The organism is Microbacterium sp. ARD31 (assembly GCF_031844425.1).
On the sequence record NZ_JAUZVE010000028.1, the window covers coordinates 1 to 89,282 of the forward strand.

Below are 89,282 nucleotides of genomic sequence, written 5' to 3' on the forward strand. Positions count from 1 at the left end.
CACTGTTGAGTTCTCAAGAATCAGACGCACCCGATCCTCCCCGGCTGGGCCGGTTCGGTCGCGGGGCAACCTGCAGAAACTTACCGGGCGCTTCGCTCACCGTCAAACTCGTGGGCTTGGCGCTTCGGTGGTGGTCGCAGCTGGTCTCCGCTTCAGCTGACCTTCTGGCCAGGAGGCGGCGCCGCTTGCGGCGACAGGAAGAACATTAGACGACCCTCCCGCGACATGCCAAACCGGGGTGGCCATCTGCGCATAGTCGCAGGTCAGCGGCCTGTACGACGCCGCGGCGCGGCCGGCCGGTAGGGACTCACCGTCGGGTCACCGGTCGCCCAGAAGCGCCATGGGCGGTCCGCGGCGAGGCGCAACCCCACACGGGGGCCGGTGCTGATCGAGGCGGGTGGCTCCCCCGCGGCCAGCTCGGGACGTACGCCGTTGTCGCCCAGGGTGATGCCGAGCGCCGTGCAGAGTCGGGCCGGTCCGCGCGCCAGGTCGCGGTCGCTGCTGCCCGGTCGGCGGCTTCGGGCGACGTCGTGCCCGGCGACCACCTCGCCGGCCCGGAGCAGGACCGCGCCCGGGTCGCCGTCGGGGCCGGTGACGAGGTTGGCGCAGTGGTGCATGCCGTAGATGAAGTAGACGTACAGGTGCCCCGGAGGGCCGAACATCACCGCGTTGCGATCGGTGCGCCCGCGGTAGGCGTGGGAACCGGGGTCGAGCGGGCCGGCGTACGCCTCGACCTCGGTGAGCCGCAGCGAGACGCCGCCGTGGGTGAGCACGGCACCCAACAGCCGCGGGGCGACCTCGAGCGGGTCGCCCTCAGCCCAGTCGGGCACGGTGGTCGGCGCTCAGGCCACGGAGCTCGTCGAGCTGCTCGCGGACGCGGACCGGGGCGGTGCCGCCGCGACCGGACCGGGAGGCGACGGAGCCCTCGACGGTGAGCACCGAGCGCACCTCGGGGGTCAGCGCCGGCGAGATCCCGGCCAGCTGCTCGTCGGTGAGGTCGGGCAGGTCGCAGCCGAGCTCCTCGCACCGGCGTACGCAGGCGCCGGCGAGCTCGTGGGCGTCGCGGAACGGCACCCCCTCGCGCACGAGCCACTCGGCGACGTCGGTCGCGAGCGAGAACCCCTGCGGGGCGAGCTCGGCCATCCGGGCGCGGTCGAAGGTGAGGGTGGCGACCATCCCGGTCATCGCGGGCAGCAGCATCTCGAGGGTCTCGACGGAGTCGAAGACCGGCTCCTTGTCCTCCTGGAGGTCGCGGTTGTACGCGAGCGGGAGCCCCTTCAACGTGGCCATCAGGCCGGACAGGTTGCCGATCAGGCGTCCGGCCTTGCCACGCGCGAGCTCGGCGATGTCGGGGTTCTTCTTCTGGGGCATGATGCTCGACCCGGTCGACCAGGAGTCGTGGAGCGTCGCGAAGCCGAACTCCCGCGTCGTCCAGAGGATGACGTCCTCGGCGAGGCGGGACAGGTCGACGCCGACCTGGGCGGTCACGAAGGCGAACTCGGCCGCGAAGTCGCGGGCCGCGGTGCCGTCGAGCGAGTTGGCCGAGGACCCGGTGAACCCGAGCTCGGCGGCCACGGCCTCCGGGTCGAGGCCGAGGGTCTGGCCAGCGAGGGCGCCGGAGCCGTACGGCGAGTCGCTCGCGACCCGGGCGTCCCAGTCGCGCAGCCGCTCGACGTCGCGCAGCAGCGGCCAGGCGTGCGCCAGCAGGTGGTGCGAGAGCAGGACGGGCTGCGCGTGCTGGAGGTGGGTCCGTCCCGGCATGACGGTCTCCTCGCCGGGGTCGAGGTGCTCCCCCGCCTGGGTGGCCAGGACGTCGACGAGGTCGAGCACCAGACCGGCGATGGTGCGGGCGTGGTCGCGGAGGTAGGCGCGGAACAGCGTCGCGACCTGGTCGTTGCGCGAGCGACCGGCTCGGAGCCGGCCGCCCACCTCCGGACCGACCTCCTCGAGCAGGAGCCGCTCGAGCGCCCCGTGCACGTCCTCGTCGGACTCGGCCGGACGCAGCGCGCCGGCGGCGTACTGCTCCCCCAGCGCGCCGAGCCCGCGGAGCAGCTCCGCGTGGTCGGCGTCGGTGAGCAGCCCGGCACGGTGCAGCGCGTTGGCGTGCGCCCGCGAGCCGGCGAGGTCGTAGGGCGTCAGCTGCCAGTCGAAGTGCGTCGACCGCGAGAGCCGCTGCAGCTCCGGCGACGGTCCGCTCGCGAAGCGACCGCCCCACAGCGATCCCTCGTTGGTGGTGCCTGCTCCAGCCATCAGTCGGTCCCGAACTCCATCGCCGCGTGCTCCAGTGCCGTCTCGTCGAACGTGTCCTCGTCCGCCTCCTCGGCCGGCGAGTGACCGGTGATCCGGTCGAAGCCGCCGGCCTCGATGGCACCGTAGAGGGTGCCGTTCTCGACCAGGACCTGGCCCTGGTCGAGCGGCTGGGCGGCGTAGAGCTCGAGCTTGGCACGGGAGTCGGCGATGTCGAGGTTGCGCATGGTGAGCTGGCCGATGCGGTCGGTCGGACCGAACGCGGCGTTCTCGGTGCGCTCCATCGACAGCTTGTCGGGGTGGTAGGAGAAGGCGGGCCCGTCGGTGCGCAGGATCGTGTAGTCCTCGCCGCGCCGCAGCCGCAGCGTCACCTCGCCGGTGACCAGCGAGGCGATCCAGCGCTGGACGGACTCGCGGATCATCAGCGCCTGCGGGTCCAGCCAGCGGCCCTCGTAGAGCAGGCGGCCGAGCTTGCGGCCCTCGTTGTGGTACTGCGCGACGGTGTCCTCGTTGTGGATCGCGTTGACGAGCCGCTCGTAGGCGATGAACAGCAGCGCCATCGCGGGCGCCTCGTAGATGCCGCGCGACTTGGCCTCGATGATGCGGTTCTCGATCTGGTCGGACATGCCGAGGCCGTGCCGGCCACCGATGGTGTTGGCCTCGTGGACGAGCGCGACCGCGTCGTCGTACGTCGTGCCGTTGATGGCGACGGGGCGGCCCTGGTCGAAGCGGATGGTGAGGTCCTCGGCCTCGATCGCGACCGACGGGTCCCAGAACTTCACGCCCATGATCGGCTCGACCGTCTCGAGCGAGACGTCGAGGTGCTCGAGCGTCTTGGCCTCGTGGGTGGCGCCCCAGATGTTGGCGTCGGTGGAGTACGCCTTCTCCTGGCTGTCGCGGTAGGGCAGGTCGCGCTCGGTGAGCCAGGCGCTCATCTCGTGGCGGCCACCGAGCTCGGTGACGAAGTCGGCGTCGAGCCAGGGCTTGTAGATGCGCAGGTCCGGGTTGGCGAGCAGGCCGTAGCGGTAGAAGCGCTCGATGTCGTTGCCCTTGAAGGTCGACCCGTCGCCCCAGATGTTGACGTCGTCGTCGTGCATCGCGCGCACCAGCATCGTGCCGGTGACGGCGCGGCCGAGGGGCGTGGTGTTGAAGTACTGGCGTCCACCGGAGCGGATGTGGAACGCGCCGCACGCCAGCGCGGCGAGGCCCTCCTCGACCAGCTGCGTCTTGCAGTCGACCGCGCGCGCGAGCTCGGCGCCGTACTGCATCGCGCGCGACGGCACACCGGAGATGTCGGGCTCGTCGTACTGGCCGATGTCGGCGGTGTAGGTGCAGGGCACCGCACCTCGGGCTCGCATCCACGCGACCGCCACGGAGGTGTCGAGACCTCCGGAGAAGGCGATGCCGACGCGCTCGCCGACGGGGAGGGAGGTGAGGACCTTGCTCACAGGGTGTCCTTTGCTGGTGGGGTGGCGTGGTGCGGGTGGTTGGCCAGGTCGAGGAAGCGCTGGGCGAGCGCGTCGCCGCCGGCGGGGTCGCGGCCGATGAGGAGGACGGTGTCGTCGCCGGCGATGGTGCCGAGGACGTCGCCGAGCTCGGCCTTGTCGAAGGCGCTGGCGAGGAACTGCGCGGCGCCCGGCGGGGTGCGGAGCACGACGAGGTTGGCGCTCGCCTCGGCGCTGACCAGGAGCTCGGCGCAGAGCCGAGCCAGGCGGTCGCGCCCGGCGGCCGACTCGCGCGGCGCCGCGACGGCGGTGCGGTCGCCGCCCTCGCCCGGAACGGCGTACACGAGGGCGCCGTCGGCGCTGCGGACCTTGACGGCGTCGAGCTCGACGAGGTCGCGGCTCAGCGTGGCCTGCGTGACGCGGACGCCGTGGTCGGCGAGCAGGTCGGCGAGCTCGGTCTGGGACCGCACGGGGTGGGTGGTCACGATGTCGATGATGCGGGCGTGCCGCGCGCCCTTCGTGACGGGCGCGACGGCGCTCATCGGTGCTCCAGCAGCCAGGTCAGCACGGCCTTCTGCGCGTGGCGACGGTTCTCGGCCTCGTCCCACACGACCGACTGCGGGCCCTCGATGACCTCCTCGGCGATCTCCTTGCCGCGGTAGGCGGGCAGGCAGTGCATGACGATGGCCTCCGGGTCGGCGTGGGCGAGCAGCTCCTCGGTCACACCGTAGGGCGGGAAGATCCGCAGGCGGTCCTGGGACTCCTCCTCGCGGCCCATGCTGACCCAGGAGTCGGTGACGACGACGTCGGCGCCGGAGACCGCCTCGACGGGGTCGGTGGTGATCGAGATCGAGCCGCCGGTGCCCTCCGCGACCTGGCGGGCCCGGGTGACGACGTCGGCGTCGGGCGCGAAGCCCTCCGGGGCACCGACCACGACGTGCATGCCTGCGGCCGCGCCGGCGAGGACCCACGAGTTGCCCATGTTGCAGGCGCCGTCACCCACGAACGCGACCCGCACGCCGGCGAGGCGGCCCTTGTGCTCGCGCACGGTCTGCAGGTCGGCCAGCAGCTGGCAGGGGTGGAACTCGTCGGTGAGCGCGTTGAGGACGGGTACGCCGGCGTGCTCGGCCATGGTGACGACGTCGCTCTGGTGGGCGGTGCGCCACACGATCGCCGAGGCCTGGCGGCCCAGGACGCGGGCGACGTCCTCGACGCCCTCGCGCGAGCCCATCGCGGCCAGGCCACCGTCGACGGTCATCGGGTTGCCGCCGAGCTCGGCGATGCCGGCTGCGAAGGACACCTGCGTGCGCAGGGTGGGGCGGTCGAAGACGAGCGCGACGGTGCGCGGACCGGCGAGCGGCTTGTGGTCGTAGGGCTCGGCCTTCAGCTTGTCGGCCAGGTCGAGCACCTCGAGCAGCTCGGCGGGTGACAGGTCGTCGTCGCGGAGGAAGTGGCGGGTCATGGGGTGGACTCCGTCTGGTCGTGGCGCGCCGCGGTGCGGGCGGTGTCGAGGATCGTGGGCAGTGCTGCGGCGAGCGCGTCGAGGTCGTCGGCCGTGATGACCAGCGGCGGCACGAAGCGAAGCCGGGTGGGGCCGGTGGCGTTGAGGATGAAGCCCGCCTCGCGGCCGGCCGTGACCGCGTGGGTGGCGTAGGGGCCGTCGAGCTCGGCGCCGCGCATCAGTCCGGATCCGGTCACCTCGACCACTCCGGCCTGGGCGGCCAGCAGCGTGGCCAGCTGGTCGCCGCGGGCTGCGACGGCCTGCAGCAGGCCGTCCGACGCGATCGTGTCGAGCACGGCGAGGGCCGCGGCCGCCGCGACCGGGTTGCCACCGAACGTGGTGCCGTGGTTGCCGGGCCGGAGCAGGATCGCAGCCGGGCCGCGCGCCACGGTGGCACCGATCGGGATGCCGCCGCCGAGGCCCTTGGCGAGGGTGACGACGTCGGGCTGCACGTCGTCGAGGAGCTGGTGGGCGAACCACGCGCCGGTCCGGGCGATGCCGGTCTGCACCTCGTCGAGCCACAGGAGGGCGCCGTGCCGGTGGGCGATGCGCTGGGCGGCGGCGAGGTAGCCGGCGTCGGGCACGACGACACCCGCCTCGCCCTGGACGGGCTCGAGGACGATCGCGGCGACGGTGTCGTCGACGGCCGCCTCGAGCGCGGCCACGTCGTCGTACGGGACGAAGGTGACGTTGCCGGGCAGCGGCTCGAACGGCTCGCGGTAGGCGGCCTTGGAGGTGAGCGCGAGCGCGCCCATCGTGCGGCCGTGGAACGAGCCGGTGGCCGCGACGAGGCGGGTGCGACCGGTGCGGCGGGTCAGCTTCAGCGCGGCCTCGTTGGCCTCCGTGCCGGAGTTGCTGAAGAACACGCGGGCGTCCTCGCCCCAGCCCAGCAGCGCGACGAGCCGCTCGGCCAGCGCGACCTGGGGCTCGGTGGCGAAGAAGTTCGACACGTGGCCCAGCGTCGCGAGTTGGGTCGACACCGCCTCCACCAGCGCAGGGTGCGCGTGGCCGAGGGCGTTGACGGCGATGCCGCCCAGGAGGTCGACGTACTCCTTGCCGTCGGCGTCCCAGACGTGCGCCCCCTTGCCGCGCACGAGGGCGAGCTGCGGCGGGCCGAAGGTGTTCATGACGGCGCCGGCGTAGCGGTCCTGGAGGGTGCTCATCACTCCTCCTCCTCGGTCGCGTAGGGCTTGCGCATCTTCGTCACGGCACCCGGGAGCACCTGGGTGCCGACCCCCTCGTCGGTGAAGATCTCGAGGAGCACGGCGTGGGGCTCGCGGCCGTCGACCACGGTCGCGCGCGGCACTCCCCCGGTGACCGCTTCGTAGCAGGCGCGCATCTTGGGGACCATGCCCGCGTCGAGGGTCGGCAGCATCTCGCCGAGCGCCTCGGGGCTGATCTCCTGGATGAGGTCGTCGGAGTTGCCGTAGTCGCGGTAGAGGCCCTCGACGTCGGTGAGGACGAGCAGCTTCTCCGCGCCCAACGCGACGGCGAGGGCGGAGGCGGCGGTGTCGGCGTTGACGTTGTGCACGCGGCCCTCGACGTCGGGGGCGACCGAGCTGACCACGGGGACCCGGCCCGCCTCGATCAGGTCGAGCACGGCCTCCGGCCGCACCTTGGCGACCTCGCCGACGAGGCCGAGGTCGACCTCCTCGCCGTCGATGACGGTGTTGGTGGGCTCCGCGGTGAACAGCCCGGCGTCCTCGCCGGAGAGGCCGACCGCGAGTGCGCCGTGCTGGTTGATCAGCCCGACCAGCTCGCGCTGCACCTGGCCCACGAGCACCATCCGGACGACGTCCATCGCCTCGGGCGTGGTGACGCGCAGGCCGCCGCGGAACTCCGACTCGATGCCGAGCTTGTCGAGCATCCGGGAGATCTGGGGACCGCCGCCGTGCACGACGACCGGCTTGAAGCCGGCGAACCTCAGGAAGGCGATGTCCTCGGCGAAGGCCACCTTGAGGGACTCGTCGGTCATCGCGTTGCCGCCGTACTTCACCACGATCGTCTGGCCGTGGTAGCGCTTGAGCCACGGCAGCGCCGCGGCGAGCGTGCGGGCCTTGGCGGGGTCGGGCCGGCGGGGGGACTGGACGGTCTGCGGGGTCGTGTCGCTCATGAGCTGTAGGCGCTGTTCTCGTGGACGTAGGCGTGGGTGAGGTCGTTGGTCCAGACGGTCGCACGCGCGTCGCCGGACTTGAGGTCGATGGTCACGCTGACCTCGCGGCCGGTGAGGTCGACCGTGGCGGGGTCCTCGGCCGGGGTCGAGCTGCGGCAGACCCAGACGCCGTTCATCGCGACGTCGAGGTCGGCAGGGTCGAACGCGGCCGTGGTGGTGCCGATGGAGGCGAGCACACGTCCCCAGTTGGGGTCGTTGCCGAACACGGCGGCCTTGAAGAGGTTGCTCCGGGCCACGCTGCGGCTGACCTCGACCGCCTCCTCCTCGCTGGCGGCGTGGAGGGTGGTGATGGCGATCTCGTGGTCGGCGCCCTCGGCGTCCTTGAGCAGCTGCATGGCGAGGTCGGTGCACGCCTGGGTGAGCGCTGCGGTGAAGTCCTCGGGTGTCGGGGTGATCCCGCTCGCGCCGCTGGCCATCACGGTCACGGTGTCGTTGGTCGACATGCAGCCGTCGGAGTCGAGCCGGTCGAAGCTCACCCGGGTGGCGGCCCGCAGGGCGGCGTCCAGGTCGGCGGCCGGGACGACCGCGTCGGTGGTGAGCACGACGAGCATGGTGGCGAGCTGCGGGGCGAGCATGCCGGCGCCCTTGGCCATCCCCCCGATCGACCAGCCCGGACCCTCGACGACGGTGTTCTTGCTCACCGAGTCGGTGGTCATGATCGCCTCGGCGGCACCCGGCCCCCCGTCGGCGGACAGGGCGACGGTCGCCGCCTCGACGCCGGCGAGCAGGTCGTCGCGGTCGTTGGCGAGGCCGATCAGCCCCGTCGAGCAGACCACGACGTCGATCGCGCCGATGCCGAGGCCCTCGGCGACCTTCTCGGCCACCGCGTGCGTGGTCTGGAAGCCCTTCGGGCCCGTGTAGCAGTTGGCGCCACCGGAGTTGAGCACCACCGCGCGCACGACGCCGTCCTTGACGACCTCCTGGCTCCACAGGACCGGGTTCGCCTTGCAGCGGTTGGCGGTGAACACGGTCGCGGAGTCGAACGTCGGTCCCTGGTTGACCACGAGGGCGAGGTCCTTCGCGCCGGTCGACTTCAGGCCGGCGGCGACGCCGGCGGCGGCGAAGCCCTGGGGGTGCGTGACGCTCATGGAGCCAGTCCGATCGTGGAGAGCCCGGTGGTCTCGTCGAGCCCGAGGGCGAGGTTCATGCACTGCACGGCGGCGCCGGCGGTGCCCTTGGCGAGGTTGTCGACGACGCCCACGGCGACCAGGCGCCCGGCGGCCTGGTCGACGGTCACCTGGAGGTGGACGGCGTTGGAGCCCAGGACGGACTGGGTCTGCGGCCACTGCCCGGCGGGGAGGAGGTGCACGAACGGCTCGTCGGCGTACGCCTTCGCGTAGACGTCGTACGCCTCGTCGGGGGTGACGGCCGCGGCTAGCGGGGCCGACACCGTGGCGAGGATGCCGCGGGGCATCGGCACGAGGACTGGGGTGAAGCTGACCTTGACGTCGCCCTCGTGGACCAGGCGGAGGTTCTGGACGATCTCGGGGGTGTGGCGGTGGACGCCGCCCACGCCGTAGGCGCTGACGTTGCCCATCACCTCGCTGCCGAGGAGGTGGGGCTTGGCCGCCTTGCCCGCTCCTGACGTGCCGCTGGCCGCGACGACGGTGACGTCGGGAGCGACCAGGCCGGCAGCGAGTGCCGGCGCGATCGTCAGCGTGGAGATCGTCGGGTAGCAGCCGGGGACGGCGACCCGGGTGGCGCCGCGGAGCAGGTCGCGCTGGCCGGCGAGCTCGGGCAGCCCGTAGGGCCACGAGCCGGCGTGCTGGCCGCCGTAGAACGCGTCCCACGCGGCGGGGTCGGTCAGGCGGAAGTCGGCGCCGCAGTCGATCACGACGGCGGCGTCCCCGAGTGCCTGGGCGATCGGAGCGGACTGCCCGTGCGGCAGGGCGAGGAAGACGACGTCGTGCCCCGCGAGCACCTCCACGATCGTGGGCTCCAGCACGCGGTCGGCGAGCGGGACGAGGTGGGGCTGCAGGGTGCCGAGTCGCTCCCCTGCGTTGGACCCGGCGGTGAGGGCACCGACCTCGACCTCGGGGTGGCCGAGAAGCAGGCGAAGGACCTCGCCACCTGCGTAGCCACTGGCGCCGGCGACGGCCACTGATACGGACATGTGCATGACTATACATGCTCATGCATGGGCACGCGACACCGGTCCTGGGTAAACAGCGCGCACTCCGTCCTACCACTCCCCTACGGTGCACGGGTGACCCGACTTTCCACCGAGAGCTACCTGTCCCACCTCCGCACGGAGTCCGCGCGGTTCCGTGAGGTCCTCGCCACGTGCGACCCACAGGCGCGGGTGCCGTCCTGCCCGGACTGGTCGGCGGCCGACCTGCTCTGGCACCTCGCCACCGTCCAGCGCTGGTGGGCCGAGGTGCTCGGGGCGCGGCCCGCGCGTCCGGAGGAGGTCGAGCCGCCCCGCCCGGAGGCCCACGACGACCTCCTGGCCGCATACGACGGCTGGTCACGCGACCTCGCGACCGCCCTGGAGGGTGCCGACCCGACCGAGGAGGCGTGGACGTGGTCGGACGACCACACGGTCGGCTTCATCCTCCGTCGCCAGGCGCACGAGGCGCTCGTCCACCGGGTCGACGCGGAGCTGGCGGCCGGGGTCTCCACCCCCATCGACCCGGCGCTGGCCAGCGACGGCGTCCACGAGGTCCTCGACGTGATGTACGGCGGCATGCCGCCCTGGGGCGGATGGACGCCGGGCGAGGGCCTGGTGCGGGTCGACGTGACCGACACCGGCGAGGAGTTCTGGCTGCGGTTCGGCGTCTTCGAGGGCACCGACCCCGACAGCGGCACGACGTACGCCGACGAGGAGGACTTCCACGTCGTGGCGCCGCCGGACGACGCGGACGTCGAGCCCGACGTCGTGGTCGACGGGACGGCCGAGGCGCTCGACCGCTGGCTGTGGAACCGGGCCGACGACACCGGGATCTCCGTCGCCGGGGACCCGGAGACCTACGCCCGGTTCCGGGCGATCGTGGGCACCCCGATCAACTGAGGCGGACGCCCCTGGGCCGTGAGCCTCCGGGAGGCTCACGGCCCACCACGATCGCGGGTGGTCCGCTCAGGTGCGCTGGACGGCGCCCGTCCGCTCAGCGGCGAGCGCGACGGCAGCGTCGCGGGCGGCCGCGGCCTCGCCCTCCTTGAGGGTCCGGTCGGCCGCGCGGAACCGCAGGGCGTAGGCCAGCGACTTCTTGCCCGCACCGACCTGCTCGCCCGTGTAGACGTCGAAGAGCCGGATCGACTCGAGCAGCTCGCCAGCCCCTTCGCGCAGGGCGGCCTCGACCTCGGCCGCCGGCACCGAGGCGTCCACCACGAGGGCGACGTCCTCCTTGGCGACCGGGTACGACGAGAAGGTCGGGGCCGGGCGCAGGTGGACCGCGAGCTCGAGGAGCAGGTCGAGGTCGACCTCCGCCGCCACCGTGCGCTTGGGCAGACCGAAGGCGGCGCAGACCGTGGGGTGGAGCTCGCCGGCGTGACCGACCACCTGGCCCTCGACCGACAGCTCGGCGCAGCGCCCGGGGTGCCAGGGGGCGACGCCGGCCGAGGTGGCGGAGACCTCCAGTCCCAGCGCCGCGGCCACGGACCGGACCGCCTCCACGGCGTCAGCCCACGAGACCGGTCGCGCCTCCCCCCACCAGCCGCCCGCCGTCTCGTCACCGAGGGCGACGAGAGCGAGGTGGAGGGGCTGGGCGGGCAGGGCCGCGTCGAGGGCGGCGAACTCCTCGTCGGTGGGCCGCCGGTCGACCGGCAGGATCGCCGCGGGTCCGGCGTCGCGCGGCAGGGTGACGGTCGCGGTCTCGAAGATCGCGACGTCGGGGTTGCCGTGACCGACGTTCCTGGCCGCCGCGCGCAGCACGCCGGGCAGCAGCGTGGTGGTCATGAAGCCGGCCTCGGAGCTGAGGGGGTTCGACAGGCGCAGGAGGTGGCGGCGCGGGTCGTCCTCGGGCAGGCCGAGCGCGTCGAGGTCGGTGGTCCCGACGAACGGGAAGCTCACCACCTCGACGTAGCCCTCGCCGGCGAGGGTGCGCCCGACCCGGCGGCGCAGCTGCTGCGCCCGGGTCAGCCCGCGGCCCGACGGCGGGGTGGGCAGCACGGAGGGCACCTCGTCGTACCCGACGAGACGGATGACCTCCTCGGAGAAGTCCTGCGCGTCGGTGAGGTCGGGGCGCCAGGGCGGCGGGGTGACCGAGAGCGTGCCCTCGTCCTGCACGACCTCGCAGCCGACCGCGCGCAGGCACTCGATGCTGCGCTCCTCGGTGATCGGCATGCCGGACACGCGGGCGGCGAGGTCGCCGGGGACGCGGACGACCGGCATCGCCGGCGGCGTGCCGACGACGGTGACGCCCGGGTCAGCGGTGCCGCCGCCGTGCTCGACGAGCAGCTCCACCACGCGGTCGGCCGCGGCCTCGCAGATGGTCGGGTCGACGCCGCGCTCGTTGCGCTTGCCGGCCTCGGACGAGATCTTGTGGCGCTTGCCCGTGCGGAACATCGACACCGCGTCCCAGTGCGCGGCCTCGACGAGGATCGACGTGGTGGTGTCGGACATCTCGGTGGTCTCGCCGCCCATGACGCCGCCGAGCCCGATGATCCCGGAGTCGTCGGTGACGACGAGGTCGGCCGGGTCGAGCACGCGCTCGGTGCCATCGAGGGTGGTCAGCGTCTCGCCCTCCCGCGCCCGTCGTACGACGATCGCGCCGCGCAGCTTGTCGGCGTCGTAGCCGTGGATGGGACGGCCGGTCTCGAGCATGACGTAGTTGGTGATGTCGACGGCGAGCGAGATCGGGCGCATGCCGGCGGCGGTGATCCGCTGCGTGATCACGTCGGGCGTCGGCGCGGACGGGTCGAACCCGGTGACCTTGCGGGCGACGAAGACCGGGCAGCCCTCGGCGTCCTCGACGACGACCGGGTGGCCCTGGTCGTTGGCCGGCGGGGTGTCGCGCAGGGCCGGGTCGCGGAAGCCGCTGGCCCCCTCGACCGAGACGAGCACCTCGCGCGCGATGCCGCGCAGCGAGAGCGCGTAGGCGCGGTCGGGGTTGATCTCGAGCTCGATGACCTCCTCGTCGAGGCCGAGCAGCGGGCGGACGTCCTCACCGGGGGTGCCGGCGTCCTCCGGCAGCACGATGATGCCGTCGTGGTCCTCGCCGAGGCCGAGCTCGCGCGCCGAGCAGATCATCCCGGCCGAGACGTGGCCGTAGGTCTTGCGGGCGCTGATCTCGAAGCCGCCGGGCAGCACGCCGCCGGGCAGCACGGTGACGACGAGGTCGCCGGGCTTGAAGTTGTGGGCGCCGCAGACGATCCCCTGCGGCTCGCCCGTGCCGTTGGCGTCACCCACGTCGACGGTGCACCAGTTGATGGTTTTGCCGTTCTTCTGCGGCTCGGGCTCCATGGTGAGGACGCGACCGACGACCAGCGGGCCGGTGATGTCCTTGCCGGGGCTGGCGACGGCCTCGAGCTTGAGACCCGTGAGGGTCAGGCGGGCGGTGAGCTCGTCGGTGGTGGTCCCCTCGGGGACGTCGACGTACTCCAGGATCCAGGACTTGGGGGCCTTCATCGCTCAGATCTCCGTTCCGAAAGCCGAGGAGAACCGCACGTCGCCCTCGAAGAGGGGACGCAGGTCCTCGAGGTCGTGGCGGAACATGAACGACCGGTCGATGCCCATGCCGAACGCGAAGCCGCTGTAGACCTCGGGGTCCACCCCACATGCGATGAGCACGCGCGGGTTGACCACGCCGCAGCCGCCCCACTCGATCCAGCCCTCGCCGCGACAGGTGCGGCAGGAGTCCGAGTCCACGCCCCTGCAGACGAAGCACTTCACGTCGACCTCGGCCGACGGCTCGGTGAAGGGGAAGTACGACGGCCGGAACCGCGTGGTGATGCCGTCGCCGAACAGCTGGGAGGCGAAGTGGTCGAGGGTGCCCTTGAGGTGGGCCATGGTGATGCCCTCGTCGACCACGAGGCCCTCGACCTGGTGGAACATCGGCGAGTGGGTGGCGTCGTACTCGTCGGTGCGGAACACCCGCCCGGGGCAGACGACGTAGATCGGCGGCTTGCGGGTCAGCATCGTGCGGGCCTGCACCGGGGAGGTCTGGGTGCGCAGCACGACGTGGTGGTCGACCGGCTCGGTCCAGAAGGTGTCCTGCATGGTGCGCGCCGGGTGGTCGGGCCCGAGGTTGAGCGCGTCGAAGTTGAGCCACTCGGCCTCGACCACTGGACCCTCGGCGACCTCGTAGCCCATCGCGACGAACAGGTCGGCGATCAGCTCGGACTGGAGGGTGAGGGGGTGCCGGCCGCCGCGCCGGCGCCGGGTGGTCGGCAGGGAGACGTCGACGGTCTCCTCGACGAGCATCCGCTCCTCGTGCTCGGCCTCGAGCACGGCCAGCCGGGCGGCGATGGCCTGGTTGACCGCACCGCGGGCCTGGCCGACCCGCTGGCCGGCCTCCTTGCGGGCCTGTGGCGGCAGTGCGCCGATCTCGCGGTTGGCGAGCGCGAGCGGGGAGCGATCCCCCGCGTGGTCGAGGCGCACCTGCTTGAGGGCCTCGAGGTCGGCGGCGCCGGCGATGGCGGCCAGGGCCGCCTCGCGCATCGCCTCGACCTGCTCGGCCTTGAGCGGGGTCACTTCGACAGGGTCGTAGTCGGTGTTGGGGCCGGACATGGCTCCCTTTCCAGCGGCGACAGGCGGTCGCCGCAGAGTCTAGAAGTGGATGAGCATCGGGTCGGACGGGGGCACTCCCCGGACCCGGTGACGTCAGCTGCCCGACGGACCAGGTCCGGGGCGCAGAAATCGCAGGCTCGTGTCCACACGCCCATGCTACTGGGCGAACGACTCCCACACGCCAGCGCATTCGTCGTCGGCCGTGCGCGGGAGGGCCGCGAGGTCGATGCGCCCGACGGCGTCCTGGGCGCGTGACCGCCCGAGGTTCCACGCGCGGGGGTCGTCCACGATCTCCGGCTCCAACCCGTTGTACGGCAGGAGCTGGAGCACGCAGCGCGACACCTCCTCGGGCAGCCGCTCCACGATGACCGGCGCCGCGTCGGACGACAGCGACTGGAGGTAGTCCAGGTCCAGGTCGCCCGTGGCCTCGTAGCGGTCGATGTTGCGCCCGGCCACCCATGCGTCCGGGTTGATGGCGGCCAGCCCGACGAGCGCCAGGGCTCCCGAGACGAGGGCGATCCGCGGCAGCCAGCTGCCGCGCCGGGCGACGCCGGCGACCATGATCGCGAGGACCACGAAGCCGAGCCAACCCTCGAAGACGTCGACGAACAGGCGCAGCGTGGTGAACCCGTAGGCGTCCTGGTAGACGCTCATCCCTCGCTGCGCCGAGGCGACGACGAGCAGGGTCAGCACGCACAGCAGGCCCAGCGAGGCGAGCAGCCATCGGCGGTCCTCCGGCGTGTTCCCGGCGCGACGCGACGCGACCCAGACGACGAGCACCGTGAGCGCGGTGGCGAGGGTGAGCTGGCCGAAGCCCTGGTGCACGAAGTCGGCGTAGGTGAGGCCGGTGGTCTCCTCGATGTAGTCGCGCCCACCGACCAGCGCCCGCGCCTGCGCGGCGATGAAGCCCAGGAAGACGCCGTCCACGACCAGCACCGGGACCAACCACTCGAACCGGTTGGCCAGGGGCGCCGGCCTCCGCGCCGCGAGCACCTCGACGCGTGAGGGGTTGAGCGCGAGGTAGGCCGCGCCGAGGGTCGCCGCGAAGACGAAGCAGGCGAGGAACGCGCGCCCGACGAGGTCGTTGAAGGTCAGGTTCGGCAGCAGCCGGTTCACCCAAGAGCCGAAGACGGGGTTGGCGCTGGCGAAGATCGTGCCGAACACCGCCAGGCCAAGCAACGACCACGCGGCCGTGCGCACGAGGGCCGGGGTGCGCGACCCGGTGCCGGCGATGCGCAGGGACCGGGCGAACCACGGGAGCCCGCGCAGCGAGGCGAGCGGCCAGGAGAGGCCCGACAGCAGGATGCCGGGCATCGTGCGGGCCCCGGTGACGCCGCACAGGAACACCGCGGTGGCCGCGACGAGGCACACGAGGTGGACCCACGACGCGTCGAGGAGCGTCATGGGCAGCACGAGCAGGAGCGCGAGACCGGCGCACAGCAGCGTCCACGGCTCCCGTCGTCGCCGAGCCGTCGCGAGGGCGGCGGTCCCGCACGCAATCGCGACGGCGGTCCAGCTGATGCCCACGTCGGTGAACGACAGTGCGAAGCCGGCGAGCAACCCGGCGGCTGCCGACGCGCCCACCGTGCGCAGGCCCGACGGCACGCCCTGCTCGGGCCAGAACCGGCCGAACAGGGCGTCCATGCCGGGCTTGCTGCTCGTGGGGACCGGTGGGAGCGGAGCCGGGGTGGGCGCGGTCGTCGTCGTGCTCATGGGGGACTCCGGGGTCGGCGAGGTGTCGGACGGGACAGGTGCGCCGACATGGGCGGCGGGTCGGACGGGCGCGTCGAGGCGCAGGCGCGCACCGCGACCGGCCGGGGGGTCGAGGAAGCGCAGGGTGCCGCCGTGGAGCTGCGCGACCCACCGGGCCACGGCGAGCCCGAGCCCGGTGCCCCCGGCGCCGTCGGTGCCGAACCGCTCGAAGACCCGCTCACGGTCCGCGGGCGGCACTCCCCCGCCCTCGTCGGTGATCTCCAGCCACCAGGAGTCCTCCTCTGTGCCCGCGAGGACCCGGACGTCGGTCCCGGGCGGTGCGTGGCGCGTGGCGTTGTCGAAGGCGTTGACCAGCAGCTGCTGGAGTCGCGCGGGGTCCGCGCGCACGACGAGCTCCTCGGGCACCGCGACGTCGAAGCTGCCCGTCCGCCCGGCCGAACTGACCTGGGCGACGGACTCCTCGACCAGCGACCGCAGCGCGACGTCGCGTCGGTCCAGCTCGACGACCCCGGCTTCCAGCCGGGACAGCTGCAGCAGGTCGTCGACCAGCCGGGCCAGGCGCTCGGCCTGGTCGAGGGCGCCGGCGAGGTGCTCCCGGTCGGCGGGGACGACGCCGTCGGCGAGGTTCTCCAGCAGCGCGGTCATCGCGGTCAGGGGGGTCCGCAGCTCGTGGGACACCGTGGCGATGAGGTCGCGGCGCTCGCGGTCGACCGTCGCGAGGTCCTCGGCCATGCGGTTGAACGCGGCGGCGAGCTGGCCGACCTCGTCGGTCGAGGTCGTCGTGACACGTCCGGAGTAGTCACCGCGGGCCATGGCGCGCGAGACCTCGGTCATCCGGCGCAGTGGCTCCACCATGCCGGCAGCCAGGAGCTGGGTGACACCGAGCGCCAGCGCGACGGTGACCGGCACGACGAGGAGCGGCTGCACGTGGGCAGCCGAGCCGAGCAGCGTGAGCAGCGCGGCCACGACCACCGAGGCCGCGACCAGGAGACCGAGCTTGACCTTGATGCTGGCGACCGAGTCGAGCGGCGTCGTCACGGGAGGTCCTCCAGCGCGTAGCCGACGCCGTGCACCGTGCGGATCCGCTCGGCCCCGACCTTGCTGCGCAGGGCCTTCACGTGGCTGTCCACCGTCCGGGTCGCGCTGCTGCTCGCCCAGGCGTCGCCCCAGTCCCACACCTCGCGAAGCAGCCGTTCACGCGTCAGCACCTGCCCGGACTCCCGGGCCAGGCAGAGCAGCAGGTCGAACTCCGTCGGCGTGAGGTGGACCGGCGCGCCCGCGACCGTCGTACGACGGGTGCCGGGGTCGATGCTCACGGCGCCCACCTCGACCACCGCGGGGCGCTGCTCGGCGAGCGCGGCGGCGCGGTCGACGCGGCGCAGCAGGGCCGAGACGCGGGCCACGACCTCGCGCATCGAGAACGGCTTGGTGAGGTAGTCGTCGGCGCCGACCCCGAGGCCGACCAGCACGTCGGCCTCGTCGTCGCGCGCGGTCAGCATCAGCACCGGCACCGGGCGGTCGGCCTGGATCCGGCGGCACACCTCCAGCCCGTCGAAGCCCGGCAGCATCACGTCGAGGAGCACCACGTCAGGACGCGCGGACGTCGCCAGCTCGACGGCGGACGGCCCGTCGAAGGCCTGTGCGACGTCGTACCCCTCGGCGCGCAGGCGCTGGGCGAGCGCGTCGTTGATGGTGCGCTCGTCCTCGACCACGAGGGCCGTGCGGGTGGTCGCCGAGGTGCCAGGAGTCATGGCACGAGGTTAGGAGGCCGACCGGGCGGGCAGCGGGGACGACTCGTGAAGGTTGTGTGGAGGTCGACCGGCTACTCCGGGCGCAGGTCCTCGCTCGGCCAGTCGACCATCACCCGCGCGCCGCCGCCGGGCGCGTCCTCGATCGTGACGCGGCCGCCGTGGGCGCGGGAGAGACCGCCGACGATGTACATGCCGAGGCCGCTGCCGCCGGACTCGCCGGTGGTCCAGAACTTCGTGAAGACACGGCGGCGCATCTCGACCGGGATGCCCTCGCCCTCGTCGTCGACCGTGATGCGTACGCCGGGCAGCTCGGGGCGGGCGGCCAGCCGCACCGCGACCTGGCCCTGGCCGTGCCGGACGGCGTTCTCGACGAGGTTGGTGACCACTTGGGTGAACTTGTCGGGGTCCGCGAACACCTCGGGAAGGTCGTCCTCGACCTCGAGGGTGATGCTGCGGGCGGTGCCGGCCTCGATCGAGTCGACCACGCGCCGCACCAGGACCTCGGCGGAGGACTCGCGCGGGTAGAGCTGGAGACGACCGGTGTCGATGCGCGCCACGTCGAGCAGCTCGGCGATGAGGCGGGCGAGTCGGTCGGCGTCGGCGTTGACGGTCGTGAGCATCAGCTTGCGCTGGTCGTCGGTGAGCTTGTCCCAGCGGTTCAGGAGGGCCTGCACGAAGCCCTTCACGCCGGTGAGGGGTGAGCGCAGCTCGTGGGCGACGGTGGCGACGAGGTCGGAGCGCTCCCGGTCGAGGAGGGCGCGCCCGCGCCCGCTGCGCAGCCCGACGGCGATGCCGGCGACCCGGCCGGTCCGTCCGTCGCGCACGAGGGTGGCCGTGGTCAGCACCTCCTCGCCGGACGCGTTGAGCCACGACTGCTCCGGCATGCCGCGCACGATCGAGATGCTCTCGAACGGACGGTTCACCCCCAGCCACGTGCGCCCGTCCTGGTCGAGGAGCCGGAGCACGTCCGCGAGGGGCATGCCGAGCGCCTCGTGCGGGTCGACGCCCAGCAGGGCGGCGCCCTGGGCGTTGAGCAGGGTCACGTCGCCGTCGCGGGTGGCGCCGAGGATCCCGTCGGGGTAGTAGTCCGCCAGCGAGCGCAACCGGCTCGGACTGTTGTCGACCCGGCGACTGAACTCCTCGGACACGTCGGCCACCCTAGTCGCGCAGGGGCTTGGGACGGCGCAGGCCCGCGGCACGCAGGGCGGCGACGAGCTGGCGCGAGCTGACGGGGACCGCGCCTGCCTCGACCATGGCGTCGTACCACTCCTCGGGGACGTCGTAGTGGTCGCGGTCCCAGCCCCGGGACGGGATGCCGTGCCGCTCGGCGAACGCGTGCGCCTCGTCGTACGACGTGTCGCTGGCGAGGTGGGACCAGAGCCGGTCCCACCTCGCCACGGCAGGTGGATCGATGAGGATCATTGACGAGGGAGGCTAGCCGGTCGGCCCGCCTCCCCTGCCCTCAGGCGTAGAACTCCCGGATCGCCCGCGCGAGCTCGACCGGGACCTCCATCGCGGCGAAGTGGCCACCCTCGGGGTGCTCGGTCCACGACACGATGTCGGTGTTGTCGCGCTCGGCGAAGGGGCGCATGGAGCGGAAGTCGTCGGCGAACACCGCCACCCCGATCCGGCCCTCGTTCACGCGCGGCTCGACCGCCTGCTCGGCGCGGTAGGCCTGCACCGCACCGCCGCTGCTGTTGGTGAACCAGTAGAGGCTCACCTGCGTGAGCACCTGGTCGCGGGTGACGCGTGAGGTGCCGTTGCCGAAGCTCTCGAAGAGCTCGTTGTAGGCCAGCTGGCCCACCGGCGAGTCGCTGAGCGCCGCCGCGATCGTGCGCGGTCGTGAGGCGTTCATGGCGGCGTACCCGTTGACGGTCTGGAACCAGCCGGCGAACTCCAGGGCGGCGTGGTCCTCGGGCGTCATCCGCTCGAACTCGGCCGGGTCGCCGGACGGGAAGGAGAACAGCTGGAGGACGTGCGCACCGAGGAAGCCCTCGGGGTCGAGCATCGCCAGCTCGCGCGCCACCACGGCGCCGTTGTCGGACCCGTGTGCGCCGTACGACGTGTACCCGAGGCCACGCATCAGCCGGTCCCACGCACGGGCGTTGCGCGCGGAGTCCCAGGCCCCGTCGCTGAGTTGCTGGCTGAAGCCCACCCCCGGGATGGTCGGGACGACGAGGTGGAACTGGTCGGTCAGGTGAGGGACGAGGTCGAGGAAGTCGACGAACGAGCCGGGGTAGGTGTGGAGCAGGAGCAGGGGCGTCGCGTCCTCGTTGGTGGAGCGGACGTGGACGACGTGGACGGTCTGGCCGTCGATCTCGGTCAGGAACTGGGGGTGGGCGTTCATCCGCTCCTCCTGCGCGCGCCAGTCGAAGTCGTGGCGCCAGTGCCGCACCATCTCGCGCAGGTACGACACCGGCGTCCCGGCCGACCAGTCGTCGGTGCCGGCGGTGTCGGCGGGCTCGGCGGCGTACCGGGTGTTCGCCAGACGGGCGTCGAGGTCGTCGACGGCGTCCTGCGGGATCGCCACCGTGAAGGGTCGGAAGGTCAGGTCGTCGGTGCTCTGGTGAGTGGTCATACGGGTACGGTAGGGACGAATCCGGCACACTTCGGGCCTGATTGAACCGACACCACCGAACGTCCTCCGGAGGCTGACATGTCGCTCCAGACCTCGTCCCGGCTCTTCGCCCTCCTCGGCCACCTGCAGGCGCGTGCGACGGCCACGGGGCCCGAGCTGGCCGCGTTGCTGGGCGTCGGCGAGCGCACCGTGCGCAAGGACGTCGAGCGCCTCCGCGAGCTCGGCTACCCCGTCGAGGCGGTGCGCGGGGCGGCCGGTGGCTACCGATTCGGCGACCACGGCCGCCTGCCCCCGCTCCTCCTCGAGGCCGACGAGGCGGTGGCGGTCGCCGTCGGTCTCGGCAGCGTCTCGGCCGTGCGCGGGATCGAGGAGGCCGGGGCGCTCGCCCTGGCGAAGCTGCAGCACGTGCTGCCCGACCGTCTGTGGCGCCGGGTCCGGGCGCTGACCGAGAGCACCGACGTCGGACCGGCCGACACCGGGACCAACGTCGAGGCGCCGGCGGTCGACGTGGTGCTCCTGGCGGACCTCGCCACGGCGATCCGCGACCGGGAGGGCCTGCGCCTGTTCCACCGGCCCGGCGGCGGTGGCGGCGAGGAGGAGCGACTGGAGTGCGACCCCTACCGCCTGGTGAGCTGGCAGCAGCGCTGGTACGTCGTCGTACGACAGCGACCCGACGGCAGGTGGCGGGCGCTGCGGGCGGACTGGGTCGAGCTGCGCACGCCGGGCGCCGGGCACTTCTCCCCCGCACCCCTGGAGGGCGGCGACTACGCCGCGTTCGTGCTGCGCGACGTGGCCTTCTCCGGCTGGAACGTGCACTGCCGCATCGCGGTCGACGCACCGGCCGAGGAGGTGCTGCGTCGGATCAACCCGACCGTCGGGGTGGTCGAGGAGGTCGACGCCGACCACTGCGTCCTGGTGACGGGCGCCGACAGCGTCGAGACGGTGGCGGTGTGGATCGGCATGCTCGGCCTGGACTTCCACGTGGCCGAGCCGCCCGAGCTCGTGGCCCACCTGCGCACCCTTGCGACGAGGTACGCCGCAGCCGTGCCTGCCGGGTAGCGCTCAGGCGCGCTGGGCGCGTGCGCTGGCGTAGAGGCAGACCGCAGCAGCGGTGGAGAGGTTGAGGCTCTCGGCGCGCCCGTGGATGGGGATGGCGACCCGGTGGTCGGCGAGGGCGGCCAGCTCGGGCGGCAGGCCCCAGGCCTCGTTCCCGAAGAGCCAAGCGGTCGGGCCGGACAGGTCGGCGTCGAAGAGCCCCACCTCGCCGGCACCGTCGGCCGCCAGCACGGTGAGCCCGCGGTCCTGGGCGGCCCGGACGGCCGCGGCCGCGTCGGGCTCCACGGCGAGGGGCAGGTGGAACAGGCTGCCCACGCTCGCCCGGACGGTCTTGGCGTTGTAGGCGTCGACGGACTGCCCGGCCAGCACCACCCCGTCGGCACCCGCGGCGTCGGCGGTTCGGATGACGGTGCCGGCGTTGCCCGGGTCACGCACGTCGGCGCAGACGGCCAGCAGGCGCGGCGCAGCGGCCAGGACATGGCCCAGCGGTGCGTCGACCGGACGGCACACGGCGACGACACCGGCGGGCGACACCGAGTCCGACAGCGACGCCAGCGCCCGGTCGTCGACCAGCGTGACGGGCGCGGCGCCGAGCAGGTCGGCGTACTGCTCGACCGCCTGCGGGGTCGCGAAGACCTCGACCACGCAGCCGGCGACGGACAGGGCGCCCTCGACGGCCTTCGGGCCGTCAGCGAGGAAGAGCCGCCGCTCGGCACGGACCGAGCGACGGCTCAACTTGCGGGCGTCCTTGACGCGAGCGTTGCTCGCGACCAGGGGGACGTCCATCTGGCTCAGGCGGAGACCTTGGGCGCGTTGACGTCCTCGGGCAGCGCAGCCTTGGCGGCCTCGACGAGCGCGGCGAAGGCCGGCGCGTCGTTGACGGCGAGCTCGGCGAGGATCTTGCGGTCGACCTCGATGCCGGCCAGGCCGAGGCCCTGGATGAAGCGGTTGTAGGTCATGCCGTTCGCGCGGGCAGCGGCGTTGATGCGCTGGATCCACAGCTTGCGGAAGTTGCCCTTGTTCTTGCGGCGGTCGTTGTAGCTGTAGACCAGCGAGTGGGTGACCTGCTCCTTGGCCTTGCGGTAGAGCCGCGAGCGCTGGCCGCGGTAGCCGCTCGCGCGGTCGAGGGTGGTACGACGCTTCTTCTGGGCGTTCACTGCGCGCTTCACGCGTGCCATGGGGTTACTCCTTGATGCAATGGGTTGAAGATCGGGACGGCGGCTGAGCCACCAGGTGGGACGAGGCTCAGATGCCGAGCATCTTCTTGGCGCGCGAGACGTCGGCCTTCTCGAGCTCGACCACGCCCGCGTTGCGGCGGTGCTTCTTGCGGCTGCCCGTCGTCGGCGCGGACGCGAACGCAGCGCCGGACTTCCGGCCGGCCTGCAGGCGCTGGATCTTGCCCGAGCCGGTCACCTTGAAGCGCTTCTTCGCGCCCGAGTGGGTCTTGTTCTTCGGCATGTTGTTCTCTCCTCTTCGGTGCTGCCCCGGCTCGTGGCCGGGGCGGCGGAACTCGTGGTGACGCAGGCGTCCTGGCAGGGCGCCCGCGTCAGGACGCTGTCGTCGGGGTGGAACTCAGACGTCGATGTCGGCGTCGAGGTTCTCGGAGCGACGACGCTCCTTCTTCTGGGCGACCGGCCCTGCGGCGTGCGCCGCCTCGCGCTCGGCGTCCTCCTCGGCCTTGCGGTCGGCACGTGCCTGCTCCTTGGTGGCGCGGGCTGCCTCGGCGTCGATCTTGGCGTCGGCCTTCTTCTTGTGCGGGCCGAGCACCATGGTCATGTTGCGGCCGTCCTGCTTGGGTGCGGACTCGACGAAGCCGAGCTCCTGCACGTCCTCGGCCAGCTTCTGGAGCAGCCGGAAGCCCAGCTCGGGGCGGTGCTGCTCGCGACCGCGGAACATGATCGTGATCTTGACCTTGTCGCCCGCACCCAGGAACCGCACGACGTGACCCTTCTTGGTCTCGTAGTCGTGCTTGTCGATCTTGGGACGAAGCTTCATCTCCTTGATGATCACGTTCGTCTGGTTGCGGCGAGCCTCGCGCGCCTTCTGGGCGTTCTCGTACTTGAACTTGCCGTAGTCCATGAGCTTGCAGACCGGCGGGCGTCCCTGCGGGGCGATCTCGACGAGGTCGAGGTCGGCCTCCACGGCCAGCTTGAGTGCCTGGTCGGTCGGCACGATGCCAACGGTCTCGCCGTTGGGTCCTACGAGCCGGACCTCGGGTACGCGGATCCGGTCGTTGATGCGCAGCTCGGTGCTGATGGGTCCTCCAGTGGTTCGGTGGGTGGGAGCCCCTCGCCCTCCCCGGTCGTCTGCGCCGGAAATGAACGATGGCTCCCGCTGGTTGCCAAGCGGGAGCCAGTCAGAACTCGTCCCCCTGCCGGGGGAAACTCTGGTGGCAACCGTCTCGCGACGGCTGCCTCACTGGGACCTGGACCCGACGATCTGTGGTGCTGGGCGATCGGTGCGGGTGGGAGACGGGTGCTGCTCGACTCCGCTTGGCGGGATCGGTGTCGCCGTGAAGCTGTGGCGGCACTGATCGGTCAACACCGAAGACTAGCCGATCATTCCGCCGAGGGCCCAATCCAGCCGTGCCCCTCCCCCAGCGCCACCAGGCGCCACCCCGCGGCGAGGCGGGCGAGGTCCTCCCCGTCGACGACGAACGTCGCCGGGCCGGCGAGGTCGACGAGCAGCGCCTCGGCACCGTCCTGGACCGCCGCAGTGGCCGCGGTCGCGGCCGTCACCGGGACCGGACGGGCCTGAGGGTCCCAGAGGGCCATCGTCTGGGTCGAGGTGAACGCGAGCAGCCCCGTGCTGCCGTCGGCGGCCCGGACCAGCACCGCCGCCATGTCGGAGGACTTGTCGTGGGCCAGACCCGCCTCGTCGTGCTCGACCTCGCCCAGGATGGCGACCACGGGCACCAGCAGCCGGGCGTCCTGCAGCACCGCGAGCGCCCGGCCCGACGTCGCCCGGCCGGCGTCGTGCTCGGCGAGGACCGCGGCGAGCACCGGGTCGCCGGCCCCGGTGTCGTCGGCGAACCCCGGGTCGGGGATGGTCCGCACCAGCGGGTCTGCGCCGTCCTGCGGCTCGTCGTGCTGCACGTGCGCCATTGTCCCGGACGCGTGGAGCGTTGTGGGACTCTGGGGCCGTGGAAGGGACAACCTGGGCCGCACTGACCGCCGCACTCACCGTCGCGGGTGCCATCTGGACGTGGATCGCGTTCCGCCGCAGAGGTGCGGCGAACGGCCTGCGGGCGATGGGCTTCACGTTGCTGCCTGCCGCCGCGTGGCTCACGGGCACGCTCGAGATGGTGGTCGAGATCGCCGGGTCGGTCACCGACTGGGCGACGAGTCTGGTCTTCGACGTGCGCACGTGGGTCGGTGTCGGCCTCGGGGGTCTCGCCGTGGTGCTGTGGGTGGTCAGCGGATTCATCCGTGACCGCCAGCTCGGTCGCGCCCAGTCCGGCACCGGTCCCGGCGACGCGGCCGGCAACCGGACAGGCGCCACGCGGCGGCGCGAGGAGCTGCCGCCCGCCTCCGCCGGGACAACCGGCGGGTCGCCGATCGACGACGACCTCGCCGACATCGAGGCGCTGCTCAAGAAGCGCGGCATCCAGTGAGCGACCACTTCGTCGACCGCAACCGCCTCTGGGCACGACTCAACGCCGCCGTCGCCGGGCTGCCCGAGCAGCCGGCCACCCCCACCGCCGTGGTCGACCTGGACGCCTTCGACGCGAATGCCGACGACCTGGTCCGCCGGGCGGCGGGCAAGCCGATCCGGGTGGCGTCGAAGTCGCTGCGCGTGCCGGCCCTCATCGAGCGCGCCCTGGCCCACGACGGCTTCGCGGGTGTGCTCGCCTTCACGCTCGCGGAGGCCCTCTGGCTCCACGAGACCGGCGTCAGTGACGACATCGTGGTGGCCTACCCGACCGTGGACAGCGCGGCGATCAGCCGGCTCACCGCGTCACCGTCGGCAGCAGCCGCGATCACGCTGATGGTCGACGACCCCGTGCACCTCGACCTGGTCGACGCGACGCGCTCGTCGCGCGCCGTACCGATCCAGGTCGCGCTCGACCTCGACGCCGGACTTCGCCTCGGCGGGCAGCACATCGGCCCCAAGCGCTCCCCGCTGTTCGACACCGGTGACGTGGTGGCGATGGCGCGCAAGGTCGTCGAGCGCGACGGCTTCCGGTTGGTCGGGGTGATGACCTACGAGGGCCAGGTCGCGGGCGTCCAGGACGACGTCCCCGACCAGCGCACGAAGTCCCTGCTCGTACGACGCCTCAAGCAGGCCTCGATGTCCCAGCTCGAGGTGCGCCGACGCGAGATCTCCGAGGCGCTGGCCGAGGTCGCGGAGCTGGAGTTCTGGAACGGCGGCGGGTCCGGGTCGGTCGAGGCCACGGCCGCGGACGGTGCGGTGACCGAGATCGCCGCCGGGTCCGGCCTGCTGGTGCCCGGCATCTTCGACCACTACGCGTCCTTCGAGCCCCGGCCCGCCGCGTTCTTCGGGCTCCGCGTCACCCGCAAGCCGACCCCGACCCTGGCGACCGTCCACGGCGGCGGCCTCATCGCCAGCGGCGCGACCGGCGAGGACCGGTCCCCGATCCCGTGGGCGCCGCCCGGGCTGCACCTGACCGGGCTCGAGGGGGCGGGCGAGGTGCAGACCCCGCTGACCGGCCACCCGGCGGCCCTCCTGGCGATCGGCGACCTGGTGTGGTTCCGGCACGCCAAGTCGGGCGAGCTGTTCGAGCACGTGCGCGACGTGCACCTGGTCCGCGGCGAGACGGTCACCGACGTGGTGCCGTCGTACCGCGGCTGCGACCGTGCCTTCTGACCCCTCCGTCGTCGCAGCAGCGGTCGCCGAGCGCGTCCTCGCCGCCGCGCCGACCCTCGGCCCAGGTCGGCTGGTCTGCGTCGACGGGCCCGCCGGGTCGGGCAAGACGACGCTCGCCGCGGCGGTCGCGGGCGTCGTACCGGGCACGCAGGTGGTGCACTGCGACGAGCTCCTGCAGGGGTGGCGCGGCCTCCCCGGCCTCGCCACCACCGTGCGCAGGATGCTGGCGCCGCTCGCGGCGGGCGAGCCCGGCCAGTGGGTCCGGTGGGACTGGTACGCCGACGCCTGGGCCGAGACGCACACGGTCGAGCCGGGAGGACTGCTCGTCGTCGAGGGCGTCGGGTCGTGGTCGCCCGGGATCGCCGAGCTGGTCGGGGTGCTGGTCTGGGTGGAGGCCGAGTCGTCCCTGCGGCTCGAGCGCGGGCTGGCCCGCGACGGCGAGGCGATGCGACCGCAGTGGGAGCAGTGGCGCCTCGACGAGGACGAGCTGTTCGAGCGGCTGGGCACGCGGAGGCACGCCGACCTGGTGGTCGCCACCGACGGCTGAGCGCACGGCGTTGCGCTGCCCGTCGTGCGGCACCTCAGGTGCATAGGGTGACCGGCATGGTGTCTCCGAGCGGTGAGCAGTACGAGATCGCGGCGGCCGGGTACGCCGCCGTGGTCACCGAGAGCGGTGCCGCCCTGCGGACGCTCAGCCACCAGGGACGCGACCTGGTCGACGGGTTCGGCGAGGACGAGATGTCCACCAAGGGCCGTGGCCAGCTGCTGATGCCGTGGCCGAACCGCATCCGTGACGGCCGCTACTCCTTCGGCGGCAGGGACCTCCAGCTCGGCCTCACCGACCCGGGGACGCGCACCGCGTCCCACGGCCTCGCGCGCTGGGCCGCGTGGACGGTCGAGGAGCACACCGCGACGTCGGTGTCCCTCGTCTACCGCGTCATGGCGCAGTCCGGCTACCCGTGGGCGGTCGACCTGCACGTGCTGTACGACCTCGGCGCCGACGGCCTCGTGGTCACCCAGACGGCGACCAACCTGTCGCCGGAGCCGGCGCCGTACGCGAGCGGCGCGCACCCCTACCTGCGCGTGGGCGACGCGATCGAGGGCATCGACCTGCGGCTGCCGGCCCGGGAACGGGTCGTCGTCGACGACCGGAAGCTGCCGACCGGCACCGAACCGGTCTCGGGCGAGGACGACTTCACCTCCCCGCGCCGGATCGGCGACCTCGAGATCGACGCCGGGTTCGGCGCCCTCGTCCGCGAGGAGGGTCGCGCCACCGCCACGCTGGTCGACCCGGCGACCGGCCGCGGCGTGGCGCTGTGGGTGGACGATAACCACCGGTGGCTCCAGGTGTTCACGCCGCCCGCCGACGGGCCGCGTCCGGGGATCGCGATCGAGCCGATGACCGCGCCGGCCGACGCCTTCAACTCCGGCACCGACCTCGTCACCCTCGCGCCCGCCGGCTCGCCGGGCGACGAGCTGTCGGTGTCGTGGGGCATCCAGGCCATCTGAGTGCCCCGCACGGGCTCAGCTGCCGCCGGTCTCCCGGTCGATGAGCTCGCGCACCGCACGTACGCCGTGGACGGCACGCCGACCGTCGGACCCCTGGAATGCCATCGCCGAGATCGTCGTGCCGTCGGCGAGGTCGAGGGTCGCCCACGGCGCGCCCTCGGGCAGGTGGATGGCGATGACCTCCTCCCAGGCCAGCCGGCGGGTGCGGAAGCCGTTGACGACCACGAGACCCGCCCCCTCGGCGGTCACCCGCGCACGCCCCAGGGCCCAGCCGCACACCGCGAAGCCGGCGCCGAGGAGGACGAGGGTCAGGCGCTGGAGGAAGCTGAACCGGTCGCGCACCGAGGCGTCGAAGCCGAACCACGCCGCCACGCAGACCACGACGAGCATGAGGCCGAAGCCCACCACTGCGATCCGGACGCCGAGCGGTCGCCAGGTGTGCGGCAGCGACGGCAGCGCGCGGGCCGCGCCCGACCCGCCGGGTCCGTCAGAGCCGGCAGGCATGGATGTCCGTGAGGAGGATGGCGCGAGCGCCGATCGAGTACAGGTCGTCCATCAGCCTCTGCGCGCCCGTGCGCGGCACCATCACGCGGACCGCGACCCAGCCGGCCTTGCCCAGCGGCGAGATCGTCGGCCCCTCGCGCCCGGGGGCGAGCTGCGTGGCGCGGTCGAGGTTCGACTCCTCGATGTCGTAGTCCATCATCACGTAGCTGCGCGCGACCAGGACGCCCTCGACGCGGCGGCGGAAGATCTCGAAGTCGTCGGGCACCACGCCGCCGCGGGTGATCAGGACGGCCTCGGACTCGAGGATCACGTCACCGAAGACGGCGAGCCCGGCGGCGCGCAGCGTGGAGCCGGTCTCGACGACGTCGGCGATGACGTCGGCGACGCCGAGCTGGATGCTCGTCTCGACGGCGCCGTCGAGCCGGGTGACGGTCGCGTCGATGCCGTGCCGGAAGAGGTGGTCCTCCACCACCCCGACGTAGGACGTCGCGATCCGCAGGCCGGAGAGGTCCTCCAGCGAGGAGTAGCGGCCCGCGGGCCCGGCGAAGTGGAAGCGCGAGCGACCGAAGCCGAGGCTCATCACCTCGTCGGCCTTGGCGCCCGAGTCGAGGAGCAGGTCGCGGCCGGTGATCCCGACGTCGAGCGTGCCCTCACCGACGTAGAGCGCGATGTCGCGCGGACGGAGGTAGAAGAACTCGACGTCGTTCTCGGTGTCGACGAGCGCCAGCTCCTTGGCGTCGGAGCGCTGGCGGTAGCCGGACTCGCGCAGGATGTCGGTGGCGGACTGGGACAGCGACCCCTTGTTGGGGACGGCGATGCGGAGGGTCATGAGGTCACCTCAGAGGTGGGCGTAGACGTCGTCGAGGGTCAAACCGGAGGCGAGCATCAGCACCTGGGCGTGGTAGAGCAGCTGGCTGATCTCCAGCGCCGTCGCCTCCTTGCCCTCGTGCTCGGCGGCCATCCAGGACTCGGCGGCCTCCTCCAGCAGCTTCTTGCCGATGGCATGGACGCCGGCGTCCAGCTGCTGCACGGTGCCGGACCCCTCGGGGCGCTCCGCGGCCTTGGTGGACAGCTCCGCCCACAGGTCCTCGAACGTCTTCACGAGGGACAAGCCTACGGGTGGTCGGGCGACCCCTGCGCGCCCGACCACCCTCGATGAGACTCAGCCCACCATCACGCCGCGACGCCGAAGTACGGGCAGAGCACGGCCCAGTCCGACGACGCGATGCCGGCGATGTCCATCTCGCCGCTCGCGGCGTCGAACGTGACTCGCCCGGCGTCCTTGATGACCCATCCCTCGCCAGCGAGGGTGACGGTCCACCGCCCGCCCGTGGAGGTTTGGTCGCCGGTGACGAAGTCGAACACGATGCGGTCCACGCCGCTGCCCGTGATCGTCCGGCCAGTGGTGGAGTGCGAGGCGCCACCGGCGTACTTGAGCATGAGGACCATGCCGGTGACGCTCCCGTCGGCGTCCACCACGTCCTGCATGGAGTACCTGTTGCGACGCGGGTCGGTGGGCATCGCGGAGAGGACCTGCGAGCCGTCGGAACAGGTGGCCAGGACGAGACCGGCGTGACCCTCGATCGGCTGCCAGTCGCGGGCCTGTGCAGAGGTGGCCGGAACGATCACGGCCATGACGGTGAGAGCCGCCGCAGCGGCGAGGCGAGAGAGGTTCACTGGAATGCTCCTTCACGAGGTGCCGGGCCGGTCCCGGTGGCAGGAGCACATCTCTCCCCGGTCGCAGTCGACTCACGAACCGGTCACGGGCACGTCTCCCGCCACGCGCGGCCGGGATGGATCACCGCCCACTCGTCCTCGCTCAACTGGCGGCCGGCGATCTCGCACGCGCGGGACACCCAGCCCTCCGGGTCGAGCGCGAGGTCGCGCGCTCTCCCGCCCCTGCTCGTGCTGCCGCCCTCGAACCACGCCCGAAGCTCCCCGTCCGATCCCGACAGGAAGCCGGGAACGTTCTCCTCGGTGACCGGCAGACCGATCGGCGACCACGTGCGGACGTCCCACAGCCGCACGTCACCGTCGGTTCCCAGGCTCGCGACGACGTCTCCCACCTGGACGACGTCGATGACGAACCCGGCCGACACCTCACGCGGGGGGGCCACGGGCGACAGCGTCGACCCGTCGAGGAACAGCAGCCGGCCGTCGAGCCCACCAACGACGAGGTCATCAGCCACCCAGCCCAGGGCGGTGGCTCGTTGCGCGGTCGCCGAACGGCTCCCCAGCGGTCGGACGGCGACTTCGGTGCCGGTGTCCACGTCGAGGACGAGGAGGTTGCCGTCGCGGGACACGGCGGCCGACCGGCCGTCGGCGCTGACGCGGGTCACGCCCTCGGGCGCACGCAGGCGCTCGAGCTGGAGCGGCTCACCGACGATCGTCCCGTCGCGCAGGTCCACCACCGCGACGCCGGCCAGTCCGTTGACCACGGCCCGCGTCCCGTCCGGTGTCGCCGCGACCGCGACGGGTGCCCACGGCGTCTCGACGACGTGCAGGAGATCACCGGTGTCGGCATCCCAGACCGCGACGCTGCCGCGGTCCTCGACCAGCCCTCCAGGACCGAGCTCTGTGACGGCGCCGAGCGCCACGCTCCCGTCTCCGCTCATCGCCACGCTCCAGGGCTGGCACTGGCAACCGCTGGGCATGGGGAGCGGGTCCGACGCAGCACCGCTCCTCCCGTCGAGGAGGTACGCCTGGTTCAGGTCGGTCTCGATGACGTCGAGGGCGACCGCACGCAAGCCGTCGAGGCTCGCCTGTCCGGTGAACGGGCTGGCACCGAGGTCCATCGATGACAGCAGCCCGTCCGTGCTGCCTAGCGTCCAGGCCGACAGCAGGCCGTCGCGACCCGCCGACCAGAGCACCTGACGGTCCGCACCTGCCACGACGGGCGCCATCACCGCACCGTTGTGCGCTCCGGTGAGATCGCGCAGGAGACGACCGCGGCGGTCCCGCACCTGCACCGTCTCGCCGGCACCGATCACGAACGTACGCCCGTCGGGTGCCCAGTCGACACCGTCGTCGAAGGAGCTGACGGTCATCTGCTCCCCCCGGGGCTCGAAGGTCCGGGAGTCGCGCAGGCGGAGGCGGACCAGGTCGGGCTGGGAGCGGTCGGCGGTCAGGACCACCTCGCCGTCCGGCGATACGCTGGGGACCGAGAAGTCAAGGGTGCGCACCCGCCCAGGTCGGTCCAGGTCGAGCACGTGTCCCACGTCGAGTGGCGCCTCATAGCTCACCCGCCCGTCAGGCCAGGCGCGCAGCAGGCTGGGGTAGGGCCCCGGACGAAGGGCCAGGGCCCGGCGCACCCGTCCCCGGGGGGAGACGGTCACCAGGTGGGTCGGCGTCAGCACCAGCGCCCGGCCGTCGGCCAGCCAGACTGCTTCCAGCAGGTCAGCCTCCCCGGCCCCGACGACAGCCTCGACGTCACCAGGGGCGAGGGACCACATGGTGCGCCCCGACCGGTCGTCCCAGAGCTCCACGCCCGTCCCGCCGGCGTCGTTCCAGAACGTGACGAGGAAGCCGCGCTGACTCGCGTCGAGGGTGAGGACGTGCCCGGCACCCGGGACGTCACGCGTCCACAGCTGTTTGCCGCTGTCGGCGTCGACCCCGATGACGCGTGGGTCGAACTCGGCGACCGCGACCACCCGACCGTCGTGGCTGGCGTGGGCACGGAGGAAGGGCGTCTCGGCCCGACGCTGGCGCAGCAGGTCAGGTGTGCGGGCCAGCAGGCTGAGCAGCGCACCGTGGGTCTCCGAGCCGGGCTCGGTCCGCACCGCCTCCACCGCTTGCAGGAGGGCGAGGTCGAGCTGTTCCTCGTTGAGCGAGGCCGCGGCCAGTCGCCTGGCGTCTGCTGCGACCGCTGCCTCCGCCTGGCGGTCACGGGCCTCGGCTGCCTGCTGCCTGCCGACTGCCGCCAGGACCCCTGCCACCAGGGCCACCAGCAACAGGACCGTGCCGATCACCACCAGCATGCGCAGCCGGCGGTTCTGCCGCTCCCCCTGTTCCGCGCGCTGCTCGGCCTCGAGCCGCTCCGCGTCCAGCACCGCCTCGCCCGCGGCGAGGAAGTCGCGCTCGACGGCGGTCGTCTCGTCGGGGTAGGCCGTGACCACGTCCAGCGCCGCCTGCAGGCCCGCTCCTCGCCAGAGAAGACCCGGATCGCGGTCCTGGGCCTCCCACTGCCCGGCCGCGACTGCGAGGCGGTGCTGGACGGTGCGGCTGCTGACGTCGTCAGCGAGCCACGCCGCGAGGCGCGGCCACTCCCGGAACAGCGACTCGTGCGCGACCTCGACCGCGTCGTGGGTGAGGGTCAGGAGCCGGGCGCCGGCGAGTGTGGCGGCCACGCGGCGGGTGGGGCCGGGAAGGCCGTCGAGCTCCGCCAGCGCCACCCGGCGACGGACGACCTCACCCGTGCCGGCGCGCCCGGCGAGCCGCAGCAGCACGACACGAGCTGCGGCACGATCTGCTTCCGGGAGCTGCTCGTAGGCTTCCTCGGCGAGGTGCGCGACCGCACCGGCCAGGCCGCCGATGGACACATAGTCGGCGTAGGTGAGCCGACCGTCCCGACGTCGCTCCCAGAGCTGGAGGAGCGAGGTCGAGAGCAGCGGCAGCAGGCCCGGCTCCTGCCCGGCGTCGTCGGTGAGCGTGTCCGCGAGGCCGGTGTCGAGCGTCAGCCCCGACGCACCGGCCGGCACCTCGACCATCCGCCGCACCTCCGCGGCGCTGGGCGCGCCCACGAGGAGTGTGGCGTCGCGGGCGAGCTCGGCGATCCCGGCATGGTCGGCAAGCCGAGCGAAGTAGTCCCCGCGGACCACGAGCACCACGCGGGCGTCGGTCTCGTGGGCGATGCCGACCAGCGCGTCCAGGAACGCCTCGCGCTCACGGTCGTCGTCGCACGCGGTCCACAGCTCCTCGAGCTGGTCGACGACGAGCACGGTCTGCCGGGTGTCGTCGTGGTCACCCTGATCGGCGAGCCTCAGGAGGAGGTCTCCGAGGGTGGGCACGGACTGGGCAGCGCCGAGCGCGACCGCGGCGAGCTCGCGCATGGGAGCCGCGCCCGGACGCATGAGCAAGGTGGTCCAGCCCGAGCTGCCGGGGAGGGCGCCCTCCTCGAGAGCGCCGAGCATTCCTGCCCGCACGAGCGAGGACTTGCCGCTCCCGGACGCGCCCACCACGACCACGAGGCTGTCGGAGGACAAGCGGGCGAGCAGCTCGGCTGCCAGCCGTTCCCGACCTGCGAACCACGGTCGGTCCGCGACGTCGTACGTCTCCAGGCCCCGCCAGGGACACACATCGGGCGGGAGCGCGCGCCGCGGGCCGGCGGTCTGCAGCGCGTAGATGCCCTCGACGAGGGCAGCGCGGCCACCTCTCAGCGCGGTGCGTGCCGCCGCCACCGAGACGCTCTCGTCGCGCACGACCGCCAGGCCCTCGGCGCGGGAGACCATCGGCACGACCGCCTCGGAGGGGGCCGCGGCGGATTCCTCGGGGAGCACCATCAGCCCGGGGTCGTGCGCCAGCACCTTGGCGTGGAGGTCGCGCAGCTGCGGGCCGGGGTCGACCCCCAGGTCCTCGGCCAGTCGGGCCCGCGCCCGCTCCAGCGCACCGAGCGCCTCACCCTGCCGGCCGGCGCGCACCAGCGCGAGGACGAGGACACCCCACGCCCGCTCGCGCCACGGGTGCTCGGCCACCAGTTGCTCGAGCTCGGGGACGGCGACCGAGGACCGGCCGAAATCGACCTCCGCGGCCCACCGGTCCTCCCGAGCGCTCACCCGCAGCGCGTCGAGACGCTGCCGCTCCGCCCGCCCGAAGGCCGCCTCCTCGAAACCGGCATAGGCCGGGCCGCGCCACAGGGCGAGGGCCTCGCGCAGCGTGGCTGCCGCCTCTGCCGGGCGTCCCGCGTCGAGGGACTCGCGCCCGGCAGAGACGAGATGGGCGAAGAGATGGGCGTCCACGTCGTGCTCGCTGGCGACAAGGCGGTAGCCGGCGCCTTCGGTCACCACGATCGTGGGAACCCCACGCCGCTCAGGCTCGAGCGCGTTGCGCAGCCTCAGGACATACGTCTGGAGGGCCTTGCCCGGCGCCCGGGGCGGATGGTCTCCCCACAGCGAGTCGCTCAGCTCGTCGACCGTGACGACGCGACCTGCTGCCGAGACGAGATGGGCCAGGAGCGTCCGCTCCTTGCCGCCGACGACGTCCACGGACCCGCGTGGGCCGTGCACCACGAGGGGACCGAGCACGCTGAAGCGCATGGCGAGATGGTAAGGACGCACGACGACCCTCGCGGCGAGTTTGGCCGAACGCTCAGCCCACGGTGACCAGGTCGACCAGCCGCTGCAGGCGTTGCCACCGGTCAGCCACGCTGACGGGGTCCGCCCGGCGTCCGAGCGGTCGCGCGCCGACGCTGACCACGAGCACGCGCCCGCGAGTCCCTGCCGGGAGGAGCGCGAGCACAGCGCCGCGAGCGTTGATGCACGAGTGGTGCGCGGCCTCGGGCGAGTCCACCGGCGACCCGCAGACCTGGACGGACCCGTGCACCAGGACTGCCGGGTGGCGACGTCCCTCCAGCTGGACCGGCCGCAGAGTGCGGACCGTGACCTCTGGCTGGGCCCGCAGCCACGCCAGGACTCCGCCGCCGAGCGCCTCGAGGCCGTCCGACGCCATGGCGCTGGAGACGACGGCGAAGGCACCGCCGCTGTAGCGGAAGTGGCCGGGCCCGAGGTGGAGGTAGCCCACGCCGACCCAGTCCACGTCCCAGCCCTGCGGCACTGCGATCCGCGCCGTACCGAGGGCCGCGCGACGCGGGGACAGCCGCCGCGCTGCCACGGCGTCCACCAACGGAGTGGCGGCCGTCGGCCCCCCGGTTGCTGGTGCCGGTGCCGCGGGAGCCGGCGCGGCGGCCGACGGAGTACCGGCGGACGGCGGCGTCGCACCGGGTTCAGCGCCGGGGGTGCACCTGGTCAGGACCAAGGAGGTCACGAGACCGCCGAGCGCTGCCGCGATCCGGACGGGACGGGACGAGGGTGAGGAGAGCATGCGACCACGGTCGGATCGGATGGTCGCGGACCGCTCACGGTCCGGTCACGGCGGTCGTCAGCTACGGATGCTCCGCAACACCCGCGCCGTGTCGAGCGCGGCCGCCGTCGCCTCCCAGCCCTTGTCCTCGGCCGAGCCCTCGAGCCCCGCGCGGTCGAGCGCCTGCTCCTCGGTGTCGCACGTCAGCACGCCGAACCCGACCGGGACGGCGTGCTCCACGCTGACCCGCGTGAGGCCGTCGGTCGCGGCCGAGCAGACGTAGTCGAAGTGCGGGGTGCCACCGCGGATGACGACACCGAGGGCGACCACGGCGTCGTACCCCTCCCGGGCGAGCGCGGCCGCGACGACCGGCAGCTCGAAGGTGCCCGGCACCCGGTGGACCTCCGGCTCGCCGATGCCGTACGCCGCCAGCGCGCGCTCGGCGCCGGCGACCAGGCCGTCCATCACCTGGGTGTGCCAGCTCGCGGCGACGACGGCGACCTTGAGGCCGCTCGCGTCGTAGGGCTGCGAGGTGGGTGCTCCGGCGCCGCTCATGCGCTCTCTCCGTCCGGGTCGGTGGCCGGCGGGTGCTCGGCCTGGTGGTCGGTGGCCAGCTCGACGGCGAGCTGGGGCAGGTCGTGCCCCATCCGCTCGGCCTTGGTGCGGAGGTAGGCCTGGTTGTGGGTCGTCGGGTGGACGGCCAGCGGCACGCGCTCGGCGACCTGGATGCCGAAGTCCTCGAGGCTGGCGGTCTTGTCTGGGTTGTTGGTCATCAGCCGCACGGACGTGATGCCTAGGTCGCGCAGCACCTGGGTGGCGGTGCCGTAGTGGCGCGCGTCGGCCGGCAGGCCGAGGTCGAGGTTCGCGTCGACGGTGTCGCGGCCGCCGTCCTGGAGCTGGTAGGCCTGCAGCTTGGCGACCAGGCCGATGCCGCGGCCCTCGTGGCCGCGGAGGTAGACCACCACTCCCCTGCCCTCGGCGACGATCGCCTCCAGCGCGGTGTCGAGCTGCGGGCCGCAGTCGCATCGCTCGCTGCCGAAGACGTCGCCGGTGAGGCACTCGCTGTGCACCCGTGTGAGCACGGGCGCGTCGCCGGAGACGTCCCCGTGGACGAGGGCGACGTGCTCGCTGTCGTCGATCGTGATGCGGTAGCCGTACGCGGTGAACTCTCCGTGCCGGGTGGGCAGGCGGGTCTCGGCCACCCGCTCGACGTGCCGCTCGTGGCGCCGGCGATAGCGGACGAGGTCCTCGATCGAGATCATCGCCAGGCCGTGCTCGTCGGCGAACTCGCGCAGCTCGGGGGCGCGCTTCATGGTGCCGTCGTCGTTGACCACCTCGACCAGCACGCCGGCCGGGGTCAGCCCGGCGAGCCTGGCCAGGTCGACGGCCGCCTCGGTGTGCCCGCGCCGGACGAGCACGCCGCCGTCGCGGTAGCGCAGCGGGAAGACGTGGCCCGGCCGGGTCAGCTCCCACGGCTCGGTCGCGGAGTCGGCGAGCGTGCGGGCGGTGTGGGCGCGGTCCGCCGCGCTGATCCCGGTGGTGACGCCGTCGCGGGCGTCGACCGAGATCGTGTACGCAGTGCGCAAGCGGTCCTTGTTGTGCGGGGTCATCAGCGGGATCTCCAGCCGCTCGAGCATGTCGCCCGGCATCGGCACGCAGATCACCCCGCTGGAGTGACGGATGGTGAAGGCCATCAGCTCCGGCGTCGCCTTGGCGGCGGCGAAGATGATGTCGCCCTCGTTCTCGCGGTCCTCGTCGTCGACGACGATCACGGCCCTGCCGGCGGCGATGTCCTCCACGGCCCGTTCGACGGGGTCGAGGCGGACGCGGGTCGGGGCCTCGCTCATGCCGGGACCGCCTCGTCCTCGTCCACGGTGCTGGTGTCGACGACGGTGCGCGCGTCGCGCAGCCAGACCACGAAGCCGATCACCACGAAGACGGCGTAGAAGAGGTACATGCCGGCCGTCGGGTAGTACTCCGCCTGGATCAGCGTGGTCACGCCGACGATGTCCACGAGGATCCACACCAGCCAGAACTCGACCCAGCCGCGCGCCATCCCGTAGGTCGCCAGCATCGAGCCGGCGAGGATCCACGCCTCGGTCGTCGGGCCCCACGACCCGAGCACCTGGGTGAGCAGGACGTAGGCCGCCGCGTAGCCCACGACGCCCAGCGCGAGCAGCTGCCCGCGCTCGCCCCACGTGGCCCACCGGGGCGCGATGGCGCCGCCGTCGGAGGCACCGCCCGCCTTGCGGACCTGCGACCACCGCCACCAGCCGTAGACGGAGACGACGGCGAAGAAGACCTGCCGCCCGGCCTGGCCCCACAGCGGCTCCTCGATGTGACCCGACAGCTCACCGGTGGCGAAGACGGTGAAGAGCAGGACGTTGCCGACGAGACCGATCGGCCACGCCCACACCAGGCGCTTCATGCCGAGGATGGCGCTGGCGAGGCCGAACAGGTTGCCGATCACCTCACGGGCGCCGAGCTCGCCGCCGGGCACGGCGATGGTGCCGTTGACCAGCCATTCGAGGAGGGACATCACGATTCCTTGCTGTGGGTGGGGGTGTAGGCGCCGAGCAGCTTCTCTACGTGCTTGGCGATGACGTCGGCCTCGAGGTTGACCAGGTCGCCGACGCGGCGCGAGCCGAGCGTCGTACGGGCGAGGGTCTCGGGGATGAGGCTGACGGTGAAGCTGGACTCCCGGGCCTCGACGACGGTCAGGCTGACGCCGTCGACGGTGATCGAGCCCTTGTCGACGAGGTAGCGGGCGAGGTGCGGGGGCAGCGAGACCTCGACGACGTCCCAGTGCTCGCTGGGCGAGCGGGAGATCACCTCGCCCACGCCGTCCACGTGCCCCTGGACGATGTGCCCGCCGAGGCGCTTGTCGACGGTGACCGCTCGCTCGAGGTTGACCCGGTCACCGGGGGCGACGCCGGCGAGCGACGTCTTGTCGAGGGTCTCCTGCATGACGTCGGCGGACCAGCGGCCGAGGCCGAGCTCGGAGACGGTCAGGCAGCAGCCGTTGACCGCGATCGAGTCGCCGGGACCGGTGCCCTCGAGCACGGTGGACGCCTCCACGGTGAGCCGGATGGCGTCGCCCTGGTCGGTGACCTCCGCGACGGTGCCGAGCTCCTCGACGATTCCGGTGAACATCTAGCTCCTCCTCGATGGGCGGCTCATGGTGAGGCGCACGTTGGTGTCCTCGCCGTCGTGCCCCTGCAGCACGGTCACGTCGGTGACGTGCAGGTGCAGGGCGTCGGCGATCGTGGTGATGCCGAGGTCGGCGACCGCGCTCGCCCCGGCACCGAGCAGCATCGGGGCGACGTAGGCGACGACCTCGTCGACCAGGTCGGCCTGCAGGAACGCGCGGGCGAGCGTGGGCCCGCCCTCGAGGAACACGTGCTGGCGGTCCAGGGCGAACAGCGTGGCCAGCGCCTCGCGGGGCTCGCGGGTGCGCAGCTGCAGCGTCTCGGCGCGGTCGTTGAAGACGCGGCGCCCGAGCGGGATGTCGCGCATCCCCATCACGGCCCGCAGCGGCTGGTGGGGCAGGGGATCGCCCACCTCGTCGCGCACGGTCAGCTCGGGGTCGTCGACGGCGACGGTGTTCGTGCCGACCAGCATGGTGTCGCAGAGCGCGCGCAGGCGGTGCGTGTCGAGCCGGGCGGCCCTGCTCGAGACCCAGCGGCTGGTGCCGTCCGCCGCCGCGCTCCGGCCGTCGAGGGTGGTCGCGAACTTCCACGTCACGAACGGCCGCTGGTGGGCGATCGCGAAGGTCCACGTGCGGTTGATCGCCCGAGCCTCCTCGACCATGACCCCGCCGACCACCTCGATCCCGGCGTCGCGGAGTCGTCCGGCGCCGCCGATGGCGACCGGGTTGGTGTCGGGCTGGGCGAAGACGACCCGGGCGACCCCGGCGGCGATCAGCGCCTCGCTGCAGGGCCCCGTCCGGCCGGTGTGGTTGCACGGCTCGAGGGTGACGACGGCGGTGGCACCGCGCGCGGCCTCGCCGGCCTCGGCCAGCGCGACGACCTCGGCGTGCGGGCCGCCTGCCCTGCGGTGGAAGCCTTCCGCGACCGTCGTACCGTCCGGCGCGAGGAGCACGCAGCCCACGCGCGGGTTGGGGCCGAGCGGCACGCCCGGAGTCACCGCGAGCTCGAGGGCACGCCGCATGGCGCGGCGCTCTGCCTCGCTGGTCGTCATCTCCGCCTCCGGTCCGTCGACGCGGACTCATGGGGGGCGGGTTGACGCTGCGCGCCCTCCCTCAGGAGCGAGGGACGCGGAGCCGTCTGCGTGCGCTTCTCATCCGGACTTTGACCGTCGGTCCAGGAGTTCCACCTGGTCAACCGGCCACTGGCTGTGGCCGGGTCGCGGACTGTGACCGCCGGTGCGGAGTTTCACCGCCCCCAGAGCACGCTTGCTCTTCGTGGAGGCAACTGTGCCACAGCCCCGCGCATTCCCTCACCGGTGCTCGTCGGTGACGTGCGCAACACTTCCGAGGCCCCCGACGGCGTCGGCTGCCACGACGACGAGGACTGGCGCGGACCGGAACGAGCACCACGCGGTGCCCGACGTGCCACACTCCGGTCATGTCGACGGCCACGAGGAGTCCACACCGACCGGGGCTCGCGAGCGTCTCCGTCACCGCGCTCGCCTTGGCGGCAGGTGTGCTGGGCGTGACGGTGTGGCGCGCGGACCAGTCCGGGACGGAGACCGTCAGCTGCCTGTCAGGGGACCGCACCATCCAGTGCACCCTCGGCGACGGGTCGGACGTGTCGGTCCCGCTGGACGTGGCGTGGACCGACGCCAAGAGCCAGCTGCACCAGGACGGTCGCCCCGACTGCCTGCCGCCGAGCGGCCGCGGGCTCGAGGGTCCCGTGCGCGTCCAGTGGACCGAGGTCGACGTCGAGGGCACGCAATGGCGACAGGTGGTCTGGGTGGGCTGCTGACGCCCTTGGACGCCGTCTCAGACGTCGTCGAGGAAGCGGTCGAAGACCCGCGCACCGAACTCGAGCGCATCGACCGGGACCCGCTCGTCGACACCGTGGAAGAGCGCGGTGAAGTCGAGGTCGGCGGGCAGCCGCAGCGGCGCGAAGCCGTAGGAGCGCATGCCGAGCCGGCGGAAGTGCTTGGCGTCGGTGCCGCCGCTCATGAGGTACGGGGCCACGACGGCGTCGGGGTCCTCCGCCAGGAGGCTGCGCGTCATCGCGGACACCAGGTCACCGTCGTACGGCGTCTCCCACGGGTCCTGCTTGGACTCGAACTCGAACTCGACGCCCTCGCCCGCGAGCTCGCGCAGCGTCGCGAAGAACTCGTCCTCGTAGCCCGGCAGGAAGCGGCCGTCGACCGTGGCCTGGGCGTCGGTCGGGATGACGTTGGTCTTGTAGCCGGCGCGCAGCATCGTCGGGTTGGCGGTGTTGCGGATGACCGCGCCGACCATCCGGGCCGCGTCGCCGAACTCCTCGACGAGTGCCTCGGCGTTGTCGGGGGTGGCGGGGGTGCCGGCGAGCTCACCGATGGTCGCGAGCAGCACCTCCATCGTCGGCGTCAGCCGCACCGGCCACTCGTGGGCGCCGATGCGGGCGACGGCACCGGCGAGCCGGGTGACCGCGTTGTCGTCGTTGATCATCGAGCCGTGGCCGGCGCGTCCGCGCGCGGTCAGGCGCATCCAGGCCATGCCCTTCTCGGCGGCCTCGATCAGGTAGACCCGACGCCCGCGGACGGTCGCGGAGAAGCCCCCGACCTCGCCGACGGCCTCCGTGCAGTCGGCGAGGAGGTCGGCGTGCTCGTCGACCAGGACGCCGGCGCCGTGGTGGCCGCCCGCCTCCTCGTCGGCGGTGAAGCAGAGGACGAGCTCGCGGTCGGGCACTGCGCCCGCCGCTGCCCGGGCACGCACGACGCTGAGCAGCATCGCGTCGAAGTCCTTCATGTCGACCGCGCCGCGACCCCAGACGTGGCCGTCCTTGATCTCCCCGCTGAAGGGGTCGACCTGCCAGTCCGACGCCTCGGCGGGTACGACGTCGAGGTGGCCGTGCAGCAGCAGCGGCGGGCGTCCGTCGCCGCCTCCCCACCGCGCCACGACGTTCGCCCGGCCGGGGCGGCCCTCGATGACCTGCGCCTCGATGCCGACCTCGTCGAGCAGGGTGGCGACGTGCTCCGCGGCCTTGCGCTCCCCCGGTCCCTCGTCGGTGCCGTAGTTCGAGGTGTCGATGGCGATGAGCTGCTGGCACAGGTCGACGACCTCCGCAGCGGGGTCGTAGGAGCGGTCCTCTGGGCTCTGTCCGGGCGCCTGTTCCATGCCGTCCATCCTGCCCCACGAGCAAGCACCAGCCCCGATTCGTCGGTGCCGAGCGGCTTTGCTACTGTTCTCCAGCACTCGTCCGGGTGGCGGAATTGGCAGACGCGCTAGCTTGAGGTGCTAGTGCCCGTATTAGGGCGTGGGGGTTCAAGTCCCCCCTCGGACACAGGGAAGAACCCCAGGTCATCGACCTGGGGTTCTCTGCTTCTCCGGCGCAACCTGCAAGGGCCGGGCCGCGTCTGTAGTACGACTGGCCGACCCGCGGCCACGCTCCCGGGAGTCGCCCATGCGCCGCACCGCCACCGTCCTGACCTGCCTCCTGCTGGCCGCCGTCGGCCTCCTCGCTCCCGCGTCCTCCTGGAGCGCTGCTCCCGCCGAGTCGGTGCGCACCGTGACCTACAAGGGCTCCGGCGCCACCGTGACGCTCGACCACCTCGACCGCATCTCGCGCACCTCCCCTGCGTTCCAGCACTTCGTCGAGCGGAGGCTCACCCGGCTCTGGAAGTCGAACGACCCGCGCCCGAGGTGCCGCACGGCCGCGACGATGGTCGTCAAGACCTGGCGCTCGGACGGATTCGCGCTCGTGAGCAACATGGGCAACTTCGCCCCGTGCCCGGCCGGCGGCTGGGTGCAGATCGCGGTCCACACCGACACCGGATGGCGCACGCCGGTCCGCCTCGGCGCGCAGGAGCCGTTCCGCTGCCGGGTGCTCGGCTCCTTCGAGGTGCCCGGAGCCATCGTGCCGGACGGCAGGTGCTTCGCCGGCGACGAGCTGGTGTCCTACGAGGAGTGGCTCGCGGGCCGCTGACCCCGTGAGATCTCCGGGACCTTGGTCCCGGAGCCCGTGGCACCTCGCCCCTGCCGCCCGGCGCCTCCTCGCTGGAGGCTGGGAGCAGGAAGGCGGGTGGCCGCATGAGCACCACGATCGAGCGCAGCCCGAGCCTGCGCGGGCCCGTCTGCAGCGCGCCGCGCGCCGCGGTCGTACGTCGCCTCGTGGGCGGCTTCTTCCTCGTCATGGCCGGCATCAACGCCGGCATCGTGGCCGCCGACCCGCAGACCTACCGCCCGTTCGCCGACGGTGCCTACTGGTCGTTCGTCACCACCACCTGGCACGACCTCGTGATGCCGCACGCCCGGGTGTGGTTCCTGCTGCTCGCCGGCGGTGAGCTGGTCCTCGGCCTGCTCCTGCTCCGTGGCGGACGTGCCGCCCGCGCCGGGTGGGTCGGGGTGATCGCCTTCCACGTCCTGCTGATGGCGTTCGGCTTCGGCATCTGGACGTGGAGCCTGCCCGCGCTCGCCCTTCTCCTACCTGCTGCCCGGGCCGACTGGACGACCCTGGCCGGAGCACCTGCAGCGGTGCCGGACGGGCCCGCGCCGCCGGAGGTGGTCCTCGTCGCCGGTGGCCTGCGCCGCACGCCCGTCCTGCTCGGGTCGACGCTGGCGCTGGCCACCGCCGTCGTGGCGGCCTCCGCCTACGGCCTCCTCGCCGAGACGCCGTACCGCTCGCTGCCGGAGGCCACCGTCCTCGGCGCCCGCGCGCAGGACGCGTGCAGCCTCGTCGTGGCCGTCCTGCTCCTCTGGCTGGTCCGGCGGCCGATGCTGTCGCCGGCCGCCGACCTCGCCCGCCTCGGCCTGCTCGGCTACCTCGCCTACAGCTACCTCATCTACGTCACCGGCGTCCCGATGAACCGCGCCTTCCTGGTGTACGTCGTCATCGTCGCGCTGTCGGTCGCCGGGCTGGCGGCCGGGCTGGCGCGCGTGGCGGTGCAGGCCGTGCCGACCAGCGCCGCCTCGCGGGGACTGGTCCGTGGCACCGGGTGGATGCTCGTGACGACCGGCGTCCTGTTCGCCGGACTGTGGCTCTCCACGCTCCTGCCGTTCGCGCTGGGTGGCGCGCGCCCGGACCCCGAGGGCGTGGGCGGTACCCCCTACCCGGTCTTCTGGCTCGACCTCGCGATCGTGCTGCCGGCGATCGTCGCCGTCGGCGTGCTGCTGCTGCGCGACCGACCCGCCGGGCCCCCGCTGGCGGTCGTGGCCCTGATCAAGGTCGTGACCCTGTTCACCGCCCTCTGGGCGGGTCCGGTGGTCGCGCTCGTCACCTCGACAGAGGTGCACCTCGGTCCGGACGCCGGCCCCAGCATCGTCCTGCTCGCCGTCAGCGGCTGGCTCGCCAGCCGGTGGCTGTCGTCGTTCACCCCACCACCGCACTGAGGAGCCAGCCATGTCCACGCTCGTCGTCTTCGAGTCCTACTGGGGCAACACCGAGACGGTCGCCCGCGCCGTCGCGGACGGCATCGGAGGGCCCGTGGAGGTCGTGGGCGTCGCCGACGCCCCCACGCCACTCCCCCACGACGTCGACCTGCTCGTGGTCGGTGGACCGACGCACGCCTTCGGGATGACCCGGGCCACCACCCGCCGCGACGCCGTCAAGCAGGGAGGCCGGCCGGGCCACGAGGAGACCGGGATCCGCGAGTGGCTGGCGGAGCTGGCGCCGGTCCCCGGCCTCGACGTCGCGACCTTCGACACGAGGGCCTCGTCGGTCCGGCGGCTGCCGGGCTCGGCGGCGCGGGGCGCGGCCCGGAGCGTGTCGCACGGGCACGTCGGCCGGGTCGTCGGCACCGAGTCGTTCTACGTCGAGGACACGCCCGGCCCGCTGCTCGACGGCGAGGTCGAGCGGGCGCGCGCCTGGGGCGGCACGCTCCGCGCCTGAGGACTAGGCGGCCGCCCGCCGCGCCTCACGCTCGCGCCGCCTCCGCAGCGAGGCCGGCAGGGTGAGCAGGAGGGCCAGGGCGATGCCGACGAACATGCCGATGGAGTTCGCGGCGACGTCGCGGGGGTCGGAGACCCGGCCGGGGATCGAGCGCTGCACGCTCTCGATCATCGACGTCAGCACGATGCCGGCGGCGAGCGCGACCAGCCAGAGCCGCGATCCCACGAGCAGCAGCAGGAACACCCCGAGCGGGACGAACAGCCCGATGTTGGCCAGGAACTCGATGCGGTCGACGTTCAGCCGGCTCGTCAGCGCATCGAGCTCGGGATAGCGCTCGAGCCGGGCGAGGACGCGCAGCGCGAGGTCTTGGTAGTCGGGCTGGTCCTCGGCGGGGGTCAGCGTCACCAGGCCCACGAACCCGAGGTAGAGGAGGGTCAGCAGGCTGAGGAACGGATGTCGGTGCAGCACGCCACCATCTTCCGGGAGGCACAAGGCATCGCCCCAAACGGCACGGGAGCGCAGCGACCGTCGGTGCGGTCGGCGAGGCTGTCCTCCATGACCCGCGTCCACCTCTCCCGCCTGCCGGGTGAGCGTGTCCTGGTCACGGACGCGGCCGGCGACGTGGAGGTCCTGCTCGCCGACCTGCCGGGCCTGGTGGGCGACCGCGAGGCCCGCGACGCACCGCGGTGGGTGTGGGACGACACGGCGCGCTGGTACCCGTTGCTGCTCGCGGCCGGGGTGCGGGTGCGGCGCTGCCACGACCTCCGCCTGTGCCGCGCCGTGCTGCGCCGGGCGCCCGCCGTCGACGGCCGGCTCCTCCGGGGCGCCGACTCCGAGACGTGGGACCACCTCGGACCGGCGGTGCCGGCCGACCCGGCGCTGTTCAGCGCGGACGACACGGCCGAGCACCTCCGGGCGGACGTGGAGGACGACCGGCAGCTCGCGGCGGTCGCCGCCTCGCCCGACGCCGTACGCCTCCGGCTGCTGCTGGCGGCCGAGTCGGCCGGCGCGCTCGCCGCCGCCGAGATGACCCACGCCGGCGTGCCGTGGCGCGTCGACGTGCACGAGCAGCTGCTCGAGGAGCGGCTCGGCCCCCGGCCGCCGCGCGGCGCCCGGCCGAGGCTCCTCGAGGAGCTCACCGCTGACGTACGACGCCTCCTGCACGCCCCGGGCCTCAACCCCGACTCCCGGCCCGAGCTCCTCGCGGCACTGCGTCGCGCCGAGGTGGAGGTGCCCGACACCCGGGCCTCGACCCTGCGCCGGGTCGACCACCCGGTGGTCGAGCCGCTGCTGCGCTACAAGCAGCTCGCCCACCTCTTCCAGAACAACGGCTGGGCGTGGATCGACCAGTGGGTCAGCGACGGACGGTTCCGGCCGTCCTACCAACCCGCCGGCTCGGCCACCGGTCGCTGGTCCTCCAACGGCGGCGGCGCCCTGTCGTTCCCCGTCCAGGTCCGCTCCGCCGCGGTGGCCGACGAGGGATGGGTCCTGGTCGTGGCCGACGTCGCCCAGCTCGAGCCGCGGGTGCTCGCGGGCATGAGCGGCGACCGTGAGCTCGCCCGCGCCGCGCGCGGGGCCGACCTCTACCAGGGCATGGTCGACGCCGGGGCCGTGGGAAGCCGTCAGGACGCCAAGCTCGGCCTGCTCGGTGCGATGTACGGCGCCACCAGCGGCGAGAGCGGTCGCATGGTCGCCGGGCTGACCCGGCGCTACCCGCAGGCGTTCGGCCTGGTCGAGGACGCCGCCCGCGCGGGCGAGCGCGGCCAGGTCGTGCGCACGTTGTTGGGGCGCGGGTGTCCCGCGCTCGGCGGATCATGGGACGAGTCGCCCGACGGCCCGCCGGCCGACCTCAACCAGCAGGACCGGCACCGGCGCGCGTACGGCAGGTTCACCCGGAACTTCGTGGTGCAGGGCACGGGCGCGGAGTGGGCGCTGTGCTGGATCGCCGAGCTCCGCAACCGGCTCTGGGAGCTCGGCGGCACCGGGTCGCTCGAGGCTCGTCCCCACCTCGTGTTCTTCCTGCACGACGAGGTGGTGGTGCACTGTCCCGCCGAGCTGGCCGAGGCCGTCACGCGCGAGGTCGTCGGCGCGGCGGCGACCGCCGGCGCCCTGCTCTTCCGGCACGTCCCCGTGGACTTCCCGCTCAACATCTCGGTCGTGCGCTCCTACGCGGAGGCCGGCAAGCCCGGGGAAGCCGAGGCTGGTCCGCCCGCCACGCCCGACCTATCGTGAGCAGATGAGCCAGGGAGACGGGGACAGCGCCGCGCAGGGGATGGTCGACATGTTCGACGAGGGGGCCGGGCCGGGTCCGGTGTGCCGCGTGTGCGGCTCGCTCGTCGCCCCGGACGAGCTCTACCGCCAGGCGCACTGGGACTGGCACGAGGCGTCCAACGGCGCCTGACGCGCCCTAGGCCCCCTGGCCGAGCGGCTCGATCTCCCCACGTTCGACGAGCTCCTCCAGCGCCAGCCGGCAGCCGGACGACCAGCCGCCCGCGCCGTCCTCGAAGGACACGACGGCCTCGCGCGCAGTCGTCCGGCCGGCCACCCGCCCCGGCGTGGTAGGAGCAGCCGCCTCCGGCCGCCACCGAGCCCGGCTCGTGGAGTGCGGGGTCGAAGGTCTGGGACAGGTGTTGCGCCATGGTGCACCTCCGTGTCCACAGTGCCACTGCCCGGCGTCCGCACGTACCACCCCTGTGGGCCTTGTCTCACCGCCAGCGCGGAACTCGCGCGCCGGGTTGCTCGATGCCGAGATTCTTGATGTGGTCGCCGGATGGCCACAGGAATCGAACACCCACGCGACCTGCCCACACCCGACGACATCCACCCCGCCCTCGACGCCGCCATCGAGCCGAGCGCGCCACGCGAGACCGGGCTCGACAAGCTCGTCTTCGGCGTGACCGCGGTGGTCAGCCTGGCGTTCCTCGTCTGGGGGTTCGTCAGCACCGGCAGCCTCGCCGACGCCTCCGCGAGCGGCCTGGGATGGACGATGGAGAACACGGGCTGGCTCTTCGTGCTGACCTCCAGCGCCTTCGTGGTCTTCGTGATCTGGCTGGCGCTCGGCAAGTTCGGCAACATCCCGCTGGGTCGCGACGACGAGGACCCGGAGTTCCGGACCATCTCGTGGGTCGCGATGATGTTCAGCGCCGGGATGGGCATCGGGCTGATGTTCTACGGCGTCTCCGAGCCGATCACCCACTTCGTGACCCCGCCGCCGGGCACCGGCGAGCCCGGCAACCCCGAGGCCGCGCAGACCGCGATGGCGACCACGATGTTCCACTGGACGCTGCACCCGTGGGCGATCTACGCCGTCGTCGGCCTGGCGGTGGCGTACGGCGTCTATCGCAAGGGGCGCCTCCAGCTGATCAGCTCGGCCTTCGAGCCGCTCCTGGGCCGGCACGCGCACGGGCTCGGCGGCAAGGCGATCGACATGTTCGCCATCTTCGCGACGCTCTTCGGCTCCGCCACCTCGCTCGGCCTCGGCGCGCTCCAGATCGAGTCCGGCCTGCAGATCGTCGCCGGCCTGGGCGACACCGGCAACGCCGTGCTGGTCGGCATCATCGCCGTGCTCACCGCCGCGTTCGTGCTCTCCGCGGTCTCTGGCGTCGCCAAGGGCATCCAGTGGCTCTCCAACATCAACATGGTCCTGGCCGTCGCGCTGGCACTGTTCGTGTTCGTCGTCGGGCCGACCGTCTTCATCCTCAACCTGGTGCCGACCTCCATCGGCAGCTACGTCGCGGACCTGCCGATGATGGCGGCCCGCACCGCGGCCGAGGGCACCGAGACCAGCGACTGGCTGTCCAGCTGGACCGTCTTCTACTGGGCCTGGTGGCTGTCGTGGACGCCGTTCGTCGGCATGTTCATCGCCCGCATCTCGCGCGGTCGCACGATCCGCCAGTTCGTCACCGGCGTCCTGCTCGTCCCGAGCCTGGTCAGCGTGGTGTGGTTCTGCATCTTCGGTGGCGCCGCGATCGACCTGCAGCAGGCAGGCACGGACATCGCCGGCGCGGGCGGACTGGAGCAGCAGCTCTTCACCACCCTCGAGTCCTACCCGCTGGCGACCGTCTCCAGCATCGCGGTGATGGTGCTGGTCGGGATCTTCTTCGTCTCCGGCGCAGACGCGGCGTCCATCGTGATGGGCTCGCTCTCCGAGCGCGGCACCATCCACCCGAGCCGCCCGACGGTGACCTTCTGGGGCGTCGCCACCGGCGCGGTCGCCGCGGTGATGCTGCTCGTCGGCGGCGCGGACGCGCTCAGCGGCCTCCAGACCATCACGGTGATCGCCGCCCTGCCGTTCGTGCTGATCATGGTCGGCCTCGCGGCCGCCCTCGTGAAGGACCTCGGCCAGGACCCGATGGTCGTGCGCCGCAAGTACGCGCTCGAGGCCGTCGAGGCCGCCGTGATCACGGGTGTCACCGAGCACGGCGACGACTTCATCCTGTCCGTCGAGCGCGACCCCGACGCCTGACGGCCTAGGGTCGGGCACATGGTGGCACCCCTGCGCATCGGCTTCGTCACCGGCGCGACCCCGGACAAGTGGGCGCGCCACTGGCGCGAGCGCCGGCGCGAGCCGCTGGAGCTCGTGCCGGTGACGGAGGCCGACCAGCTCGACGGCGTGCGCGACGGCACCCTCGACATGGCCATCGTGCGCCTCCCGGTCGACCGCGAGGGGCTGCACCAGGTGCGCCTCTACGACGAGCTGCCGGTCGCCGTCGCGTCCAAGGAGCACGTCCTCGCGGCCGCCGACGAGGAGGTCACCACGGCCGACCTCGTCGACGAGCAGCTCGTCCGTCCGCACCCGAGCGGGTGGACGCCCACCGCCGAGCAGCTCGACTGGCCGCCGATGACCGAGCAGGAGGCGATCGAGACGGTCGCCGCCGGCACCGGGGTGGTCATCCTCCCGATGTCCGTCGCGCGACTGCACCAGCGCAAGGACGTCGTGACCCGGGTCGTCTCCGACCTCGAGCCGACCACCGTCGCCCTGGTGTGGCAGGTCGACCGGGACGACGAGGTCACCCAGGCCTTCGTCGGCGTCACCAAGGGACGGACGGCCAACACCTCACGCTGACGACGCTCCCCCGCGACGCCCGAGCGACGCCAGCGCCTGCCCCAGGAGCAGCAAGGGCAGCGACGCCGCCACCACCAGGGGCGCCGCGATGACGAGGCCGACGAGGAACAGTCCGCTCTCGTCCTCGCTCGACCACCAGAGGAAGAGGGTGACGAGGGTGGACAGCACCGCGGCCGCCGCCGGCCACAGCAGCCGAGCGCCGCGGGGCGCAAGGGCGCCGGCGAGCACGCAGCCCACCGCCACGGTGGCGAACCAGGCCACGTGCTGGGCGTCTCCTGCCTTCCCGTCGCTCCACGAGATCCACGCCGCCCAGGCCGCCGGCGGCGCGAGCAGCGCCACCACGGTCGAGGCGGTCACCGACGTCGAACGTGTCGTCACCATGGGGCGAGTATCGAGGGTGTCACCCCGGCCCGCCTGAGGTCCCGTGCTCAGCCGTGCCGGTACAGGACCTCGGCCCGCAGCCACTCCCCGAGCACGCGCGCCGACGACTCGACCAGGCTCGACCAGTCGAGGGCCGACTCGTCCGCCGCGTCGGAGACGTGCTTGACGAGCCGGACCGGCACGCCGAGGTCGCGACAGGCGTACGCGACGGCGTACCCCTCCATGTCGACGAGGTGGGCCCGCTCGGCCAGGGCGTCGCGCACGGCCGGGTCGCTCACGAACACGTCGCCGGTCGCCAGCACCACCTCCGACTCCCCCACCTCGAGGCGTTCCTGCGGGTCGTAGCCGAGGGCGCGGACCACGTCGGCGCTCAGGTCGTGGTTGAGCACCGTGCCCGGCTCGAACACCCCGGACAGCCCGGGACGGAGGGCGCCGGCCGTGCCGATGTTGACCACCGTGAGGCCGGCGAGGTCGTCGTACGCCGCCAGGGCACGCGCGGTCGTGACGGCGGCCGCGACCTTCCCGAGGCCGGTGATCACCAGGGGCAGGTCGGCCGGGACGTGCGCGGCCTCGGCCGCGGTGGCGGAGACGACCAGCACGTGTGGCGTCACTCGGCGTCCCGGTGCTTGCCGATGCGCGAGTGCGGGGTGGCCATGACCGCCTCGATGCGGTTCTGGTCGTAGACCTCACCGAGCCAGTCGAAGAGCCCGCGCAGCACCCCGGGGTCGGCGACGTAGTCGTCGTAGTGGACGCGGTAGGCCGCGTCGCCGAGGCCCTCCGCGGTCGTGAGGATCTTCTCCTCGATCGCCCGCACCTGCGAGAGGGGGTCGTCCTTGTGGGTCCAGTAGTTGCTCGCCGCCACGTCGTCCACGTTGCGGGTGTTGACGACGAACCGCGCCCCCGGGAACACCTGGCGCAGGAACTCGACGTACTCGGGCAGGTCGGCGTCGTACCAGCGGATCTCCTTGTAGCCGCTGACCCGCGTGTCGTGCTCGGGGCGCAGCAGCGTCGCCTCGGCGAGGGCGCGGATGTGCTGGAGGGACGCGATCTCGGGGAAGCCCTCGATGCCGAACCACGGGTGGGTGGGCTGGCTCGCCCGGCGCGGGTCGACGCGCGCCTTCTCGGCGAGCCCACTGCGGTGGAAGTCGTAGAGGTGCCGCATGGCGTGGCGGTTCTCCCCCCGCAGCAGCCAGCCGGGGATCGAGTTGAGGATGCCCATCAGCAGGGTCGAGCCCGACCTGCCGTAGGTCATCACGAACACGTGGTCGAGATCGCGCACGTCCGTCACCAGGACTTCTCGAGGGGCCGCCCCTCGTGGAAGCCGGCCGCGGACTGGACACCGACGAGCGCGCGCTCGTGGAACTGCGCGAGGTCGCTGGCGCCGGCGTAGGTGCAGGAGGACCGCACCCCGGAGCAGATCTGGTCGATGAGGTCCTCCACGCCCGGGCGGTCGGGGTCGAGGTACATCCGCGAGGACGAGATGCCCTCCTCGTAGAGGCCCTTGCGGGCCCGGTCGTACGACGACTCGGCCGCGGTGCGGTTGGCCACCGCACGGGCCGAGGCCATGCCGAATGACACCTTGAAGGGGCGGCCGTCCGCGTCGTGCATGAGGTCGCCCGGGGACTCGTGGGTCCCGGCGAACCACGAGCCGATCATCACCGACGAGGCCCCGGCGGCCAGGGCCAGCGCGACGTCGCGCGGGTGTCGTACTCCCCCGTCGGCCCACACGTGCCTGCCGAGCTCGCGGGCCTGGGTCGCGCACTCGAGGACCGCGGAGAACTGCGGGCGCCCGACGCCCGTCATCATCCGGGTGGTGCACATCGCACCCGGGCCGACCCCGACCTTGACGATGTCGGCGCCCGCCTCGATGAGCGTGCGGGTGCCCTCGGCCGACACGACGTTGCCGGCCGCGACCGGGACCTCGGGCGACAGCGCCCGGACGGCCTGCAGGGCCTGGACCATCCGGTCCTGGTGACCGTGCGCGGTGTCCACCACGAGGCAGTCGACGCCCGCCTCGAGCAGGTCGGCAGCGCGTTCCTTGACCTCGCCGTTGACCCCGACGGCCGCGGCGATCCGAAGCCGGCCCGCGTCGTCGACGGCCGGCGTGTAGAGCGTCGCGCGCAGCGCGCCGAGGCGGGTCAGCACGCCGACCAGCTCGCCGGCCTCGGACACCGCGACGGCGAGCGGCGCCTTGGCGCGCTCGATCGCGTCGTAGACCTCGCGCGGCTCGGTGCTCGCTGCGACGGTGACCACGGAGCGGTTCATCACGGCCTGGACCTGGGCGAAGCGGTCCACCTCTGCGCAGTCCGTCTCGGAGACCACGCCGACCGGTCGACCGTCCTCGACCACGACGGCGGCCTTGTGGGCGCGCTTGGGGATCAGCGACAGCGCCTCGGCGACGGTCTGGTCGGGGCGCAGCTCGATCGGGGTGTCGAACACCCGGTGGCGCTGCTTCACCCACGCCACCACGTCGGCGACGACCGGGATCGGGATGTCCTGCGGGATGACGGTGATGCCGCCGCGGCGGGCGACCGTCTCGGCCATCCTCCTGCCGGCGATCGCGGTCATGTTGGCGACGACCAGCGGCAGGGTGGCGCCGGTGCCGTCCGAGGTGGCCAGGTCGACGTCGTAGCGACTGGCGACGGAGGAGTGGCGCGGGACCATGAAGACGTCGTCGTAGGTGAGGTCGTGGCCCGGGGTGTCGTGGAGGAACTGCACTGGCCGGAGTCTACGCAGGCGCGGACACCGGGTCGGGCGCCGTCACGGCCTCAGCCGTGCACGGCTGCGGCCTCCTGCAGTGCCCGCCAGGTCCGGTCCACGTCCGCTACCGTCGTGCGCCAGCTGCCGACGGCGAACCGGATCGCCGCCCGTCCGTCGACCGTCGTGTGACTGAGGTAGGCCTCGCCGGACGCGTTGACCGCCTCCATCGCCGCGAGCGTCTGCTCGTCGCCGGACCGCAGCCGGAGGACGACCAGCGAGAGCGCCGGCTCGGTGACCAGCTCGAAGCGGTCGTCCGCGCGCACGAGGTCGGCCACGTGCTCGGCCAGCGCGACCCCGCTGCGGACGTGGGCCCGCAGCCCGCTGAGGCCGTAGGTGCGGAGCACCGCCCACAGCTTGATCGCCCGGAAGCGGCGGCCGAGCTGGGGGTGCCAGTCGCGGTAGTCGACGACCTCGCCCGACGCGGTGGCTGCGTTGCGGAGGTACTCGGGAAGGATCGAGAGCGCGCCGGTGAGCGCGGCGCGCTCGCGCACCCAGAAGGTGCTGCAGTCGAACGTCGTGAGCAGCCACTTGTGGGGGTTGGTGACGAACGAGTCGGCCGCCTCGACCCCGGCGAGGTGGTCGCGGTGCTCGGGGCAGACGGCGGCGACGCCGGCCCATGCGGCGTCGACGTGCAGCCACACGCCCCACTCGCGCACGACCTCGGCCACGGCCGCGATGTCGTCCATCGCTCCCGTCGAGGTGCTGCCCGACGCGACGTGGACCATGACCGGGCGCAGCCCCGCCTCCACGTCCTCGACCATCGCGGCGCGCAACGCACCGACGTCGATGGCCTGGGTGGCCGGGTCGACGTCGATGGTCCTCACGGCGTCCTCGCCCAGCCCGGCCATCATCGCAGCCTTCACCAGCGACGAGTGGGCCTGGGTCGAGCCGTAGACGCGCCACCCCTGGACGCCGACGCCGTGGACGCGTGCCTCTCCCCCGCTCGCGCGGTGCAGCGCGGAGAGCAGCGCGGTGAACGTCGCCGTCGACGCGGTGTCCTGGATGACGCCGCCGCCAGGCCCGTCGCTGCGGAACGCCGCCGGCAGCCCGAGCGCCTCGGCGAACCAGTCCAGCACCACCTGCTCGACCTCGGTCACGGCCGGGCTGGTCGCCCAGATCATCCCCTGGGCCCCGATGCCGCTGGAGATCAGGTCCCCGAGGATCGCGGCGGGGGACGAGTTGGCCGGGAAGTACGCGAAGAAGCGCGGGTGCTGCCAGTGCGTCAGCCCGGGTACGACGACCCGGTCGAGGTCGGCCAGCACGGCGTCGAACGGCTCGCCGTCCTCCGGGGCCGACGCGGGCAGCTGACGTCGTACGCCACCGGGGGCGACCTGGGAGCGCACGGGCAGCTCGTCGAGGGAGGCCCAGTAGTCGGCGATCCAGTCGATGGCCGCATGACCCTGGCGGCGGAACTCCTCGGGCGACATGTGGGGTGCGTCGGCTGGCAGGTCGGGCATGGTCCGAACGTACCGGTGCGGATCGGGTGCTCGTACTCAGCACCGATCGGGTAGTCGCGCAGATCCCCTCGGCCCGCGCCGCGAGCACGCTGCTGCCATGACCTCCAAGAACGACTCCACCGCCAAGAACACCGCCGCCTTCGCCGCCCAGGCCGCCATCTCGTTCGGCGCCGCCCTGTTCGCCATGCTGGTCGCCATCTACTTCATGAGCGCCGACCCGTGGATCAAGGGGTTCCTCGCCCTCGGCACGCTCTACCTGACGACCTCGACGTTCACGCTCGCCAAGGTCGTGCGCGACGCCCAGGAGGACCAGCGGGTCTTCCACCGCCTCGACCAGGCCCGCGTCGACAAGCTCCTCGCCGAGCACGACCCCTTCAAGAACGTCTCCTGATCTGCGCACGAAGCCCCTCTCGGGACCTCCGGGAGGGGCTTCGTCGTGACCACCCGGTGGTCGAGGTGCGAGGAGCGCCAGCGACGAGCCTCGAGACCACGCACGTTCGTGTGGTTTCGAGGCTCGCTGCGCTCGCACCTCAACCACCGGCTCAGGCTCGCTGCGCTCGCACCTCAACCACCAGGACGAGGTGGCGTCATGACGACCCGGCGTCGGCGGCTACTTCAGCTCGGAGCTGGTGAGGCCGAGGACGCGGCGGGCCACGATCAGCTGCTGGATCTGCTGGGTGCCCTCGAAGATGTCGAGGATCTTGGAGTCGCGGGCCCACTTCTCCAGCAGCTCGGCCTCGCTGTAGCCGAGGGTGCCGCACAGCTGGACGCAGGACAGCGTCACGTCGGAGCCGACGCGGCCCGCCTTCGCCTTGGCCATCGAGGCCTCCAGCGAGTTGGGCAAGCGGTTGTCGGCCATCCAGGCCGCCTGCATCATCAGCAGCTGCGCGCCCTCCCAGTCGGCCTCGAGCTGGAGGAACTTCGCCGCCGCGGCCGACTGGCTCTGGGCGGGCCGGTCGTAGTCGATGACGACACCCGCCTGCTCGAGCAGGTCGCGGGTGAGGTCGAGGGACGCGCGGGCGCACCCCACGGCCATGCCGGCGACCAGCGGTCGGGTGTTGTCGAAGGTCGCCATCGCGCCCGCGAAGCCCGATCTGGTGTCGATCTCCGGGGAGCCGAGGAGGTCCTCGGCCGGCACGCGGCAGTCGGTGAACGTGATCGCTGCGGTGTCGGACGCGCGGATCCCGAGCTTGTGCTCGAGCCGCTCGACCTTGAGCCCGGGGTTGTCCTTGCGGACCAGGAACGACTTGATCGCGGCCCGGCCGAGCTCCTTGTCGAGGGTCGCCCACACGACGACGCTGTCGGCACGGTCGCCGGAGGTGACGTAGATCTTCTCCCCGTTGATGACGTACTCGTCGCCGTCCTTGACTGCCGTGGTGGTGATGTTGGCGGAGTCCGAGCCGGTGCCGGGCTCGGTGATCGCCATCGCCGCCCACGTGCCCTTGTAGCGCTCGAGCTGCTCGTCGTTGGCCACCGACGCGATGGCCGAGTTGCCCAGGCCCTGGCGCGGCATGGACAGCAGCAGCGCGGTGTCGCCCCAGCACATCTCGGCGATCGAGAGCACCGAGGCGAGGTTGGCACCGTTGCGGACGGTGCCGTCGTCCGCCGCGCGCTCGTCACGTCGTACGCCGCCGGCGCCGGCGCCGCTGGTCGCGCCGGTCTCGCTGACGCCGTCGATCAGCGCGGCGAGCATGTCGAGCTCCTTGGGGTACTCGTGCTCGGCGCGGTCGTACTTGCGGGAGATCGGGCGCAGCATGTTCATCGCCAGCTGGTGGGCCTGGTCGATGAGCGCCGCATGCTTCTTCGGGGTCTCGAGGTTGATCGCCATCAGATCATCACCGCGCCTTCCATCACGCCGACGGCCCGCAGGTCGCGGTACCACCGTTCGACCGGGTGCTCCTTCACGAAGCCGTGCCCACCGAGGAGCTGCACGCCGTCGAGGCCGATGCGCATGCCCTTCTCGGTGCACAGCTGGCGGGCCAGGCCGACCTCGCGGGCGAAGTCCTGGCCGCGGGCGGCCCGCGAGGCCGCCTTCCAGGTGAGCAGGCGCATCGCCTGCAGCTCGATGGCGATGTCGGCGACCATGAACGCGACCGACTGCCGGTGGCTGATCGGCTCGCCGAACGCCTCGCGCTCGTTGACGTACTCCTTGACGTGGTCGAGCACGGCCTGGCCCGTGCCGACCGCGAGGGCGCACCAGGCGAGCCGCGAGAGACGTACGCACTCGGTGTAGGCCGTCCCGTCGGTGTCGCCGAGCAGCGCCTCGGCCCCGACGCGTACGCCGGTGAGGTGCAGGCGCGCGAGGCCGGCGGCGCGCACGCCCATCGAGGGGTCGGCCTCGACCTCGAGGCCCTCGGCGCCGGACTCCACGAGGAAGAGCGCCGGGGTGCCGTCGAGCGACGCCGCGACCACGAACAGCTCGGCCTCGGCGCCGCGCACGACGGCGGACTTCACGCCGTCGAGCACGAAGTCGTCGCCGTCGCGCAGCGCCGTGGTCGACAGGGCGAACGGGTCGAAGAGGACCGTCGGCTCGGCGATGGTCAGTGCGGCCACCGGGACGTCGTCACCGGTGAACGAGGGCAGGTAGGTCTGCTGCTGGGCCTCCGTGCCCCAGAGGCCGATGGCCGTGGCGACCGCACCCGGCGCGAGCGTGGCGACGGCGAGGCCCATGTCACCCTTCGCCAGCGCCTCGGCGACCAGCGTGCCGGCCATCGCCGAGCGCTCCTCCATGATGCCGCCCAGGGACTCCGGCACCCCGAGCCCCGGCAGGCCGACCTCCTGTGCCGCGCGGAGGACCTCCACGGGGGCGGCGCACGCCTCGTCGGCGTCGGCGGCGGCCGGGCGCAGCACCTCGGCCGCCAGCTCGGCGACCACGTCGACGAGCATCTGCTCGTCCTCGGTGGGGGTCAGGTCGAAGACGCCGCGGGAGGCCGCCGGGGCCGGCCGCTCGCCGTCGGTGCGACGCCCCGCCCGGGCGAAGGTCCGCCCGGCGGCCGTCGCCACCCGGAAGCCGTTGCGGGTGGTCGAGTAGACGACGTGCTCGGTCTGGCGCCGCAGGCCGACGCGGTCGATGAGGTCGCTCTGCGCCAGCCGGTTCACGGCGGCGACGGCGAGGCCGATGGGGTCGCGGGTCTCCCGGGAGGACAACCCGTGGCGCCCGCCCGGCCGGAGGCTGTTCATGATGGACATGACGAAACTGTAACTCTGAGTTACACCTTTCGCCAGAGGCCGACCCGTGCTGCCAATCACTCCCCCACCACCTCGCTAGGATCCACCGCATGCCCGACGACGAGCAGACCGTCCACCCCGATGTCCGGGCGCCGCACGGCCCACTCCCCGAGGGTGGCACGGTCCGTCCCATCACGCGGTGGGGCACGCCCGTCATGCACCGGCCACAAGCTCCCGTGACGTCGTACGACGACGCGCTCGCGACGCTGGCCGCCGACATGGTCGCCACGATGTACGCCGCCGACGGGGTGGGGCTCGCCGCCTGCCAGATCGGCGAGGACGTCGCGATGTTCGTCTTCGACTGTCCCGACGACAGCGGCGAGCGCACTGTCGGCGTGGTCTGCAACCCCGTGCTCACCCTCCCCGAGGGCAAGGAGCGCCACCTCGAGGACGACGACGAGGGCTGCCTGTCGTTCCCGGGGTCCTTCGAGCCCTGCGCACGTCCCGACCGCGCGCGCGTCGACGGCACCGGGCTGGACGGCGAGCCGGTGAGCTTCGAGGGCGACGGGCTGCTCGCCCGCTGCCTCCAGCACGAGACCGACCACACCCTCGGCACGGTGTTCGGCGACCGCCTGTCGGCGAAGTCGCGCAAGCGACTGACCAAGAAGCACGACGCCGCCGCCGAGGACTACCCGCTCACCTGGCCCGCCGAGTGAGCGGCCGCCCGACATGCAGGACCTGAGGATCACGCGGGAGAACGCCCGCTTCCAGCAGTGGGAGGCGCTGCTGACCAACCGCACGAAGCGGCACCGTAACCGGGAGTTCCTGGTGCAGGGCGTCCGCCCGATCACCCGTGCGGTCGAGGAGGGCTGGACCGTCCGGGCCCTGCTGCGGGCCGACGGGCCGGGCTCGGCCTGGTCGGACGACCTGTGGGCGACGACCGACGCCGAGCGCGTGGTGCTCGCGCCCGACCTCCATGCCCGGCTCAGCGGCCGCGAGGAGGGCGCCGAGCTGGTGGCCGTCGTCGAGATGCCCGAGGACGGCGTCGCCCGGCTCGGCGAGTCCGCGCGGCCGCACGGGCCCGTCGTGGTCTTCGACCGGCCGGCCAGCCCCGGCAACATCGGGACGCTCGCCCGGTCCGCGGACGCCTTCGGCGCCTCGGCCCTCGTGGTCACCGGCCACGCCGCGGACCCCTACGACCCGCAGGCCGTCCGGGCGAGCACCGGTTCGCTGTTCGCCCTGACCGTCCTCCGGGTCCCCGCGCACGGCCCGGTCGTGGACCACGCCCACACCAACGGCTACCGGATCGTGGGCACCGACGAGCACGGCACTGCCCTCGCCGACGCACCGCTCGACGGCCGCGTCGTGATCGTGGTCGGCAACGAGACGCACGGCATCTCCTCGGGCTGGCGTGCGGCCTGCGACGACATCGTGAGCATCCCGATGGTCGGCAGCGCCTCGTCGCTGAACGCGGCGGTCGCCGGCTCCATCGTGCTCCACGAGGCCCTTCGCCGGCGCGGCTGACGGGGGAACCATGGACGCGGTGCTCGACTGGGTCGTGCTGGTCATGCGGACCGTCGGCTCGCCCGGCGTCGGGCTGGCCACGGCGCTCGAGACGGTGTTCCCGCCCGTCCCGAGCGAGCTGGTGCTGCCGCTCGCCGGCTACACGGCGAGCCAGGGCCACTACGGGCTCGTCGCCGCGATCGCGTGGGCGACGGCGGGGTCGCTGGCCGGCGCGCTCCTGCTCTACTGGCTCGGCGCGGCCTGGGGGCTCGACCGGATCTGCGCACTCGCCGACCGGGTGCCGCTGATGCACGCCCGCGACGTGCGCAAGGCGGTGTCGTGGTTCGGCGACCACGGACGGACCGCGGTGTTCGTGGGCCGGCTCGTGCCGGGGGTGCGCAGCCTGGTCTCGATCCCGGCGGGCGTGGACCGGATGCCCCTGGCGACGTTCTGCCTCTACACGACGGCCGGCAGCCTGGTGTGGAACGCCGCCCTGATCCTCGCCGGCTACGAGCTCGGCGCGCAGTGGCACCGCGTCGAGGCGTACGTCGGCAGCATCGGCAACGTCGTCTACGTCCTGCTCGCGGTGGCGCTGGTCGTCGTGGTCGCCCGGCGGCTGCGGCACCGCGTGGTCCACGGGACCGTCACGGAGGGCGGCACGGGGACCGGCACCGACGGGGGCGCCGGGGTCAGCGACGCGCCGCGACGTAGCAGGCCACCGCGCTCGCCGCGGCGACGTTGAGCGAGTCGATGCCGGCCTGCATCGGGATGATCGCGCGGCGGTCGGCGGCGCCCTCCCAGCGCGCGGAGAGCCCGTGCCCCTCCGAGCCCAGGACGAGGGCGAGCCGGTCGACGCCGTCGACGGCCTCCTCGATCGGCACGGAGTCCGCCGAGAGGGTGAGGGCGACGGTGGTGAACCCGCGCCGCGACAGCTCCGGCAGGGCGTCGTACCAGTCGGGCAGGCGGGTCCACGGCGTGCTGAACACCGCCCCCATGCCCACCTTGATCGAGCGCCGGTAGAGCGGGTCGGCGCAGCGCGGCGCGAGGAGCACCGCGTCGAAGCCGAGGGCGGCGCCGGATCGGAAGATCGCGCCGACGTTGGTGTGGTCGACCACGTCCTCGAGCACGAGCACCGAGCGGGCCCCCTCGAGCACCTCGTCGACGGGCGGGAGCGGACGACGGCGCAGCGAGGCCAGGGCTCCGCGGTGCACGTGGAAGCCGGTCACCTGTTCGATGAGGTCCTCCGACAGGACGTAGCAGGGGCCGTCGCTCGCGGCGAGCACGTCGTGCAGGCCCTCGAGCCACCGCGGCGCCATCAGGAAGGAGCGCGCCGCGTAGCCGCCCTCGACCGCACGGCGCACCACCTTCTCGCCCTCCGCGAGGAACAGGCCGTGCTCGGCCTCGAGGTGCTTGCGGAGCTCGACGTCGCGCAGGTCGCGGTAGTCGGCGAGGCGCGGGTCGTCGGGGTCCGTGAGCTCGACGACCTCGACCCCCCGGGCGTCAGGCACGACCCTGGACGTGGTCGGCGTAGTGGGAGGGTCGGGCGACGGCCACGACGTCGCCGATCACGATGATCGCCGGCGGCACCACCTCGTGCGCCGCGAGGTCGTCAGCCAGGGAGCCCAGCGTGGTGAGCACCGTGCGCTCGGTGGGCATGGTGCCGTCCACGATCACCCCCACCGGCGTCGACGCGGGACGCCCGCCCTCGACCAGGGTGGCCGCGATGGCCGGTGCGTTGTCGACCGCCATCAGCAGCACCACGGTGCCTCGCATCCGGGCGACCGCGCCCCACTCCACCAGGGAGTCCGGGTGACCCGGCGGGATGTGCCCCGAGATGACCGTGAACTCGTGCGCCACCCCACGGTGCGTCACCGGGATGCCGACCCGCGCGGGAACGGCGATGGCGGAGGTGAGCCCGGGTACGACGGTGACGGGCACGTCGGCCGCCGCGCAGGCCAGGAGCTCCTCGAAGCCGCGGCCGAAGACGAAGTTGTCACCGCCCTTGAACCGCACGACCCGCTTGCCGGCGCGCGCCCGGTCGACGATCACCTCGTTGATGTAGTCCTGCGAGGCCGAGCGTCCGCGGGGCAGCTTGGCGACGTCGATGAGCTCGACGTGCGGGTCCAGCTCGTCGAGCAGCTCGCGCGGCGCGAGCCGGTCGGCCACCACCACGTCGGCGGACGCCAGCGCGTGGCGCGCCGCCACCGTGACGTACTCGGGCTCCCCCGGCCCCCCGCCGACCAGCACCACGCCCGGCGTGCGGTCGAGGGCGTCGGAGGCGGTGAGGTGGCCGTCGCGCAGGGCGGTGACGATGTCGTCGCGCAGGGCCGCGGACTTGCGCGGCTCGCGGTTGCCGAGCACGCCGACCGTGACGCTGCCGTGGTGCCCGACGGCCGGGGTCCAGGCGGTGCCGCCGAGGGCGTCGTCGGCGCGGACGCAGAACGTGTGGCGCGCCTCGGCCGCGGCCACCACCCGGGCGTTGACCTCGGGGTCGTCCGTGGCGGCGACGACGTACCAGGCGCCGTCGAGGTCGGACTCGGTGAAGTCGCGCAGCACCAGCGTGAGCTCGCCCGACAACCCCTCGATCGCCGGCGTCACCTCGGGGCTCACCACGGTCACCGCCGCCCCGGCGGCCAGGAAGGCCGGCACCCGGCGCTGGGCGACGTGTCCACCGCCGACGACGACCACCGAGCGGCCGGTGAGCACCAGCCCGGCGAGGTAGGGGTGGGCCGCCGGCGAGCTGTGGTCGGTCATGGGCACATTGTCCCTACCCACCGCGTGGGCCCGATCGCTAGGTTCGAGGAATGAGCACAGGCATCGAGCGACCCGTCAGCCCGAATCCCTACGACTACCTCCCGGCGACCGAGTCCTTCACCGTCACCAGCGACGACGTCACCGACGGCGCGCCGCTCAAGGACGACCAGGTGGCCGACAAGGGCAACACCTCGCCCCAGCTGAGCTGGTCCGGTGCGCCCGAGGGCACCCAGTCCTACGTCGTCACCTGCTTCGACCCCGACGCACCGACCCCCAGCGGCTTCTGGCACTGGTGCCTGGTCGACATCCCCGCCGACGTGACCTCGCTGGACACCGGCGCGGCGTCCGGCGACCTGCCCGGCACCGCCTTCCACGTGCGCAACGACGGGGGCGAGGCGGGCTTCATGGGAGCGGCCCCGCCGGAGGGCGACCAGCCGCACCGCTACTTCTTCGTGGTCCACGCGGTGAAGGACGCCACGCTCGGCGTGGACGAGTCCGCCTCGAACGCGGTGGTCTCCTTCAACCTCGCGTTCAAGACCCTCGGTCGCGCGATCATCCACGGCACCTACCAGCACTGAGCGCTGCACCCCGCTGCCGCGGCCCCCACCAGGGCCGCGCGGCACCCGGAGGCCCCTCCGGTCCGGACCCGACGCGGTCCAGACCAGAGGGGCCTTCTTTCGTCATTCCGCTCATGCGGCCCCGCGCCGACCGCTTTCATTCCTCCAGGCGGTCCTCCGACGCTTTCCCGACGAATGTTGACGAAGCGGAGGCGTGCCGCCGGCACCACGCGCAGGGAATCGACTTCCTACACAACTTCGTCGTACTCTCAAGCGGCAATCTTGCAAGATTCTCTCAAGATTCGCGTCCCACCCCCACCCCGCGGATCTTCCCCCGGAGGAGCCCCCCGTGCAGTCCCGACCCGTCCCCCTGCTGGCGACCCTGGTCGTCGCCCTGACGGTGCTGGTCGCTGCCCCGGCCACCGCCCGCACCGCGACCTGGCCGGTCGCCACCGGCGCCCTGGCGGCCGCGAACAGCGCCAAGGACGTCAGCAGCCTGTCGATGGACGAGCTCGAGGACCGGCTGATGGCCGAGATCAACCAGGCCCGTGCCGCCAACGGCCTCACCAAGGTGTGGGTCTTCGACGCCTGCACCGACCGCCTCGCCGAGCAGTGGGGCGAGCGCATCGCCCGCACCGGCCTGTTCGAGCACCGCGACCAGAACGAGGTCATCAACCGGTGCGACAACTCGTGGGCCGGCGAGACGCTGGTCCGCGGCTCCGACCTGACGCCCCGGGCGATGGTCGACCTCTGGCTCGACTCCCCCGGTCACCGCGCGATCCTGCTCAGCCCGCGAGCCAAGCGCGCCGGCATCGCCGTCACCCGCGACTCGCAGGGACGGATGATCGGCGTCGTCAACCTGGTCCGCCACACCTGACCTCCTCCACCGGCCCGCCGCGGCCCGGGGTGCACCGCACCTCGCCGGTGTGAGACGATCCCCGGCCCCCTCTCCACGAGGTGGTGTCCGGGGATCGATCGCGTCGAGGGGGAAGTCGGATGCTGCACGTCGCCGTCGCGACCCGCACGTTCCGGCGCTACTCCACCTACCGCGCCGCCACCCTCGCCGGGATCTTCACGAACTCGGTCTTCGGCATCATCTACTCCTACGCCTACCTCGCGCTCTGGGACGCCAACCCGACCGCCGGGGGCTACGACGCGCGCGACGCGGTGACCTACGTCTGGCTCGGCCAGGCCCTGCTGATGACGATCGCGCTGTGGGGAGGCGGCACGACCGACGACCTCGCCGAGCGGATCCGCACCGGCGACGTGGCCATCGACCTGTACCGCCCGGTGGGCCTCGTCGGGTGGTACCTCGCCGCCGACCTCGGCCGGGCGGCCTACCACCTCCTCACGCGGGGCGTCGGGCCCACGGTCATCGGCCTGGTCGTCTTCGACATCGCGCTGCCGGCCTCGCCGCTGGCCGGTCTCGCCTTCGCGGTGTCGCTCGTGCTGGCGGTCGTGGTGAGCTTCGCGGTCCGCTTCTTGGTCGCCAGCACCGCCTTCTGGCTGCTCGACCAGTCGGGCGTGAAGGTGATGAGCGGGGCGTTCGCGATCTTCTTCAGCGGGATGATGCTGCCGCTGGTGCTGTTCCCGGGCTGGCTCGGCACGCTCGCGCAGGCGCTGCCGTGGGCGTCGTACCTCCAGGTCCCCGCGGACATCTGGCTGGGCACGCACACCGGCTCCGGCCTCGCCACCGCCCTCGGCTTCCAGGTCGCCTGGGCGCTCGTGCTGCTTCTCGCGTGCCAGGCGGTGCTGCGGCTCGCGACCCGCAAGGTGGTGGTCCAGGGTGGTTGACCTCGCCGCGACGGCCGGCGGGCACGCGCGTGCCTACGGCCAGATCGCCTGGCTCTGGATCCGGGCGGCCTGGCAGTACCCGACGTCGTTCGTGCTGCTCGCGATCGGCAACGGGCTGATCACCGGGCTGGACTTCGTCGGGCTCTGGATCATGTTCGCGCACCTGCGCGACCTCGCCGGGTTCTCGCTGTCCGAGGTGGCGCTGCTCTACGGCAGCGCCTCCCTCGCGCTGGCGGCGGCCGACACCGCCATCGGCAGCGTCGAGCGGATCGGCACCTACATCCGCACCGGCCGGCTCGACCAGATGATGACCAAGCCCGTGCCGCTGCTCGTGCAGGTGTGCGCCGACCAGTTCACCCTGCGGCGCCTCGGCCGGCTGACGCAGGCGGCCGTGGTCTTCGGCTGGGCCTGCACGTACGTCGACTGGACGCCGCTGCGCGCCCTGGTGGCGGTCTCGATGCTGGTCAGCGGCGCACTGGTGTTCTTCGGGCTCTTCGTGGGGTTCTCCTGCATCCAGTTCTGGACGACGGACGCCAGCGAGTTCGCCAACGCGTTCACCTACGGCGGGGCGACGGTCACCCAGTACCCGCTCAGCATCTTCCCCCGGGAGGTGCTGGTCGGACTGACCTTCGTCATCCCGGTCGCGTTCGTGAACTGGTACCCCTGTCTCTACCTGCTCGGGCGCACCGACCCCTTCGGCATGCCCGACGCCCTCCAGTTCGCCTCTCCCGTCGCCGGCGTGCTCACCATGGCGCTCGCGCTGCTGGTGTGGCGCTCGGGCGTCCGCCACTACACCTCGACCGGGAGCTGACCATCTCCGCCACCATGTCCTCGCCGCAGCCGCTCATCGACGTCCACGACCTCCAGCGCACCTTCGACGTCCGCCGTCAGGTGGAGGGCCGGCGGCGCCGCACCCGCGAGCAGGTCCAGGCCGTCCACGACCTCACCTTCTCCGTCACCGCGGGCGAGATGGTGGGCTACATCGGCCCGAACGGCGCCGGGAAGTCCACCACCATCAAGATGCTCACCGGCATCCTCGTGCCGACCGGTGGGCGGGTCAGGGTCGCGGGCCTGGACCCCAGCCGCCAGCGCGTCGAGCTGGCCCGGCGCATCGGCGTGGTCTTCGGGCAGCGGTCGACGCTGTGGTGGGACCTCCCGCTGCGCGACTCCTTCGACCTGCTGCAGAAGATGTACCGCATCCCGCCCGCGCGCTACCGGGAGAACCTCGACCGGTTCATCGACCTGCTCGACCTCGGCGGACAGCTCGACACCCCGGTGCGCCAGCTCAGCCTGGGCCAGCGGATGCGGGGCGACATCACCGCGGCACTGCTGCACGACCCCGAGGTGGTCTACCTCGACGAGCCGACCATCGGCCTGGACGTGGTCAGCAAGGGTCGGCTGCGCGAGTTCCTGCGGGCGCTCAACGCCGAGCGCGGCACCACCCTCCTGCTGACCACCCACGACCTCCAGGACATCGAGGCGCTGTGCGACCGGGTGATCGTGATCGACCACGGCACCGCGGTGTACGACGGCTCGCTCGCCGGGCTGCACGCGCAGGGCGGCTCGACGCGCACCCTCGTCGTCGACCTGGTCGACGAGGCCGGGCCGATCGAGGTGCCGGGCGCGACGGTGCGCAGGGTGGAGGGCCCGCGCCAGTGGCTGTCCTTCCCGGCCGAGGCCAGCGCCGCGCCCGTCGTGGCCGCGGTGGCGGCGGCGTACGACGTCGCGGACCTGTCGATCCAGGAGCCCGACATCGAGGACGTGATCCGCGACCTCTACTCGCGCGGCGCCTGAGCGGAGCTCAGCCGGCCAGGCCGGGGTGGTTCTCCGCGTCCCGCTCGGGCGAGGTGAGCGGCAGTCGCTCGAGCACCAGCAGCGCCCGGTCGTCGTCGCCGCGCGGCACCTTCTTGAGCACGCGCTTGGGCATTCCCGTGAAGCCGCGCGCGTCCACCGCCTGCAGCGCTTGGTCGCGGAGCCAGTCGATGCCGTCGTCGAGGTCGCGGTCGGACGTCTCCACGACGCCGTCGGTGTAGAACATCAGCGCCTCGCCCGGCTGCAGGCGGCCCCGGCTGGGCGTGAAGTCGGCCTCCTCGATGACCCCCAGCGCCATCCCGCGGGCGTTGTCCACGGTCCAGCCGCGCTGGCCGAGGTGCCAGTGCAGCGCGGGCGGGTGCCCGGCGCTGGTGATCGTGTAGTCCCCGGTGACGAGGTCGACCTTGAGGTGCACCGCGGTCGCCAGCGACTCGTCCGACTCCTGGCGCAGCAGGAAGTGGTTCGCGGCGGACATCAGCTCGGCGGGCGGCAGCGCACCGATGAGGCCGCCGAGCGCCCCGGCGAACTGGAGCGCCTGCGGGCCGACGGACGTCCCCTTGCCGCAGACGTCGACCAGCGCCATCTCCAGCCAGCGGCCGTCGCGCAGGTCGGCGACCAGGAAGTCACCGGCATAGCTGGGGCCGTTCGCGGTGATCGTCGCGGACTGCGAGCGCCACCCCACCGGCAGCGGCGGCACCACGCCCTGGCGCTGGAGCCGGTCGCGCAGCTGGGTCAGCACCGCCTCGCTCAGCGCCATCGGCAGCCCGGACCGCTGGCGGCTGGACTGGTAGAGCACGAGCACGGCACCGAGGGAGAGGATCAGCAGGCCGAGGACCGCGCGCTCCCCGACCAGCCCGGACTCCACCGAGCTCCAGACCGCAGCGGCGATGACGCACGGCGTGAGGACCAGGAGGGGCCCGAAGCGCAGCAGCATGACGCCGAGCATGAGGTAGAGGAACCACAGCGTGACGGGCACGGACGTGCCGGCGAGCAGGACGGGCGTCATGGACAGCCCCACCATGCCGATCAGCAGGCCGAGCAGGAAGAGCTGGCTGCCGCGGGACCCCGTGCGCCAGCCCTCGATGCGCTGCTGGACGTACGAGGAGAACCCTCGGACCATGCTCCCTCGCGCGCTCGACACCGGCCAAGACTAGAGCGGCGCCCGTGACAGCCGAGGCCTAATGGGGAAACTGTTGCCGCACCGTGAACGTCCTCACAGCAGCCGTGGGGACGCGCGGTTCGGACCTCTCGGCTCGATAGTCTCGGCCCATGTCGCTGGTCCCCCTGCAGGCCGACCTCCTCGGCCCTGACTACCGCGTCGAGACCTTCTCCCTGCCGCCCGACGAGGAAGGCCCGGTCGTCGCCACGCTGGTGACGCTGGCGCCGGAGCAGCCGAACGGACGGGCGGTCCTCCACGTCCACGGGTTCGCCGACTACTTCTTCCACACCGAGTACGCCCGGTGGTGGGCCGACCGCGGCTACACCTTCTACGCGATCGACCTCCGCAAGTACGGCCGCTCCCTGCGCGAGCACCAGACGGCCAACTACGTCGCCGACCTCAACGAGTACTTCGGCGAGATCGACCTCGCGTGGTGGCGGATCACCCAGCGCGACGGACACCGCGAGGTCGTGGTCTCGGGCCACTCGACCGGCGGGCTGACCGTGTCGCTGTGGGCACACGAGCGGCGACCGGCCGAGCTCCTCGCCCTCGTGCTCAACTCACCGTGGTTCGACATGCAGGGGGCGGCCTGGCTGCGAAGCCCGGCGACCCGCGTCGCCCTCGACCGCATCGGCGGCAGCCGCCCGCTCCAGGAGATCCCACGCCGGATCAGTGGGGTCTACGGACGCACGCTCCACCGCGACCACGGCGGCGAGTGGGACTACGACCTGGCCTGGAAACCGCTGGAGTCCCGCCCCGTGTACGTCGGCTGGCTCAGGGCCGTGCGCCGCGGGCACGCCCAGCTGCACGCCGGCCTGGACGTGCGGTGCCCCACCCTGGTCCTCTCCTCGGCGCGCTCCGCCTTCGGCGACGACCTCGGCGAGGACGCGTTCACCCACGACATCGTGCTCGACGTCGCGCAGATCCGGCGCTGGGCCTCGTCGGTGGGCCGGCACGTCACCTCGGTCGCGATCGACGGCGCGATGCACGACGTGGTCCTGTCCCGCCCCGAGGCCAGGGCCCGGGCGTACGCCGCCCTCGACACCTGGCTGCGCGCCTGGGTCGAGACCCCCTCAGACGAGCAGGGCGACGAGCGCGGTCAGGCCGACGAGGGCGATCACCGCGCGTAGCAGGTTCGGTGCCAGCCGGCGACCGACCGTCGCACCGACCTGGCCGCCGACGACGGAGCCGAGCGCGATCAGCCCGGCGACCAGCCAGTCGATGTCCGCCACCGCGACGAAGACGAGCGCCGCGACCGCGTTGACGATCAGCGCGAGCACGTTCTTGGTGGCCGTGTGCCGCTGCAGCGAGTCGGCCACCCCGATGCCGAGGATGGCCATGAGCAGCACGCCCTGCGCGGCGCCGAAGTACCCGCCGTACACGCCGGCCAGGGCCACGGCCGGCCACACCCACCACACGCCGTGGTCGGGGATGCCGCCGCGCGACTCGGCGCGGGCCGCGACCGCCCGCTGGATGCGGGGGCCGAAGATCACCAGCAGCACCCCGAGCAGGATGAGGGCCGGGACGATCGCGTCGAAGGCCGCGGACGGCAGCCGGAGCAGCAGCAGCGCGCCGGCGATCCCGCCGAGCAGGGAGGCGACGCCGAGGCGGAGGGCGCGGCCGCGCTGGCCGGCCAGCTCGCGGCGGTAGCCGACGACGCCGGACATGCTGCCGGGCACCAGGCCCACGGTGTTGCTGACGTTGGCGGTCACGGGAGGTACGCCGAACGCGAGCAGGGTCGGGAACGTGATCAACGTCCCCGACCCCACCACGGTGTTGATGGTGCCGGCCGCCACTCCGGCGAGGGTGACCAGCACCATCTCGAGTGGACTCATGCGATCGGACTCACTGGCCGGCGGGTGCCCCCGGGTCGAGCGGGTCGACGGCGCCCCCGGAGCCGGAGGCCGGGTCCGTCGTGGACGAGGGCAGCGACTTGCCGGGGTTCGCGGCGCTCTCGGCCTCGGCGATCGCCTGCTGCACGGCCTCGCTCGTCGCGCGCGTCTCCGGGTCGTCGGACCCGCGCGGCAGCTGCGGCTCGGACGCGCCCATGTCGACCCGCTTGCGGGGCGTGGCGTCGCGCGGGATGCCGGCGACCTCGTGGATCGAGGAGCCGAGGCCCTCGAGCGCCTTGGTGATCTCGGAGGGGATGACCCACACCTTGTTGGCGTCGCCCTCGGCGATCTTGGGCATCATCTGGAGGTACTGGTAGGCGAGCAGCGACTGGTCGGGCTGGCCGTCGTGGATGGCCTGGAAGACCGTCTGGATGGCCTGGCCCTCACCCTGGGCGCGCAGGATCTGCGCCTCCCGGTCGGCCTGGGCGCGCAGGATCTGCGACTCGCGGTCACCCTCGGCGTTGAGGATCGCCGACTGCTTGTTGCCCTCGGCGGTCAGGATCGCGGACTGCCGCTGGCCCTCGGCGGTGAGGATCAGCGCCCGCTTGTCGCGGTCGGCGCGCATCTGCTTCTCCATCGCGTCCTTGATGGACGGCGGCGGGTCGATGCCCTTGATCTCGACCCGGTTCACGCGGATGCCCCACTTGCCGGTCGCCTCGTCGAGCACCCCGCGCAGCCCGTTGTTGATCTCCTCGCGGGAGGTCAGCGTCTGCTCGAGGTCCATGCCACCGACGATGTTGCGCAGCGTGGTCATGGTGAGCTGCTCGACGGCCTGGATGTAGTTGGCGATCTCGTAGGTCGCGGCCACCGGGTCGGTGACCTGGAAGTAGATGACGGTGTCGATGGACACCACGAGGTTGTCCTCGGTGATCACCGGCTGGGGCGGGAAGCTCACGACCTGCTCCCGCAGGTCGATGAGGTAGCGCACCTTGTCGATGAACGGCACGACGATGTTGAGGCCCGCCGGCAGCGTCTGCTTGTACTTGCCGAACCGCTCGACGATGGCCGCGCGCGCCTGGGGCACGATGCGGACCGTCTTGGCGAGCAGGACGACCACGAACAGGACGACGAGCAGGAACAGGACCAGCAAGGCGGTCGGCATTAGGTCTCCCCCGATCTGTGTGGGTCTGCGTGTGGAGCTCGTGTGGTGCTGGGTGTGTGCTGGATGTGCCGGCGGCCGCGCGGCTCAGGGCTCGAGGGTGGCCACCGGGTGGACGTAGGCGGTCGCACCCTTGATCTGGAGGATCTCGACCGTCTCGCCCGGTGCGATGCGGAGGTTCTCGTCGTACGGCAGTGCGCTCCAGATCTCGCCGCCCGCCCGGATCCGGCCGGCCGAGAGACCGGTGATCTCCTCGGTGACCAGGCCGCGGGTGCCGACGAGCTTGCCGTGACCGAGCGCGAGCTCGGGACCGCTGTGCAGGCGCTTGACGAAGGCGGGCCGGACGAGCGCGAGCATCGCCACCGACGTCGCCAGCGCGGCGATGACCTGGACGGCGACGGGCAGGCCGATGATCGCCGCGATCATCCCGACCGCCGCTCCGGCCGCGAGCATGGCGAGGATCAGGTCGAGGCTGAACATCTCGGCCACGCCGAGGACGATCGACAGCGCCAGCCAGCTCTCCCACAGGTGGTCGCGGATCCAGTCCATGGCCAGACCCTATCCACTCACGGCCAGCGGATTCAGCGCGACGGGCGGCGGCGCGCGGCGAAGCGGTCGTTGGCCCGGCTGAGCAGCAGCGGCATGGCGAAGGTCTCGGAGAGCGACGCCTCGGTGACCACGTCGTCGACCGGCCCTGCGTCGACCACCCGGCCCTCGCGCAGCAGCAGTGCGTGGGTGAACCCGGGCGGGATCTCCTCGACGTGGTGGGACACCAGCACCGTGGCCGGGGAGTCGGGATCGAGGGCGACCTCGGACAGCGTCGCCACGAGGTCCTCGCGGCCGCCGAGGTCGAGTCCGGCGGCCGGCTCGTCGAGCAGGAGCAGCTCGGGGTCGGTCATCAGCGCGCGGGCGATCTGCACCCGCTTGCGCTCGCCCTCGCTGAGCGTCCCGAACGTGCGCTCGAGCAGGTGGCTCGCCCCGACGTCGGCGAGCAGCCGGGCCGCGCGGTCGTGGTCGAGGTCGGCGTACTCCTCGCGCCAGCGGCCGACGACGCCGTAGGACGCGGAGACGACGACGTCCTTGACGAGCTCGTCGCGCGGGATCCGGTCGGCGAGCGCAGCGCTCGTCAGGCCGATGCGCGGACGCAGCTCGAAGACGTCGGTGGTGCCGAGCACCTCGTCGAGGATCCCCGCGACACCGGAGGTGGGGTGCAGCTGGGCGGCCGCGACCTGGAGCAGCGTGGTCTTGCCGGCGCCGTTGGGACCCAGCACCACCCAGCGCTCGTCCTCCTCCACCAGCCAGCTCACGTCGTCGAGGAGCAGGGTCCGGCCACGGCGCACCGTGACCCCCGCGAACTCGATGACGGCGACCATGCCGGTCACCCTATCCAGCGCGCCGCGCGCGGCCGTGACCAACACGACGGTCGACGACCGGCGAGTAGCCTCGCCCGCGATGTCCGCGCACCCGTCATCCTCCTCATCCCCCGCCTCCCCCGCCCTGCCGCACTCCGCCGCCCTGGCGTGGTGGCTCACCGCATGGCTGCGGGGGCACGAGCAGACCGACCACGTGCTCGACGTGCTGGCCGCGGACACGCACCTGCTCGAGGGCGGTTCGGCGCTCGACCTGCTCGCCCGCGCACGTGCCACCGGGGCGGCGTACGCCGGTGTGGCGCTGCCCGTCGACGGCGACCCGCTGGGCCTGGGCGGCCCGCGCCCCTTCAACGAGGCGGCGCTCGAGGCGGGACAGGCCGTGGTCGCCGGCACGCTCGGGCTGGTGCCGGTCGAGCAGGCGGACACCGTGCAGTGGCGGGCCTTCGAGGCCGCCCCCCGCCAGGTCCCTGACGTCGGCGAGGCGGACCGGGCGCTGCGCGAGACGCTCCTCGGCGCGGCCGGGGACCTCGCCGAGCTCGACGTGGCGCGGTGGCGCCCCGAGGCGGCGGACGCGTTGATGAACCTGCACCACCGCCCGAGCCTGGCGGCACCCCTGGGCACGCCGCCGCGGTGCGTCGACCTCGCGGCACGCGGCCTGCAGGCCTGGGCGATCGTGGACCTCGCCCTCGTCGACGACGGCGGGGCGCTGTCGTCCTACGAGGTCGAGCGACGGCGCGGCCTGCTCCAGCCGCTGGCACGCAGCGCCCGGCGGGCCGTCGTCGCGGCCTGCTCCCCCGAGGTGTGGCCGCCCTCCTGAGCGAGGGTCGGTCAGTGCTCGCCGGCGCTGGCCCACACGCCGAGCACGTTGCCGCTCGAGTCGGCGAAGAGGAATCGCCGGCCCCCGGGGAAGTCGTAGGGAGCCTCCGTGACGGTGCCGCCGGCGGCCTCGACCGCCGCGACGGTGGCGTCGAGGTCATCGGAGTACAGCAGCACCAGGGCGCCGCCGGGCCCCGTGGGACCGGCGGGGTTGAGGCCACCGATTTCCCCCTCACCCGCGGGGTCGCGGATGCCGGAGTAGTCGGGGCCGTAGTCGTTGAACTCCCACCCGAAGGCCCGGGCGTAGAAGTCCTTGGCGACCGCGAGGTCGCTGGCGCCGAGCTCGATGTAGTCGATGGTGTGGTGGATCTGGCTCATGCCGCGACGCTACGGCGCAGCACCGACAACGCGATGGGAGCTGCCGGCGCCGGGCGTCAGCTGCCGTACTGGCCGCTGCCGTAGGGAGGCGGCGTGGTCGGCGGCTGGTAGGTGCCGGGCGCGCCCTTGGGGTTGGGGCCGTACTGGTTGTCGGACGTGGAGTCGGTGCAGAACCACACGATGAGGATGATCCAGCCGATGATCGGGATGAGGCCGATGAGGATCCACCAGCCGTTCCGGCCGGTGTCGTGCAGGCGGCGTACGCCGACGGCCAGCGACGGCAGGAACAGGACCAGGCCGACGAGCGTGTTGACGAGCCCACCGCTGGTGTTGTCGTAGTCGGTGCCGAGGAACGCGTCGAGGATGCTGGTGACGATGCTGACGAGGAACGTGAACAGCGCGAAGTACCAGTACTCCGAGCGCCGGGCACGCCCGGAGAAGTCGACGAACTTGGACAGACAGGTCCGGATGGCCGTCATGAAGTCCATGGAAACCCCCTGGTCGGGTGGCGACCCGTGGCCCGGGCAGCCCGCGCCTGCAACGTAGGGCATCCGCAGCCTCCGGGCCAGCACCTCGCGGTGCGGTGCGACCGCTGCGCGGACCGGTCCCGCTGCCGACGGGCGACCGGACTAGCCTTCGGACCACCATGGAAGACGAGCCGAAGACGCTGCTGGTCACCCTCACGGGCAAGGACCGACCGGGCGTCACGTCCGCGATGTTCGACGCGCTCGCCGCCGCCGGTGTCGAGGTCGTCGACATCGAGCAGATCGTGCTGCGACGCCGGCTGCTGCTCGGCATCCTGGTCACCGCGCCGCGCGACTGGAAGAAGCTGCGCGACGTGATCGAGCGCACCGCCGCCGAGCTCGACATGACCGTCGAGGTCGACCGCGGCGCCGGTGACAACCGCAGCCGTGGCGGCGACCGGTCGCACATCACGCTGATCGGCAGCCCCCTCAAGGCCTCGGCCGTGGCCGCGGTCGCGGGGCGGATCGCCGACTCCGGCGCGAACATCGACCGGATCGAGCGGATGGCCCGCTACCCGGTGACGGCGATCGAGCTGCACGTGTCGGGGGCCCCCGCCGACACGCTGCGACCGCTCCTCGCCGCCGAGGCGGCCCGGCTCGGCATCGACCTCGCCGTCCAGCGCGAGTCGCTGCACCGGCGCGGGGTCCGGCTGATCGTGATGGACGTCGACTCCACCCTCATCCAGGGCGAGGTGATCGAGATGATCGCCTCCCACGCCGGCCAGGAGGCCGAGGTGGCGCGCGTCACCGAGGCAGCGATGCGCGGCGAGCTGGACTTCGAGGAGTCCCTGCGCGAGCGGGTGGCGCTCCTCAAGGGCGTGCCGGCCAGCGCCCTGGACGAGGTCTACGACTCGATCGTCCTCGCCCCCGGGGCCCGCACGATGGTGCGCACGCTGCGCCGGCTGGGCTACCGCTTCGCGATCGTCTCCGGCGGCTTCACGCAGATCACCGACCGGCTCGCGGCCGAGCTCGGCATCCACTTCGCCCGGGCCAACGAGCTCGAGATCGTCGACGGCCTGCTGACCGGTCGCATCGTCGGCGACGTGGTCGACCGCGCCGGCAAGGCGGCCGCGTTGCGCGAGTTCGCGGCCGAGGTCGGCGTGCCGCTCGACGCGACGATCGCCATCGGCGACGGGGCCAACGACCTCGACATGCTCAACGCGGCCGGCCTCGGCATCGCCTACAACGCCAAGCCGATGGTGCGCGACGCCGCGCACACGTCGGTCAACGTCCCCTACCTCGACACCGTCCTCTACCTCCTCGGCATCTCGCGCGAGGAGATCGAGCAGGCGGACGCCGAGGTCGGCATCGTCACGCCGTCGCCGCCGCTGCTGGACTGAGCCTCCCCACAGCGACGCAACCGTCCACCTCGGGGTCGGTCACGACCTCCGTCGCCAGGCCGGCCCGCTCCAGGGCCTCGGTCGTCAGCGCGACCTGTCCGGGACTCGTCTCCACGACGAGCACCCCACCGGGCGCCAGCCAGCGCGGCGCCCCGAGGGCGAGTCGGCGGTGGAGATCGACCCCCTCCTCGCCGCCGTCGAGCGCGGCACGCGGCTCGTGCTCGCGCGCCTCCGGCGGCATCGACGCGATCCGTCGGGTGGGGACGTACGGCGCGTTGGCAGCGAGCACGTCGACCCGGCCGGTGAGGTCGACCGGGAGGGCGTCGTACAGGTCGCCGAGGTGGAGGCGGGCCGTCGGCGCGTTCTGCCGGGCGCAAGCGAGGGCGGGCTCGCTGAGGTCGGCGGCGTGCACCTCGCCCGCCCCGTCGAGGACTGCCGCCACCGGCGCGACCCCGCAGCACATCTCGACCACGACCGGGCGCTCGACGAGGGCGGCTCGCGCGAGCGCGGTGCGCGCCAGCAGCTCGGTACGACGCCGCGGCACGAAGACGCCGGGCGCGACCACCAGGCGGCGACCCAGGAACCCGACCCAGCCGAGCACGAGCTCGAGCGGCTCGCCGGCGACCCGGCGCGCCACCAGCGCGTCGAGCTCCGAGGCGGACCCCGCCGCCTCCTGCAGCAGGGCGGCCTCGTCCTCGGCCCACACGCAGCCGGCCGCCCGCAGCCGGGCCACCACGGCCTCGTCGGGCGGGGGCGTCACCCGTCGCCGACGTGGAAGGACGTGAGGCGGCAGGTGCCCGGCCCGACCGTGGTCCAGTCGCCGCCGAGGGTGAACACCGCCAGGCCGGACGTCGGGAAGCCTCGCGTGATGAGGGCGGTCGTGGCGTCGGCGTCGCCGTCGCCGTCGTCGAGCAGCTCGGCGACGTAGGCCATCGTCGGGTTGTGCCCGATGACCAGGAGGGTCGTCGTGGCGGGGTCGGTCTCGCGGAGCAGGTCGATGGCGGCGTCCGGCCCGGCGGCGTAGAGGGCGGAGGAGAGCTCGGGCTCGAGGTCCCATCCGGCCCCGTCGGCCACGGCCGCCCAGGTCTCCTGCGTGCGGAGGGCGTCGGAGACCAGCGCGGCGTCGGGGTCGACGCCCTGCTCGCGCAGCCAGCGACCGGCCTCCGCGGCGTCGGCGCGTCCCCGGGGCGCCAGCGCTCGCTCCCGGTCGGAGGGACCGGTGGCCTCCGCCTTGCTGTGGCGCATCACGACGAGTCGTCGCACCGCGCTGCTCGTTGACTCCTGCATCCCCCAACCCTTCCAGCCGCTAGCCTGCCTGTCATGCCCAACGGACCACTCATGATCATCGGTGGTGCCGAGGACAAGGTGCGCAAGCCGACCATCCTCAAGCACTTCGTCGCCCTCAGCGGTGGCCGGGACGCACGGATCGCCGTCATCCCGACGGCCTCCTCGCTCGGGCGCGAGGTCGTCGACGTCTACGACGCGCTGTTCACGAAGTTCGGGGCGGCCAGCGTCGACGCCGTACGTCCCGAGACGCGCGACCAGGCCCACGACCCCGCCCTCGTCAAGGCGCTCGACGACGCGACGGGCATCTTCATGACCGGCGGCAACCAGCTCAAGCTGTCGTCCGTCGTGTGCGGCACGCCGGTGGGTGAGGCGATCCTGCGCGCCCACCAGCGTGGCGCCGTCGTCGCCGGGACCTCGGCCGGTGCGAGCATCCAGTCCTCGCACATGGTCGCCTTCGGCGTGGGCGGCTCGACCCCCAAGCAGCGGATGACCCAGGTGGCCGCCGGGCTCGGTCTGGTCGACACCACGGTGATCGACCAGCACTTCGACCAGCGCAACCGCTACGGCCGCCTGCTGATGATCGTCGCCCAGAGCCCGCAGCTGCTGGGCATCGGCGTCGACGAGGACACCTGCGGGCTCGTCGAGGTGGTCGACGGCGACTCCGTCATGCGGGTGATCGGCAAGGGCGCGGTGACGGTCTTCGACGGCGCGCGGATGGTCTCCAACGCCTACGAGGCCAAGCGCTCCAGCCCGCTGCTGGCCAGCGGGGTGGTGTTCCACGTGCTCCCTGAGGGCGCGGCCTTCAACCTCACGACCCGCGCGCTGGTGCCGCAGGAGCCCGCCGTCGATCCCGAGGAGGCGGTCGAGCTCGCCGAGGCGAGCCGCGACCTGCGCCAGCTCGCCCGCGACATCGCCGCAGCCGACGCGACCCCCGAGGCGATCAAGCGCCGGCTCAAGCTGCGACGTACGCGCTCGCCCCAGACCCCCGACCCGACCCAGGGAGACCACTGATGAGCGAACGGCCCACGCCGGACCTGCAGATCGTCGACACCCGCGTCTACCGCGGGCCCAACGTGTGGTCCTACGACAAGTCGATCCACCTGGTGGTCGACCTCGGGTCGCTCGAGCAGTTCCCCTCCAACACCATCCCGGGCTTCTCCGACGACCTCGTCGCCATGCTGCCCGGCCTGCGCGAGCACTCGTGCTCGCGCGGGCGCCGCGGCGGCTTTCTCGAGCGGCTCAACGAGGGCACCTGGCTCGGGCACGTCGCCGAGCACGTCGCGCTGGCGCTGCAGCAGCTCGTCGGCCACGACATCCGGCGCGGCAAGACCCGCCAGGTCAAGGGCCAGGTGGGGCGCTACAACATCATCTACGGCTACATCGACGAGAACGTCGGCCTCACCGCGGGCCGGCTCGCGGTCCGCCTCGTCAACCACCTCGTCGAGGGCGACCCCGACTTCGACTGGGAGGCCGAGCGCGACGACTTCATCCGGCGGGCCGAGCGGACGGCGTTCGGGCCGTCCACGCAGGCGATCGTCGACGAAGCGGTCTCGCGCGACATCCCGTGGATCCGGCTCAACCAGTACTCCCTGGTCCAGCTCGGGCAGGGCGTCCACGCCAAGCGCATCCGCGCCACCATGACGTCCGAGACGTCGTCGATCGCCGTCGACATCGCGTCCGACAAGGACCTCACCACCAAGCTGCTCGGGGCGGCCGGCCTGCCGGTGCCCAAGCAGGAGTCGGTGCGCAGCGAGGACCAGGCCGTCGCGGCGGCACGCCGGATCGGCTACCCCGTCGTGCTCAAGCCGCTCGACGGCAACCACGGCCGGGGCGTGTGCCTCGACCTGCAGGACGAGGACGACGTACGCGCTGCCTTCCCCATCGCCCACGGACAGTCGCGCCGCGGCAACGTCATCGTCGAGTCGTTCGTCACCGGCAAGGACTACCGCTGCCTGATCATCGACGGCCGGATGGTCGCGATCGCCGAGCGCGTGCCCGCGTCGGTCACCGGCGACGGGACGTCGACCATCCAGCAGCTCGTGGACCTCACCAACGCCGACCCGCGTCGCGGCGTCGGCCACGAGAAGGTGCTCACCCGGATCAAGGTCGACGACGCCGCCATCGAGGTGCTCGCCGACCAGGGCCACACCCTCGACTCGGTCCCGGCCGAGGGCGAGATGGTCAAGCTGGCGCTCACCGGCAACATGTCGACCGGCGGCATCTCGATCGACCGCACCTTCGAGGCGCACCCGGAGAACGTCGAGATCGCCGAGGAGGCCGCGCGGATGGTCGGCCTCGACATCGCCGGCATCGACTTCATCTGCCCCGACATCACCCAGCCGGTGCGCGAGGCCGGGGGCGCGATCTGCGAGGTCAACGCCGCGCCGGGCTTCCGGATGCACACCCACCCGACCATCGGCGAGCCGCAGTTCATCGCCAAGCCGGTGGTCGACATGCTCTTCCCGCCCGGCGCGACGTCGCGGATCCCGATCGTGGCCGTGACCGGCACCAACGGCAAGACGACCACCAGCCGGATGATCAGCCACATCTTCAAGGGCATGGGCCGCAAGGTCGGCATGACGTCCACCGACGGCGTGGTCATCGACGAGCGCCTGGTCATCCGGGCCGACGCGTCGGGACCACGCTCGGCGCGGATGGTCCTGCAGAACCCCAGGGTCGACTTCGCCGTGTTCGAGGTCGCGCGCGGCGGCATCCTGCGCGAGGGCCTCGGCTACGAGCGCAACGACGTCGCGGTCGTGCTCAACGTGCAGCCCGACCACCTCGGCATGCGCGGCATCGACACCGTGGAGCAGCTCGCCGACGTGAAGGCCGTGATCGTGGAGGCGGTGCCGCGCGACGGTCACGCCGTGCTCAACGCCGACGACCCGCTGGTGCGCGAGATGCGCCGGCGGTGCTCCGGGCAGGTCGTGTGGTTCTCCATGGAGGAGCCGGGGAGCGAGACCCGCGACATGATCGACGCGCACTGCCGTCGCGGCGGCAAGGCGATCGTGCTCAACCCCAGCGACCGCGGCGAGATGATGGTCGTGCAGCACGGCCGCCGGGAGATGCAGCTCGCCTGGACCCACCTGCTGCCGGCGACCTTCAGCGGCCGGGCGCGGATGAACGTCCAGAACGCGCTGGCCGCGGCCGCCGCCGCCTTCGCCGCCGGTGCGCCCCTGCACGACATCCGCCAGGGGCTGCGCACGTTCTCGACCAACTACTACCTCTCCCCCGGCCGCCTCAACGAGGTCGAGGTCAACGGCGTCAACGTGATCGTCGACTACTGCCACAACGCGCCCGGCATGAAGATGCTCGGCGACTTCGTGGACCGCGTCGGCGACTCGATCGCGTCCTCGCACGACCTGGCCCGCCCGTCGCGCATCGGCATCATCGCCACGGCCGGCGACCGCCGCGACCAGGACATGCGCGAGCTAGGGCACATCGCGGCCCAGCACTTCGACGTCTGCATCGTCCGCGAGGACGTCGCGCTGCGCGGCCGCGAGCGGGGCGAGACCGCCGGCCTCGTGCTCGAGGGGGTGCGCGCCGCGATGTCGGAGGGTGCGCGCTGCAAGCAGGCGGAGCTGGTGCTCGAGGAGATCGACGCCGTCCGCCACGCGATGAGCCGGGCCAACCGCGGTGACCTGGTCGTGGTCTGCGTCGACAAGCACGCCGAGGTGATGGCCGAGCTGGAGAGCTGGTCCGGCGACGCCCAGGCCGGCTCCGTCGCCAACCCCGACGCGCCGTCGGCCGACCCCGACTACTCCCCGCCCGTGGACTCCTGAGCCGCCCTGACCTTCGCGGAGAGGACCTCGGGCGTGTCGGCCGTGCCGCGGTGGGCGGCGATCCAGTCGTAGGCCTGCTCCCGCTCGGCGTGGCACATCAGCCCGACCACGTCGCCGGGCCGCGCCCGCTCGACGAGGGCGGCGAGGCACTCGACCTCGGTCGGGTAGGTGTCGATGTCCGTGACCTTCACGCGCGCCGCCCCTGCCCGGAGCAGGATGTCGATCTCGTCCATGGTGCGCCCGCGCAGGTAGTGCGCCTTGTGGCCGATCGCCACCACGTCGCTGCCCTTCGCGCCGATCTCGCCGAGCGCGTCGATCAGCTCGTCGGTGCGGTCGCCGACGGCGCCGAGGCCGAGGAGCAGCCGGGCACCGGGGCGGCGTACGCCCGCCATGATCTCCAGCAGCGCCTCGAGGCCCGCCTCGTTGTGGGCGAGGTCCATGACGACGGACACCTCGCCGGGCAGCGAGAAGAAGTTCATCCGCCCGGGGTTGTGCTCGGGGTCGGGCCGGAACGACGTCAGCCCGGCGACGACGTCCGCCCTCGGCAGGCCGATCGCGAGCGCGGCGGACGCCGCGGCCAGGGCGTTCTCGATGTTGAAGCGTGAGAGGCCGGCGAGCGTCATCGGGACGTCGACCAGCTCGACCAGCGGGTCGGGGTCGGTGCCCGGCGCGAGCACGGTGACCCAGCCGTCGATCACCGTCGTCGCGCGGCCGCCGTCGGTGAGCACCTCCCGGACGGCCGGCGAGTCCGGGTCGCGGCTGAAGATCCAGGGCTGGGCAGAGATCACGGCGCGCATGGCGAGGACCCGCGGGTCGTCGCCGTTGAGCACCGCCCAGCCGTCCTTGCGGGTGATCCGCGGGACGACGGACTTCACCTCGGCGAGCTGGTCGACGGTGTCGATGCCCTGGAGGCCGAGGTGGTCGGCGGTCACGTTGGTCACCACCGAGACGTCGTTGCGGGTGATGCCGATGCCCTTGAGCAGGATCCCGCCGCGCGCGGTCTCGGTGACCGCGAACTGGACGCCCTCGAGCCCCAGCGCGCGACTCGCGCCCGACGGGCCGGAGTAGTCGCCCGCCTCCACCAGGACGCCGTCGCGGTAGATGCCATCGGTGTTGGACCACCCGACGACCAGGCCACTCGTGCGCGCGATGTGGGCGATCATCCGGCTGGTGGTGGTCTTGCCGTTCGTGCCGGTGACCGCCACGACGGGAATGCCGGGAGTGATGGTGGTGGGTCGCTCTCCCCACTCGGCGTCGGCGACCTCCGCGGCCGCCGCGCTCACTGCCGCGTCGAGGTCCGGGGTCGGCAGCGCGTCGAGCGCGTGGGCGACGGCCTCGCCGAGTGCGCGCGCACGTCCGCGGTTGCGCCACGGGAAGGCCACGACCAGCACGTCGGGGTCGGACGTCGGGCGCACGCGCACCGCGAGCCGCCGTGTGCCCGCCTCGCTCGCGATCGCGCGCACCAGCCGCTCGACGGCCCGCACCGCGAAGCGGGCCCGGAAGCCGGACCCGGCCGCTCCGGGCCGCGTCGTGCGCAGCCCGATCCGGCGGGCGAAGCGCAGGACCGCCTCGTCGCTCGCCTCGGTGATGGTCGAGACGTCGAGCGTGAGCTTCACCGCGGCACGCGGGAAGTAGAGGTTGGGGCCTTCGAGGATGCGGAGCTCGACGAGGGAGGTCACCGCAGGAAACTAGCGGACCGCAGGCCCGCCCCCACAGGCCCGGTCAGAGACCCATCGCGTGGAAGCCGCCGTCGACGTGGACGATCTCGCCGGTGGTCGCCGGGAAGAAGTCGCTGAGCAGCGCGACCACGGCCTGGGCGGTCGGGGTGTGGTCCGACTCGTCCCAGCCGAGCGGGGCACGGTCCTTCCACGCCGACTCGAGGTCCTCGAAGCCGGGGATCGCCTTGGCCGCGAGCGTCTTCAGGGGACCGGCCGACACCAGGTTGCAGCGGATGCCCTCCGGGCCGAGGTCGCGGGCGACGTACCGGCTGGTGTTCTCCAGCGCCGCCTTCGCGACCCCCATCCAGTCGTAGGCCGGCCACGCGGTCGTGGCGTCGAAGGTGAGCCCCACGATGGAGCTCCCGCGCGTGAGCAGCGGCTTCGTCGCGACGGCGAGCGACTTCAGCGAGTACGCCGACACCTGCACGGCCTGCGCCACGTCGTCCCACGGCCCGTCCATGAACTTGCCGCCGAGCAACGTCTCGGGGTTGCCGTAGGCGATGGAGTGGACGACGCCGTCGAGGCCGTCGACGTGCTCGCGGACCTGGTCGGCGAGGCCGGCGAGGTGGTCCTCGTCGGTCACGTCCAGCTCGAGGACCGGCGGCTCCTGCGGCAGGCGCTTGGCGATGCGCCTGGTGATGCCGAGCGCGCGGCCGAAGTTGGAGATCAGGACGGTCGCGCCCTGCTCCTGGGCGATGCGGGCGGTGGCGAAGCCGATGGAGCTGTCCATCGTGACGCCGGCGACGAGGATGCGCTTGCCGTCGAGGATTCCCATGTGCGTGTGTCCTTTGCTGTCGCGTGCGGTCGCGGTGGGGTCGCGGTGGGTCGGGGTGGGTCGGGTCGGTCAGTGGCCCATGCCGAGGCCGCCGTCGACCGGGATCACGGCCCCGGTGACGTAGGCGGCGCCGTCGGAGGCGAGCCAGGTGACCGCCGAGGCGATCTCGGCGGGCGAGGCGTAACGGCCCAGCGGCACCTGGGTGCGGATGGCGGCCTTCTGCTCGTCGGTCAGCACCTCGGTCATGTCGGTCTCGACGAATCCCGGCGCGACGACGTTGGTGGTGATCGAGCGGCTGCCCAGCTCGCGGGCCAGGGAGCGCGCGAGGCCGACCAGGCCGGACTTGGAGGCGGCGTAGTTGACCTGTCCGGCGGAGCCGAGCAGGCCCACCACCGAGGAGATCAGGATGATCCGGCCGCGTCGCTGCCGCAGCATGCCCTTGGCGGCGCGCTTGGCCAGCCGGAAGGTGCCGGTGAGGTTGGTGTCGATGACCGAGGACCAGTCGTCCTCGCTCATCCGCAGCAGCAGCGTGTCCTTGGTGATGCCCGCGTTGGCCACCAGCACCTCGACCGGGCCGTGCGCCTCCTCGACCTGGGCGAACGCCGCCTCGACGGCCGCGGGGTCGGTGACGTCGCACCGCACGTCGAGCGCACCGTCGGGGGCGCCACCGTTGCGGGTCGTCACGGCGACCTTGTCGCCGAGCTCGAGGAACGCCTCGGCGATCGCGCGGCCGATGCCGCGGTTGCCTCCGGTCACGAGGACGGAGCGGGAGGCGGGACTGGATCCGGGAGTCTCGGTCACGCCCACGACGCTAGTGATTACCGCTGGGTAGGAGGAATCACTCGTCCTCGAGGCGGAAGCCGACCTTCATGCCGACCTGGAAGTGCTCGACCTGGCCGTCCTTGGCCTGGCCGCGGATCTGCGTCACCTCGAACCAGTCGATGTGGCGCAGCGTCTGGCCGGCGCGCTGGATGCCGTTGCGGACGGCCTGGTCGATCCCCTCCGGGGAGGTGCCGACGATCTCGGTGACGCGGTAGGTGCGGTTGGTCATGGCGTGCTCCTTGACGTGGGGCGGGTGCTGCGGCACCGGACGCGGGTCGCGGCCGGACAGCGGTCGTGGGCGGCCGGGGCCAAGGCGGCCGGCCGTCCGCCGTCGAGCCTAGCGACGTACGATGGGGGCATGGCTAAGCACGACGCCGTACGCATCACCACGGCTCGCAGCAGCGCGGCCGAGGACATGAGGTCTCGCCAGCGCCGCTACGCGCTGTCGATGACCATCCGGCTGGTGTGCTTCGTCGCCGCCGTGGCGGTCGGCCCCGGCGCGCTCCGGTGGGTGCTGGTCGGTTGCGCGGTGTTCCTGCCGCTGTTCGCGGTCATCATGGCGAACGCCGGCGACCAGCGCGACGACGGATTCACGCTCCCGGACGGGCCACCCGCCCATGAACTCACGGCGGGCGAGGGCGACGACTGAGGAAAACACGTTCTTCGCGTGTCGCTGGCCGAAAGTTTGGTCTTCACCTATCGGCCGTGCAATGATCCCGGCAACGGCCGCAGCATCCCCCGTCTGCGGTCGTTTCGAAGTGCCGGACAGCTTCCCCCCGTGGCTGTCCGGCACTTCCCTTTTCCCCCTGCGCACCCACGGAGGTCACCGATGGAGCTCGACCGCGAGATCTGCTCGGCCAAGGGCTGCCAGGCCGACGCCGCGTGGGACCTGCTGTGGAACAACCCCAAGATCCACACCCCCGACCGGCGCAAGACCTGGCTGGCCTGCGACGACCACCGCGAGTCCCTCTCGGACTTCCTCGGCGCGCGCGGGTTCCTCAAGGAGGTCGTCGCGCACCCAGCGGGGTGAGACTGGCCGCGAACCGTCCACAGGCGGTCCGGAGACGGAGATCTCCACAGCCCCGTCAGCGGTCGCGACTGGTTGTCGGTGGCGAGCAGGAGCGTGGTCTGCATGCCCGAGTCGTCAAGGTCTCAGCACCCGATCCTCGTCGCGGCGACCGACATCCGCGCGTCGCTGAAGTCCGTCGCCGACTCCAACCCGACGTTCATGACCGTCGACGAGAAGGCAGCCGCGCTCGTCGAGCTGGTGCGCGCCGATGCCCAGCTGGCCGAGCTGCGCCTGCGGATCCTCGGCGATGCAGGGGACCTCGCCGAGTCGACAGCAGCACGTGACGCCGCTGGATGGCTCGCGCAGGTCACCCGCACCCGCTTCGCCGACGCTCGCGCTGACCTCCGTCTCTCGGCGGCGCTGGACCGCGATCGCCAGATGCTCGCCGCCGCGATGCGCGCGGGCGAGGCGACGCTCACGCAGGCACAGGTCATCCACCGAGCGCTCGAGGCGCTGCCTGCCTGCGTGGGCGCCGAGACCGTCGCCGCGGCGGAGGCGCACCTCGTCGAGCGTGCGGCCGAGTTCGGCCCGAAGGAGCTCGGCCGCATCGGTCGACGGATCCTCGACGTCGTCGCACCTGAGATCGCCGAGCAGGCCGAAGCCGCACGGCTCGCCGACCTCGAGGCCCACGCCTCCCGCAAGACCCGGTTGACCCTCCGGCGGCTCGGCGACGGGACCACTCGGTGCTCCGGCATCCTCCCCGACCACGCCGCCACCAGGTTCGCCACGTACCTCGAGGCGTACGCCAGCCCGCGCGTCGCCCGCGAGCCAGACACCTCCGGCGACGGTGACCCGCTCTCCCGACTCCCCCGCCCTCAGCGACTCGGCCATGCCTTCGTCCAGCTCCTCGAGTCCATGGATCCCGACCGCCTCCCGATCCACGGAGGCGACGCGACCACCGTTGTGGTCACGATCCCCGTCGCTTCGCTTCAGGCAGACCTCGCAGCGGCGGACCTGATCGGGGCCGGCCTCGTGCCCGGCGACGAGCTGACCGGCGACCGGATCACAGCCGGTCAGGCCCGCAGGCTCGCGTGCACCGCGAAGATCCTGCCCGCCGTCCTCGACGGCGACAGCGTGCCCCTCGACCTCGGCCGGTCACGTCGGCTGTTCACGCCTTCTCAGCGCAAGGCCCTTCTCATCCGCGACCGCACCTGCCGAGCCGAGGGCTGCGACGTCCCGGGCACCTGGTGCGAGGCCCATCACCTCCACCCCTGGTGGCAGGGCGGCGCCACCGACCTCCACAACGCCGTCCTGCTCTGCAGTCACCATCACCACCGCGTGCACGACCCGACCCACCGCAACGAGCGGTTGCCCGACGGGGACGTCCGGTTCCACCGACGCAGATAGAGGGGTGGCTCGAAGAACGCTCGGGCGCCGTCGAGGCGCCCGATTCGCCCACTATGACGCCGCCAGCACTTGCCGAGCTCGCGCCTGGCCCCTCGGTTGGAGGCATTGACGTCTCCTGGCTTCTGCAGGTGAAGAGTGTCTGCACAAGCTCCCGCTTAGTGATCCATCCACGGGCGCCTGGGCTCGCTGGGGTCGTAGCTCTTCGCGTACTCCAATTTCGCGCTACGTCCATGGCCGGGTCGTGCCGGCTCCCATTCTCGACGCCATTCGGCGTATCGCTGCTGGGCCTTGAGGTCGGTCCGTATGTCCGCGCTGATTGCTTCCTTTATGCCTTTTGCGCCGTTGAGGCCACCCTTGTCGACGGTCGCTCCGTACAGGAGTGCATGTTCTAAGCGCGCGCCAGAAAGCGACGCCCCCGTCAAGTCCGCGCCCCTAAGGTCTGCGCCTCGGAGATCAGCGTCCGTCAGATTCGCGCCGCGCAACACAGCACCTTCCAGGTCAACGCCCGTCAACTCAGCCTTCTCGAAGCTCGCTTGGCTGAAATCTGCGCTGGGCGCACGCGCCCAGGACAAGTCGGCGTGGTCGAATATGGCGCCGGCACCCCGCACGTCCATCATGTTGCTTTCCCAAAGATGGGCACTCTTGAAGTCGGCGTTTTCGAGCGATGCATTCACCAAAATTGCTTGGCGAAGAGACGTCGCGCGAAGTAGGCATCCCGATAGATTGGACTCACTCATGTCCACGCCATCCGCGAACTGGAAAGATTCGAGATTTCCGCCGGCGAAGTTGCTTGATCGCAGATTTACTGAGACCCACTCACCCTCGTAGTCCGACCGTTGGTCGACCGCCTTCCCAAGTTCAGTGAGGGCGGCCATTACATCGAGTGCTACCCCTGTGGCGGCAAGCCGAGTCCCGTCGCGGACGAATGCCGCCAGAACCTCGGTCACGGTCTGGCGGTCGCCTGGAGAGTCACGCGCTACCCTAGCCAGCGCGTATATGCCGCCTAAGCGGATACTCATGGATTCGCTACCCAACTGCTGGACTGCTTCGGTATATCGCCCAGTGGCGTTTGCATCTCTATCAAGTTGGTGCCGAAGGTGCGTGTACACCAGAGTGATGCCTGCACCCAATGCGCCCATGACCGCCAGAAGAGTGCGTCTCTCCTGCGTGATCGTATTGGCATACTCGGCCGCAGTTAGTCCCGCCCGGTCAACCAACAGCTCTGGAAGTTGGTAGAGAACTGCGCTGACCGCTAGCGCAAGCGTGGTGCCTGCCAGAATCCCATTCTTTAGGGGACTTGCTGCCTCGCTTCCGGCGAGAAACCCGGCTTGTCGTACCCACGACCGACGCCATTGAGGGCTTTGGATCGCGATCAATATGAGGATTGCCACGAAGGCATAGAAGATAAGGGAGGCGTCTGACAACCACTTAACGATAGTCGCCCACGGGAGTTCGACCCAAGCCGCATAGCCAGCCACGTAAATGAGAGGTGTCAAAAAGAGGAACAGCAATGCGAAACTTAGAGGCGCTAGGGTGTCGCCGACTTCAAAGTGTGTGTAATCGGCACGCCGCAGGACAACCATCGTGCCAAATCCAACTATCACCACAATTCCGAAAGTCCAGATTCCGCCAGAAAGCGCGTCTCTGCCAGCGCGGAGGAGATCGGTCTGGCCGTCCCATTCTAGGGTGGCCCCTATTGCAAGCCCGAGGCCAAGGGCCGCCCCGACGTAGATCGGCGCATCGCTTAACCGGTCGAAGAACTGGCCGATGGATAGGTAGGCCCAGACCACAAGATGGAAAGCGAGCCAAGTAAGCGGCAACAGTGCCCACGGATAGTGGTCTCGGAAAAACGAGAGTACGGGTGCCAGATCCTGGGCTTTCTGCACAAGTATCCAAGCCACTAAACCCGCAGTCACGCCGAGGCCAACCGCAAGCCACCGCGCCATCCGCAGGCTGGTGGGCGCCGCGTAACTCTCTTCGTCATACGAATCGTAGTAATCGTCCCTGTAGTTAGGACGACGCTCGCGAATGAATCCCCTCACGACGCCACCCTATGGTCACGTCCCGCCTCGGTGCAGTGGTCTGCTGATAGAGATCGGTGTCGGACCGACTGGCGCACTCCTCAAGTCGCAGGACTCGACGGCGCTTCCGTCTCCTGTACCCGGCCTACGCGGACAAGAACAAAAGCTTCGAAATCAACGTGCCTTCGTGGGTGCCGACGCCGAGCGAGAACGGCTCGTACGTCCCCTAGGGTGGGCGCATGGCTGAAGGCGACATGACGTTCCGAGCGGTCTTCCCTGAGTGGGACCGAGCGATCACGTTCGAGGACGTCCACGATCTACTGGCCCGCGTCGAGGCTTTGGTCTGGGTAGGCGTCGTCAACACTGAGCAGATGAGGCACGACCAACTGGGACGAAGCAAGGTCGGCCAGACGCTCGTTGAGCGCCAGACAATCCACTCTATCCGGTACGCCTCCCCGTTCGAGATTCTGTTCTCCATCACGGCTGCAACGGGCGCGGTGAGCGCCGCCGGCGTAGGACTCCTGTCGCTGTGGAACAAGTACCAAGACGCCCGCATGAAGACCGCGAGTGCGGACACCTTCGTCTCGGCACATCAGCTCATACGCGACCACTTGCAACTTCAGAACCAAGGCGGGTACGACGTTCGCCAAATCGACCTAGCTGCAAGCGCCATTGGGATGTTGGAGGTCTTAGAGCCGGTCGAGGACCAGGAATCGAGCTAGAACAGATCGACTGGAACCGTCTCGTCCGCACTCGCGAGAGCTGCGGAGGTCTCGTCAACCCTCCAAGCGAACTGAAGGTTCTGCTACACCATTCGGTGACACATCGGCGTGACCCATTCCGCCGCCAGCCGAGCGCGGCGCGCCACAGCACGCGAGTCGCGTCGTACAACGAAACGAACCCGCCTTGTCTGCAGCGTTCCCACTGCGGAGCGTGCCCGTGCCCGAGACGGCGAAGATGCGCTAGGAGCCGCCTCCGATGACGGCCCAGCGTATGACGTACCTTGCAGTCGTGAAGAGCGAGGATGGTGACCCACGAGCCCGCCCCTCTATGATCGATTGGGTTATGGGTGGCCTGATGTTTCTCGGGCTGGCCATTACATTGCACATCCTCTTCGGTCTTGCGAGTGGCTCGACGGCCGATTGGGTCACAGCGATTGCCACGGTCGCGGCGTTGGCGGCTGCGGCTCAGGCGGCTCAGGTTGCATGGCAGCAACTCAGGATGCAGCAGCGCAGCGCTGCTGAGCTCGCTGCGGAGCGCGACGCCGCCCAGGCCGGACTGGTTGCGGGGTGGGTCTCGGTCGTGCATGTTGCACGAAATGTGAGTACTGGTCGCGTCGTTGCGTTCACCGGCCTCGATGTCACTCTCCGCAACGCATCAGACTTGCCCGTATATCAGTTGCAAGGATGGATTCGCGACCGCAAGACCGGAGGATCGCTCGCGGAGGCTCCGTTCTCGATCCAAGTGCTGGAGCCGAGTGCGGAACCTGTCAGTGAGAAGCTGAGCATGCCCACCGGGACCATGCTGAGCGTGGAAGTCTTCGGCGAAATCGATGAAGAGGACCTGCCAAGCCAGTTCCACGTGGAGTTCGAATTTCGCGACTCGCTTGGTCGATGGTGGCACCGCGGGGGCCTTGGTAGATTGACCCGATCAGAGATGACGGCAACCCAAGGCGGTGCGTCACGCCGCGAATCTGCCAATCAGGCCGATACCGACGCGCGGGCACTTTTCGAGGCTAACGTCAATCGTGTGAATCAGAACGATGCAGATCAGCACCTCGCCGGTGTCGATCGTGCGGCTCTCGTCTTTGCGGCAAGTGCTGGTGCAGTCACTCTTGCGACGGGCAATGGAGCGTGGACCGCCTTCTCGTCCTTCGTTGGTCTCCTGCTTCTAGTACTCGTCCTCGGATTCCACAGGTCCATGCCGCAACTGCGCAGCATTCGTGCGCTTGTGATGCGACTTGCCTTCGGTGGGACCGTCACGCTCTGCCTCTACATCGTTGCGTCGTGGCCGCTCCAGGAGACTTGGGCCGACATCGATCAAGCCCCAGCTGGTCCCGCACTTGCAGCGATGGTGGGCGTCTCGATCGTCATCGCTGCGCTTGAGGGCGCGATCTCTCGATTCCTCAATTGGACGTTCTGAGACTGCTGTAGCCCATTTCGCCGCGTGTCAGCGTGGGTCGAACATCCGGATCTGGCGGTCAGCGGGGTGGTGGTCAGACCCACTCCGCGTCTAGGTCCTCTGCAGCTACCCGAAGCACTCCTTCGGTGAGCGCGACCTCGTGTTCGAAGCCCGAGCGGCTGGGAAGCAACTCGCCGAGAGGTACGGATCCGTGTAATCCGACGGACTCTGTCTCTGGGTCGAGTGTCAGGGTGATCACGTTCCGATAGGTCAGCGCGAGGCCGCGCTCGTGCTTCCACTCGTTGGCCGCGAACCGCACGGTGACAGCGAAGTCCGGGCCCCCCGCTCCACAGACAAAAAGATGCAGGTCCTTGATGCACTCGGTGCTGCTGAAATCGTAATGCCCCGGCGATTCCGCGAAGGCCCGCGTGCCCGGAGGTAGTTCCTCGCAAATGCTGAGCAGGACCGCGAGGTAGGGCCGAGGGTCCAGCCAATAGCCGGCTGGTTCCGACCGAATGACG

Annotated in this window: 92 protein-coding genes, 1 tRNA gene and 1 riboswitch; of the genes, 34 read left to right on the forward strand and 59 right to left on the reverse strand. The window is 72.1% G+C overall.

The genetic code is table 11. The annotated features are described in order from the left end of the window. Positions 1-263 precede the first annotated feature (263 nt). From Q9S36_RS35990 to argC, 9 genes are read right to left on the reverse strand one after another with little or no spacing between them, the layout of a single operon-like run. Positions 264-830, reverse strand: coding sequence for a DNA-3-methyladenine glycosylase (locus Q9S36_RS35990; RefSeq protein WP_311289592.1), 567 nt, complete (start codon positions 828-830; stop codon positions 264-266). Then, complete coding sequence (argH, locus tag Q9S36_RS35995) at positions 814-2,250, reverse strand: argininosuccinate lyase (protein ID WP_311289593.1); 1,437 nt, start codon at positions 2,248-2,250, stop codon at positions 814-816. Before argH ends, Q9S36_RS35990 begins: the two co-directional genes overlap by 17 nt. Then, positions 2,250-3,695 carry an argininosuccinate synthase gene (gene argG / locus Q9S36_RS36000; RefSeq protein WP_311289594.1) on the reverse strand — a complete coding sequence of 482 codons (1,446 nt, stop codon included), beginning with the start codon at positions 3,693-3,695 and terminating at the stop codon, positions 2,250-2,252. The genes argH and argG overlap by 1 nt, the downstream gene beginning before the upstream one ends. Beyond that, entirely contained in the window at positions 3,692-4,234 is a 543-nt protein-coding gene (locus Q9S36_RS36005; protein WP_311289595.1) for an arginine repressor, read from the reverse strand. Before Q9S36_RS36005 ends, argG begins: the two co-directional genes overlap by 4 nt. Then, positions 4,231-5,154: an ornithine carbamoyltransferase gene (gene argF / locus Q9S36_RS36010; protein ID WP_311289596.1), complete on the reverse strand. Its 924-nt coding sequence runs from the start codon at positions 5,152-5,154 to the stop codon at positions 4,231-4,233. Before argF ends, Q9S36_RS36005 begins: the two co-directional genes overlap by 4 nt. Further along, the gene (locus tag Q9S36_RS36015) at positions 5,151-6,356 is read right to left on the reverse strand and encodes an acetylornithine transaminase (protein ID WP_311289597.1); all 1,206 of its coding nucleotides are present in this window, start codon (positions 6,354-6,356) and stop codon (positions 5,151-5,153) included. Before Q9S36_RS36015 ends, argF begins: the two co-directional genes overlap by 4 nt. Beyond that, positions 6,356-7,306, reverse strand: a complete 951-nt coding sequence (argB, locus tag Q9S36_RS36020; protein ID WP_311289598.1) for an acetylglutamate kinase — start codon at positions 7,304-7,306, stop codon at positions 6,356-6,358. The genes Q9S36_RS36015 and argB overlap by 1 nt, the downstream gene beginning before the upstream one ends. Next, the gene (gene argJ / locus Q9S36_RS36025) at positions 7,303-8,454 is read right to left on the reverse strand and encodes a bifunctional glutamate N-acetyltransferase/amino-acid acetyltransferase ArgJ (RefSeq protein WP_311289599.1); all 1,152 of its coding nucleotides are present in this window, start codon (positions 8,452-8,454) and stop codon (positions 7,303-7,305) included. Before argJ ends, argB begins: the two co-directional genes overlap by 4 nt. After that, positions 8,451-9,479 (reverse strand): N-acetyl-gamma-glutamyl-phosphate reductase, encoded by a 1,029-nt coding sequence (argC, locus tag Q9S36_RS36030; RefSeq protein WP_311289600.1) that lies wholly within the window; start codon positions 9,477-9,479, stop codon positions 8,451-8,453. Before argC ends, argJ begins: the two co-directional genes overlap by 4 nt. 93 nt (positions 9,480-9,572) lie before the next feature. Between argC and Q9S36_RS36035 the strand changes: the two genes are divergently transcribed. Then, positions 9,573-10,376: a maleylpyruvate isomerase family mycothiol-dependent enzyme gene (locus Q9S36_RS36035; protein ID WP_311289601.1), complete on the forward strand. Its 804-nt coding sequence runs from the start codon at positions 9,573-9,575 to the stop codon at positions 10,374-10,376. A gap of 66 nt (positions 10,377-10,442) precedes the next feature. On the opposite strand, the gene pheT is transcribed toward Q9S36_RS36035, so the two are convergent. The 7 genes from pheT to Q9S36_RS36070 form a co-directional block, all read right to left on the reverse strand. After that, positions 10,443-12,932: a phenylalanine--tRNA ligase subunit beta gene (pheT, locus tag Q9S36_RS36040; protein ID WP_311289602.1), complete on the reverse strand. Its 2,490-nt coding sequence runs from the start codon at positions 12,930-12,932 to the stop codon at positions 10,443-10,445. 3 nt (positions 12,933-12,935) lie between these two features. Further along, on the reverse strand, positions 12,936-14,033 hold the full coding sequence (gene pheS, locus Q9S36_RS36045; protein WP_311289603.1) for a phenylalanine--tRNA ligase subunit alpha: 1,098 nt from the start codon (positions 14,031-14,033) through the stop codon (positions 12,936-12,938). Between the two features lie 156 nt (positions 14,034-14,189). Beyond that, positions 14,190-16,784, reverse strand: coding sequence for a DUF4153 domain-containing protein (locus tag Q9S36_RS36050; protein ID WP_311289604.1), 2,595 nt, complete (start codon positions 16,782-16,784; stop codon positions 14,190-14,192). Next, positions 16,781-17,497 (reverse strand): response regulator transcription factor, encoded by a 717-nt coding sequence (locus tag Q9S36_RS36055; protein WP_311289605.1) that lies wholly within the window; start codon positions 17,495-17,497, stop codon positions 16,781-16,783. The genes Q9S36_RS36050 and Q9S36_RS36055 overlap by 4 nt, the downstream gene beginning before the upstream one ends. Positions 17,498-17,568: 71 nt before the next feature. After that, on the reverse strand, positions 17,569-18,645 hold the full coding sequence (locus tag Q9S36_RS36060) for a PAS domain-containing sensor histidine kinase (protein WP_311289606.1): 1,077 nt from the start codon (positions 18,643-18,645) through the stop codon (positions 17,569-17,571). 10 nt (positions 18,646-18,655) lie between these two features. Next, positions 18,656-18,919 carry a DUF4031 domain-containing protein gene (locus Q9S36_RS36065; RefSeq protein WP_311289607.1) on the reverse strand — a complete coding sequence of 88 codons (264 nt, stop codon included), beginning with the start codon at positions 18,917-18,919 and terminating at the stop codon, positions 18,656-18,658. A gap of 40 nt (positions 18,920-18,959) precedes the next feature. After that, entirely contained in the window at positions 18,960-20,075 is a 1,116-nt protein-coding gene (locus Q9S36_RS36070) for an epoxide hydrolase (RefSeq protein WP_311289608.1), read from the reverse strand. A gap of 78 nt (positions 20,076-20,153) precedes the next feature. Here Q9S36_RS36070 and Q9S36_RS36075 point away from each other — a divergent pair, with 78 nt between their 5' ends. Then, complete coding sequence (locus Q9S36_RS36075) at positions 20,154-21,134, forward strand: WYL domain-containing protein (RefSeq protein ID WP_311289609.1); 981 nt, start codon at positions 20,154-20,156, stop codon at positions 21,132-21,134. A gap of 3 nt (positions 21,135-21,137) precedes the next feature. On the opposite strand, the gene Q9S36_RS36080 is transcribed toward Q9S36_RS36075, so the two are convergent. From Q9S36_RS36080 to Q9S36_RS36100, 5 genes are all read right to left on the reverse strand, one after another. Next, positions 21,138-21,917: an RNA methyltransferase gene (locus Q9S36_RS36080; RefSeq protein WP_311289610.1), complete on the reverse strand. Its 780-nt coding sequence runs from the start codon at positions 21,915-21,917 to the stop codon at positions 21,138-21,140. A gap of 5 nt (positions 21,918-21,922) precedes the next feature. After that, on the reverse strand, positions 21,923-22,309 hold the full coding sequence (gene rplT / locus Q9S36_RS36085; protein ID WP_201935762.1) for a 50S ribosomal protein L20: 387 nt from the start codon (positions 22,307-22,309) through the stop codon (positions 21,923-21,925). A gap of 67 nt (positions 22,310-22,376) precedes the next feature. Beyond that, positions 22,377-22,589, reverse strand: coding sequence for a bL35 family ribosomal protein (locus Q9S36_RS36090; protein ID WP_311289611.1), 213 nt, complete (start codon positions 22,587-22,589; stop codon positions 22,377-22,379). Positions 22,590-22,703: 114 nt separating this feature from the next. Then, positions 22,704-23,450: a translation initiation factor IF-3 gene (infC, locus tag Q9S36_RS36095; RefSeq protein WP_396653913.1), complete on the reverse strand. Its 747-nt coding sequence runs from the start codon at positions 23,448-23,450 to the stop codon at positions 22,704-22,706. A gap of 239 nt (positions 23,451-23,689) precedes the next feature. Beyond that, a complete protein-coding gene (locus tag Q9S36_RS36100; RefSeq protein WP_311289612.1) occupies positions 23,690-24,226 on the reverse strand; it encodes an SseB family protein in 537 nt (178 codons plus the stop codon). Positions 24,227-24,273: 47 nt separating this feature from the next. On the opposite strand from Q9S36_RS36100, the gene Q9S36_RS36105 reads away from it, so the two are divergent. Genes Q9S36_RS36105 through Q9S36_RS36120 form a run of 4 tightly spaced genes read left to right on the forward strand, consistent with a single transcriptional unit; the run spans position 24,274 to position 27,467 of the window. Next, positions 24,274-24,744: a hypothetical protein gene (locus Q9S36_RS36105; RefSeq protein ID WP_311289613.1), complete on the forward strand. Its 471-nt coding sequence runs from the start codon at positions 24,274-24,276 to the stop codon at positions 24,742-24,744. Further along, positions 24,741-25,958 (forward strand): amino acid deaminase/aldolase, encoded by a 1,218-nt coding sequence (locus Q9S36_RS36110; RefSeq protein ID WP_311289614.1) that lies wholly within the window; start codon positions 24,741-24,743, stop codon positions 25,956-25,958. The genes Q9S36_RS36105 and Q9S36_RS36110 overlap by 4 nt, the downstream gene beginning before the upstream one ends. Continuing rightward, on the forward strand, positions 25,948-26,505 hold the full coding sequence (locus Q9S36_RS36115) for a uridine kinase (RefSeq protein WP_311289615.1): 558 nt from the start codon (positions 25,948-25,950) through the stop codon (positions 26,503-26,505). Before Q9S36_RS36110 ends, Q9S36_RS36115 begins: the two co-directional genes overlap by 11 nt. A gap of 56 nt (positions 26,506-26,561) precedes the next feature. After that, positions 26,562-27,467 carry an aldose 1-epimerase family protein gene (locus Q9S36_RS36120; RefSeq protein ID WP_311289616.1) on the forward strand — a complete coding sequence of 302 codons (906 nt, stop codon included), beginning with the start codon at positions 26,562-26,564 and terminating at the stop codon, positions 27,465-27,467. A gap of 15 nt (positions 27,468-27,482) precedes the next feature. Here Q9S36_RS36120 and Q9S36_RS36125 read toward each other — a convergent pair whose 3' ends face one another. The 11 genes from Q9S36_RS36125 to ribD form a co-directional block, all read right to left on the reverse strand. Beyond that, positions 27,483-27,971 carry a PH domain-containing protein gene (locus Q9S36_RS36125; protein ID WP_311289618.1) on the reverse strand — a complete coding sequence of 163 codons (489 nt, stop codon included), beginning with the start codon at positions 27,969-27,971 and terminating at the stop codon, positions 27,483-27,485. Beyond that, complete coding sequence (gene hisG / locus Q9S36_RS36130) at positions 27,955-28,800, reverse strand: ATP phosphoribosyltransferase (protein ID WP_311289619.1); 846 nt, start codon at positions 28,798-28,800, stop codon at positions 27,955-27,957. Before hisG ends, Q9S36_RS36125 begins: the two co-directional genes overlap by 17 nt. A gap of 9 nt (positions 28,801-28,809) precedes the next feature. Beyond that, complete coding sequence (locus Q9S36_RS36135; RefSeq protein ID WP_172274997.1) at positions 28,810-29,073, reverse strand: phosphoribosyl-ATP diphosphatase; 264 nt, start codon at positions 29,071-29,073, stop codon at positions 28,810-28,812. Between the two features lie 71 nt (positions 29,074-29,144). After that, positions 29,145-29,648 (reverse strand): hypothetical protein, encoded by a 504-nt coding sequence (locus Q9S36_RS36140; RefSeq protein ID WP_311289620.1) that lies wholly within the window; start codon positions 29,646-29,648, stop codon positions 29,145-29,147. 83 nt (positions 29,649-29,731) lie between these two features. Then, positions 29,732-34,222, reverse strand: a complete 4,491-nt coding sequence (locus tag Q9S36_RS36145; protein WP_311289621.1) for a BTAD domain-containing putative transcriptional regulator — start codon at positions 34,220-34,222, stop codon at positions 29,732-29,734. 52 nt (positions 34,223-34,274) lie between these two features. Then, positions 34,275-34,805: a hypothetical protein gene (locus Q9S36_RS36150; RefSeq protein ID WP_311289622.1), complete on the reverse strand. Its 531-nt coding sequence runs from the start codon at positions 34,803-34,805 to the stop codon at positions 34,275-34,277. A 258-nt stretch (positions 34,806-35,063) separates the two neighbouring features. Further along, positions 35,064-35,540, reverse strand: coding sequence for a 6,7-dimethyl-8-ribityllumazine synthase (gene ribH / locus Q9S36_RS36155; RefSeq protein ID WP_311289623.1), 477 nt, complete (start codon positions 35,538-35,540; stop codon positions 35,064-35,066). Next, positions 35,537-36,832 (reverse strand): bifunctional 3,4-dihydroxy-2-butanone-4-phosphate synthase/GTP cyclohydrolase II, encoded by a 1,296-nt coding sequence (locus Q9S36_RS36160; RefSeq protein WP_311289624.1) that lies wholly within the window; start codon positions 36,830-36,832, stop codon positions 35,537-35,539. Before Q9S36_RS36160 ends, ribH begins: the two co-directional genes overlap by 4 nt. Further along, the gene (pnuC, locus tag Q9S36_RS36165) at positions 36,829-37,524 is read right to left on the reverse strand and encodes a nicotinamide riboside transporter PnuC (RefSeq protein ID WP_311289625.1); all 696 of its coding nucleotides are present in this window, start codon (positions 37,522-37,524) and stop codon (positions 36,829-36,831) included. The genes Q9S36_RS36160 and pnuC overlap by 4 nt, the downstream gene beginning before the upstream one ends. Beyond that, the gene (locus Q9S36_RS36170) at positions 37,524-38,138 is read right to left on the reverse strand and encodes a riboflavin synthase (protein WP_311289626.1); all 615 of its coding nucleotides are present in this window, start codon (positions 38,136-38,138) and stop codon (positions 37,524-37,526) included. Before Q9S36_RS36170 ends, pnuC begins: the two co-directional genes overlap by 1 nt. Then, a complete protein-coding gene (gene ribD, locus Q9S36_RS36175) occupies positions 38,139-39,185 on the reverse strand; it encodes a bifunctional diaminohydroxyphosphoribosylaminopyrimidine deaminase/5-amino-6-(5-phosphoribosylamino)uracil reductase RibD (protein WP_311289627.1) in 1,047 nt (348 codons plus the stop codon). Positions 39,186-39,271: 86 nt separating this feature from the next. After that, a riboswitch (FMN riboswitch) is annotated at positions 39,272-39,401 on the reverse strand. A gap of 170 nt (positions 39,402-39,571) precedes the next feature. On the opposite strand from ribD, the gene Q9S36_RS36180 reads away from it, so the two are divergent. Then, positions 39,572-39,931, forward strand: coding sequence for a hypothetical protein (locus Q9S36_RS36180; RefSeq protein WP_311289628.1), 360 nt, complete (start codon positions 39,572-39,574; stop codon positions 39,929-39,931). A 17-nt stretch (positions 39,932-39,948) separates the two neighbouring features. Here the strand turns inward: Q9S36_RS36180 and Q9S36_RS36185 are convergent, their stop codons facing one another. Continuing rightward, a complete protein-coding gene (locus tag Q9S36_RS36185; RefSeq protein ID WP_311289629.1) occupies positions 39,949-41,280 on the reverse strand; it encodes a M20/M25/M40 family metallo-hydrolase in 1,332 nt (443 codons plus the stop codon). Between the two features lie 80 nt (positions 41,281-41,360). Between Q9S36_RS36185 and Q9S36_RS36190 the strand changes: the two genes are divergently transcribed. From Q9S36_RS36190 to Q9S36_RS36205, 4 genes are all read left to right on the forward strand, one after another. Further along, positions 41,361-41,446 (forward strand) — tRNA-Leu (locus Q9S36_RS36190). Positions 41,447-41,566: 120 nt separating this feature from the next. Beyond that, on the forward strand, positions 41,567-42,088 hold the full coding sequence (locus Q9S36_RS36195; protein ID WP_311289630.1) for a hypothetical protein: 522 nt from the start codon (positions 41,567-41,569) through the stop codon (positions 42,086-42,088). Between the two features lie 104 nt (positions 42,089-42,192). Beyond that, entirely contained in the window at positions 42,193-43,491 is a 1,299-nt protein-coding gene (locus Q9S36_RS36200; protein WP_311289631.1) for a hypothetical protein, read from the forward strand. 10 nt (positions 43,492-43,501) lie between these two features. Then, complete coding sequence (locus tag Q9S36_RS36205) at positions 43,502-43,990, forward strand: flavodoxin/nitric oxide synthase (RefSeq protein WP_311289632.1); 489 nt, start codon at positions 43,502-43,504, stop codon at positions 43,988-43,990. Positions 43,991-43,993: 3 nt separating this feature from the next. Here Q9S36_RS36205 and Q9S36_RS36210 read toward each other — a convergent pair whose 3' ends face one another. Beyond that, the gene (locus Q9S36_RS36210; protein WP_311289633.1) at positions 43,994-44,458 is read right to left on the reverse strand and encodes a VanZ family protein; all 465 of its coding nucleotides are present in this window, start codon (positions 44,456-44,458) and stop codon (positions 43,994-43,996) included. Positions 44,459-44,545: 87 nt separating this feature from the next. On the opposite strand from Q9S36_RS36210, the gene Q9S36_RS36215 reads away from it, so the two are divergent. Both Q9S36_RS36215 and Q9S36_RS36220 read left to right on the forward strand, forming a co-directional pair. Next, positions 44,546-46,222: a bifunctional 3'-5' exonuclease/DNA polymerase gene (locus tag Q9S36_RS36215; protein ID WP_311289635.1), complete on the forward strand. Its 1,677-nt coding sequence runs from the start codon at positions 44,546-44,548 to the stop codon at positions 46,220-46,222. Between the two features lie 4 nt (positions 46,223-46,226). Continuing rightward, positions 46,227-46,391, forward strand: a complete 165-nt coding sequence (locus tag Q9S36_RS36220) for a hypothetical protein (protein WP_311289636.1) — start codon at positions 46,227-46,229, stop codon at positions 46,389-46,391. Positions 46,392-46,397: 6 nt separating this feature from the next. On the opposite strand, the gene Q9S36_RS36225 is transcribed toward Q9S36_RS36220, so the two are convergent. Further along, positions 46,398-46,535, reverse strand: a complete 138-nt coding sequence (locus tag Q9S36_RS36225) for a hypothetical protein (RefSeq protein WP_311289637.1) — start codon at positions 46,533-46,535, stop codon at positions 46,398-46,400. Positions 46,536-46,760: 225 nt separating this feature from the next. On the opposite strand from Q9S36_RS36225, the gene Q9S36_RS36230 reads away from it, so the two are divergent. Then, a complete protein-coding gene (locus Q9S36_RS36230; RefSeq protein WP_311289638.1) occupies positions 46,761-48,455 on the forward strand; it encodes a BCCT family transporter in 1,695 nt (564 codons plus the stop codon). Positions 48,456-48,473: 18 nt separating this feature from the next. Further along, the gene (locus tag Q9S36_RS36235) at positions 48,474-49,055 is read left to right on the forward strand and encodes a LysR family substrate-binding domain-containing protein (RefSeq protein ID WP_311289639.1); all 582 of its coding nucleotides are present in this window, start codon (positions 48,474-48,476) and stop codon (positions 49,053-49,055) included. Here Q9S36_RS36235 and Q9S36_RS36240 read toward each other — a convergent pair. From Q9S36_RS36240 to Q9S36_RS36260, 5 genes are read right to left on the reverse strand one after another with little or no spacing between them, the layout of a single operon-like run. Continuing rightward, positions 49,047-49,436 (reverse strand): hypothetical protein, encoded by a 390-nt coding sequence (locus Q9S36_RS36240; RefSeq protein ID WP_311289641.1) that lies wholly within the window; start codon positions 49,434-49,436, stop codon positions 49,047-49,049. The two genes, Q9S36_RS36235 and Q9S36_RS36240, sit on opposite strands and share 9 nt — an antisense overlap. A gap of 47 nt (positions 49,437-49,483) precedes the next feature. Continuing rightward, positions 49,484-50,035: a nucleosidase gene (locus Q9S36_RS36245; RefSeq protein WP_311289642.1), complete on the reverse strand. Its 552-nt coding sequence runs from the start codon at positions 50,033-50,035 to the stop codon at positions 49,484-49,486. An 8-nt stretch (positions 50,036-50,043) separates the two neighbouring features. Further along, the gene (locus Q9S36_RS36250; RefSeq protein ID WP_311289643.1) at positions 50,044-50,724 is read right to left on the reverse strand and encodes a sulfotransferase; all 681 of its coding nucleotides are present in this window, start codon (positions 50,722-50,724) and stop codon (positions 50,044-50,046) included. Beyond that, complete coding sequence (locus Q9S36_RS36255; RefSeq protein WP_311289644.1) at positions 50,721-52,154, reverse strand: GuaB1 family IMP dehydrogenase-related protein; 1,434 nt, start codon at positions 52,152-52,154, stop codon at positions 50,721-50,723. Before Q9S36_RS36255 ends, Q9S36_RS36250 begins: the two co-directional genes overlap by 4 nt. A 50-nt stretch (positions 52,155-52,204) precedes the next feature. After that, positions 52,205-53,653, reverse strand: coding sequence for a pyridoxal-dependent decarboxylase (locus tag Q9S36_RS36260; RefSeq protein ID WP_311289645.1), 1,449 nt, complete (start codon positions 53,651-53,653; stop codon positions 52,205-52,207). Between the two features lie 97 nt (positions 53,654-53,750). Between Q9S36_RS36260 and Q9S36_RS36265 the strand changes: the two genes are divergently transcribed. Next, on the forward strand, positions 53,751-54,044 hold the full coding sequence (locus Q9S36_RS36265; RefSeq protein ID WP_311289646.1) for a YiaA/YiaB family inner membrane protein: 294 nt from the start codon (positions 53,751-53,753) through the stop codon (positions 54,042-54,044). 219 nt (positions 54,045-54,263) lie between these two features. Here Q9S36_RS36265 and Q9S36_RS36270 read toward each other — a convergent pair whose 3' ends face one another. Further along, positions 54,264-55,481 (reverse strand): acyl-CoA dehydrogenase family protein, encoded by a 1,218-nt coding sequence (locus Q9S36_RS36270; protein ID WP_311289647.1) that lies wholly within the window; start codon positions 55,479-55,481, stop codon positions 54,264-54,266. Next, complete coding sequence (locus Q9S36_RS36275; protein WP_311289648.1) at positions 55,481-56,842, reverse strand: acyl-CoA dehydrogenase family protein; 1,362 nt, start codon at positions 56,840-56,842, stop codon at positions 55,481-55,483. Before Q9S36_RS36275 ends, Q9S36_RS36270 begins: the two co-directional genes overlap by 1 nt. An 89-nt stretch (positions 56,843-56,931) precedes the next feature. Here Q9S36_RS36275 and def point away from each other — a divergent pair, with 89 nt between their 5' ends. The 3 genes from def to Q9S36_RS36290 are packed head-to-tail and all read left to right on the forward strand — an operon-like array spanning position 56,932 to position 59,066. Beyond that, positions 56,932-57,537, forward strand: a complete 606-nt coding sequence (gene def, locus Q9S36_RS36280; RefSeq protein ID WP_311289649.1) for a peptide deformylase — start codon at positions 56,932-56,934, stop codon at positions 57,535-57,537. A gap of 13 nt (positions 57,538-57,550) precedes the next feature. Next, positions 57,551-58,345: a TrmH family RNA methyltransferase gene (locus Q9S36_RS36285; protein WP_311289650.1), complete on the forward strand. Its 795-nt coding sequence runs from the start codon at positions 57,551-57,553 to the stop codon at positions 58,343-58,345. 10 nt (positions 58,346-58,355) lie between these two features. Next, on the forward strand, positions 58,356-59,066 hold the full coding sequence (locus Q9S36_RS36290; RefSeq protein WP_311289651.1) for a DedA family protein: 711 nt from the start codon (positions 58,356-58,358) through the stop codon (positions 59,064-59,066). Here the strand turns inward: Q9S36_RS36290 and Q9S36_RS36295 are convergent. Next, positions 59,014-59,832 (reverse strand): RNA methyltransferase, encoded by an 819-nt coding sequence (locus Q9S36_RS36295; protein ID WP_311289652.1) that lies wholly within the window; start codon positions 59,830-59,832, stop codon positions 59,014-59,016. The two genes, Q9S36_RS36290 and Q9S36_RS36295, sit on opposite strands and share 53 nt — an antisense overlap. Further along, a complete protein-coding gene (gene cobA / locus Q9S36_RS36300) occupies positions 59,825-61,078 on the reverse strand; it encodes a uroporphyrinogen-III C-methyltransferase (RefSeq protein WP_311289653.1) in 1,254 nt (417 codons plus the stop codon). The genes Q9S36_RS36295 and cobA overlap by 8 nt, the downstream gene beginning before the upstream one ends. 50 nt (positions 61,079-61,128) lie before the next feature. On the opposite strand from cobA, the gene Q9S36_RS36305 reads away from it, so the two are divergent. From Q9S36_RS36305 to Q9S36_RS36325, 5 genes are all read left to right on the forward strand, one after another. Next, a complete protein-coding gene (locus Q9S36_RS36305; RefSeq protein ID WP_311289654.1) occupies positions 61,129-61,656 on the forward strand; it encodes a YbhB/YbcL family Raf kinase inhibitor-like protein in 528 nt (175 codons plus the stop codon). 328 nt (positions 61,657-61,984) lie between these two features. After that, the gene (locus Q9S36_RS36310; protein ID WP_311289655.1) at positions 61,985-62,512 is read left to right on the forward strand and encodes a CAP domain-containing protein; all 528 of its coding nucleotides are present in this window, start codon (positions 61,985-61,987) and stop codon (positions 62,510-62,512) included. A gap of 119 nt (positions 62,513-62,631) precedes the next feature. Next, entirely contained in the window at positions 62,632-63,429 is a 798-nt protein-coding gene (locus tag Q9S36_RS36315; protein WP_311289656.1) for an ABC-2 family transporter protein, read from the forward strand. Continuing rightward, the gene (locus tag Q9S36_RS36320) at positions 63,422-64,240 is read left to right on the forward strand and encodes an ABC-2 family transporter protein (protein WP_311289657.1); all 819 of its coding nucleotides are present in this window, start codon (positions 63,422-63,424) and stop codon (positions 64,238-64,240) included. Before Q9S36_RS36315 ends, Q9S36_RS36320 begins: the two co-directional genes overlap by 8 nt. A gap of 14 nt (positions 64,241-64,254) precedes the next feature. Continuing rightward, on the forward strand, positions 64,255-65,223 hold the full coding sequence (locus Q9S36_RS36325; RefSeq protein WP_311289658.1) for an ATP-binding cassette domain-containing protein: 969 nt from the start codon (positions 64,255-64,257) through the stop codon (positions 65,221-65,223). A gap of 7 nt (positions 65,224-65,230) precedes the next feature. Here Q9S36_RS36325 and Q9S36_RS36330 read toward each other — a convergent pair whose 3' ends face one another. Then, a complete protein-coding gene (locus Q9S36_RS36330) occupies positions 65,231-66,382 on the reverse strand; it encodes a PP2C family protein-serine/threonine phosphatase (RefSeq protein WP_311289659.1) in 1,152 nt (383 codons plus the stop codon). Positions 66,383-66,510: 128 nt separating this feature from the next. Here Q9S36_RS36330 and Q9S36_RS36335 point away from each other — a divergent pair, with 128 nt between their 5' ends. Then, on the forward strand, positions 66,511-67,530 hold the full coding sequence (locus tag Q9S36_RS36335; protein WP_311289660.1) for an alpha/beta hydrolase: 1,020 nt from the start codon (positions 66,511-66,513) through the stop codon (positions 67,528-67,530). Here Q9S36_RS36335 and Q9S36_RS36340 read toward each other — a convergent pair. From Q9S36_RS36340 to Q9S36_RS36355, 4 genes are all read right to left on the reverse strand, one after another. After that, on the reverse strand, positions 67,474-68,235 hold the full coding sequence (locus tag Q9S36_RS36340) for a sulfite exporter TauE/SafE family protein (protein ID WP_311289661.1): 762 nt from the start codon (positions 68,233-68,235) through the stop codon (positions 67,474-67,476). The genes Q9S36_RS36335 and Q9S36_RS36340 overlap by 57 nt on opposite strands. 10 nt (positions 68,236-68,245) lie before the next feature. Then, positions 68,246-69,394 (reverse strand): SPFH domain-containing protein, encoded by a 1,149-nt coding sequence (locus Q9S36_RS36345; RefSeq protein WP_311289662.1) that lies wholly within the window; start codon positions 69,392-69,394, stop codon positions 68,246-68,248. A gap of 84 nt (positions 69,395-69,478) precedes the next feature. Next, positions 69,479-69,940: an NfeD family protein gene (locus Q9S36_RS36350; protein ID WP_311289663.1), complete on the reverse strand. Its 462-nt coding sequence runs from the start codon at positions 69,938-69,940 to the stop codon at positions 69,479-69,481. A gap of 32 nt (positions 69,941-69,972) precedes the next feature. Continuing rightward, complete coding sequence (locus tag Q9S36_RS36355) at positions 69,973-70,764, reverse strand: ABC transporter ATP-binding protein (RefSeq protein WP_311289664.1); 792 nt, start codon at positions 70,762-70,764, stop codon at positions 69,973-69,975. On the opposite strand from Q9S36_RS36355, the gene Q9S36_RS36360 reads away from it, so the two are divergent. Then, positions 70,763-71,578 carry a hypothetical protein gene (locus tag Q9S36_RS36360; RefSeq protein WP_311289665.1) on the forward strand — a complete coding sequence of 272 codons (816 nt, stop codon included), beginning with the start codon at positions 70,763-70,765 and terminating at the stop codon, positions 71,576-71,578. The two genes, Q9S36_RS36355 and Q9S36_RS36360, sit on opposite strands and share 2 nt — an antisense overlap. An 11-nt stretch (positions 71,579-71,589) precedes the next feature. Here Q9S36_RS36360 and Q9S36_RS36365 read toward each other — a convergent pair whose 3' ends face one another. After that, complete coding sequence (locus tag Q9S36_RS36365) at positions 71,590-71,955, reverse strand: VOC family protein (RefSeq protein ID WP_311289666.1); 366 nt, start codon at positions 71,953-71,955, stop codon at positions 71,590-71,592. Between the two features lie 56 nt (positions 71,956-72,011). Beyond that, positions 72,012-72,443 carry a DUF805 domain-containing protein gene (locus tag Q9S36_RS36370; protein WP_311289667.1) on the reverse strand — a complete coding sequence of 144 codons (432 nt, stop codon included), beginning with the start codon at positions 72,441-72,443 and terminating at the stop codon, positions 72,012-72,014. A gap of 158 nt (positions 72,444-72,601) precedes the next feature. Here Q9S36_RS36370 and serB point away from each other — a divergent pair, with 158 nt between their 5' ends. Further along, positions 72,602-73,819, forward strand: coding sequence for a phosphoserine phosphatase SerB (gene serB / locus Q9S36_RS36375; protein WP_311289668.1), 1,218 nt, complete (start codon positions 72,602-72,604; stop codon positions 73,817-73,819). On the opposite strand, the gene Q9S36_RS36380 is transcribed toward serB, so the two are convergent. After that, a complete protein-coding gene (locus Q9S36_RS36380; protein ID WP_311289669.1) occupies positions 73,791-74,579 on the reverse strand; it encodes a putative protein N(5)-glutamine methyltransferase in 789 nt (262 codons plus the stop codon). The genes serB and Q9S36_RS36380 overlap by 29 nt on opposite strands. Continuing rightward, a complete protein-coding gene (locus tag Q9S36_RS36385) occupies positions 74,576-75,106 on the reverse strand; it encodes a histidine phosphatase family protein (protein ID WP_311289670.1) in 531 nt (176 codons plus the stop codon). Before Q9S36_RS36385 ends, Q9S36_RS36380 begins: the two co-directional genes overlap by 4 nt. A 33-nt stretch (positions 75,107-75,139) precedes the next feature. On the opposite strand from Q9S36_RS36385, the gene Q9S36_RS36390 reads away from it, so the two are divergent. After that, positions 75,140-76,117 carry a cyanophycinase gene (locus tag Q9S36_RS36390; protein ID WP_311289671.1) on the forward strand — a complete coding sequence of 326 codons (978 nt, stop codon included), beginning with the start codon at positions 75,140-75,142 and terminating at the stop codon, positions 76,115-76,117. Further along, the gene (cphA, locus tag Q9S36_RS36395) at positions 76,117-78,888 is read left to right on the forward strand and encodes a cyanophycin synthetase (RefSeq protein ID WP_311289672.1); all 2,772 of its coding nucleotides are present in this window, start codon (positions 76,117-76,119) and stop codon (positions 78,886-78,888) included. Before Q9S36_RS36390 ends, cphA begins: the two co-directional genes overlap by 1 nt. On the opposite strand, the gene Q9S36_RS36400 is transcribed toward cphA, so the two are convergent. From Q9S36_RS36400 to Q9S36_RS36415, 4 genes are all read right to left on the reverse strand, one after another. Beyond that, entirely contained in the window at positions 78,864-80,567 is a 1,704-nt protein-coding gene (locus tag Q9S36_RS36400) for a Mur ligase family protein (RefSeq protein WP_311289673.1), read from the reverse strand. The two genes, cphA and Q9S36_RS36400, sit on opposite strands and share 25 nt — an antisense overlap. A 43-nt stretch (positions 80,568-80,610) precedes the next feature. Then, the gene (fabI, locus tag Q9S36_RS36405; RefSeq protein WP_311289674.1) at positions 80,611-81,381 is read right to left on the reverse strand and encodes an enoyl-ACP reductase FabI; all 771 of its coding nucleotides are present in this window, start codon (positions 81,379-81,381) and stop codon (positions 80,611-80,613) included. A 69-nt stretch (positions 81,382-81,450) separates the two neighbouring features. Beyond that, a complete protein-coding gene (gene fabG, locus Q9S36_RS36410) occupies positions 81,451-82,182 on the reverse strand; it encodes a 3-oxoacyl-[acyl-carrier-protein] reductase (RefSeq protein ID WP_311289675.1) in 732 nt (243 codons plus the stop codon). A 37-nt stretch (positions 82,183-82,219) separates the two neighbouring features. After that, on the reverse strand, positions 82,220-82,432 hold the full coding sequence (locus Q9S36_RS36415; RefSeq protein ID WP_311289676.1) for a dodecin: 213 nt from the start codon (positions 82,430-82,432) through the stop codon (positions 82,220-82,222). A gap of 129 nt (positions 82,433-82,561) precedes the next feature. Here Q9S36_RS36415 and Q9S36_RS36420 point away from each other — a divergent pair, with 129 nt between their 5' ends. The 3 genes from Q9S36_RS36420 to Q9S36_RS36430 all read left to right on the forward strand — a co-directional run bounded on the left by Q9S36_RS36420 (position 82,562) and on the right by Q9S36_RS36430 (position 84,619). Further along, the gene (locus Q9S36_RS36420) at positions 82,562-82,852 is read left to right on the forward strand and encodes a DUF3099 domain-containing protein (protein WP_311289677.1); all 291 of its coding nucleotides are present in this window, start codon (positions 82,562-82,564) and stop codon (positions 82,850-82,852) included. Positions 82,853-83,032: 180 nt separating this feature from the next. Then, positions 83,033-83,233 (forward strand): hypothetical protein, encoded by a 201-nt coding sequence (locus tag Q9S36_RS36425; protein WP_311289678.1) that lies wholly within the window; start codon positions 83,033-83,035, stop codon positions 83,231-83,233. Positions 83,234-83,335: 102 nt separating this feature from the next. Beyond that, on the forward strand, positions 83,336-84,619 hold the full coding sequence (locus tag Q9S36_RS36430) for a DUF222 domain-containing protein (RefSeq protein WP_311289679.1): 1,284 nt from the start codon (positions 83,336-83,338) through the stop codon (positions 84,617-84,619). 155 nt (positions 84,620-84,774) lie between these two features. On the opposite strand, the gene Q9S36_RS36435 is transcribed toward Q9S36_RS36430, so the two are convergent. Continuing rightward, entirely contained in the window at positions 84,775-86,661 is a 1,887-nt protein-coding gene (locus tag Q9S36_RS36435; RefSeq protein ID WP_311289680.1) for a pentapeptide repeat-containing protein, read from the reverse strand. Positions 86,662-86,879: 218 nt separating this feature from the next. Between Q9S36_RS36435 and Q9S36_RS36440 the strand changes: the two genes are divergently transcribed. Both Q9S36_RS36440 and Q9S36_RS36445 read left to right on the forward strand, forming a co-directional pair. Further along, positions 86,880-87,362, forward strand: coding sequence for a hypothetical protein (locus Q9S36_RS36440; RefSeq protein WP_311289681.1), 483 nt, complete (start codon positions 86,880-86,882; stop codon positions 87,360-87,362). Between the two features lie 289 nt (positions 87,363-87,651). Next, positions 87,652-88,782, forward strand: a complete 1,131-nt coding sequence (locus Q9S36_RS36445) for a hypothetical protein (RefSeq protein WP_311289682.1) — start codon at positions 87,652-87,654, stop codon at positions 88,780-88,782. A gap of 73 nt (positions 88,783-88,855) precedes the next feature. On the opposite strand, the gene Q9S36_RS36450 is transcribed toward Q9S36_RS36445, so the two are convergent. Then, positions 88,856-89,282, reverse strand: a 427-nt coding sequence (locus Q9S36_RS36450; protein WP_311289683.1) for a hypothetical protein, incomplete at its 5' end; no start/stop codon positions are given.

Excerpts from the sequence above, each read along its gene's own strand:
- argH (WP_311289593.1), bottom strand. The coding sequence starts at position 2,250 with ATGGCTGGAGCAGGCACCACCAACGAGGGATCGCTGTGGGGCGGTCGC.
- Q9S36_RS36005 (WP_311289595.1), bottom strand. The coding sequence starts at position 4,234 with ATGAGCGCCGTCGCGCCCGTCACGAAGGGCGCGCGGCACGCCCGCATC.
- argF (WP_311289596.1), bottom strand. The coding sequence starts at position 5,154 with ATGACCCGCCACTTCCTCCGCGACGACGACCTGTCACCCGCCGAGCTG.
- Q9S36_RS36015 (WP_311289597.1), bottom strand. The coding sequence starts at position 6,356 with ATGAGCACCCTCCAGGACCGCTACGCCGGCGCCGTCATGAACACCTTC.
- argB (WP_311289598.1), bottom strand. The coding sequence starts at position 7,306 with ATGAGCGACACGACCCCGCAGACCGTCCAGTCCCCCCGCCGGCCCGAC.
- argJ (WP_311289599.1), bottom strand. The coding sequence starts at position 8,454 with ATGAGCGTCACGCACCCCCAGGGCTTCGCCGCCGCCGGCGTCGCCGCC.
- argC (WP_311289600.1), bottom strand. The coding sequence starts at position 9,479 with ATGTCCGTATCAGTGGCCGTCGCCGGCGCCAGTGGCTACGCAGGTGGC.
- pheT (WP_311289602.1), bottom strand. The coding sequence starts at position 12,932 with ATGAAGGCCCCCAAGTCCTGGATCCTGGAGTACGTCGACGTCCCCGAG.
- pheS (WP_311289603.1), bottom strand. The coding sequence starts at position 14,033 with ATGTCCGGCCCCAACACCGACTACGACCCTGTCGAAGTGACCCCGCTC.
- Q9S36_RS36055 (WP_311289605.1), bottom strand. The coding sequence starts at position 17,497 with ATGACTCCTGGCACCTCGGCGACCACCCGCACGGCCCTCGTGGTCGAG.
- Q9S36_RS36065 (WP_311289607.1), bottom strand. The coding sequence starts at position 18,919 with ATGATCCTCATCGATCCACCTGCCGTGGCGAGGTGGGACCGGCTCTGG.
- Q9S36_RS36070 (WP_311289608.1), bottom strand. The coding sequence starts at position 20,075 with ATGACCACTCACCAGAGCACCGACGACCTGACCTTCCGACCCTTCACG.
- Q9S36_RS36075 (WP_311289609.1), top strand. The coding sequence starts at position 20,154 with ATGTCGCTCCAGACCTCGTCCCGGCTCTTCGCCCTCCTCGGCCACCTG.
- Q9S36_RS36080 (WP_311289610.1), bottom strand. The coding sequence starts at position 21,917 with ATGGACGTCCCCCTGGTCGCGAGCAACGCTCGCGTCAAGGACGCCCGC.
- rplT (WP_201935762.1), bottom strand. The coding sequence starts at position 22,309 with ATGGCACGCGTGAAGCGCGCAGTGAACGCCCAGAAGAAGCGTCGTACC.
- Q9S36_RS36090 (WP_311289611.1), bottom strand. The coding sequence starts at position 22,589 with ATGCCGAAGAACAAGACCCACTCGGGCGCGAAGAAGCGCTTCAAGGTG.
- Q9S36_RS36120 (WP_311289616.1), top strand. The coding sequence starts at position 26,562 with ATGGTGTCTCCGAGCGGTGAGCAGTACGAGATCGCGGCGGCCGGGTAC.
- Q9S36_RS36125 (WP_311289618.1), bottom strand. The coding sequence starts at position 27,971 with ATGCCTGCCGGCTCTGACGGACCCGGCGGGTCGGGCGCGGCCCGCGCG.
- hisG (WP_311289619.1), bottom strand. The coding sequence starts at position 28,800 with ATGACCCTCCGCATCGCCGTCCCCAACAAGGGGTCGCTGTCCCAGTCC.
- Q9S36_RS36145 (WP_311289621.1), bottom strand. The coding sequence starts at position 34,222 with ATGCGCTTCAGCGTGCTCGGTCCCCTCGTGGTGCACGGCCCACGCGGG.
- ribH (WP_311289623.1), bottom strand. The coding sequence starts at position 35,540 with ATGAGCGGCGCCGGAGCACCCACCTCGCAGCCCTACGACGCGAGCGGC.
- Q9S36_RS36160 (WP_311289624.1), bottom strand. The coding sequence starts at position 36,832 with ATGAGCGAGGCCCCGACCCGCGTCCGCCTCGACCCCGTCGAACGGGCC.
- pnuC (WP_311289625.1), bottom strand. The coding sequence starts at position 37,524 with ATGTCCCTCCTCGAATGGCTGGTCAACGGCACCATCGCCGTGCCCGGC.
- Q9S36_RS36170 (WP_311289626.1), bottom strand. The coding sequence starts at position 38,138 with ATGTTCACCGGAATCGTCGAGGAGCTCGGCACCGTCGCGGAGGTCACC.
- ribD (WP_311289627.1), bottom strand. The coding sequence starts at position 39,185 with ATGACGACCAGCGAGGCAGAGCGCCGCGCCATGCGGCGTGCCCTCGAG.
- Q9S36_RS36180 (WP_311289628.1), top strand. The coding sequence starts at position 39,572 with ATGTCGACGGCCACGAGGAGTCCACACCGACCGGGGCTCGCGAGCGTC.
- Q9S36_RS36185 (WP_311289629.1), bottom strand. The coding sequence starts at position 41,280 with ATGGAACAGGCGCCCGGACAGAGCCCAGAGGACCGCTCCTACGACCCC.
- Q9S36_RS36195 (WP_311289630.1), top strand. The coding sequence starts at position 41,567 with ATGCGCCGCACCGCCACCGTCCTGACCTGCCTCCTGCTGGCCGCCGTC.
- Q9S36_RS36200 (WP_311289631.1), top strand. The coding sequence starts at position 42,193 with ATGAGCACCACGATCGAGCGCAGCCCGAGCCTGCGCGGGCCCGTCTGC.
- Q9S36_RS36205 (WP_311289632.1), top strand. The coding sequence starts at position 43,502 with ATGTCCACGCTCGTCGTCTTCGAGTCCTACTGGGGCAACACCGAGACG.
- Q9S36_RS36215 (WP_311289635.1), top strand. The coding sequence starts at position 44,546 with ATGACCCGCGTCCACCTCTCCCGCCTGCCGGGTGAGCGTGTCCTGGTC.
- Q9S36_RS36220 (WP_311289636.1), top strand. The coding sequence starts at position 46,227 with ATGAGCCAGGGAGACGGGGACAGCGCCGCGCAGGGGATGGTCGACATG.
- Q9S36_RS36230 (WP_311289638.1), top strand. The coding sequence starts at position 46,761 with ATGGCCACAGGAATCGAACACCCACGCGACCTGCCCACACCCGACGAC.
- Q9S36_RS36235 (WP_311289639.1), top strand. The coding sequence starts at position 48,474 with ATGGTGGCACCCCTGCGCATCGGCTTCGTCACCGGCGCGACCCCGGAC.
- Q9S36_RS36240 (WP_311289641.1), bottom strand. The coding sequence starts at position 49,436 with ATGGTGACGACACGTTCGACGTCGGTGACCGCCTCGACCGTGGTGGCG.
- Q9S36_RS36260 (WP_311289645.1), bottom strand. The coding sequence starts at position 53,653 with ATGCCCGACCTGCCAGCCGACGCACCCCACATGTCGCCCGAGGAGTTC.
- Q9S36_RS36265 (WP_311289646.1), top strand. The coding sequence starts at position 53,751 with ATGACCTCCAAGAACGACTCCACCGCCAAGAACACCGCCGCCTTCGCC.
- Q9S36_RS36270 (WP_311289647.1), bottom strand. The coding sequence starts at position 55,481 with ATGGCGATCAACCTCGAGACCCCGAAGAAGCATGCGGCGCTCATCGAC.
- Q9S36_RS36275 (WP_311289648.1), bottom strand. The coding sequence starts at position 56,842 with ATGTCCATCATGAACAGCCTCCGGCCGGGCGGGCGCCACGGGTTGTCC.
- def (WP_311289649.1), top strand. The coding sequence starts at position 56,932 with ATGCCCGACGACGAGCAGACCGTCCACCCCGATGTCCGGGCGCCGCAC.
- Q9S36_RS36285 (WP_311289650.1), top strand. The coding sequence starts at position 57,551 with ATGCAGGACCTGAGGATCACGCGGGAGAACGCCCGCTTCCAGCAGTGG.
- Q9S36_RS36290 (WP_311289651.1), top strand. The coding sequence starts at position 58,356 with ATGGACGCGGTGCTCGACTGGGTCGTGCTGGTCATGCGGACCGTCGGC.
- cobA (WP_311289653.1), bottom strand. The coding sequence starts at position 61,078 with ATGACCGACCACAGCTCGCCGGCGGCCCACCCCTACCTCGCCGGGCTG.
- Q9S36_RS36305 (WP_311289654.1), top strand. The coding sequence starts at position 61,129 with ATGAGCACAGGCATCGAGCGACCCGTCAGCCCGAATCCCTACGACTAC.
- Q9S36_RS36315 (WP_311289656.1), top strand. The coding sequence starts at position 62,632 with ATGCTGCACGTCGCCGTCGCGACCCGCACGTTCCGGCGCTACTCCACC.
- Q9S36_RS36325 (WP_311289658.1), top strand. The coding sequence starts at position 64,255 with ATGTCCTCGCCGCAGCCGCTCATCGACGTCCACGACCTCCAGCGCACC.
- Q9S36_RS36335 (WP_311289660.1), top strand. The coding sequence starts at position 66,511 with ATGTCGCTGGTCCCCCTGCAGGCCGACCTCCTCGGCCCTGACTACCGC.
- Q9S36_RS36340 (WP_311289661.1), bottom strand. The coding sequence starts at position 68,235 with ATGAGTCCACTCGAGATGGTGCTGGTCACCCTCGCCGGAGTGGCGGCC.
- Q9S36_RS36345 (WP_311289662.1), bottom strand. The coding sequence starts at position 69,394 with ATGCCGACCGCCTTGCTGGTCCTGTTCCTGCTCGTCGTCCTGTTCGTG.
- Q9S36_RS36350 (WP_311289663.1), bottom strand. The coding sequence starts at position 69,940 with ATGGACTGGATCCGCGACCACCTGTGGGAGAGCTGGCTGGCGCTGTCG.
- Q9S36_RS36360 (WP_311289665.1), top strand. The coding sequence starts at position 70,763 with ATGCCGGTCACCCTATCCAGCGCGCCGCGCGCGGCCGTGACCAACACG.
- Q9S36_RS36355 (WP_311289664.1), bottom strand. The coding sequence starts at position 70,764 with ATGGTCGCCGTCATCGAGTTCGCGGGGGTCACGGTGCGCCGTGGCCGG.
- Q9S36_RS36365 (WP_311289666.1), bottom strand. The coding sequence starts at position 71,955 with ATGAGCCAGATCCACCACACCATCGACTACATCGAGCTCGGCGCCAGC.
- Q9S36_RS36370 (WP_311289667.1), bottom strand. The coding sequence starts at position 72,443 with ATGGACTTCATGACGGCCATCCGGACCTGTCTGTCCAAGTTCGTCGAC.
- serB (WP_311289668.1), top strand. The coding sequence starts at position 72,602 with ATGGAAGACGAGCCGAAGACGCTGCTGGTCACCCTCACGGGCAAGGAC.
- Q9S36_RS36385 (WP_311289670.1), bottom strand. The coding sequence starts at position 75,106 with ATGCAGGAGTCAACGAGCAGCGCGGTGCGACGACTCGTCGTGATGCGC.
- Q9S36_RS36390 (WP_311289671.1), top strand. The coding sequence starts at position 75,140 with ATGCCCAACGGACCACTCATGATCATCGGTGGTGCCGAGGACAAGGTG.
- cphA (WP_311289672.1), top strand. The coding sequence starts at position 76,117 with ATGAGCGAACGGCCCACGCCGGACCTGCAGATCGTCGACACCCGCGTC.
- fabI (WP_311289674.1), bottom strand. The coding sequence starts at position 81,381 with ATGGGAATCCTCGACGGCAAGCGCATCCTCGTCGCCGGCGTCACGATG.
- Q9S36_RS36415 (WP_311289676.1), bottom strand. The coding sequence starts at position 82,432 with ATGACCAACCGCACCTACCGCGTCACCGAGATCGTCGGCACCTCCCCG.
- Q9S36_RS36420 (WP_311289677.1), top strand. The coding sequence starts at position 82,562 with ATGGCTAAGCACGACGCCGTACGCATCACCACGGCTCGCAGCAGCGCG.
- Q9S36_RS36425 (WP_311289678.1), top strand. The coding sequence starts at position 83,033 with ATGGAGCTCGACCGCGAGATCTGCTCGGCCAAGGGCTGCCAGGCCGAC.
- Q9S36_RS36430 (WP_311289679.1), top strand. The coding sequence starts at position 83,336 with ATGCCCGAGTCGTCAAGGTCTCAGCACCCGATCCTCGTCGCGGCGACC.
- Q9S36_RS36440 (WP_311289681.1), top strand. The coding sequence starts at position 86,880 with ATGGCTGAAGGCGACATGACGTTCCGAGCGGTCTTCCCTGAGTGGGAC.